The organism is Amycolatopsis sp. lyj-109, from assembly GCF_046548995.1.
In the GTDB taxonomy this organism is placed as follows: Bacteria; Actinomycetota; Actinomycetes; order Mycobacteriales; family Pseudonocardiaceae; genus Amycolatopsis.
The window spans coordinates 109,879-223,783 of record NZ_JAJPWR010000014.1 but is presented as its reverse complement, the minus strand read 5'-3'; the positions used below and the strand labels follow the sequence as shown (position 1 = coordinate 223,783).

Here is a 113,905-nt window from a genome sequence, read left to right as displayed (position 1 = left end):
AGGGCTCCAGGAAGGCGACGTCCTGCAGTTCGACGACGTGGCCGTCGCCGGGGCGCGGCAAAGCGGCCTCGACCGCGGCCCGCACGGTTTCCAGGTGGCCGGTGCCCGGGACGACCGGCACACCGGCGATCCGGTGCTCGGCCAGCAGCCAGTGCCCGGCCGCCGAGACGAGCCCGTGGCAGCTCTCGCCGGTGCGGGTGGTGAGCACCGGGTGGGCGACCGGGCCGTCCGCCTTCGTGCGGGTGGAGCGGATGGTCGTCGGTGCGGCCACCTCGGCGGCCATGCCGACCTCGTCCCAGCCGCCCCAGTTGTGCGAGACGACGCGGGCCTGCCAGCCGTGGTCGCCCCGGGCGTAGGCGTCGAGGAAGTTGTTGGCCGCGCAGTAGTCGACCTGCCCGAAGTCGCCGGAGACCGCGGTGACCGACGAGCACAGCGCGACGAAGTCCATCGGCAGATCGGCGAAGGCCTCGGCCAGGGCCAGGGTGCCGCCGATCTTCGGCGTCAGCACCGCTTCCGCGGCCGTCCGCTCCTTGACTTCGGCGACGCCGCCGCCGGGGAGCCCGGCCGCGTGCACGATGCCGTCGAGCCCGCCGAATTCGCGCTCGGCCAGCTCGCGGACTTCCCGTAACCGGGCCGGGTCGGTGACGTCGGCGGCGAGCACGTGCACCACCGCGCCGGCGGCTTCCATCCGCCGGATCGCGCGGATCGCGCGGCCCACCCGGTCGTCGCCGGTGTGCGCGGCCCAGTCCTCGCGGGGCGGCAGGCCGCCTCGGGTCAGCAGGATCAGCTTCGCGCGGACGCGCAGGGCGAAGTCTTCGGCGAGGGTGATGCCGATGCCGCCGGTCCCGCCGGTGATCAGGTACCGGCCGCCTTCGCGCAGCACCGGCGGCGTCACCTCGGGCACGGTGAGCTGCGTGTGCTCCTGGACCCAGCGACGGCCGCGGCGCAGCGCGACCTCGGCCGCGCCGGCCGGTCCGAACAGCTCGGCCACGACCTCGCCGGACAGGCGCTCGATGTCGATCCGCCGCACGACCGTGCCCGGGACTTCGAGGGGGACGACCCGGGCGATGCCCGCCAGGGTCGCGTGCTCGGGCCGGGTCAGGTCGGTGCCGGTGACGTCGGCGGTGCCGGTGCTCAGCACGTCGATCCGGACCGGCTCGCCCCAGGCCTGGACCAGGTTGAGGACGCTGAAGAACCCGCGGTCCTGGGCGGCCATGCCGGTCTCGGTCCCGCCGAGCGCCCACGCGTGGACGACCCGCTCCGGGCGGGCGCCGAGCGCGGCGACGAGTGCGTCGTAGTCCTCGCGGACCCCGGGCCGCAGGGTGAAGCCATCCTCGACGGCGGCGAACCGCTCGCCCGGGCGGACTTCGGTGACCGCGACCCCGGCATCCCGCAGCAGTCCGGGCAGGACGTCGTCGTCGACGAACGCGAGGCAGGTGGCGAAGGGCTCACGCCGAAGCTGCGGCCCGTCCTGGCGCCAGGACGGCACGGCGAACCACTCGTCGAGGGGCTGCGGCCCGCTCGGCCGCACCGGCTCGGTGGCCGTCCCCGCCGGGTCGGGGTCGACCCAGTAGCGCTTGCGCGCGTACGGGTAGCCGGGCAGCGGCACCCGGTACCCGGCAGCCGGTGCCTCGATGGATACCCCGTGTGTCCACAGCAGACCGGCCGCGGCGTAGAGCGTTTCGACGTCGCCTTCGCGGTCGGTGCGGCCGGGCAGGCTCGGCTGCGGCGCGGGCAGGCCCTTGGGTACCTGGCCGCGGGCGAGCCCGGCCAGCTGGTGTCCCGGGCCGCATTCGACGAGCGCCCAGCGGTCGCCTCCGGCGAACAGCGTCCGGACGCAGTCGCCGAACCGGACGGCCTGGCGCAGGTGCGCGGCCCAGTACGCCGGATCGATGGCCTGCGTATCGGTGATCCAGCCGCCGGTCAGGTTCGACAGGAACGGCAGCGACGGCGCCGAGCGCGGTACCGCGGCGACGGCCTCGGTGAACTCCGCCAGGATCGGGTCCATCATCGGCGAGTGGAAGGCGTGCGAGGTCACCAGCTCACGGCACTGCACGTCACTCGACCTGAGCAGCGCGGCGAAGCCGGCGACCGCGTCGGACGGCCCGGCGACGACGCAGGTGCCCGGGCCGTTGACGCCCGCGATCGCCAGGCCTTCCGGCAGCCGCTGCGTCACGGCCTCTTCGTCGAGCTGGACGGCGAGCATCGCGCCGGCCGGCATCGCCTGCATCAGCTCGCCGCGCCGGACGACCAGCGCCACCGCGTCGGCCAGGGTGAACACCCCGGCGACGGTCGCGGCGACGTACTCGCCGACCGAGTGGCCGATCATCGCCCCGGGCCGCACGCCCCAGCTGCGCCACAGCACGGCCAGCGCGTACTCGACGACGAACAGCGCGGGCTGGGTGTAGCGGGTCTCCCGCAGCCGCGCGTCCCCGCCGCGGTCGAAGATCAGCTCCTTCAGGCCCGGCAGGCCGGCCAGCTCGCAGCACTCGTCGACGGCCGCGGCGAACACGGGCTCGCTCCGGTACAGCTCGGCGGCCATCCCGGCGTACTGCGAACCCTGGCCGGAGAACAGGAACGCCACCTTGAGCTCGGCCGCCTGCGCGGTCAGCAGGCGCCGCGGGTCGCGCAGGCCGTCGACCGCGTCTTCGGAGTCGCGGGCGACGACGACCGCGCGGTGCGGGTACTCGGTGCGCCCGGCCGCGAGGGTGTGCGCGACGTCGGCGAGGTCGAGGTCGACGTCCCCGGCCAGCCGGTCGGCAAGGCGCTCGACCGCGGTGGCCAGGGTCTCCGGCGTCTTCGCCGAGACCCGGAGCAGGTGCGCCGGGTGCGGGCGGCGGTGCCGCCGCGGCGCCGGGGCCTCCTCCAGCACCAGGTGGGCGTTGGTACCGCCGACGCCGAAGGAGCTGACACCCGCCCGGCGCGGGGTGTCGGCCGCCTCCCACTTGGTCACCGTCCGCGCCGGGAAGAACGGGCTGCGCGGGAAGTCGATGCCCGGGTTGGGTTCTTCGTAGTTGATGGTCGGCGGGATCAGCCCGTGCTCCATCGCCAGGACGGTCTTGATCAGCGCCACCACGCCGGCCGCCTGGGACAGGTGGCCGATGTTCGACTTCACCGACCCGATGGCGCACCAGCCGCTGTCCGCGACCCCATGTCCGTACACAGTGGACAGGGAGGTGACCTCGATCGGGTCGCCCAGCGCGGTTCCGGTGCCGTGCGCCTCGACGTATCCGATGGTGCGCGGGCTGACCCCGGCCATGCCGACCGCCTGCGCGATGGCCTCGGTCTGGCCCGTGACGCTCGGCGCCGAGAAGCCGACCTTCGTGGCACCGTCGTTGTTGATCGCGTTGCCGAGCACGACCGCCCGGATGTGGTCGCCGTCCTCCAGGGCCTGCGCGAGCCGCTTGACCAGGACGACGCCGACGCCGCTGCTCCACACCGTGCCGTTGGCACCGGCGTCGAACGCGCGGACGTGCCCGTCCGGCGAGGTGAAGCCTTCGACGCCCATGTACCCGATGCCGTGCGGCATCTCCAGGTTCACGCCGCCGGCCAGCGCCATCTCGCACTCGCCGTTGCGCAGGGCCTCGCAGGCCAGGTGCACCGCGACCAGCGACGTCGAGCACGCCGTGTGGATCGCGAGGCTCGGGCCGCGCAGGTTCAGCTTGTAGGACACCGACGTCGTCAGGTAGCTCGGCTGGTTGCCGGTCGACATCCCGATGCCGCCGTGCTGCGACGCCATCACGCGCTCGTTGCGCAGCAGGTTCTCGATCAGGTAGCCGGTCCGCCCGGTGCCGCCGTAGACCCCGATCGCCCCGCGGTAGCGGGCCGGGTCGTAGCCGCCGTCGGTCAGCGCCGAGTGGCAGGCTTCGAGGAACACACGGTGCTGCGGGTCGGTGATCTCGGCTTCGCGGCTGGTCATGCCGAACAGGCCGGCGTCGAACTCGTCGAAGCCCTCGACCATGGTCGTGGCGTTGACCCAGCTGGGGTCGTCCAGCGTGGCCGGGTCCGCGCCGCGGGCGAGCAGTTCCTCGCGGGTGGCGGGCTTGATGGACTCGACGCCGTCGACGAGGTTGCGCCAGAACTGCCGGAGATCACCGGCGCCGGGGACGCGGGCGGCCATCCCGACGATGGCGATCGGTTCGGCGCTCGCATCGGGTTCGAGGTCGTGGGTCACTGCGGTCGCTCCTGTTCCTGGCCGGTCGTGCCGGCACTGCGGCGGGGTCTTCTGGACGGGGTGCGCCCCCGGCGGGCGGCGACCCGCTCGGCGGCGCGGGCGAGCTCGGGGCTGGGTGCGGCCCCCGCGTGCAGGTGGGTGGCGAGGGCACGGACGGTGGGGTGGGTGAACAGGTCCACCATCGGGATGCGGCGGCCGAGCCGGGCGGTGACCTCGGCGTGGACGCGGGCCAGTGCGAGCGAATGCCCGCCGATGTCGAAGAAGTTGTCGGTCACGCCCACGCCGTCGCGGCCGAGCACCTCCCGCCAGACCGCCGCGATGACCGCCTCGGTGGCCGCCAGCGCAACGGGGTCGGCGACGGGCTCCGGATCCGCCCGCGCCGGGGCACGACCGGCGGCACCCGGCGCGGTGGCCCGGACGGCGGGCCGCGGGAGCTCCGGCGCGCACGCGGCGGCCGGCCGGTCCGGCTCGGCGACGAGCGCGGCGAGCAGCGCCGTGAAGTCCTCGGCCAGCGCGGCCATCCGGGCCGGGTCGAACAGGTCCGGGTTGTAGAGCAGCTCGATCCCGTGTTCGAGGACGTAGACCGTCAGGTCGAACGGGGAGCCGGGCTTCCCGACCGGCAGCCACGCCGCGCGCACCCCGGGCAGGTCGAGCCGGGGTTCGGTGAAGTTCAGGACGTTGACCATCACCTGCACGAGCGGCGCCCGCGACGGGTCGCGAGGGACACCGAGCGCGTCCACGAGCCGGTCGATCGGCGCCGCCGGGTGGGCGGTGGCGGCCAGGAGCTCGTCGCCGCTGGTCCGCACGAGCGTGGTGAAGTCCGCGTCCCCGGCCCGCAGCCGCACCGGGACGATGTCCACGAAGAACCCGGCGACGTCCTGGGTTTCGGCCAGCTGCCGGTCCGCGACGACGGTGGCGACCAGGTGGTCGTCCCCGCCGGTGAGGCGCCGCAGGAGCTGCCCGAACGCGGCCAGCACCACGCCGACGCGGGTGGTCCCGGTGCGCCGGGCCAGGTCCCGGGCGGCCTCGGCGACGCCGGCGGGGAACGCCTGGTGGTGGCTCGCCCCGCGGTAGGTCTGCACGGCCGGGCGCGGCCGGTCCCGTGGCAGGTCCACAGTGGACGGCGCACCGGCCAGGTGCTCGGTCCACCAGGCCAGGTCGGCGGCTTCCCGGCGGCGGTCGCGGTCCGCGCGCCAGACCGCGTAGTCCGCATAGGACACCGTGAGTGGCGCCAGTGTCCCGCCGCGGTAGGCCGCGCCGAGGTCGGCGCAGAGGAGTTCCTGCGACCAGCCGTCGAACACCGCGTGGTGCAGCGTGCACCCGAGGACGTGCTCGTCGGGACCCAGCTCGTAGAGCCGCACACGCCACGGCGGCTCGCGGTCGAGCCGCACCGGCGTCGCCGCGTCGGCGGCCAGCCGGTCGGCCACGGCTTCGGCGGCCACCGGGACGACCGGCAGGGCCACCTCGCCCGGGGGCAGGCACTCGGCCCGCGGGACCCCGTCGACCGGCCGGATCCGCCAGCGCAGCACGTCGTGCCGTTCGGCCACCGCCCGCAGCGCGGCCCGCAGCGCCTCGACGTCGAGGGGGCCGGTCAGCCGGAACGCCATCGCGATGTTGTACGGCGCCGCGTCCGGGGCGAGCTGGTCGAGGAACCACAGCCGCCGCTGCGGCGGGGACAGCGCGGGCGCGTGCCCGGTCGTCGGCCCGGCCCCGGTGAGCGGGGCGGCCGCGGCCACCCGCCGGGTGAGCTCGGCCAGGGTCCGCCCGGCGAGGACGTCTTCGACGGACACGTCGGCGGCGAACTCGGCCCGCAGCGCCGCGACCAGCCGCATCGCGGAGATCGAATCGCCGCCGGAGCGCAGGAAGTCGGTCCCGGCGCCCGGCCCGAGCACCTTCCGCCACACCGCCTCCACCGGGGATCCGGGCGCCTCGGCCGCCACCGGCTCGCTCTCGGCGAGGGCCCGCAGGGCAGGCCGGTCGACCTTGCCGGTGACGGTGTTGACGGGCAGCGCGGCCAAGCGCCGGATCGTGGCCGGGCGCATCGCCTCGGTCAGCCGGTCTCCGGCGTAGGCGTGGATGTCCTCGTCGGAGGGCGCCGACGCCGGGGAGAGGAACGCGACCAGCCGGGTGCCGCCGGGACCCGGCACGGCTTCCACGGCGACGGCGTCGACGCCGGGGTGCGCACCGAGGATGGCCTCGACCTCGCCGAGCTCGATCCGCTGGCCGCGGACCTTCACCTGGCGGTCGGCGCGGCCGGCGAACTCCAGCCTGCCGTCGGGGCGGAGCCGGGCCAGGTCGCCGGTGCGGTAGAGCCGCTCCCCCGGGGTGAACGGGTCTTCGACGAACTTCCGCGCGGTCAGCTCCGGGCTGCCCAGGTACCCCGCGGCCACGCCCGGACCGCCGATGACCAGCTCGCCCACCTCGCCCGGCGGGACGGGCCGCAGCTGGGCGTCGACGACGTGCGCGCGGTGGTCCGGCGTCGGCGTGCCCAGCGGCAGCGGGTCGGCCGGGATGCCGGTCACCTCGTCGGTGACCACGACGACGGTCGTTTCGGTCGGGCCGTAGACGTTGAAGAACCGGCGGCCGGGCAGCCAGCGGGCGGCCAGCTCGGCGGGCACCGGCTCGCCACCGCAGGCGATGGTCCGCCAGCCGGGCACGTCTTCGGGGTCCAGCAGCGACAGCAGCGTCGGGGTGATGAACCCCCAGTTCACGTCGTGCTCGACGACGAACCGGCGGAGCCGTTCCGGGTCCGCCCGGTCGGCCGAGCTCGCGAGCTGGACCGAGCCGCCGGCGATCAGCGGCACGAAGACGTCCATCGTGAAGGCGTCGAACCCCGGCGAGGCGATGCCGAGGGTGCGGGTGTCCGGGCCGACGCCCAGCCGCCCGGCGAACCCGCCGGCGAACGCGACGATGTTGCGGTGGGTGGTGAGCACGCCCTTCGGCCGCCCGGTCGAACCGGAGGTGTAGAGCACGTGCGCGGTGCTGTCCGGCGTGGCCGGGCAGACCCCGGGCGCGGCGGGCGGCGGGACGTCGATCCCCAGCGCGGGACCGAACTCCGCGACGGCGGCGTCGCCGATCACCAGCGAGACCCCGGCGTCGGCGACGATCCCGGACAGCCGGGCCCGCGGTCCGCCCGGTTCGAGCGGGACGTAACAGCCGCCGGAGAACAGGACGCCGAGGACGGTGGTCACCAGCGCGGGCGTCCGGTGCCCGCACACCCCGACCCGGGTCTGGCGGCCCACACCGCGCTCGCGCAGGGCCGCCGCCACGCCCCACGCCGCGGCGACGAGTTCAGCGTAGGTGAGCCGGGTGGCGCCCTGCCGCACGGCGAGTACGTCCGGCGTCCGTTCCGCCTGCGCCAGGATCAGCGCGGCGACGGTTGTGTCCGAATAGGACGGTGCGGTCGAAAACCGTGCCGGGCCGTCGATGCCCGTGCCGGGCAACGTGTCGGTCAACGTGAACTCCCCAGTTCGGCACGGCCGCGGTGGCGGCCGTGTGGTGGTGCGTGCGGCTCACGGGTGGTGTCCCCGAGCCGGCGGGTCGATCCAGAACCTGCTGTGCTGGAACGGATAGCCGGGCAGTGGCACCCGGCCCGGGCGGGCGCCGTCGTGCCGGGCGGCCCAGTCGACGCCGGCGCCGCCCACCCAGCGGGCGGCCAGTTCCCGGGCCGCCCCGGGCGGCCCGGCCAGGTCGGTCCCGGCCGCCAGCAACGCCTCGAGACCTTCGACGGCCTCGGCCGCGGTCGTCGCGACCACGGCCGCGCGGACGTCGAGCTCCCGGCGGCCGACGGCGAGGGTGTAGGCGACGTCGGCCAGCTCCGGCGGGTCGGCCGCGAGCCGGTCCCGCAACCCCGACAGCGCCTCGCGCAGGGCGCCGCGGTCCCGCGCCGACACCGGCAGGACGTGCGGGCCGTCCGCCGTCACCCGCGGCCCGGGCGCCGGCGCCTCTTCGACGAGCACGTGGACGTTGGTCCCGCCCATCCCGAACGCGCTCACCCCGGCCACCCGCCGCGGCACGTCCGGCCAGTCGGCGGCCTTGACCGGCACATAACACGGCCCGCCGGCCAGGTCGACCTCCGGGTGCGGCGCGGTGAAGTGCAGGTTCGGCGGGATCACGCCGTGGCGCACCGCAAGCACGGCCTTGATCAGCCCGGCCACGCCGGCGGCCGCGTCGAGGTGGCCGATGTTCGTCTTGACCGAGCCGAGCGCGCAGGTGCCGGGCGGGAGGTCCCGGTACACCCGGTTGAGCGCGGCCACCTCGATGGCGTCGCCCAGCGGGGTGCCGCTGCCGTGCGCCTCGATCAGCCGGACCTCGGCCGGGTCGACCTCGGCCACGGCCAGCGCCTCGGCGACCGCGGCGGCCTGGCCCGCCGGGCTCGGCACGGCGTACCCGGCGCGGTCGCCGCCGTCGTTGGTCATCGCCCAGCCGGGCAGCACGGCGTGGATGTGGTCGGAGTCGGCGAGCGCGTCCGACAGCCGCCGCAGCACCACGACCCCGGCGCCCGAGCCGAACCCGGCGCCGTCGGCCGCCGCGTCGAACGACCGGCAGCGGCCGTCCGGCGAAGCCATGCCGCCAGCGCGGTAGCGCGGCCACGTGATGCTGACCCCGCCGGCGATCGCCAGGTCGCAGCGGTACTCCGCGAGACTCTGGGCGGCCAGCCCGACCGCGGCCAGCGAGCTGGAGCAGGCGCTCTGGACGGCCACCGCGGGCCCGGTCAGGCCCAGCCGGTAGGCCACCTGGCCGGGCAGGTGGTCGGTGAGCTGGCGGCCGAGCAGCCGGCCTTCCCAGTCGTCGGGGTCGGCGTCGCCGGTCACGGCCGGGTTCCCGAACAGGTGGAACAGGAAGTACCGGTTCACCCCGGCCGAGGTGAACACGCCGACCGGGCCGTGTTCCCGTGCCGGGTCGCGGCCCGCGTCCTCCAGCGCCCGCCACGCCGTCTCCAGGAAGAGCCGGTGCTGCGGGTCGGTCAGCGCGGCTTCTTCGGCGGTGAACCCGAAGAACCCGGCGTCGAAGTCCTCGATGCCGTCGAGCCGTCCCCCGGCGCGCACGTGCGCGGGGTCGGCCCGCAGGCCCGGGCCGATGCCGAGCGCGGCCAGCTCGTCGTCGGTGTAGTCGTGGATGGCGTCGGCGCCCGCGCAGAGGTTCCACCAGAACGCCCCGGCATCCGGCGCGCCGGGGAACCGGCAGGCCAGCCCGACGACGGCGATCAGGTCGCTGCCGGGTTCGGCCGCCCCTTGCTCGTGCCCGGCGGCCGTCGCAATGTCCGAAGTGGATTGTTCCAGGTACGCGGCCTGCGCCGCGACCGTCGGGTGCTCCAGCAGGCTCAGCAGCGGGACGCCGGCCCCGAACTCGGCGGCCAGCCGCTGCTGGACCCGGCCCAGCAGCAGCGAGTGGCCACCGACGTCGAAGAAGGCGTCCGTGGTGCCGATCCGGTCGTGCCCGAGCACCGCGCACCAGATCGCGTGCACCCGGCGCTCCGCCGGCGTCATCGGCCCGGCGGCGAAGGGCCCGGGCGGCCGCGGGTCCGGAAGCGCTTCCTCGTCGAGCTTGCCGCTGACGGTGAGCGGGAACGCCGCGACCACGATCACGGCCCCGGGCACCGCGTGCCCGGGCAGCACCTCGGCCAGCGCCGACCGCAGCGCCGTCCCGTCCGGGCGGGCCCCCGGCTCCGGGACGACGTAGGCGAGCAGTTCCCCGGCGCGGACGATCGCCCGGGCTTCGGCGACTTCGGGCCGTTCGCCGAGCCGCGTCTCGATCTCGGTCAGCTCGATCCGGAACCCGCGCACCTTGACCTGCCGGTCCAGCCGGCCGAGGCAGACCAGGTTCCCGTCGGGCAGGACCCGGCCGAGGTCGCCGGTGCGGTAGCTGCGGACACCGCCGCCGGTGGTGCCGAACGCCGGGCCCGGCTGACCGAAGTAGCCGTCGACCAGGTACTCGCCGCTGACTTCCAGCTCACCGCCGTCGAGCACGGTGAGCGTGTAGCCCGGCAGCGCGGTCCCGATGGGCAGCGGGCCGGTGGCGTGGTCGTCGACGTCCGCGGCGGTCAGCCGGTACTGGGCGGCGAAGGTGACCTCGGTCGCGCCGTAGCCGTTGACGAACACGCACCCGGGCGCGAACCGGCCGCGGCGGACGTCGGCGTAGGCGGCCTGTTCGCCGCCGAGCAGGACGATCCGCACCGAGGGCAGGTCCCCTTCGAGGGCGTCGAGCAGGTAGCGGTAGACCGTGGGCGTCGAGTGGTAGACGGTCACCGCGTGCCGCGCGAGCTCGCGGGCCGCGTGGGCCACGCCGTGGGCGCGGACGTCGACCGGCACCACGGCGGCGCCGGTCAGCAGCGCCGGGTAGAGGTCGGGGATGGCCGCGTCGAAGCCGAAGGAGGCCAGCAGGCTGACCCGGTCGGCGGCGGTGATGCCGAGCGTCGCGATCTGGTTGTCCACCACGTGCCGCAGGTTGCGGTGGGTCTGCGCGACCGCCTTCGGCGTCCCGGTGGAGCCGGAGGTGAACAGCACGTAGGCCGGCACGTCCGGGTCCGGGTCGGGCACCGGCAGCGGCGCGGTGTCCCCGCCATCGCCGTTCCCACCGTCCTTCCCGGACCGCACCACGCGAGCGGAGCCGGTGCGGCACAACGCTTCCGCCAGCTCGAGGTGCTCGGGATCGGCCAGCACGGCCGACACCCGGGCGGCCGCGACCTGGTGGGCGAGCCGATCCCGCGGGAACGTCGGGTCCAGCGGGACGTAGGCGCAGCCCGCGGCCAGCGTGCCGAGGATCGCGGCGATGGTGGCGCTCCCGTGCCCGGTGACCAGGCCGACGAACTCCCCCGGCCGCACCCCGGCGTCGAGCAGGCGCGCGGCGTGCCCGCCGGCCAGCGCGGCCAGCCTGCCGTAGCGCACGGTCCCGGAGTCCTCGAGCACCGCGATCAGATCAGGCGAGCGCCGGGCGATTTCCGCGAAACTTCTGAGAATTCCGGCTTGTGTCATCGCCGGCCGTCGGCCCCCGACGGCGAATAGGCGCGCGGAAACCAAGGTGGTGCCGTGGACTTCATCTCACTCCCCAGTGCGATTGACGAAGAATCACGCAAGGTTAAGGGGCACGACACCGTCCAGGGGTACGTAATCCGCAGAATTCAGCCGAATGACCTATCGAACCTGGACCAGACGCAGCAGTTTCGCACGTGTTCCACAGCGAAATCGTGATCGATGGCCACTGTGGACATTCGATCGACTACCGACCGTGATAGCGACCGAATAGGTCACGATTCCGGTCGGATATTCACCGACCGGCCATTCGGTCACTCGGTTTCGGCCCGCATGCAGGGGACATTTTCACGAAATCGATTCAGTCGCGCGGAGGGCGGTGTCCACACCGGACGTGACCGGGACCTGCCGCGAGCTCAGCCCGCGTTCGCCAGCAGGCCCGGACCCGACGGCGCGCTGCGCACCAGGCACCCGTGGCACGGCATGCCCCGCAGCCCGTCCAGTACTTCGGCTTCCCCCGGGAAGATCGACTCCCCGCACAACGCCGTCAGGTGCTCCGGCACCGGACCGGCCGGCACCGGGATCAGGTGACAGACGCGTCTGCTCTCGCCGACGACGCCCCGGCGTAGCCGCACCAGTGCGAGCATCCCACCGTTCTCACCCATGCGAGCACGGTAAGCGAAGATCAGCGCACCGGCTTCGTGCCGCCGGCCCAACGATCTTCGGCCCCGGTGGTCCGGGACACCAAAATCACGCCGGGGAGAGCACCGCCGAGCCCAGGCGGCAGCACAGGGCCAGGGCCAGCTCGACGTCCAGCCGCCCGTCGCCGAGGCCGCGCGGGAGGAGCTCCTGGGCCTTGCGGACGCGGTACTGCACCGAGTTCTTGTGCATCGTCAGCTCGGCGGCCGCCGCCGTGTAGCTGCCGCCGGTGGTCAGGAACACCTGCAGCGTCTCGCGCAGGCGGCCGCAGTTCTCGTCGTCGGCGGCCAGCGGGCCGAGCGTGCTCGCGACCCACAGGCGGGCCGCGTTCAGGTCGCTCGTCATCAGCGCGACCGTGCCGACCTCGCGGAAGGTCAGCACGCGGTCGCAGTGCTCCCCCGCCGCCAGGGCCAGCGCGTGCACCCGGCGGGCCTGCTGGTGGGTGTCGCGGAAGCCGGCGACCCCGGTGCCCGGGTCGCCGACGGTCACCCGCACGCCGGCTTCGGCGAGCGCCGCGTCGAGGTGCTCGCGGCCGACCGTCGCGCCCGGGGCGAGCGGCAGCCACACCCAGGCGCTGGCCTCGTCGCGGGGCACGAACAGCGGACGCCCCTGCCCGCCGACGCGCTCGAACACCGCGCCCGCGACGGACTCCAGCAGCGAGAGCGCGTCGTCGGCGAAGGCCTCCGACGCGTGCCAGACGATCATCCCCACGTGTGTGCCGCGCAGGCGGTAGCCGATCAGCGCCTCGGCCGCGTCGACGTCGGGCGGGCCGCCGTTGCCGTCGAGCAGGTCGGCCACCTTCGCCGCCCGCGCGGCGCTGCGGTTGAGCAGCCAGCGGTCGCGTTCGTCCTGGTAGACGCCGACGAGGTGGCGGACGACCCGGGTGATGAATTCGTAGGCGACCCGCAGCAGCCGGCGCATGATGGCCCCGAGCAGGGCCGCGTCGTCGACCAGCCGGGTGCACTCCTCGAACCCGAAGTCGAGCATCGCGGCCTGCCCGAGGTCGTAGGCCCGGATCAGGTCGAACACCGGGGTGCCGCGCTGCGCCAGCCGGCGCGCGTATTCGATCGCCGCGGCCGGCGGTTCGACACCGGCCGGGTCGATGCCGTGCCGGAAGATCTGCAGCGCCGTCTCGATGTTCTGGTACACGCTCGACGACAGCAGGCTCACCATGCGCTCGTCGTCGTTGACCAGCTGCGGCAGATCGGTGGCGTACAGCTGGACCAGCTCGCCGGTGAGCTCGCCCGCGCGGCCCTCGAGGGTGGCGGCGATCTGCCGGATGCGCTCCGAGACGACTTCTTCGTCCACCATGGAGCCACCTTAGGGGGTGGCACCTCAAGCCAGCCGAGGAACTCGTCGATCATGTCGAACGTCCGGTCCGGAGCCTGCAGCGCCGGCTGGTGCCCGGCGCCGGAACCACTTCGAACCGGGCGTCGGCGAACCCGGCCGCGTACGCCTTGCCGAACGCCGGCGTCGTCGTCTTCGCCCCAGATCAGCAGGGCCGGGATCCGGACCCGCGCGAGACGGCGCAGCAGGTTCGGATCGGCCAGGTTCGGGCCGGCGTAGGTCCGCATCGCGGCCGGGTCGGCCGGATCCGGTCCCGGCGCACCGGGCGGCGGCTGCGGCATCCGCACCGGGTGGCCCGCGATCTCCGGGCCGATCGCGTCGAGCAGGACGAGCCGGCCCAGCCGCCGCGACGATCGGGGTGACGCTGCGCGGTCCGGCGCCGCCGCGCAGGACGAGCACGGCGCGGTCGCCGGTGTCGGTGTCGGTGTCGGTGTCGGTATCGGTGTCGGTGTCGGTGTCGAGGAGGTCGAAATCCATGGGCTTTCCTTCTGTCAGCGCTGCGCGGCGAACCGCCTCATCTGCTCGACCATCGCGTCGAGTGCGCCGGCGGCGAAGCAGGTTTCGAGGTTGTCCGCCGAGGCCCGGGCGGCTTCTTCGGCGCGGGGGGACAGTGCGGCCTCGTAGGCCGAGAGAGCGCTTTCGACGTCGACGTGGTCCGCCGGCGCAAGGGGCCGGCCCGGTGGCGTCGAGCATGGCGAGGTTCGCACCCTCGCCGGCGAACGGCGACATCACGTGCGCGGCGTCGCCGAGCAGGGTCACCCCCGGCACCGCGCCCAGCGGTGGCCGACCGGCAGGGCGTGGATCGGCCGCGGGCTCAGGGCGCCCTCGCTGTCCGCGACAGGGCCGGCGTGACGCCGCCCAGCCCGCCACCGGCGATCGTGACGTGCGGAGTCATCAGGCCTCCTCGGGGCCGGGGCGCGCGGGGTGGCGACCGCGCCGTTCAGCAGCGCGTCGTACGCCCACCTCACGCGGGCGGGGCCGGGGCCGGAGACCAGGTCGCCACGATCCCCTCGCGCGTCAACGCGGGTTTCGCCGGGCGGCTCCCGGCGGTTGTACGTGCTTCCCGGAGTCACGCCGCCACTGTGGCGAACATGTTCGTGTGATCCACACCACCGGAATCAACACATCATTCGGGTGTGTGGAATACGACATTCGGATCCACCATTTGTTAAGTCGTCCGTTAAGTGCCCGCATCGAAAGACTCGAAAATAATCGCGAAAGTGCGAGCCGGATTATCCGGCGGTCTGGACCACTCGGGAAAGATCACCCGTACGGCGGCTTCTCGTTGCGCCACAAGGCGGCTGGACCCACGCGGACGCTCGCTCGTTATTTTCGAAACTGTTTACACGACATTTGGCGCTTGTGACGACTGTCCACGACCGGTATATCTGGGTGACTGAATTCGCACGGGGCCGGCCGCACAGCCGGCCGGTTCGCTGCCGCCCGCTCCCCGCTCACCGGAGGCACCATGCACCGCCTGGACCCGGCCCGCGACCACGTCGTCGGGCTCTACCGCATCGTCATCGGCCTGCTCTTCGCCTGCCACGGCCTCAAGACGCTCTTCGGCCTGTTCGGCGCGAAGTCCACCGCTGCCGTCGGAGCCTGGCCCGGCTGGTGGGCCGCCGTCATCCAGCTCGTGTGCGGCGTGCTCGTCTGCGTCGGCCTCGGCACCCGGGTCGCCGCCGTGCTCGGTTCCGGCTCGATGGCTTACGCGTACTTCGTCGTCCACCTGCCGACCGGCCTGTTCCCGATCCAGAACGGCGGCGAGGCGGCCGCGCTGTTCTGCTGGTCGCTGCTGCTCATCGCGTTCGTCGGCCCGGGCCGCTTCGCGCTGGACAACCTGTCCGTCCGGCAGCGCTCTTCGGAGCCGACGCGGGCGGGTGCCGCGGTCTAGTACTACAGGGCCAGATCGTTGCCTCGGTGCGGCCGAAGACGGCCTGCCCGGGACAGCCCCGATGCCGGTCTGCCATGTCTGGTCGTGAGTGTTTTTTAGGGTTAGAACCCTAATTACCACTCACGACCACCCAGCCACCGCAGACGGTGCCTCTATTCACCCAGGTCACGCACACAAGTGTCCCTGTAGCACTAGGAGGGGCGGGAGATCCCGACGCCGCTGCGCGCGTCGGGACCGTACTTCGCCAGCTCGCCCGCGAGGTCGAGCCGCCCGGGCGACGCGCTCTTCGTGCGGTCCGCGTCGGTCAGCAGGTCGCGGGGGATGATCCAGACGACCTCGAACTCCAGCCCGCTGGGATCCTTGGCGTACAAGGACTTCGTGGTTCCGTGGTCGGACGAGCCGACCAGCGCGCCCGCTTCGGTGAGCCGGGCGGCGAGTCGCTCGAGGTCCCCGAGGGTGTCGACCTCCCACGCGAGGTGGTACAGGCCCACCGAGGTCCGCCCGGCCCCGGAATCGGCGGCGTCCGCGCCGATCTCGAAGAGGCCGAGGTCGTGGTCGTTGGCCGATCCGGGCGCCCGCAGGAACGCCGCGCCCCGGTGCGCGTCACCGCCGTCGATGTACCCGAAGCCGAGCACGTCCCGGTAGAACGCCACGCTTTCGGCCAGGTTCCGGACGTAGAGCACGGCGTGGTTCAGGCGGAAGATCGACATCGAGGCTCCGTGCTGCGCGCAGATCGGTTGAAGTTTCAACTTGATGGTAGGCACGCAGTCCGGGCCGGTCAAGCCAGCAGGGCCGACCCCCACAACCGGCCGAGCCAGGCCGCGTACCGCTCGTCGGGCCACTCGCGCCGCTCGACGAGCTGGTGCCACAGCGTCCCGTCCGTCGTGGACCACAGCACGTCGCGGCATTCGTCCTCGGAGACCGCCAGCTGCCCGGTGCTCGCGGCGGCCCGGGCGTGCCCGGCCATCGCGTCCAGCCGCTGGCGGTCGATCTCGTCGAGCATCGCCGCCGCCGCGGGTTCGCTCGCCGCGGCGCCGCGCACGGCCAGGTGCAGCCGCGCGGTCCGCCGCATGGCCGCGGTGTTGAAGACGGCCAGCGCGGCGAACCGGGTCCGCAGGTCGGGCTGGGCGAGCAGGGCGCGCAGTTCGGGGCGCTCCAGCAGGGGTACGTCCTCGTCGTCGCCGCCCACGGCCACGTCCCACGCCCGGTGCAGCAGCGCGGGCTTGTTCTTGAACGCCGCGTAGACCGTCTCGGGGGCGACCCCGGCTTCGGCGGCGACGTCCGCGATGGTCGTCCGGCCGTAACCGCGCGTGACGAACAGGTCGTGCGCCGCGCCCAGGATCCGCCGCCGGTTCTCCCGCGCCTGCTCCCGGCGCCGGCTCGAGTCGTACTGCCGCTTGACCGGCCCGCTCATCCGATACATCCTCACTGTATTGAAAACAGCACGACTGTATTGGAGTCATCATGCCATCACCCACCGACGACTTCCTGGCCGAGGTGCTGCCGCGGCAGACCGCCGCCGAACGGGCCATGCACAACGGGGACGCCGGCCCCCGCGGCGAGCTCTGGTCCCACGCCGACCCGGTGAGCCTTTTCGGCGCCTGGCTGCCGATCCGGACCGGCTGGGCCGACGTCGGCGCGGCGTTCGAGCGCGTCGCGGCCCAGTTCTCCGACTCGCTCGGCTACCGCTTCGAGGTCGTCGCGGCGGGCGCGAGCGGCGACCTCGCCTACACCATCGGCTTCGAGCACAACACGGTGTCGGTCAACGGCACGCCCACGACGTACACCCTGCGCGCCACGCACGTGTACCGGCGCGAAGATGGCGGGTGGAAGATCGTCCACCGCCACGGCGACCGGCCGCCGGACGAACCCGGGCCCGAGGAGACATCGGCGGAGGCCCACTCTCGGTACGCCCGATGACCGACCGGGCGACAAACCTTCGACACCGCATCGAGGCCCTGGTCAGAACCGTCGGCGGTTCGTAGGGTGGATCCACCGCAGGACACCGTGTCAGCTGTCCCGCGGGCGGTGATGCCCCCGGAGCCGACCTTTCCCCGAAGCCACGTCCCGGGGCATCACCGCATCACCCGGCCGAGCGCACCACCGGCCCGAGCGCCGCACGGAAAGCCGGCCCGGCGCCGGAACGCGGCCACAGGATCCACAGTGGACACCGCAGGGCCGCCATCCGGTAACCCTGAGCGCGCCCCCGGCTCCGCACCCACTGTCGGCCGCCACCTCCCCCGCTTCCAGCCAGCCGCCGCGAGACCCCTTCCTCGTCCCGTTAACTTAGCCCTAAGCTATGCTTCTTAGCGTTAAGCAACCACTGAGGGAGACTCATGCGCATCACCGTGTTCGGAGCCGCCGGCGCCATCGGCCGCCGGGTCGTCGCCGAAGCCCTGGCCCGGGGTCACGAAGTCACCGCGGTCGTGCGGGATCCGCGCCGCGCCGCCGACCTGCCGGCCGAAGCCGCCGTGCGCCCCGGCGACGCCGCGAACCCCGAAGACGTCGCCGCCTTCGCCCGGGGCCAGGACCTCGTCATCACCGCGACCCGCCCCGCGCCGGGCCGCGAATCCGAACTCGTCGACACCACCCGCAGCCTGCTGGCCGGCCTGGCCGCCACCGGCGTGCGGCTTCTGGCCGTCGGCGGCGCGGCGACCCTCCGCACCTCCGGCGGGACGCTGGTGCTCGACACCCCGGGCTTCCCCGCCGAGCTGGGCCCGATCGCGGCCGCCTGCCGAGCCCAGCACGAGGTGTACCGCGCCGACACCACCGTCGACTGGACGTACGCCAGCCCGCCCCTGCTCATCGAGCCCGGCGAGCGCACCGGCCGCTACCGGCTCGGGCACGACGACGTGCTCGCCGACACCACCGGCCGCTCGGCGATCTCGATGGAGGACTTCGCCGTGGCCCTGCTTGACGAAGCGGAACGGCCACGGCACCACCGAGCCCGGTTCACCGTGGCCTCCTGAGCCCATTTACATACATACACCACGTATGTAACCTGGCCGCATGACGAAGCGCAGCGCATCACTGGGCCAGGAGCACCGCGTCCGGCTGCCCGCCGGCGAAGTGCGGTACTTCGAGCGGGGCACCGGAGCACCGGTCGTGTTCGTACACGGGGTGCTGACGAACGCCGAGCTGTGGCGGAAGGTCGTCCCCGACGTCGCCGCGGCCGGGTTCCGGTGCCTGGCACCGGATCTGCCGCTCGGCGCGCACGACATCCCGATGCGCGCCGACGCCGACCTCTCCCCCGTCGGCAACGCCGACGTCATCGCCGACTTCCTCGACGCGCTGGACCTGCGGGACGTCACGCTCGTCGCGAACGACACCGGAGGCGCCCTGACGCAGATCCTGCTCAGCCGCCGTCCCGGGCGGGTCGGCCGGGTCGTGCTCACGCCGTCCGACTGCTTCGAGTACTTCTTCCCCCCGATCTTCAAGGTGCTGCCGCCGCTGGCCCGGATCCCCGGGTCGATGGCGGTGCTCGGCCAGCTGCTGCGGATCCGCGCCCTGTACCCGCTGCCGATCCTCTTCGGCTGGGTGGTCAAGCGGCCGCTGCCGGACGCCGTCGCGCAGGCCTACCTCTCGCCGCTGCGGAAGTCCGCCGGCGTACGCCGGGACCTGCGGAAACTGCTGCGTGCCGTGCATCCGCGGCACACGCTCGCCGCCGCCGAGGCGCTGCGCACGTTCGACCGGCCGGTGCTGCTCGCGTGGGCGCCGGAGGACAAGCTGTTCCCGATCCGGCTGGCCCACCGGCTGGCCGGCCTGCTGCCGGACGCGAAGCTGGTGGAGGTGCCGGACTCCTACACCTTCCTGTCCGAGGACCAGCCCGCGGTGCTGGCCCGCCACGTCGTCGGGTTCGCGGGCGCCATGGCAGATTAGGCGAGTGCGACGTACCCAGCAGGACCGTTCCGCCGGCACGAAGGCCGCCCTGGTCGCCGCCGCGCGCGAGCTGTTCGCCGCCCGCGGCTACCAAGCGGTGCCGGCCGACGAGATCACCCGCGCCGCCGGGCTGACCCGCGGCGCGCTGTACCACCACTACGCCGACAAGCAGGGCTTGTTCCGTGCCGTCGTCGAGGAACTGGAACGCGAGCTGACCGAGGAGGTCCGGACCGCGTTCGCCGCCGGCCCGGACCCCCTGTCGGGCATGCTGCAGGGCCTCGGCGTCTTCCTCGACGCCTGCCTGCGCGAGGAGGTCCGCCGCATTTCGCTGACCGACGCCCCGGCCGTGCTCGGCTGGGACGTCTGGCGCGAAATCGAGGCGGAGTACGGCCTCGGCCTGCTCGTCGCCGTGCTGGAGCAGGCGAGCGCGGACGGGCTGATCGTCGAACTGCCCGTCCACGCCTTGGCTCAGCTGGTGCTCAGCGCGGTGATGGAAGCCGCGCGGATGATCGCCGCGGCCGATGACCCGGCCCGGACCCGCGCCGAGGTCCAGCAGGTCCTCGGCGGCTGGCTCGGGAGTCTCCTGCGGACCTAGCGCGTCCGGTAGGTGCCGAGGATCGCGGGCCCGACCCGGGTGGTGGCGACCAGCTCGAGGTCCACCGCGACGTCGAAGAGCCGGCGGCCCGTCCCCGCGACGCTCGGGAAGACGAGCAGGCGGTACTCGTCGACGAGGCCGTGGCGGGCCAGCTGCTGCGCGATCCCGACCGAGCCGATGACGACGACGTCCCGTTCTTCCCGCTCGACCGATTCGGCGAGATCTCCCTGCAGCAGCACGGAGTTCTGCCATGCGGACACGTCGTGGACGGTCCGTGACGCGACCAGCTTCGCCGCCGCGTTGAGGCGGTCGGCGAACTCGCCCGAGCGGCCGGGCCAGAGCTTCGTGAACAGTTCCCAGGTGGTCCGGCCGAACAGCAGGACACCGGTGTCGAGCAGGGCGCCGAGCCGGAACTTGTCCCCGGCCACCGCCTCCGGCCCGTGTCGGAAGGCCCAGCCGCCGGTGGCCGTGCCGCCGGAACCGTCCGGGTCCTCGACGACGCCGTCCAAGGTGGTGAACTCGACGACGATCACGCTCATGACTGCTCCCGGTGCCTGATCGCCGCGCCCCGGTGGCGCGGCCGCACCGGTACCTACCGGCGGCGGCCGCCGGATTCGTCGGCCGCCGCCGGCATTCCTCACCGGCTACGCCGTGACGAGGGACAACCCGTAGGTCTGGAGGATCTCGTTGACCGGCTGGAACCACGTCTCGCCGCCGGAGCCGCAGTTGCCCCAGCCGCCGGAGGTGACGCCCTGGCCCTGGTCACCGGTGATGAACGAGCCACCGGAGTCGCCGGGCTCGGCGCAGACGTTGGTGCGGGTCATCTGGTAGACCGCGCCCTGGGCGTAGTTGACGGTCTCGTTCTGGCCCAGCACCGTGCCGCAGTGCCAGTGCGTTGTCGAGCCCGAGCGGCACACCGACGTCCCGACCGGCGCGACCCAGGACCCGCGGACGAGCGCGTCGCTCACCGTGCCCCAGCCGAGCACGACCGGCGCGGTCCACCAGCCGCCGCCGATCCGGATGAACGAATAGTCGTTGCCCGGGAAGGAGGAGCCGGCGAAGGTGCCCATCCACGAGCCGTCCCAGCCGACGACCGAACTGCCCGTGCCGCCGCAGTGCCGGGCGCTGACGAAGCCGCCCTGCACGGAGAAGCCGATCGAGCAGCGGGTGTTGCCGTTGATGTAGTACGGGTCGCCGCCGACGGTGCCCGCCGAGAAGGGTTCGGCGGCCGGTGCGGTCGCCACCGTGACCGGGCCGGCCTTGGCCGCCCGCGCCAGGAAGGCGTCGACGTCGGCGCCACGCGCGCCCGGCCGCAGGGTGACCACGACGCTGCCGGCGCGTGGGTCGGCGCGCCAGCCGCTGACGGCGGCCGGGGCGGGCTCCGCCTTGGCCGATGCGTCGATGGCGGCCTTCGCGGCGTCGAGTTTCGCGGCGCTGGTCCGCGCCGCGACCGGCTCGGCCCCGGCCTGCCGGACGGCGGCGGCCGCGGCCGGGTCGGTCACGCCGACCACCAGCTTGCCCCGTGCGGGGTCGAACCACGCACCGCCGAACGCGGCGCCGGCGGCCTGTTGTGCGCCGGGCAGTACCCGGGCGGCGGACATTTCCTGGGTGAGCCGGGCCGACGCCTGCGCGGCGGTGAGCCCGAGATCCCGCTGCATGGCGGCGATCAGCCCGGGCGACGCCTGGGCGACGGCGGGAGTGAGGGCGGTCAGGGACGCGGTGAGGACGGCGGCGGCGCTGCCGAGAGCCAGGGCGATTCTTCGACGCATGGGAACTCCTCCAAGGCCGGGGGAAAGAAACACACCGTCCGCAGAGTGTGCGGTCCGGGCCGGCACCGGGTCCAGATTTGTCCGGTCTTCTGTCCGGAATTCCCTGTTGTTCATCCACTGTGGATACTCGAAAACACTGTCACAGTAAGAGTTTTCTTGCGCATGCCCGAGAGGCGGACTGGCCGTCGGCCCGCCCGCACCGTGCTGTCACCCCTTCTTCGCGGCGTTGCAAAAAGGTCTGAACCAAGTAGAACACGGCTTCGCGAGCGACGGCCCGGACGGGAGTCTGGCGGGCACCGGACGTGCCCGGCCGTCCCCTTGCCGGGCACGTCCCGGCACCGAATTCGCCGCCGGAATCCGGGCACGACACCGCCCGGCCACCGCGAAAAACGGCGGCCGGGCGGTTCCGTGCCCGAATCAGATTTCGTCGACCTGGTACGCGATCACCTGGGCGGGCACGAACAGTGCACCGGAGCACTCCGCGACCGCCGGACCGAACCCATAGGGCACCGGAAGACCGACCGCCAGCCAGAACGCACCGCCGTTCGCGCAGTGCGCGATCACGCGGTATCCGTAGCCCTCACCGGGAAAGCAGCTCACCGAAACGCCCTGTCCGAACAGGATCCCGTAACGCTCGCCGAAGCAGCCGGGTGGCGCGAAATCACCGGTCGCCGCGGCCGCCGGCACGGCCGACAGACCGAACAGGGAAAACACCGCGATCGCAAAAACCGCGCATTTCCTTCGCATCGCCACTCCTCAACTGCCGAGAACCCGACCTCATCAGCGTAGAAGTGCGCAAGAATTACCGGCAATTCATCGGGCCAGTGAATCGGCGCGCAGCGGAAAGTCACGGCGCTGCTCCATCCGGGCTAGCCCGTGCCCCTGGACGGATGGCGGATTCCCCACCGTCGCCCGCAAACGCGGATCCGCCGCCACTGGAGGTGGCCGCGGGTGCGCCGGACCAGACCACTCGCCGCGAACCAGGGTGCGTCGCGTCCGCACGCCGCGAATGACTCATTCGGGGCGCCGGAGGGTGCTGTTGGCGAAGTCGGGCCAGGGTCCGGCTTACAGTCCTGCCGCGGCTGGTCGTGAGTGGTAATTCGGGTTAGAACCCGAATTACCACTCACGACCACCAGCCACGGCAAACGGTGACCTTGTTTCCCCAGGTCACCCACACAAGTGTCCCTGCAGTACTAGCGGTGGCCGTCGGTCACCTTCGCTCGATAAGTCGACTTCTTCGCTTGGTTCCCGCACACCCCCATCGAGCACCACCGCCGCGTCCCCGGCCGGGACGTGTCCAGGAACAGCGCCCCGCAGCGGGCCCCCTCGCACCGCCGAACCCGCGCGAACTCCGGCGACGTCACCAGCTCCAGCGCGTCCCGGGCCAGCAACGCCAGCATCGCCGACGCGGGATCCGCGGCCTGCCACCGCAATTCACCCGACGACGTCAGCGAAGGCGCCGGCACCGGCAGCGCCGCGACGCGGTTCAGCCGCTGCCGCGTCGACGGGCGCGCCGAAGCCGTCAGCAGCTCGTGGATCGCCTCGCGCAAGACACGAGCGTCGGTCGCCGACTCCGGGTGGACCGGGGTGGCGAACGGGCCGAACCGGTCGATCCACGCCCCCCACGCCGGCGCGTCCGGCAGCTCCTCCGTCTCCGACGGCGTTCCCCGGTACCGGAGCGTCCGGATGAAGTCGAGGCACGGGCGGCCCGCTCCCGCGCGGAATCTGTCCGTCATACGGGTCACCGTACGCCGGAACCGGTTTGACTGGTACCGTCGGGAACCGATCAAACCGGTTCCAATCCTGGGGGCGCAGATGACCGAGACGGAGCAGAAGGCCCCGCCCGGCTGGCTCGTGCTGCTGCTGGCCGTCTCCTGTGGACTGACCGTCGCCAACCTCTACTACGCCCAGCCGTTGCTCGTCGAGCTCCGGCAGGCTTTCGGCGTCGGGGAGGCCGCCGCCGGCGGGGTGGTCACCGCCACCCAGATCGGGTACGCCGCCGGGATGCTGCTGCTCGTCCCGCTCGGCGACCGGCTCGAGAACCGCGGCCTCGTCGCGACCCTGCTCGCGGTCGCCTGCGCCGGCCTGGTCGCCACCGGGATCGCGCCCGGGTTCGCCGTGCTGCTCATCGCTTCCCTGGCCGTCGGGGCGGCGTCGGTCGTCGTGCAGATCCTCATCCCGTTCGCCGCCGACCTCGCCCCCGACGCCATCCGCGGCCGGATCGTCGGGCGCGTGGTCAGCGGGCTGCTCTTCGGGATCCTGCTCTCGCGCGTGGTCGCCAGCCTGCTCGCCGAGGTGACCAGCTGGCGCGTCGTGTTCCTGATCTCGGCGGGGGCGATGGCGGCGCTCGCCGTCGTGCTGCGGTTCATCCTGCCGCGCCGCGCCCCCAAGACCGACGTCCGCTACGGCGAGCTGCTCCGCTCCACCTTCGCCATGGCACGGAAGCACCCCGCGCTGCGCCACCGTGCCCTCTACCAGTCGGCGATGTTCGGCGCTTTCAGCGCCTTCTGGACGACCATCGCGTTCGTCCTCACCGCGCCGCCCTTCAACTACTCCCAGCTCGGCGTGGGCCTTTTCGCGCTGGCGGGCGCGGCCGGCGCCGCGGTGGCGCCGCTGGCCGGCCGGTGGTCGGACCACGGCCACGGCCGGCGGCTCACCGCGGCCGCCTTCGTGCTCTGCGCCGCGGCTTTCGCGCTCGCCGGCCTCGGCGCGCACAGCGTCATCCTGCTGGCGATCGCCGCGATCGCCGTCGACACGGCCGTGCAGACCACGCTGGTGGTCGGCCAGCACACGATCTACCAGCTCGACCCGTCCGCCCGCGCCCGGATCAACAGCGTCTACCTCGGCACGTTCTTCATCGGCGGCGCCATCGGCTCCCAGGCCGGGTCGATCGCCTACCACCTCGGCGGCTGGACGGCGGTCGTCGTGTTCGCCGGCGTGCTCCCGCTGCTCGGCCTGGCGGGAATGACCCGCACCCGCACCTGACGCCACCCGGCTCGCCGTCCACGCTCTGCCGCGGCCGGTCGTGGGCGCGTGGGCGGGCGGTGCGGGCGCCGGCTCCGGCAGGTGGGTTGGGCCCCAAGGCGGCCTTGGGTGCGTCAGACGCACCGAAGGCCGCCTTGGGTCGCTTGCCGGACCCTCGCGCACTCAGCGTCCACAACGGCATTCTCCACGAATCGTGAACGGTATGCCCCCTAGCCGAACACCGCCCGGTTCGCTCCCACCCACTCCGCGTACGTCGTTCCCGGCCGGCCCAGCAGCTGCTCGACGACGCCGGTCGGCACCTGCGGGTGCCGCAGGGTTTCCGCGAAGCCTTCGAGCAGCCAGCCGACGGCCGATTCCGGGACGCCGTACCCGATCCACTGCGCGCGCTGCTCCGCCGGGGTCAGCTCGCGGAACCGGATGTCCTTGCCCAGCACCGAGGCCAGCGTCTCGGCCTGTCCGCGCAGGCTGATCGCCTCCGGTCCACTGAGGACATACGTCCGGCCGGTGTGCCCGGCCGAGACCAGCACCCGGGCGGCCACCGCCGCTATGTCGGCGAGGTCGATGGGTGTCTGCGTCGCGTCGCCGTAGGCCATCGCGAGCTCGCCCGCCCGGACCATCGGCGCCCAGTCGAGCGTGTTGTTCATGAACACGCCGGGCCGCAGGAAGGTCCAGGCGAACCCGGCCTCCCGGACGGCGGTCTCGACGGCGGCGTACTCGTGGCCGCTGGACCCCTCGTGCTCGTCCCCGACGCTGCTGCCCGACAACGCGACGACCCGCTCGACGCCGGCCTCCGAAGCCAGCTCGCAGAACCGCCGGACGGTCCGCGCCATCGGCGCCAGGTACACCGCCGAGACGCCCTTGAGCGCGACCGGCAGCGTCGACGGCCTCGCCAGCGACCCGACGACCACCTCCGCCTCGGCCGGCAGCTGCGCGCGTTCCGGGTCGACGGTCAGCGCCCGCACGGGCTCGCCCGCCGCGAGCAGCTCGTCGACCACCAGCCGGCCGACGCTGCCGGTTGCGCCCGTCACCAGGATCGTCATGAGCGTCCTCCTATTCTCGTATGTCGTACGAGATCGTACGGCATACGAGAACACTGGTGCACACGATCGGGATTTCAGGAGGTGATGGTCGGCAGTTCCGGCGCCGCGACGTCGTAGACCTTGCCGTCCTGGGTGAGCAGCGCGGCCAGGACCTTGGCCTTGCGGTCCGTCTGCTCCGCGGTCCCCCAGCGGACGATCTTCCCGTTGGCCAGCGTGAACTCCACGCTCGCCGGTGTCTTCGCCGTCGCCGTCGTGACCTGCTTGAGCAGCTGCTCCGGGATCACCCCGAGCACCGCCGTCACCGCGCGCGTCACCGGGTCGTCCGCCGACACCTTCGGCAGCTTGAGTTCCGGCAGGCCCGGCGGCCGCGCCGGGACCGTCTTGAACACCACTCCGCCGCCGTCGACGAGGTGCACGCCGTCGCCGCCCGGGCCGCTGTCGAAGAACGCGATCGCCGCCCGCTCGGTCACCGTGATCTCGACCGTGTTCGGCCACGAGCGCGACACCTCGACCGTCGCGATGCCCGGCATCGCCGCCACCCGGTCGCGGATTTCGTCGGTGCTCAGCCGCAGCAGCGGCTTGTCCGGCTGGATCGCCGCGACCGTGCGGATCTGGTCGGCCGGCACCGTGCGGGCGCCGCTGACCGAGACGTCCTGCACGCCGAGCATCGAGCTGAAGAACAGCAGGTAGACCAGCGCGACCCCGGTGAGCACGGACAGCAGCGCGACCCACCGGCGGCGGATCTCCACCGGACGGCTGGGCCGGGTGCGGGCGCTCGGCTTGGGCCGCGCGGCGCGGGTCCGGCGGCGCTCCTCCTCGGAGCGCCGCCCCCGGCGTTGCCGGGCCAGGGTGGCACGATCCGGCACGTCCACTGGTTCCTCTCCGGAGGACGGACGGCGGCGTTCCCTGGTCGGACTCATGGCCTCAGCGCTTGTCCAGCTCGGCGAGGATCTCCGGACCCAGCTGCGTCACGTCCCCGGCGCCCATGGTCACCACGAGGTCGCCGGGCTTGGCCAGCCCGGCCGCCAGCGGCGCGGCGACGTCGAACGCCGGCTCGTAGTGCACCGCCGCGGTCACCCGGTCCGCGATCAGCGCGCCGGTGACGCCGGGCTCGGGCTCCTCGCGCGCGCCGTAGACGTCCAGCACGACGACCTCGTCGGCCAGCGACAGCGCCTCGGCGAACTCCACGGAGAACGTCTTGGTCCGCGAGTACAGGTGCGGCTGGAACACCACGATCACCCGCCCGGACCCGGCCGCCGTCCGCACCGCCCGCAGCTGCGCGGCCACCTCGGTCGGGTGGTGGGCGTAGTCGTCGTAGACGCGGACGTCGCCGGCCCGGCCCTTGAACTCGAACCGCCGGCGCACCCCGCCGAACGCGGCGAGGCCGTCCACCAGGCCCGGCACCGGCGCGCCCAGCTCGATCCCGGCCAGCAGGGCCGCGATCGCGTTCAGCGCCATGTGCTCGCCCGGCACGGCGACCCGCACGGACAGCTCCGAGCCGTCGAGCAGGAGCCGCACGACCCCGCCGTCCGGCGCCGGGACGTAGTCCAGGACCCGCGCGTCGCCCGGATCGGTCACCGTGCGGCCGTAGCGGCGCACCCGGACGCCCAGCTCGGCGGCCTGCTTGCCCAGCTCGTCGGCCGCGAGATCGTCACCGCAGACGATGAGCAGCCCGCCCGGCACGATCCGGCCCACGAACTCGGTGAACACCTTGGTGTAGGCCTCGGCCGTGCCGTGGTGGTCCAGGTGGTCCGGCTCGACGTTCGTCACGACGGCGACCGACGGCGAGTAGGTCAGGAACGAGCCGTCGCTCTCGTCGGCTTCGGCGACGAACACGCCGCCCTCGCCGTGGTGGGCGTTGGCGCCGGACTCGTTGAGGTCGCCGCCGATGGCGAACGACGGGTCGAGCCGGCAGTGCTGCAGCGCCACGGTGAGCATCGAGGTCGTCGACGTCTTGCCGTGCGTGCCCGCGATGCAGGCGACGCGGTGGCCTTCCATCAGCCCGGCCAGCGCCTGCGCCCGGTGCAGCACCGGGATGCCCGCCGCGCGCGCCGCGGCCAGCTCGGGGTTGGTCTCCTTGATCGCCGTCGAGACGACCACGGCGGACGGCGGTTCGGCCAGGGCCGCAATGTTCGAAGCCGCCTGGCCGACGAACAGCTCGGCACCCTGGGCCCGCAGCGACAGCAGCGCGCGCGACTCCTTGGCGTCCGAGCCCGACACGAAAGCGCCCCGGGCCAGCAGGATCCGCGCGATGCCGGACATCCCGGCCCCGCCGATCCCGATCAGGTGCGCCCGGCGCAATTCCTCAGGCAGTTCGAGCTGTGCCGACTCAACCACGGGCGGTCTCCAAAACGATCCGGGCGAGGGTCTCGTCGGCCTCGCGGTGGCCCATGCCGACCGCCGCCGCGCTCATCTTCGCGACGCGGTCGGCGTCGGTGACCAGCGGAACGACCAGTTCGGCGACCTTGGCCGGACTCAGGTCGGCGTCGTCGATCATCAGCGCGGCACCCGCGTCGACGGCGGGACGGCCGTTCGACGCCTGCTCGCCGTTGCCGATCGGCAGCGGGACGAACACCGCGGGCAGCCCGACCGAGGTCACCTCGGCGACGGTCATCGCGCCCGAGCGGCAGATCGCGACGTCGGCCGCGGCGTAGGCCAGGTCCATCCGCTCCAGGTACGGCACCGGCAGGTACGCCGGCTTGCCCGGGAACTCCTGCACGACCAGCGTGTTCTTCGGCCCGTGCGCGTGCAGGACGCCGATTCCGGCGTCCGCGAGGTCCTTCGCCGCGCCGGACACCGCGGCGTTGATCGACTGCGCGCCCTGCGAACCGCCGAACACCAGCAGCGTCGGCGCGTCCGGGTCCAGGCCGAAGAACTCGCGCGCCTCGGCCCGCAGCGCGGCCCGGTCCAGGGTCGTGATCGACCGCCGCAGCGGGATCCCGACGACCTCGGCGTTCGGCAGCGTCGTCCCCGGAACGGCGACGGCGACGCGCTTGGCGAACCGCGCGCCGACCTTGTTGGCCAGGCCGGCCGACTTGTTGGCCTCGTGCACGACGATCGGGACGCGCCCGCGGGCGGCCAAGTACGCGGGCAGGGCGACATAGCCGCCGAAGCCGACGACGACGTCCGCGCCGACGCGCTGCAGCACCTCGCGGGTCTTGCGGACCGAGTCGCGGACCTTCAGCGGCAGCTTGATCAGCTCCGGCGTCGGCTTGCGCGGCAGCGGCACGGGCGGGATCAGCTCCAGCCGGTAGCCGCGGGCCGGGACGAGCTTGTTCTCCAGGCCCCGCTCGGTGCCCAGCGCCACGACCGTCGCGTCCGGGCGCAGCCGCATGACGGCGTCTGCCAGGGCGAGGGCGGGCTCGATGTGTCCTGCGGTGCCACCTCCGGCGACCACGACCACGGGCCCCTTGCCCGCGGCGGCTCGCTCGGTTCCCTTGACGGGCTTACTCACCTATGACCTCTCCGGTTCGCGGTACTCCGGGTACCACGGCTCGCTGTTGTCCGCGCGGCCCCGCCGCGAGACGTGGCCGTGCTCGTCCGTGCCGCGCTGCGGCGCACCGGCTCGCGGACCGACCTGCGTCGTTCCTGAGCCGGGGCGGGCCGGGCCGCACGGGGCGCCGGCCTGGCCGCCTTCGCCCCACTCCGCCCCGCCGCCTTGCGCGTGGCGGGCGGGCGGTACGGGTCGGGCGCGGGCAGCCGCAGCAGACGCCCGAATTTACCCGGCCCCTGTGTGCGCAGCGCGGCCACCGCCTCCGGTTCGTGCCGAGCGGCGTTCGCGAGCACGCCCATGATGAGCATGGTGATCACCAGCGAGGTGCCGCCGTAGGAGATGAGCGGCAGCGTGACACCGGTGACCGGCAGCAGGCCGACGACGTAGCCGATGTTGATGCCGGCCTGGGCCACCAGGAACACCGTCAGCGTGCCGGAGACGATCCGGATCCACGGGTCGATGTTGCGGGTGGCGATCCGCAGGCCCACGATCGCGACCCCGCCGAACAGGGCGAGCACGACGACGCAGCCGATCAGCCCGAGCTCTTCGCCGATCAGGGCGAAGATGAAGTCGTTCTGCACGTTCGGCAGGTAGTTCCAGCTGGCCGCGCCCTGGCCGAGGCCCTTGCCGAGGACCCCACCGTCGGCGAGCGCCAGCTTGGCCTGGTTGGCCTGGAAGCCCCCGGCGCTGGTGTCGGCGTCCGGCGAGAGGAACGACATGACCCGGTCCAGCCGGTAGGGCGCGATGACGGCGAGCACGAGCACGCCGGCCAGGCCGCCGGCCAGGATGACGCCGAAGAGCCGTTTCGGGGCGCCGGCGAACCACAGCAGCGCCAGCAGCACCACGGCGAGGGTGACCGTGCCGCCGAGGTCGGGCTGCAGCATGACCAGGGCGAACATCAGCAGCGCGATCGGCACCACCGGCACCAGCAGGTGCCGCCACTGGTGGATCACGTTGTACTTGATCACCAGGATGTGCGCGCCCCAGAAGGCCAGCGCGACCTTCGCGGCTTCGACCGGCTGGAAGGTGAACTCGCCGATCTTGAACCAGCCCTGCGAGCCGTTGACCGTGGAGCCGAGCGGGGTGAGCACGAGCATCAGCAGGGCGAGGCAGATCACCGTCGCGGTGGCCGACATCCGCCGGATCCGCTCCAGCTTGACCCGCAGGCCCAGCCAGAACACGACCGAGCCGAGCGCGACGAACACCAGGTGCTTGACGAACAGCGAGTACACGCCGCTGCCGGTCTTCGGGTTGTAGGAGGTGACCGACGACGCCGAGAGCACCATGACGACGCCGATGACGGTGAGCACGCCGGTGAGGGCGAGCACGAGGTGGAACGAGGCCAGCGGCCGCGAGAGCCACGCGGTCAGCGCGGTCCGGACGGCGACGAAGCCGCTCTCCTTGCGCTCGCGGCGCGGCCGCTTCGGCGGCGGTGGAGGTTTCGGTTCAGCTGTCGTCACTCGGCTCCCCCGCTGCGTCGTCGCGGAGGACACGCACGGCCGCGGCGAACGCGTCGCCGCGCTCGCCGTAGCTCGAGAACATGTCCAACGACGCCGCGGCGGGTGCCAGCAGCACCACGTCACCGGGCCGGGCCATCGCGCTGGCCGCACTCACCGCCGCAGTCATGGGTTCATCGTCACCCGGACGGAGGCTGTTCACCGGGACATCCGGCGCGTGTCGCGCGACCGCGGCGGCGATCACGGGTGAATCGACGCCGAGTAGCACAACTCCCCGGAGACGGCTTGCGATACTGCTCACCAGCTCGTCGACCGAGGCGCCCTTGAGCTGGCCCCCGGCGATCCACACGATGCTCGCGTGGGCGCGCAGGGACCCGGCGGCCGCGTGCGGGTTGGTCGCCTTCGAGTCGTTGACGTAGCGGACCCCGGCCACCTCGGCGACCTCGGCGGCCCGGTGCGGGGCCGGCTGGTACTCGCGCAGGCCCTTCAGCACGGCGTCCGGCGAGACGCCGTGGGCGCGGGCCAGCGCGGCCGCGGCGAGGGCGTTCGCGACGTTGTGCGGGCCCGCCGGGCGCACGTCGGAGAGCGTCGCGAGTTCCTCGGCGCTGTTCGCCGGGTCGGCGACGAAGGCGCGGTCGACCAGCAGGTCTTCGACCACGCCCAGCTCGCCGGCGTGCGGGGTGTCGAGCTGGAAGCCGACGCGGCGGGCGCTCTCGGGCGCGTGCTCGGCGGCGATCCGGGTGGACCAGTCGTCGTCGGCGTTGTGCACCGCGACCTTGGCGCGGGCGTAGACCCGGCCCTTCGCGGCCGCGTACTCGGCCATCGAGCCGTGCCAGTCGATGTGGTCTTCGGCCAGGTTCAGCACCACGGCCGCGTCCGGGGCCAGCGTCGAGGACCAGTGCAGCTGGAAGCTCGACAGCTCCACCGCCAGCACGTCGTACCCCGCACGGACCGCGTCGAGCGCCGCGTAGCCGATGTTCCCGCAGGCCACGGCGTTGCTGCCGGCGGCTTTGAGGATCGATTCGAGCATGCCGGCGGTGGTCGTCTTGCCGTTGGTGCCGGTGATCACCAGCCACGACGGCGGGTGCTCGCGCAGCTGCCCGACCCGCCAGGCCAGTTCGACGTCGCCGATGACCTCGACGCCCGCCTCGGCCGCGGCCACGAGCAGCGGCGACGTCGGCCGCCAGCCGGGGCTGGTCACGACGAGTGCTGTTCCCTCAGGCGGCTCGGTCAGCCCCGGCACCAGCTCGGCGCCGAGGCCCGCCAGCTCGGCCAGGCGCTCGGCGTTGCCGTCGGTGACGGTGACGCGCGCACCCAGCTCGACCAGCACCGGAACCACGGACTTGCCCGTGACGCCGGCGCCGGCGACCAGAACGTGACGACCCGAGATCTCCACTTCCAACCTTCCTCCCCGCCACCCTCACCATCCGCCGTGGCTGGCTTGTCGTGAGTGGTAATTAGGGTTCTAACCCTAATTACCACTCACGACCAGCTGCGGCAGACCGGCCCGCCAGTATCAGCCGCCGAGGCCCAGCTGCTCGCTGTAGAACAGGCCGAGCCCGAACATGCAGCAGATCGCCGAGAGCAGCCAGAACCGGATGATCACCGTGGTTTCGGCCCAGCCGGCGAGCTCGAAGTGGTGGTGGAACGGCGCCATCCGGAACAGCCGGCGGCGGGTCGTCCGGAACACCGCGATCTGCGCGACCACCGAGATCATCTCGACCATGAACAGGCCGCCGATGACGATGGCGAGCAGCTCGGTGCGGGTGGTCATGGACAGGCCGGCGACCAGGCCGCCGAGGGCCAGCGAGCCGGTGTCGCCCATGAAGATCTTCGCCGGGGCCGCGTTCCACCAGAGGAACCCGACGCAGGCGCCGGCCGCCGCGGCGGCGACCACGGCCAGGTCCAGCGGGTCGCGGACGTCGTAGCAGGCGGCCGCCGGCGCGTTGGCGCAGGACAGCCGCTCCTGCCAGAACGAGATCACCACGTAGGTGGCCAGCACCATCGCCGCCGCACCGCCGGCGAGGCCGTCGAGACCGTCGGTGAAGTTCACCGCGTTCGACCAGCCGGAGATCACGATGTAGCAGAAGATCACGAAGATCACCGAGGGGAAGGTGATCAGCGCGAGGTCACGGACGTAGGAGAGGCTCTCCGACGCCGGCGTGATGCCGTGCTCGTTCGGGAAGTTCAGGGCGAGGACCGCGAACGCGATGGTCACCACGAGCTGCCCGACCAGCTTCGCGGTCTTGTTCAGCCCCAGGTTCCGCTGCTTGCGGATCTTGATGAAGTCGTCGAGGAACCCGACGATCCCCAGGCCCACCGCGAGCATCAGGACGAGCAGCCCGGAGGCCGTCGGCGCGCCGCTGCGGGAGTTGAACATCCAGTTGATCAGGTGCGCGGCGAAGTACCCGACGACCATCGCGATGATGATCGCGACACCGCCCATGGTCGGGGTACCGCGCTTCGACTTGTGTCCCTGGGGGCCTTCCTCGCGGATCTCCTGGCCGAAGCCCTGCCGGGAGAAGACCCGGATCAGGTAGGGCGTGAGCAGGATGGAGATCAGCAGGCCCGCAGCGGCCGCGATCAGGATGCTGATCACGCGTCACCACCGTTCGAGCGATTCTCGGAGTTGTCGGTTTCCCGGGGTTCGAGCAGGGCCTCGGCGACCCGCCAGAGGCCGGCGGCCTTGGAGGCCTTGACCAGCACCACGTCCCCGGGGCGGAGCTGATCATGCAGCAGGGCGGCGGCGGCCTCGACGTCGGGTACCAAAGTGGACTCCTCGCCCCAGGAGCCTTCCTGGTGCGCGCCCTGGTGCATGGCCGCCGCCTCCGGCCCGATGACGACGAGCTTGGCGATGTTGAGCCGGACGACGAGCCTGCCGATCTCGTCGTGGGCGGTGACCGAGTCCGCGCCGAGCTCGCCCATCACGCCGAGCACGGCCCACGAGCGGCGGCCGGTCTCCCGCGTCATCGCCGCGAGGGCCTTCAGGCCGGCCCGCATCGACTCGGGGTTGGCGTTGAACGAGTCGTTGAGGATCGTGACGCCGTCGGGCCGGGTGACGACCTCCATGCGGCGCGCGGACCGCCGTTCGAGAGCCGAGAGCCGCGTGGCGATCTCGGCCGGCGTCGCGCCCAGCTCCAGCGCGACCGCCGCGGCGGACAGCGCGTTGCCGACGTGGTGCTCGCCGTGCAGCGGCAGCTTGACGTCGGCCTCGCCGGCCGGGGTGATCAGCCGGAAGGACGCGCGGGCCTCGTCGTCGAGGGTGATGTCCGCGGCCCGGACCTGGGCGGACGCACTCTCGCCGACGAACACGACCCGGGCCTTCGTGCGGCTCGCCATGGCCGCGACCAGCGGATCGTCGAGGTTCAGCACCGCGACGCCGTCTTCGGGCAGGGCCTCGACCAGCTCGCCCTTGGTCTTCGCGATGCCTTCGCGCGAGCCGAACTCGCCGACGTGCGCGCTGCCGACGTTGAGCACGACGCCGATCTTCGGCGGCGCGATCTCGGCGAGGTGGGCGATGTGCCCCGGGCCCCGCGCGGACAGCTCCAGCACCAGGTGCCTGGTCTGCGCGTCGGCCCGCAGCGCCGTCCACGGGTGGCCGAGCTCGTTGTTGAACGACCCGGGCGGCGCGATCGTCGGGCCGAGCGGCTCGAGCAGTTGCGCGATGACGTCCTTGGTCGAGGTCTTGCCCGAGGAACCGGTGACGCCGACGACGGTCAGCTCGCCCTCGGCGAGGCGCTGCACGACGTACCGGGCGAGCTTGGCCAGCGCGGCCAGCACCGCGGCGCCGGAGCCGTCCTTGTCGCCGGTCAGCGCGACCGACCGCTCGTGGGCCTCGCCCGCGGCGAGCGGCGGGACGACGATGGCGGGCGCGTCGACCTCGCGGGCGGCCAGCACGGCCACCGCCCCGGCCTCGGCGGCCTGCGCGGCGAAGTCGTGGCCGTCGACCTTCTCCCCCGGGAGGGCGACGAACAGGCCGCCGGGGATGAGCTTCCGGGTGTCGAACTCCACGGTGCCGGTCACCTGCGCGCCCGGCTCGGCGCGGTGCAGCCGGCCGCCGACGACGTCGGCGATCTCGGCCAGGCTGAGCACGATCACACACTCACCTCGAGTTTGTTGCGGATGGCCGCGGCCAGCTCGTCGCGGTCGGAGAACGGGTGCACGACGCCGCCGGCCTCCTGGCCGGACTCGTGCCCCTTGCCGGCGAGGAAGACGATGTCGCCCGGCACGGCGAGCGAGACGGCGTGCGCGATGGCCTCGCGGCGGTCGCCGATCTCGACGACCTCGCCGCCCTCGGCGGGCCCGACCGCGCGGGCGCCGGCGAGCATGGCGGCGCGGATCGCCGCCGGGTCCTCGGAGCGCGGGTTGTCGTCGGTGACGATCAGGACGTCGCTGCGGCGGGCCGCGGCCTCGCCCATCATCGGGCGCTTGGCGGTGTCCCGGTCGCCGCCGCAGCCGAGCACGGTGATGATCCGGCCCTCGGTGCGGGCGCGCAGCGCGTCGAGGCCCTGGGCGACCGCGGCCGGCTTGTGGGCGTAGTCGACGACGGCGGTGAACTCCTGGCCGACGTAGACGCGCTCCATCCGGCCCGGCACCTGCACCTGGGCGAGCCCGGTGACGATGTGCTCGAGGCTTACTCCGGCGGTGCTCAGGATCGCCGCCGCCAGCACGGCGTTGGCGACGTTGAACTCGCCGGGCAGCGGGATCCGGGCGGCGGCGCGGACGCCGTCCGGGCCGTGCAGGGTGAACGTCTGCTCACCCTGCGGGGTGGCCTCCAGATCGGTGGCCTTCCACGCGGCGTCGGTGCCGGGATCCGTCGAGACGGTGATCGTCTGCGGCGTGAGCAGGGCCTGGCCCCACGCGCTGTCGACCACGACGACCTCGGTGGTGGAGCGGCCGTCGAACAGCAGGGACTTCGCGGCGAAGTACTCCTGCATGTCCTTGTGGAAGTCCAGGTGGTCCTGGGAGAGGTTGGTGAAGGCGCCGACCGCGAACCGGGTGCCGTTGACCCGGCCCAGCGCGAGCGCGTGGCTGGAGACCTCCATCGGCACGTGCGTGACGCCGCGCTCGAGCATCACCGCGAGCAGCGCCTGCAGGTCCGGCGCCTCCGGCGTGGTGAACCCGCTGACCAGGCGTTCGCCGGCGATCCGGGTCTCCACCGTGCCGATCAGGCCGGTGGTCAGCCCGGCGGCCTGCAGGCCGGCGTCGACCAGGTAGGACGTCGTGGTCTTGCCGGAGGTGCCGGTGACGCCGAGGACGGCCAGCCGCAGCGAGGGCTCGCCGTAGATCCAGGCGGCAATCTCGCCCAGGGCCGCGCGCGGGTCCGGGTGCACGAGGATCGGCACGCCGGCGTCGCGCAGGGCGGGCCGCTCGGCGCCTTCGGCGTCGGTGAGGACGGCGACGGCCCCGCCCGCGACGGCCTGGTCGCTGAAGTCGGCGCCGTGGGCCCGGGCACCCGGCAGGGCGGCGAAGAGGTCGCCGGGCAGCACGTGCTGCGCGCGCAGCGTGGTGCCGGTCACGGTGAGCTCGGCGGCGTCGGGGCTCTCCGCGATCAGGCGGGCGTCCGCCCTGGCGAGCAGCGTCGCCAGCGGGACCGGGTCGATGCGCGCCGGGCGGGGCGGCGCGGGGACCGCTTTCACCGGGCTTTCCGGCACCTGGGAACTGGACGAGGACACGGACACGGCCAAGAGGCTACCGGCGGGCGTTCCGGGCCCCCGCACGCGGTACGGCGATTGCGTACGAGCCTGACACATGTGCTAAACGGCGCCGTGGACCCCGTTGCCCCACAACGGTTTCCCCATCCCCGGCCCATGTGGACGCTCTGCCGCGGCTCGTCGTGAGTGGTAATTCGGGTTAGAACCCGAATTACCACTCACGACGAGCCGCGGCAGAGCACCTGGGTTACGGGGCGATGATGAGCGGGACCTCCGGCGACGGGCCGTCGGACAGCGGAATCTGGTACCGCTGCGTCACGTACGAGGCGATGGTGTGGAACAGCGGCGCGGCGGAGTGCCCGACCGGCAGCGTCGTGTCCGGCGCGTCCAGCCGGATCCCGACGACGAACCGCGGGTGGTCGGCGGGCAGGATGCCGGCGAAGGTGATGTTGTACAGGTGGTCGCTGTAGGCCTTCGTCCGCGGGTCGACCTGCTGGCCGGTGCCCGTTTTCCCGGAGATCTGGTAACCCTCGACCGCCGCCGAGGGGGCGGTGCCCTTCTGCAGGCCCTTGCCGTTCTGGGCGACCGCGCGCATCATGTCGCGCACCGTCTTGGCGGTCTGCGGGCTGACCACCTGGACCGACTTCGGGGCCGGCTCGGGCACGGTCGTGCCGTCCGGGTTCACCTTGGCCTTGACGATCCGCGGTTCGACGCGCAGGCCGTCGTTGGCGATCGCCTGGTACATCCCGGCCATCTGCAGGATGGTCATCGACAGGCCCTGCCCGATCGGCAGGTTGCCGAAGGTGGTCGCCGACCACTGGCTGCGCGCGGGCACCACGCCCGCGCTCTCGCCGGGCAGGCCGACGCCGGTGCGCTGGCCGAGGCCGAACGACTTGAGCAGGTTGGCGTAGCGCTCCTCGCCGATCTTCTGCGCCAGCAGCAGGGTGCCGATGTTGGACGACTTGGCGAAGATCCCGGTGGTGGTGAACGTCTGGGTGCCGTGGGTCCAGGCGTCGTGCACCGTCTTGTCGGCCACCTGCAGCGCGCCCGGCACTTCGACCGTCGACTCCGGCGTCGCGACGCCGTATTCGATCGCCCCGGTGGCGGTGACGAGCTTGTTGACCGACCCGGGTTCGAACGGCGTGGTGACCGCGGGGTTGGCCAGGTCGTCGGTGTTCCAGGTGCTCTGGTCGTTGGGGTCGAACGTGTTGTCGTTGGCCAGTGCGTAGACCTCGCCGGTCTTGGCGTCCATCACGACGGCCTGCCCACCCTTGGCGTGCGACTGCTGGACGTAGTCCGTCAGCTGGCGCTGCACCTCGTACTGCAGGTCGGAGTCGATGGTCAGCTCGAGGTCCGAGCCCGGGACCGCGGCCTGCAGGTCGTGCTCGGTGCCCGGGATGACGACGTTGTCGCTGCCGTTCTTGGTGTTGACCATCATCCGGCCCGGCGTGCCCGCCAGGTCGTTGTCGCGCAGCAGCTCGAGCCCGACGAGGCCGTGGAGGTTGTGCTTGGACACGTCCTTGTCCTCGGAGCGCCAATTGGCGGCACCGACGATGTTCGCCGCCAGGCTGCCGCCCGGGTACTCCCGCAGCGCACGCTTCTCGATGCTGATCCAGGTGAACTTCTTCTGGATGTCCGCGGCGACCGACGGCTCGACGTTGTTCAGCAGGTAGGTGAAGGACGCCTGCTTGCGGAGCAGGTCCAGCAGTTGCTGCTCGCTCAGCTGGTTCGGCACCTTGGCCGCGATGTACTTCGCGGCCGCGGCGGTCTCGCTGTCGAACGTCTTCTGGGTGCCCGGGTTCCGCGCGACCCAGTCCTCCATGTTCTTGTGCAGCGTCTTGAGGTTCACCGACAGCGTCCGCACCTCGACGCTGAACGCCAGCTTCGCGCCATTGCGGTCCACAATGGACCCGCGCTGGGCGGGGATGTCGATGGTCTGGGTGCGCTGCCGTTCGGCCGCGGCGGACAGCGCCGCGGCGTCGAACCACTGCACCTGCACCAGTTTCACCCCGGCGACCAGCAGCACGGCGACCAGCAGCAGGCGCACGGCGGAGAACCGGCTGCGGTGCCCGCCGTTGGCCCGGCGGGCGGCCGCGCTGCGGGTCCCGGCGGCGTACGTCCGCCGGGCGCTGCCCGCGGCGCGGGCGCGGACCTGGCTGCGGCCCGAAGCCATCACTGGCCGCCTCCCGGCTGGGCCGGCGGCTGCGCGTCGGCGGGCACGGCGGGCTGGTCGCCCTCGATCGGCGCGCCCTGCGGCGACTGCGTGCCCGCGGCGGGCGCGGCGGGCGGCGCGGCCGGCACCACCGGCGTGTCCGCCTTGGCCTTCTTGGGCTCGCCGACGAGCGAGGTCTTCCCGTCGGGACCGACGACGATCCGCGCCGGGTCACCGCCGGGCACCATGCCCAGCTGCTGGGCCTTGGGCGACAGCGAAGCCGGCGACTCGGCCTTCGCGACGTCGCGCTGCAGCTGTTCCTTCTGCTCGGCCAGTTTCCCGTTCGTGGTGCGCAGCTGCTCGAGCCGGTAGGAGTCGGCGATCGCCTGCGTCGTCAGCCACAGCGTGGTCGCCACGCCGGCGGCCAGCAGCGCCATCATCATCAGCACGAACGACGCGCGCGACTTCGGCAGCAGCAGCTTCAGCCGGAACTTCGGCTTCTCCGGCAGCGCGGCCGGCCGGGCCTTCGGCTCCGGGCGTGCCTCGCGCTCCTTCAGCAGGTCGGCGCGCTGGGCACGGCGGGCGTAGGCCCGCTCGGCCGCGGACGTGCGGCCACGCGACCCGCGCCGGGGCGCGGCCTGGCCCGGCTGCTGGTCCGGCTCGACGGTCGTCGAGGTGCCGGCGGCCTCGGTGCGGCCCCGCGTCGCCGGCGCGGCCCGGCGGCGGGACTTCGCGGGAGCGGTCATCGCGGCTCTCCGATCCTCTCTGCGGCCCGCAGCCGTACCGAAGCGGCGCGCGGGTTCCGTTCGATCTCCTCGTCGCCGGCCTTCTCGGCACCGCGCGTGAGGAGCTTCAGCTCCGGTCCGTGCCCCGGCAGCTCCACCGGGAGCCCTTCCGGGGTGCGGGACTTCGCGAGCTCGGCCAGGGCTTGCTTGACCAGGCGGTCCTCCAGGGACTGGTACGACTCGACGACGATGCGTCCTCCGACGGGGAGCGCACCCAGCGCGGCGGGCATCGCCCGCCGCAGCACCTCCAGCTCGCCGTTGACCTCGATCCGCAACGCCTGGAAGGTGCGCTTGGCCGGGTGCCCGCCGGTGCGGCGGGTGGCGGCCGGGACGGCGTCGTAGAGCAGCTCGACCAGCCGCCCGCTGTTCGTGAACGGCTCTTTTTCCCGCGCGGCGACGACGGCTTTGACGATCCGCTGCGCGAAGCGTTCCTCGCCGTAGTCCCGCAGGATCCGGATCAGCTCGCCGGGCGCGTAGGTGTTGAGGACGTCGGCGGCGGTGAACCCGGTCGTGGGGTCCATCCGCATGTCGAGCGGGGAGTCCTTGGAGTAGGCGAACCCGCGCTCGGCGCGGTCCAGCTGCATCGACGAGACACCGAGGTCGAACAGGATGCCGTCGGCCTTGTCCAGGCCCACGCTTTCGAGGGCCTCCGGGAGCCCGTCGTAGACGGTGTGGACGAAGTCGACGCGGTCGCCGTGGCGGGCCAGGCGTTCCCCGGACTTCTCCAGCGCGGCGGGGTCGCGGTCCAGCGCGACGAGGCGCAGCCGCGGGAAGGCCTCGAGGAGGGCGTCGGAATGCCCGCCGAGGCCGACCGTCGCGTCCACGAGAACGCCGTCGCGGTCGGTGAACACGGGAGCGAACAGCTCGACTATCCGGCTCAGCAGTACCGGGACGTGCTCGGGTGCCGTCATGGTGTTCCCTCCCCCTTTCTCGCCTGGGCGGCCCGGGGGGAAATATGGCGGATGCCGTCAGGTCCCTGTCCGCCCGCTGCCGACCTGGTACCGGGGAAGGTGCACCAGGGCTGTTGAGCGGACAGAGGCCTCACGGCATCCGGGTGGGCTTCCCCTCTTCGCGCGGAGCGGCGAACCTCTCGTCCCCCGACGACGCAGGTGCACCGCGACCGCACGTCTAGAAGACGCCCGGCAGTACTTCCTCTCGAGCCTTCGCGTAGCTGTCTTCGTGCTCTTCCAGGTAGCCCTGCCACGCTTGGGCGTCCCAGATCTCCAGCCTGGTGATCGCCCCGATCACCACGCACTCCTTGCTGAGCCCCGCGTAGCGGCGGAGCTCGGGCGCGATGGTGATGCGCCCCTGGCCGTCCGGACGTTGCTCGTCCGTGCCGGCGAACAGGTAGCGCTGGTAGGCCCGAACCGCCTCGTTCGTGAACGGGGCCTCGGCGACCTTGCGCGCCATCTGCTCGAACTCGGCGCGGGGGAAGACGAAGAGGCAGTGGTCCTGCCCCTTGGTAAGCATCAGCCCACCCGCCAAGGCGTCACGGAACTTCGCAGGCAGCGCGAGCCGCCCTTTGTCGTCCAGTTTCGGGGTGTGGGTGCCGAGGAACACGGCCTCCACCTCCCTACCGTCCACGGTGGAGAACCACCCCGAACGGCCACGGGGCTTCCCTTCCGCCCCACTGGCCACCACCGTACCCCACTTTTCACCACAGTCAACGCGACAAACGGGCAGACCACTCCGTCGAGTGTTCCGTTTGCGCAGGTCAGCAGGGTGGGGGCCGGTGGGGGGCGTGGTGGGGGACGGTGGCCAAGATCCCCCACACCGGGGGCCGGAGCAACCTCAGCTGTTCCCCATGCGTCCGCATAACGGCCGCGAAAGAACCCTCCCCGCCCTCCGCCACCCCTCAGGTGGGGCCTCGTGGGGGACGCACGGGGGCCGAAGTGGGGAAGTCACGTCGCCAGAAGGGTCTTGAATGACTCATTCAGGACCTCCGAGGTCCTGAATGACTCATTCAAGACCTCGGGTGAGCGCCGAGCTATCCACAGGGCGGCCACGATGACCGTGAGTAGTCCACAGATTGCGGAAACGTCGCCCCGGGGGCGGTGGTCGAGGCGACCATGGACCGGTGGGCAGACACACATGGGCGCGCGATGCGGAAGAGCTCTTCGCGGCCAGCAGACGCGGGGTGATCACCGTCGCACACCTGGAGCATCTGGGCGTGCCACAACGAACGAGCTACCGGCGCTGCCGCCCCGGCCGGCCTTGGCAACGGCTCCTGCCCGGCGTCGTCCTGCTGCGCACCGGCGAGCCGACGCGCCGGCAGTTGATCGAAGGAGCGCTCCTTTACTGCGGTGATCAAGCAGTGATCACCGGGCTCGAGTCCTGCCGGCTACAGGGCCTGCGGCGCTCTGCCGTGCCCGGCGAACTCCTCCACCTCCTGCTGCCGGCCCACCTGAAGACCACGAGCAGCGGCTACGTGGTCGTCGAACGGACGACACGAATGCCCGATCCCGTCCGGATCGACGGACTGCCCTTGGCCCCGGCCACCCGGTCGGTGCTGGACGAATGCCGCCGGCTGACCGAGCTTGCCTCGGTCCGTGCGCTGCTGGCCGAAGCGGTGCAACAGCTGAAGATCGCGCCGGCGGACCTGTCGACCGAATTGGAGAACGGGAGCACCAGGGGCAGCGCCCTGCCTCGCGCAGCGCTGCAGGAGGTCGCTCGCGGCGCCCGGTCGGTCGCCGAAGCCGAGGCCATGGCTTTGCTCCGCCGCACCGGCCTGCCCGATCCGGTCTGGAACTTCACCCTCCGGGACGACCTGGGTCATTACGTCGCCACCCCGGACGCCTGGTGGGACGAGGTGGCCCTGGCGTGGGAGATCGACTCCTACGAGTTTCACTTCGGGCAGCCGGGCTATGCGGCAACGCTGGCCCGCAACAACCGGTACGCCGCGGCCGGCGTCGCCGTGGTCCAGACGGTCCCCAGCCAGCTGCGTATAGAACCGCACACGGTCGTCGCGCAACTCGTCTCGGCCTACCGCATGGCGGCGGCCCGCCCGCGTCCGCCGGTCCGGCTGGCGTCTTGAATGACTCATTCAAGACCTCCGAGGTCCTGAATGAGTCATTCAAGACCTCGGGCCGGAGCCGCGTCAGGCTTCCGGGGTGAGGAGGGCCGTGACGCGGGCGGCGAGGCGGGTGCTGTCGATCGGGCTGACCGTCACCCACTCCTGACCGCCCCGGCCCGGAGTCTTCGTCGCGCAGTAGGCGCCGACGTCGGTGTCGAACCACGTCAGGCCACCGACCCGCTCCACCCGGCCCGACGCCGACCGCCGGCGCACGCTGAACTGTCCCGCCGCGTACACCGGCCGTGCCTGGATCGCCCGGACCTCCTCGAGCTGCGCGGACGCCGGCCCCGAAACGGCGTCCGGGGCGCCCGAGAGCGTCGACGCCGGGAGGCTGATGCCGTAGCCCGGGCCGGCCGCCAGCTCCGGCAGGACGTCGACGATCGCCGTGCCGAGCTCGCCGTCGCGGATCGAGTCCAGGCCGATCGTCTGCTCCGGCTGGGTCGCCAGGACGCCGCGGCGGCCGCGGGCCGCCGTCACCGCGCGGAACGGCGTCGCCGCCGTCATGTCCGCCAGCGCCTCGCACGCGACGAACACGTCCGCGTCGGCGAGCAGGTTCAGCCGCGCGGCCAGCGCCGGCTCCAGCCGGTACCCCTCACACAGGCCGCGCTCGGCGAGGTTGGCGTAGACGGCCTTGCGCACCTCGGCGCGTTCGGCGTCGGTCACGCCGACGCTGCGGACACTCAGCGGTTCCGGCGGGCGGTCGTGGCCGAGGTCGGTCCAGAGGATGTCGAACGCCGACGCCGAAACCCGGATCAAGCCCGCCCCAGCGCCGGCGGGGCCGGGAACGTCTCGGCGGGCACATGCCCGTGCAGCGCGGCGTCCCGCGTCCGGAGGACGTCGACGGCCTTCTGCCGCGCAGCCTCGGCCTCGGCGCGGCGGGCGGCCATCTCCCCGGCCAGCCCGGCCAGGACGAACACGCTCCCGCTGGACGCGGCGTCGCGGATCATCGAAGCCGGGTCGTAGGTCACCGGCGGCGGCATGTCGGCCCGGGCCCGCGCGGCCACCTCGGCCTGCGCGCCGACCGCCTGGCCGACCGACGCCGAGACGGCGGCGGAGTGCGAAAGCCACTGCGCGGCCCGGCCCAGCGCCGCCCGCGCCGCGTCCCCCGCCCGGCCACGCCAGTGTTCGTCCGAGGAGGCGACCAGGGCGGCGACGTCGGCGGTGGACTCCTGCAGCCGTTTGGCCAGCCCGTCCCAGCGCGCGCCGGCTTCGCCCGCGGCGACCGGGTCGTTGCCGCGCTCGACTTCCGCAGCCATCGCCTCGTGGCTGTAGGCCTCGTACCGCACGGTCGGCACGGGTGGTTCGGGCACGGCGCACCTCCTGGTCAGGGCAGCTTGGGTTCGACGAGCCCGGCCACCGTGCCCGCGCGGCGGCACGCGAGCGGGGTGTCCGAGAAGGCGGTGTTGCTGACGTCGATCTGCACGCTGGCGCCGTCGCCGACCCCGAGGAGCACGGCGCAGGTGCCGTCGGCGGCCTTCTTGTCGGCGACCTTCAGCCCCGGGTGCCGGCCGACCGTCGTCTTCGTGGCGTTCTTCTTGGCGACCTCCAGGTCGGCGAGCCCGTCGGTTTCGCTGAGGGTCACGGTGACGCCGAAGGTGCCGGGCACGCTCCAGTCGCACGCGCGGGCGCCGCCGATGTCCTTGGGCTTGCCGAGGACGCTGATCCCGGCGGTCGACCGGTCCTGCGGGGAGAGCAGCGTGCAGGGGTCGAGCGCGGCGAGGCCGGTCCAGGCGACCGGCGGGGCCGGGGGCGCGGTCGTGGCGGAAGCGGAGGTGTGCCCCACGGCGGCGGGCGGGGTGCTCTGCTGCCCGCACGCGGCAAGGAAGAAGAGGAGAAGCCCACCCGCCATCGCGCGGCCCGGCGTGTCCATCCGTTCACCCACCCGTGCAGTCCACGCCTTCGGCCGCCTGCTCGTCCGCGTGCTGGTACGTCGCCAGTGCCTCGCCGATCCGCTGCTTGAGCGTCTCGAGCTCCTTGCCGAACGCCGTCAGCTGCTGCACCGCCGAGCCCTGCCCGCCGATCCCGTACTCCGCCATGAACTCGCCGATCTCCCCGGCGTACCCGCCACCCAGCGGCACGCTCCGGCCGAGCACCTTGGCTTCGCGCACCATCTCGCCGACGACGTCCTGCAGCCGGCCGAGCTTCGCGTAGGCGTCCGTGGCCAGCTCGGGCGCGACCGCGAAGCCGCGCACGTCGAAAAGCGGCTGGGTTCGCAGCTCGCTCATAAGCGGATACGCCTCTCCGTAGCCGGGCGACCTCGAACCGCAGCATACGACAGAGCGGGGCGTCAGCGGGAGCACCCAGAATCGGGTGAATACCCACCCGATCGGGGTATCGTCGCTGCTTGCGCAGTGTCATCGCGGGGTTCCAGCCCCCGGTTCGCCCGGGTTTGACACACTGGGTGGAAGGCTGGTCGCTGCGCGCGGACAGCAGCGAGGGGGCCGTTCGGCCCGGCGGTGCGCACAACGCGCGCGGCCATGCGCCACCAGGAGGTCGAGTGACGTCGAGAATCCAGTCTGCCGCGCCCGGATCGGGCGAGCAGGCATCCGGGCGGCCGCCTTACCCGGCGGAGCCCACGGGCAACGGCCGAGCGGCCGGCCAGCCCGGCAGAGTGCCGCTGGACGAACTGCACGACACCGCGCGCCGGATCGCCGCCAACGTGGAACGCGTGCTGGTCGGCAAACCCGAGGTCATCCGGATCGCGCTGGTCACCCTGCTCGCCGAAGGCCACCTCCTGGTCGAAGACGTGCCCGGCGTCGGGAAGACGTCGCTGGCCAAGGCGCTGGCCCGGTCGATCGACTGCACGGTCAGCCGCATCCAGTTCACCCCCGACCTGCTGCCGAGCGACGTCACCGGCGTCTCCATCTACAACCGGCAGAGCGGCGATTTCGAGTTCCGGCCCGGCCCGGTGTTCGCGAACATCGTGGTGGGCGACGAGATCAACCGTGCCTCGCCGAAGACACAGTCGGCGCTGCTGGAGTGCATGGAAGAACACCAGGTCACCGTCGACACCTCGACCTACCACCTCGACGAGCCGTTCATGGTGATCGCCACCCAGAACCCGATCGAGATGGAAGGCACCTACGCGCTGCCCGAAGCCCAGCGCGACCGGTTCACCGCGCGCGTCTCCATCGGCTACCCCGACCAGCAGGCCGAGCTGGCCATGGTCGACGAGCACGCCGGCCACAACCCGATGGACGACCTGCAGCCGGTTTCCGACGGCGAAACCGTGCACCGGCTGATCGAAACGGTCCGCAGCGTGCACATGGCGCCGGAGGTCCGCCGGTACGCCGTCGACGTCGTCGCGGCCACCCGGCAGGTCCCGGAGATCCGGCTCGGCGCCTCCCCGCGCGCCACGCTGCACCTCGTGCGCGCGGCGCGGGCGCAGGCTGCCCTGTCGGGTCGCGACTACGTCGTGCCGGACGACCTGCACACGGTGGCGGTCCCGGTGCTGGCGCACCGCCTGGTGCTGACCACCGAGGCCCACGCGGCCCGCCGGTCGGCGACCGACGTCGTGCGCGCGGTGCTGCACCGGGTGCCGGTGCCGCAGGGCACCCGGCCCTAGCTGGTGACACCTGGGGCTCCGCCACCCGAACCCCCGAAAATTGTTCTGGCGCCGAAGGGGAAGAGAACGGCATGCTGCGTGCCCTGTCCGGCCTGACCACCCGCGGCCGCTGCCTCCTGGCCGCGGGGATCGCCGCCGCGGTGTGTTCGTTCGTGCTCAACGAACGCGACCTGCTGCGGGTCGCGGTGTTCGTGGTGGCGCTGCCGCTGCTGGTCGCCGCGTTCATCTCGGCGACGCGGCTGCGCATCGGCGCCACCCGCGCGCTGCGCCCGCAACGGGTCGCGGTCGGCGGCAACGGCGAGGTGCAGCTGGAGCTGTGGCGCAGCGGGCGGCTGCCCGCCGGCGAGATCCTCCTCGAAGACGGCGTGCCGTACGCGCTGGGTTCGCGGCCGCGGTTCGTCGTCGAGCGGCTCCCGCACGACCGGCGCGTCGCCCTGCGCTACCCGCTGCAGCCGGTGCTGCGCGGGATCCAGCAGGTCGGCCCGCTGCGCGCGACGATCACCGACCCGTTCGGGCTGTGCGAGTTCGAGCGCGAGCTGATCGGGCACTCGCGGCTGGTCGTGGTGCCGCGGGTGGTGGCCCTGTGGGGCCTGCCGAGCGGCGCGGGCATCGGCGTCGGCGACGACGGCACGGTCCGGCTGCACGCCGGGCAGGGCGAGGCCGACGTGATCGTCCGCCAGTACCGCCAGGGCGACGACCTGCGCAAGGTGCACTGGCGCTCGACGGCCCGCCGCGACGAGATCATGGTCCGCGTCGAGGAACGCCCGTGGCGCGGCGGCACGACGGTGCTGCTGGACCACCGGGCAGCTGCCCACCACGGCAGCGGCCCGGCGGCGAGCCTGGAGTGGGCGGTGTCGTTCGCGGCGTCGGCGGCGCTGCACCTGCGCCGCTCCGGCCACCGCGTCCGCCTGGTCAGCGAGCACGGCGTCACGCTGGCGGACACCCCGGGCGACGGCGGTGACCACTACGACCACGTCGTGCTGGACGCGCTCGCGGCACTGCAGCCGGCGCACCAGCGCGACATCACGCTGGCCGGCGACCCGGCCGGCGGCCAGGAACTGATCGCGGTGCTCGGCACGGTGAGCACGGAGGCGGTGCACGAGCTGACCCAGTACCGCCCGCGCGGCATCCGGAGCCTGGCGGTCCTGTTGGACACGCCGACGTGGTCGGCCGGGGTGAGCGCCCCGGAGCAGCGGGCAGCGGCGACGGAGGACTCGGCCTCGCTGCTGCGTGCGGCCGGCTGGGGTGTGATCGTCGCGGGGCCCGGTTCGCCGATGCCTCAGGTGTGGGCCGAGCTGTGCCGCAGCGGTGCACGCCGCGGGACGCTGATCGGGGGGCCACGGTGAACCAGGCCACGCACGCCCGCAACCCGCGCCGGGCCCTGCCCCGGCGGCACGCCGATCGGGAGCACACCGCCCGGGAATTCCTGATGCGCGCAGCCCGCCGCCCCGCACCACAGCGCGGCCCCACCCGGCCCGCGCCCCGCCGCCGCGCCTTGATCGGGAGTCAGCGATGAGCACCGCCGCGCCGCCGCGGAAGTTCGATCGGCCCGCGCCCCGTCCGGAACGTCCGCTTTCCGCCTGGCGCAGCAGCATTCTCGCACCCGTCGCCGCCGGGGTCGCGACCCTCTGCGCGGCGACGTCGGTCACCAGCGTCGTCTCCGGGCTGGCCTGGTTCGGCTACCTGTTCGTCGCCGTCCTGCTCATCGGGGCCTCCGGGCTGGCGCTCCGCTCGCTGCAGGTGCCGACCGTCCTCGTCGGCTGCGGGCAGCTGCTCGTCCTGCTCTTCCTCATCACCGGCGCGTTCACCACGCACGGCATCCTGCAGGTCATCCCCGGCCCGGAGGCGTTTTCCGAGATCGGGACCACGCTGACGGCCGCCGCCGAGCAGATCCGGACCGGGTTGCCGCCGGTCGAGGGCAGCCAGCCGATCCTGTGCCTCGTCACCATCCTGATCGGGCTGGTCGCCGTCCTCGTCGACACGCTGACGGTCGCCGCCGCGGCGCCCGCCGCCACCGGGCTCGTGCTGCTCTGCGTCTACGCCGTGCCGGCCGCGCTGAGCGAGGAAATGCTGCCGTGGTGGACGTTCCTCCTCGGCGGAGCGGCGTTCGCCGGCCTGCTGGCCGTCGACGGCAACCACCGGCACCGGCGCTGGCGCACCCGGGAAGCCCCGGGCCGCAGCGGCAAGCCGGGCGTGCTGTCCGCGCCGGTCGCGGTCGTCTGCGCGGCGATCGTGCTCGGCCTGCTGGGCGGCGCGATCACCTGGGTCGGCACGATCGGCCGGATGCCGTTCGGCGAGGGCGGCAACGGCCCGGGCTCGGGCTCCGGCGGCTTCGGCATCCAGCCGTTCACCGAGCTGCGCGGCATGCTCGACCAGGGCGCCAACCGCGAGCTGTTCAAGGTCCGCGGCCTCGGCACCGACCGGCGGCTGCTGCGCGCGATGACGCTGGACACCTACTACCCCAACAAGGGCTGGGGCCTGCACGACGAAGGCCGGTCCCAGCAGGGTGTCCCGGTCGGGCCGCAGCTGCCGCCCGCACCGGGCGACGACGGCACCGGCACCGCTCGCCGGATCGACGTCGAGCCGACCAGCTGGCGGGACAACTGGCTGCCGGTGTACGGCTCGCCCCGGGTGATCGACGGCGCGACCAACGGCTACCTCTACGACCAGATCAGCGGCACGGTGTTCACCACCCGCAGCGAAGCGCCGCCGGCGTACACCGAATACGCGTCGCTGAAGGAACCGACGGCCGCGGAGCTGCGCGTGACGCCACGCGTCGACGACCTGCCGCCCCGCTACACCCAGATCGACCAGGTCGACGACCGCGTCCGCGCGAAGACCCAGCAGCTGATCGGCGAAGCGTCCAACGACTTCGACCGGGCCTCGGCGATCTGGCGCTACTTCACGGCGCAGAACGGCTTCGTCTACGACACGAAGACCGCGCCGCCGATCGACAACACCGACGCGCTCACCGACTTCATCCTCAACGGCAAGCGCGGCTTCTGCGAGCAGTTCGCGTCGGCGATGGCCGTGATGCTGCGGGTGGCGGGCATCCCGTCACGGGTGGCGATCGGTTTCACGCCGGGCATCCAAGTCAACGACTACCTGTCGATCACCACCCAGGACGCGCACGCCTGGGTCGAGGCGTACTTCGGCGACCGGGGCTGGGTGACGTTCGACCCGACGCCGCTGTCCGACGGCCGCGGCATCACCCCCTCGTACCTGCAGGCCGGCCCGCAGAACGGCAACCAGCCGGACGACACCCAGGTGGCGCCGAGCACGGTCCAGTCGAGCGCGGCCCCGACCGGCGTCCCCCGCGACAACGAGCCGAACCTCCCGGCGCAGTCGGCCAAGGAAGGGTCCGGCGGCGACGACTTGCTGGTCACCATCGCCCTGGTGCTCGCGGTGCTGGGCGCGGGCGCCCTGCTCGCCGCGGCGCTGCTGCGGCGGCTGCTGGACCGCGGACGCGCGCGGAAGACGGCTCCATCCGGGCCGGGGCCCGAGTCACCGCCCGGTCCGGGGGAAGGCGATCGGAGCGAGGGCGCGTTGCTCGTGCGCGCGCCGGCGCCGGTGGCGGCACCGTCCCGTCCCCGGGCCCTCGCCGGCTGGCTCCCGCTGCTGGCCGTGACCTTCTGGATCATCGCGCTCGGTCTCCTGGCGGCGACGGTGGCGTGGTGGCTCGGCGTGCTGGTGGTGATCCTGCTGCTCCTGGTCGCGGGCCCCGCGATGATCCGCGAGGCGGTCCGCCGGCGGCGGCTGCAGCGCATCGTCCAGCAAGAGGCGGGCGCGGCCGACGCGGCGTGGGCGGAGCTGCGCGCGGAGTGCGCCGACCGCGGCCTGCCGATCCCGAGCAGCGACACGGTCCGCGTGGCGGGCCAGAAGCTGGCGGCCAAGCACCACCTCGACGACGACGGCCGCGACGGTCTCCGAACGGTGATCGGCGTGCTGGAGAAGTCCTGGTACGGCGGTGACGACACGCCTCAGCCGGAACTCCCGCCGGCTTTCGAGGGGCTCCGGCGGAGCCTTCGCCGGAACGCCCCGCTCTCGTGGAAGGGCAAACTGTTCCCCCGCTCGATCTTCCGCAACCGCGACTGACCCAACCCACCTCGCGAGATGACCCTGCAATCACGCGAGATGACCCTGCAATCACGCGAGACGACCCGCCAATCACGTGCGATGCCCCGCCAAGCACGCGAGTTCGGCGTCGGTCACGTGAGTCGGGGTTCAAGCACGCGGCGGCGGGGCGGGGTGATCACGCCGAGCCCAGAGGCTCTCGCTGCTCAACAAGGTCGCGCGAGCGGGGGCCGGGACAAACCGAGGTGAGCCGGGGCACGCCAGGTCACCCGGGTGGGGGTCACCCACCGTCACCACGGGTGGCCAAGCGTCGGCCCCGTGAGTGAGCACACAAGAAGATCCGCGTCCCTCCGTTCGGGGGACGCGGATCTCGTCGTCTTGCGGCGCTACTGCTCCTCGAAGCGCTGGCGGAAGCGCTCCTCCATCCTCTGGGTGAAGGAACTCCGGCCACCCGACGGCTTGCTGCCGCGGGCGCCCGATCCACCGCCCTTGCCGTCTCCTTCGGCGCTGTGCCGAATCGATGTGACGGCCATCATGACCCCGAAGAACATCACGAGGAACCCGAGCACGCTGATCAGCGGGATGTCGGCCACCCGGAACTGCGGCACCACCACGCCCAGCACCAGCAGGGCCACGCCCACTACGAACAGGGCGATGCCCTGAATACGCCGTCGGCGAGCGGGGCGACGCAACCGGGTGCCACGCACCGTGGATGCGAACTTGGGGTCCTCGGCATAGAGCTCGCGCTCGATTTGATCGAGCAGCCGCTGCTCATGCTCGGAGAGTGGCATCTTTCCTCCTCCGGCACAGCTGTCGCGGGCGCCGGGCCGCGCAACGTCCTGGACCCAACAGCCAACCCCAGGCGGGGTGGCACTGTCCAGGATACGAGGCCCACGCCCGCACGACTACCCGATCCCGCATCCAAGAGGGATCGAATTGGGCTAAATCCCGCTCGAGGGGCGTTGCGGACGGTCACCGTAGCCGATCGTGACCGATTTGCCGCCCGACCGCCGTTGTGGGGGAAGATCACCGAGTCGAAGATCACCCTCCGTGCCGTCACCCCTCCCGGGGCCCCAGCAGCGACGCCGGCCGCACCGCCGCCGAGCCGAACTTCGACCGCGCGACGTCGGCCGCCACCTCCGCGTCCCGCCAGCGCGGTGCCGGTGAGTCGAACACCAGCTGCTCCCCCGCCTCCCCCGCGTCGAGCCCTTCGACGCGGACGCCGATCAGCCGGACCGCCCCGGTCGGCGCGTGCTCGGTGAGCAGGGCCACGGCCACCGCGTGGATCTCGCGCGCCACGTCCGTCGCCGAGACCAGCGTGCGGGCCCGGGTGATCGTCCGGAAGTCCGCGAACCGGACCTTGATCGAGACCGTCCGGCCGCGCACGCCCCGCTCCCGCAACGTCGCGCCGACCCGCTCCGACAGGCGCAGCAGCTCCAGCCCGAGCGAAGCCCGGTCGTGCCGGTCGACGTCGAAGGTGTGCTCGGCGCCGATCGACTTCTCCGGCGAGTCGACCACCACCGACCGCTCGTCCACCCCGTGCGCGAGCCGGTACAGGTGCTCGCCGACCGCCGTCCCCAGCGACTTCTTCAGCCGCTCCGGCGGGAACGCGGCGACGTCGGCGATCGTGGCCAGGCCCAGGCGCTGCAGGTGCTCCTCGGTCCGCGCGCCGACGCCCCACAGCGCCGACACCGGCAGCGGGTGCAGGAACTGCAAGGTCTCCGCCGCCGGCACGACGACCACGCCGTCCGGCTTCGCCATCCCCGACGCCAGCTTCGCGACGAACTTGACCTTCGCCACCCCCACCGAGCAGGTGATCCCGTGTTCGGCCGCGACCCGCGAGCGGATCTCCGCGGCCAGCGACGCCGGCGTGGTGCCCAGCCGCCGCAACGCCCCGCTGACGTCCAGGAACGCCTCGTCCAGGCTGAGCGGTTCGACCAGCGGCGTCAGCTCGCGGAAGATGCCCATGACGCCACGGGACACCTCCCCGTACAGCCCCGACGTCGGCGGGATGTTGATCAGGTGCGGGCACAGCCGCTTCGCCGTCGAGAACGGCATGGCCGAGCGCACGCCGAACTTCCGCGCCGGGTAGTTCGCCGCGGCCACGACGGCCCGCGGGCCGCCCCCGGACACCACGACCGGCTTGTCCGCCAGCTCGGGCCGGGTCCGCAGCTCGACCGACACGAAGAACGCGTCCATGTCGACGTGCAGCAGCCCGCACCCGGTGTCGTCCGGCGCCGGCTCACCCGGCCGGACGCGGAACCGGCCCATCCCGCCCGGCAACTCGGCATTTCGTCCCACGTCGAGGACGCTACCGGCCACCACCGACAATTCCGATCACGGGCGGACGCGACGCGGACCGGGGTCAGGCCGGGCGCGCCACCGCGTGCAGCCGGCCGGCGATGTCCCGCAGCACCGGCGTCCCCGCCGCGACCCGCTCGAACTCCGCCAGCTCGTCGTCCCGGACGTCGCCGGGGACCAGGTCGGCGATCACCCGGTCACCCTGCAGCAGCGTCACTTCGAGGCCGGCGGCCTCCAGGTCGGCACGCAGACCGGCGGTGGAGAAGCGGCGCAGCACCGTGTCGCCGGGGGCGATCCCGTCGGCGCTTTCGAGCAGCTGCCGGGCCTCGCCGACCCGGCCCGCCAGCGCGCGGTGGAACGCCGCCGCGTGCCGGTTCGCGACCAGCACCGACACCGCGCCACCCGGCGCGACCGCCGTGGCCAGCGCCGAAAGCACCGCGGCCGGGTCGTCGACGATCTCCAGGAGCCCGTGCGCCAGCACCAGGTCGGCCGAACCGGCCTCGACGTGCCGGCCGAGCGCGTCGGAGTCGTCCGCGATCACCGTGATCAGCTCGGAGACGCCCTCTTCCTCGGCCCGCCGCTGCAGCGTGGCCAGGGCGTTCGGGCTCGGCTCGACGACCGTCACCCGGCAGCCCGCCGCCGCGAACGGCACCGCCCAGCCCCCGCTGCCACCGCCCACGTCCACGACGCGGGGGTGCTCGGCGCCCCGGGCGCGAGCGGCCTCGATCTCGGCCTCGAGCACCCGGCGGACGGCACCCGAACCCCGGGCGGCCACGGTCTCCGTCTTCATGTCGCACAGGGTAGTGCCCGCCCCCGCCCGTCTCCCGGCCTCCTCCCTTCGAGTGAACGGCCCTAGCCCGGCGGCGTCATCCGCCCGCACCCGTAGGCTGGTGAACGTGCACACGGTCGCCGTACTCAGCCTCAAGGGAGGCGTCGGCAAGACGACGGTCGCCCTCGGTATCGCGTCCGCCGCCTTGCGTAGGGGCACGCGGACGCTGGTGGTCGACCTCGACCCGCAGGGCAACGCCACCACCTCGCTCGACCCGCCCTACACCGACGCCACCCTCGCCGACGTGCTCGAGACCCCCACCCGCGAGATGCTCGAGCGCGCGATCGCCCCGAGCGTCTGGAGCGAGGACGTCGACGTCCTCGTCGGCACCGAAGAGCTGGAGCTGCTCAACGACCCGGACGCCGACAGCGAGCGCCTGGCGAACTTCTCGCGCGCGCTGGACGAGCTGCACCGCACGCCGCTGCGCGAAACGCCGTACGAGCTGGTGATCCTGGACTGCCCGCCGTCGCTGGGCCGGCTGACCAAGTCCGCGCTGGTCGCCGCGGACAGCGCGCTGATCGTCACCGAGCCCACGATGTACGCCGTCGCCGGGGCGTCCCGGGCGCTGGAGGCGATCGAGAAGATCCGCAAGGAGCTCAACCCGGACCTGCGCCCGATCGGCGTCCTGGTGAACAAGCTGCGCGTGCGCTCCTACGAGCACCAGTTCCGGATCGCCGAGCTGCGCGAGAACTTCGGCTCGCTGGTGATGCCGACGGCGATCACCGACCGGCTCGCGGTGCAGCAGGCCCAGGGCGCGTGCAGCCCGATCCACGAGTGGCACTCGCCCGGCGCCCAGGAGATCGCGCTGACGTTCAACATGGTGCTGGCGAAGATCCTGCGCTCCAACCGGGCGGGCCGGCACCGCATCGCCGGCGAAGAAGCCGAAGGCCCGGACTGGCCCGAAGGCCCGGCCCCGGAGACCCCCGAGGCTCCCGAGGCCCCTGATGACCCCGATGCCCCGGCCGAGGTGTCCGAATCCGCGGGGTGAGCCGTGCCCGAAGGTGACACCGTCTTCCTGGTCGCCAAGCGGTTCGCCAACGCGATGGCCGGGAAGACGTTGCTGCGCGGCGAATTCCGGGTGCCGCAGCTGGCCACTGTGGACTTGTCCGGGCGCGAGGTGCTCGGCGTCGGCACGGTGGGCAAGCACCTGTTCACCCGTTTCTCCGGCGACCTGACCCTGCACTCCCACCTGATGATGGACGGGATGTGGGACGTCTACCCGGCCGGCGCGAAGTGGCGGCGGCCCGGCCACCACGCCCGCGTGATCTTCACCTCGGCGGACGCCCAGGTGATCGGGTTCCGCGTCCACGACCTGAAACTGCTGGCCACCGGCAAGGAACACGACCTCGTCGCCCACCTCGGCCCGGACCTGCTGGATCCGAAGTGGACGGACGAGCACGCGGCCCGCGCAAGTGCTGCCCTGGCGGCCGATCCGGCGCGCGAGCTCGGGCTCGCCCTGCTCGACCAGCGCGTGCTGGCGGGCGTCGGAAACCTCTACAAGTGCGAAATCGCCTTCCTGCTCGGGGTGACGCCGTGGACGCCGGTGTCCGAAGTGGACGCCGGGCGCACGGTCGCGCTGGCCCGCAAGCTGTTGCTGGCCAATGCCCTCGCCGGGCGCTTCGACCAGAGCACCACCGGCCACCTCGACCGCAACCGCAAGAACTGGGTGTACGAGCGCACCCGCCAGGGCTGCTTCCGCTGCGGCGGCAAGGTCCAGGTCCGCACGCAGGGCCACGACGTCCAGCGGCGGCCGACGTGGTTCTGCCCGAAGGACCAGACAGGCCCCTACCCCGCGCTGTAAGCTGGCTCACGTGACGACGTTCAAGCTCCCGCTCTACGGAGCCGACACCGAACGCGGCGACCTCGCTCCCTGAGCCGCCCGCGCTCCTTCCGTCACCTCTCTTCCACACCCCCAGGGAGCTCGGTCATGCCCGGAATCCGCACCGGGCAGGCGCTGCGCGCGTTCGCGCACGCCCTGCCCAAGGTCGAACTGCACGTCCACCTGGTCGGCTCGGCGAGCCTGCCGACCGTGCTGGAACTGGCCCGGCGCCGCCCCGCGGCCGGCGTCCCCACCGGCGAACGCGAACTCGCGGAGTTCTTCACCTTCCGCGACTTCGCCCACTTCCTCACCGTGTACCTCGCGGTCACCTCGCTCGTGCGCGACCGCCACGACATCCACACCCTCGTCACGGGGCTGGCGGCGGATCTCGCCGCGCAGAACTGCCGCTACGCCGAAGTCACCGTGACGCCGTACAACCACCTGCTCGACGGCATGTCCGGCGACGACCTGCTGAGCGGGCTCGAAACCGGCCGGGCCCGCGCCGCCGAACTGGGCGTGGAACTGGCCTGGTGCTTCGACATTCCGGGCGAAAAGGGCAGGCGGGCCGGGCAGGAGACGCTCGTGTTCGCGCTGCGCGAACGTCCCGGCGGCCTGGTGTCATTCGGGCTCGGCGGCCCGGAACTCGGCGTCGGGCGGGCACAGTTCGAGCCGTACTTCACCCGGGCGAGGGAAGCCGGGCTGCACAGCGTCCCGCACGCCGGGGAGACCACCGGGCCGGCCACGATCTGGTCCGCGCTGCACGACCTCGGCGCCGAGCGGATCGGCCACGGCACCAGCTGCGCGGCCGACCCCGTTTTGCTGGAGTACCTTGCCGCGCACCGGATCCCGCTCGAAGTGTGCCCGACGTCGAACGTGCGGACCGGGCAGGTCCCGGACATCGCCGCGCACCCGGTCCGGCGGATGCTGGACCACGGCGTCGTCGTGACGCTCAACACCGACGACCCGCCGATGTTCGGTGCCACGCTCACCGGCGAGTACGTCGCCGTCGCCGAGACGCTCGGGCTCACCGCGGCCGAACTGGCCCGGCTCGCGGAGAACGCCGTGGAGGCCTCCTTCCTCGACGAGCGAAGAAAAGCCGTCCTGCGGAGTGAGATCACGGCTGTGTCCTCCCAAAAATGACGTTGCACAGCACCGCGAACTTCACCTAGCGTGGAAGTACACGAGAGAGGAGGTGGTCCTAAGTTGTATTCCAACAGGACTCGTGAGGTGACTGTCCGCTAGCGGATGGTACGTGGAGGACTTTGAGCAGCGATACAACCGAGCCACCTTCGGCTCATCGCCTGCTTCACGTGGTGCCTGATAGCGAATACCAGGCAGTCACCGTGCCCCCGGGGTTCCCGAGCACCAGTCCGGCTCGGGCTCAGGCGTTTGACGGCGCTTGAGAGCACCCCCGGGGGTCCCTTCATTTCGCTCATTTGCGCGGGTCCTGCCACCCGGCGTCGCAGGACGACCGTCCGGCGATCAGCGTTTCGGTGTTCTGTCCCCCGAACGGCTGACGCTCGCTAGCCTGGACGCATGCTCAGGCCCGACTACCCGATCACCACGGCACGCCTGCTCCTGCGCCCGTTCACGCCCGAAGACCTCGATGCGTTGAACTCCTTCCAGTCCCGCGCCGACGTTGCCCGCTACCTGTACTGGGGCCCGCGCAGCCGCGCCGAGTCGGCCGCGGCGCTCGCCAAACGGGTGCACAGCTCGACGTTGACGAAGGAAGGGCAGTTCCTGGCGGTGGCGGTCGAACTGGCCACGACGGGGCAGCTGATCGGCGACCTGAACCTCGAGTGGCTGAGCAGCGAACACCGCCAGGGCGAGATCGGGTTCGTCTTCCACCCGGACCACCACGGCAAGGGCCTGGCCGCCGAGGCGACCACGGAACTGCTGCGGATGGGCTTCGAAGACCTGGGGCTGCACCGCATCATCGGCCGCTGCGACGGCCGGAACACCGCGTCCGCCGCGCTGATGGAACGCCTCGGCATGCGCCGGGAGGCGCACCTCAAGGAGAACGAGATCGTCAAGGGCGAGTGGACCGACGAGCTGATCTACGCGATGCTCGAAGACGAGTGGAAAGACCGCGATTAGTGGGCACTTTCACGTGAAAGTGCCCGCTCGGGTCGCGGCTCCCGGGCGATTTGGCAGCATAGGGGCGTGTTCTTCGACAAGATCGTCCGCCCGGCGCTGTACCGGCTGTCCCACCACGATCCCGAGCTGGTGCACGAGCGCACGATCGGCGTCCTCGCGCGGCTCGGGAAGGTCGCGCCCCGCGGCGCGTTGCGCGTCGACGACCCGGTGAGCGTGCTGGGCCTGCGGTTCCCCAACCGCGTCGGCCTGGCCGCCGGGATGGACAAGAACGGCCGGGCGCTGCCGGCGTGGGCCGCGCTGGGGTTCGGGTTCGTCGAGGTCGGCACCGTGACGCGGCTGGCGCAGCCGGGCAACCCGAAGCCGCGGCTGTTCACCCTCCCCGCCAGCGACGCGATCATCAACCGCATGGGCTTCAACAACGACGGCGCCGAAGCCCTCGCGGCCAAGCTCGCCCTCGACGGCAAACCGGGCGTCCCGCTGGGGATCAGCATCGGCAAGTCGAAGGTGACGCCGCTCGAGGACGCCGTCGAGGACTACCGGTTCTCGCTGCGCACGCTGTACCCATATGCCGACTACTTCGCGATCAACGTCAGCTCGCCGAACACGCCGGGGCTGCGGCAGCTGCAGGACCGCACCGCGCTCGCCGAACTGCTCGGCGAGCTGCGTTCGACGTCCCTCGAGCTCGCCGGCGGCGGGTCGCCGGCGCCGGTGCTGGTGAAGGTCGCCCCCGACCTGACCGACGGCGCGCTGGCCGAGCTGCTGGAAGTCGCGCTCGAGCACGGCGTCGCCGGGATCATCGCCACGAACACGACGTTGGCGCGCGAGGGCATCGCACCCGCGGAAAGCGGCCTGGCCGGACAGGCGGGAGGACTGTCCGGCCGGCCGCTGACCACCCGCGCGGCCGAGGTCGTGCGGTTCGTGCACGACCACACCGGCGGGAGCCTGCCGATCATCGGCGTCGGCGGGATCACGGGCCCGGACGACGCGGTCCGGCTCGTCGACGCCGGCGCGTCGCTCGTGCAGCTCTACACGGGCTTCGCGCTGCACGGGCCGGGCTTGGTGCGCCGCGTCAGCCGGGGTCTCGCAGCCCGGCGGTAGACGCGAAGCGCACGTAGCCGCGCCAGGACTCGTAGCGGTCCAGGCCGCGGCCCTCCGCCGTCAGGCACCGGACGGCCAGGGGTGCGGTGCCGTCGTCCAGCTCGACGCGCTCCAGGACGAACGGCGCCTTCAACGTCGCCGCGAAGCGGTCGAACGCGGCCGGGGACAGCCGCCAGCGCTCGCCGTCGAGGCCCGCGCCGCCTTCGAGGACGCCCGGCTGCGGTGGCTCGGTGTCCAGGAGCACCATCCGGTAGGCCTCGGTGGTCCGGACCGGCCCGGTGAACCGCGCGCCGAGCCCGGTGAGGTCGGCGTTGAGCGGCTGGCCGCGCAGGTGGGCGCCGAACACCACGACGTCCTCGCCCGGCTCCGGGTAGGGCGTCATCGGCTCGTCCGTGCAGACGGTCGCCAGGTCGAGGGCGATCTGGTCTTCGAACGCCCGCGTCAGGAAGGTGACGCCGAACGGACGACGGTCGCCCGGCAGCACCGGGACGGTCACCGCGGCCACGTCGAGGAGGTTCGCGAAGGCTGTGCAGGCGGCCAGGCGGTGGCTCACGCCGGCCGGGTCGGCGAGCGCTTCGGCGATCCCCGGGTGGTCCGGCACGGTCGGGACGAGCAGGGCGTCGAAACCGTCGAAACCGGCCTCGGGAACGGAGATCGGGCTGAGCACGGCGCCCGCCGCGGTCAGCCGGGCGACGACGGCCGTGAAAGCGAGGGTCGCCGCCTCGCCGAGGGGAAGATCGCCGGGGTAGGCGATCCGCGGGTGCTCGCCGGCGCCGAGGCGGACGTCGGCGGGCCAGGAGCGGTCGCCGCCCGTCATCACGGTGAGGGCGCGGTGGGCCGCGACCAGGCCGTTCGCGTACACGGAGACGGCGTCGGCGGCGGGCAGCAGGCCGCGCGTCGGCTTCACCGCGGCGACGGCGTTCAGCGCCGCGGGGACGGCACCGCCGGTGCTCAGCGCCAGGTCGACGACGCCGAGCGCGACGGCGACCGCGGCGCCGTTGCCGCCGGTCTTGGTGCGGTCCCAGGCGCAGGAGATCATGGCGGCGCCGGTCTTGCCGAGCACGACGGCACCGGCGGCGGTGAGCCGGGCGACGACCGCGGCGCTGGTCTCCGGGACGCCGTGGCCGGACGGCTGGCCGGCGACGTCGATCAGGTCCTGGACGGCGATGACCGTGCCGGCCAGCGGCAGGACTTCGCCGGCCGTGACGCGTTCGTCGACGGCCTTGGCGTCGACGAGGACGTCTTCGACGGCGCGGAGGGTGGTCCAGAGTTCGGGGCGGCCGGCCTCGGTGAGACGTTCGAAGGCCGCGATGACGCGCTGGGAGGCGGTGGGCGGGATGATCGGCACGGGGTCCGGGTCCGGCGGGAGCGTGTTCACGGGGCGTCCTTTCCTCGGCGGTCGAGAAAGTCCACTGTGTACGGTCGGTGCCGGCGATCCTCAGTGCACGGCGGGCCTCCCGGCGAGTGACACCTCTACATGCATGACAGAAACGTTAGGGCGTGGACGTTTCCGTCGCGATCAGTTTCCGATTACGCGCGGGTTTCGGCCCCGGAAGGTGAACAGGGGGCGACGCCGGGGTGAAACGCACGATCACGCACGCCGGGTGACGACCAGCCGGCTCCCCCGGTCGGCGGCACCCGAACGGCCGAGTTTGAGATCCCAATGGCCCAGCGGACCCCGAATTCGCGTGATCGACCCCGAAACTCGCGTGACGAGAAGGTCGACACGCGTGATCAGGGAGTCGACACGCGTGATTAGGAGGTCGACACGCCGCGCCGGGAGTCGGTTCGCCGTGTCGACCCTTCAATCACGCGAGTCGACCCTTCAATCACGCGTGTCGACCTGCGGATCACGGTCAGGAGAGTTCGCGGAGGGCCATGGCGAGGCCGGCCAGGTGGTCGGTGGCGTCGGTGAGGGCCTGCTTGGACGTCACCAGGCCGTCGCCGGCCGCGGCGACCGTGTGGCCGGCCGCGGCGACCAGGCCGCGGTAGCCTTCGAGGCCGTCGTCGAGCTGCTCGCGGAGCCTGGCCACCGCCGCGTCCAGGGCCGTCTTCTCGCGGGCGGGCGCCGAGTCGCGGCCGCGCTCGATCGCCTGGATGCGGCCGGCCAGGCCGCGCAACGCGGCCGCCGCTTCGGTCGCCGTCTGGCGGGCGTCGGCGACCGACACCTCCGAGACCGGGGGCGTCCCCAGCGAGGACGGCACCGAGAGCTGGCGCAGCAGCTCCGTCAGCGAGGCTTCGCACTCGGCGAGACGTTCCATCGGCTCGCGGGCCGCCGAGCGGGCGGGCGGCAGCGGCGGCGGTCCGGCCGGTGCCGCCGGGATCGGCGTGCGCTTGAGTTCACGCAGCTTGAGGCCGGATCGGACGCTGAAGGTGCCGAAGATGACAGTTCCCGCGAACGCCGTGATCGCCTGCGGCATCATCGCGGCGCTGGTCGGACTGAGCCAGCCCACCGCGGCGGCCACCGTCACGACCGCGCACAGGATCGTCAGGATGATCCACAGCGTCAGTGCCTTCGACGTCCGGCGCTTGCGGCGTTCGAGCTTCGCGGCCGGGTGGTTCCAGCGGTCCCACTTGGCCCGGGCCTCGGCAAACGCCGGGACCTGGCTCGCCATGGACGACAGCGAGGCCGTCATGTCGGGCCGCCGGACCGGCGGCCGCTGCAGCGGGTTCGGGCGCTGCGGTGCGGGCTTCCCGCCGGCCTGATCGGCCGGCGGGAAGTACTTCTGCACCTTTTGGAGCTTTTCCTGGGCGCGCACGGCGTAGTCGGGCAGCTTCTCGATGTGCTTCTCCAGCTTCGCGCTCAGCTCACTGAAGTCGCGCCGTCTGCCCTGCTGCCCCATGGTGCTCGCCCCCTTCGGCGTCAGGCCGGGTTCTTGCCCTGCTCGGCCTGCACACGTGCCTGGATCTCACGCTGGATGTCGGCCTGGCTGCTCGCCGCCGGAGCCGCCTTGCCACCGTCAGTCACCTGGGCGACCGAGTCACCGTGCATCGACGCGCGGATCTGCTGCAGCCGCGACTGGCCGGCCATCTGCGTGGTGGAGGCCTGGACCTCCATCATCCGCCCCTGGACCGAGTTCTGCGCGAGCTCCGCCGAGCCCAGCGCCGTGGTGTAGCGCTTCTCGATCTTGTCGCGGACCTCTTCCAGCGACGGCGTGTTGCCCGGCGCGGCCAGCTGGCTCATCTGGTTGAGCGAAGCGGAGACCTGCTCCTGCATCTTCGCCTGCTCCAGCTGCGAGAGCAGCTTGGTGCGCTCGGCCAGCTTCTGCTGCAGCATCTGCGAGTTGCGCTCCACGGCCTTCTTGGCCTGGGCCGCGGCCTGCAGCGACTGGTCGTGCAGCGTCTTCAGGTCCTCGATGCTCTGCTCGGCCGTGACGAGCTGCGTCGCGAAGCTCTCCGCGGCGTTCTCGAACTCGGTGGCCTTCTGCTCGTCACCCTTGTTGCGGGCTTCGTCCGCGAGGACGAGCGCCTGCCGGGTGGAGGCCTGGAGCTTTTCGACCTCGCCGAGCTGCCGGTTGAGCTTCATCTCCAGCTGCCGCTGGTTGCCGATCACGGAGGCGGCCTGCTGCGTCAGCGCCTGGTGGTTGCGCTGCGCCTCCTCGATGGCCTGCTGGATCTGTACCTTCGGGTCGGCGTGCTCGTCGATCTTCGACGAGAACGCCGCCATCATGTACTTCCAGAACTTCACGAACGGGTTGGCCATCTCCTCCGCCTGCCTTCTTGCGTCCCACGGGCCTAGGTACTCGGGGTGTGGGGCGTCGCTCCCCTGCAAGTGCAACGCACCGACCCCGGCGTCGGGTTCCATCGTGTCAGGTCGGCCACTTCCGTTCCAGGCGACCCGGCCGAATTCAGGGATCCCCCTGATCACTACCCGTAGGCAACGCGAACGACCCCGGGCGGGTTGCCCGGGGTCGTCGGCGTGTCCAATCCGTGATTATGCCGCGATCGTGGACGCCAGCTTGGGCTGCCCGATCGTCGTCCGCAACGTCGTGTTCATCCGCGGCGCCGGGGAAACCCGCAGGTCGGCGAGGTCGTTGCCGATCAGCTCGGACATCAGGCGGCCGCCTTCGATGCCCGCTGCCGAGGCCTCGGCGCCCCGCTTCTCCCGGGCCGCGCCCTCCACGATCCGCTCGTCGACCGGTGGGACCTCGACGTTGTCGAGAGCCGATACGTCTGCCGCCACGTTGTGCAGCAGCTCGCCGAGCGGAAGGTCCAGGGCCTGGCAGATGGACGCAAGCAGCTCGCTCGACGCCTCTTTCTGGCCCCGCTCCACCTCCGAGAGGTAGCCGAGGCTGACCCTGGCGGCGCGGGAGATGTCGCGCAGCGTACGACGCTGGTTGGTGCGGGCATGACGGAGCCGATCACCGATCGCCTCACGCAACAGCACGGTCATCACGCGCCTCCCTTCCGAACAAGTACCCCCTACGTTACCCAGAGCGGCGCCCCGGGCGCAGGAGTTGGTGTGCGCGTACGCCAAGGGCGAACGTGTTTCTCACCCCAGATGTTCCCCGAGCAGGGCAAACGCCGCCAAGACCGACTCGGTCCTGATCAAGTCGCGATCGCCGCTCAAGGCCAGCGTACGGACTGTGACAACCGAGGCTTCGCCTCGGGGCGGGGGCTCCGCCACCCGGGCCCCCGAACGACGCAGTGTGCGTGTTCCCGGCCCGGCGAGCCCGATGTGCACCGTGCCGGGTTCGACGCCGTCCTGCGCCGACGGTCCCGCCACGCCGGTGAGCCCGAGGCCCCAGGTGGCGCCGCACCGGTCGCGGGCGCCCTCGGCCAGCTGGGCGGCGACCTCGGGGTGGACGGCGCCGTGCTCGGCCAGCAACTCCTCAGAGACACCGGCCAGGGCGGTCTTGAGCTCGGTGGCGTAGACGACCAGTCCCCCGCGCAGCACCGCGCTTGCCCCCGGCACCCGCGCGAGGGTGGCGCAGACCAGCCCGGCGGTCAGCGACTCGGCCGCCGCGACGGTCTCGCCCCGTGCGGTCAGCACGCCGACGAGCGCGGCGGCCTGCTCGTCTGCCGCGGCTGTTCGTGAGTGAGGAACAGGGTTAGAACCCTGTTTCTCATTCACGACCCGGTGACCCGGCGCCCGGCCGCGCGCAGCCGCACCGCCCGCACCAGGTAGTCCACCCCGGTCACCACGGTCAGCACCAGGGCCAGCCCCATCAACGCCCACCGCACCGGGTCCGCCCCCGCCGGCAGCGGCAGCAGGTACGCCACGATCGCCGCGATCTGGGCCATCGTCTTGGCCTTCCCGCCGCGGCTGGCCGGGATCACCCCGTGCCGGATCACCCAGAACCGCAGCAGCGTCACGCCGATCTCGCGCACGGCGATGACGATCGTGACCCACCATCCCAGCTCGCCCAGCACGCTCAGCCCGACCAGCGCCGCGCCGGTCAGCGCCTTGTCCGCGATCGGGTCGGCGATCTTGCCGAAGTCGGTGATCAGGCCGTACTTGCGGGCCACCCAGCCGTCGAGCTGGTCGGTGGCCGACGCGATCGCGAACAGCCCGGTCGCCAGCGCCCGCCAGGTCGTGTCGTGGCCGTCGCCGACGAACAGCGCGGCCACGAACAGCGGCACCAGGACCAGGCGCGAGAGCGTCAGGAGGTTGGCGACGTTGAGCGTCGGGACCGGGGTCGGCTCCGGGACCTGGGCGGAGGCTTCGTGGGTCAGGCCTTCGTCGGCGGCGTCACTGGGGAGCGCACTCACCGGTCGGCGTCCGCTACCGCGCGGACGATCAGGTCCACGCCCGCCGAGTCGACGACCTCGCACCGCAGGAAGTCCCCGACCTGCACCTTTTCCGGCGCATCGAGGATGACGCACTCGCCGTCGACCTCCGGCGCCTGGTGCGCGGCGCGGCCGGTGAGCTCGCCGTCGTCGTCCAGCTCCACCAGGACGTCGACGACGGTGCCGATCCGGTCCTCGGCGCGCTGCGCGGTCAGCTCCTCGACCAGCGCCGAGATCCGGGTGACGCGGCGGCCGACCTCTTCGGGGTCGAGCTTGCCGTCGAAGGTCTCGGCCTCGGTGCCGTCCTCGTCCGAGTAGCCGAAGACGCCCACGGCGTCGAGGCGCGCGCCCGTCAGGAACCGCTCGAGCTCGGCCAGGTCGTGCTCGGTCTCGCCGGGGAACCCGACGATCACGTTGGTCCGGATGCCCGCCTCGGGCGCGTACTCGCGGATCTGCTCGGTCAGCGCCAGGAACGAGTCGGTCGAGCCGAACCGGCGCATCCGGCGCAGCACCTGCTCGCTGGAGTGCTGGAAGGAGAGGTCGAAGTACTCGGCCACGCCCGGCGTGGTCGCGATGGCCTTGACCAGCTGCGGACGCGTCTCGGCCGGCTGCAGGTAGGAGACGCGGACGCGCTCGATGCCGTCGATCTCCGCCAGCCGCGGCAGCAGCCGCTCCAGCGCGGTGGCGCCGTCGCGGCCGAAGTCCTTGCCGTAGGACGTCGAGTTCTCGCTGACCAGGAACAGCTCCTTGACGCCGTGTTCGGCCAGCCACAGCGCCTCGGCGACGATCTCGTCCGGCTGGCGCGAGACGAAGGAACCGCGGAACGACGGGATCGCGCAGAACGAGCAACGCCGGTCGCAGCCGGAAGCGATCTTCAGCGCGGCCACCGGCGAATCGTCGAGACGCGTGCGCAGCACCCGCGGCCCCCAGCCGTGGCCCGGGACCTCGACCGACTCCGCGGCGGCGGGGCGCTCGACCGGGCTGATCGGCAGCAGCTTGCGGCGGTCGCCCGGCGTGTGCGAGGCGATCTTGCGGCCGGCGACGACGTCGTCGAGGCGGTCGGAGAGCGCGGCGTAGTGGTCGAAGCCCAGCACGGCGTCGGCCTCCGGGAGGCTGTCGGCGAGCTCGTGCCCGTAGCGCTCGGCCATGCACCCGACGGCGACGACCTTCTTGCCGGTATCCGAGGCCGCCAGCAGCGTGTCGACGGAGTCCTTCTTGGCCGACTCGACGAAGCCGCAGGTGTTGACCACCACGACGTCGGAGTCGTCCGGATCGGCCGCCAGCTCCCAGCCGCCGGCCGCGAGCCGGCCCGCCAGCTCCTCCGAGTCGACCTCGTTGCGGGCGCAGCCCAGGGTCAGCAGGGAGACGCGTCGGGTGGCGGCTGGGTCCGTGGCAGGGGAAGGCACGACGTTCAGGGTAGCCGCCGGTCCCGGGCGGCCCGACGACGGCGTAGCCCGGTCGTGACAACTGGGGCTCCGCCCCGAGCCGGGGGCATCGCCACCCGAACCCCCGAAAAGGGAGTTGTGTCGCCGCGCGCGCCGGCCGATGTGGCAGGGTTGACGATCGTGCCGTCCGACTTGCCCCGCCCGACCGTCCGCCGCGCCCGGATCGCCGACATCCGCAAGATCAAGGCCCTGGTCGACTCGGACGCCGGCCGCGTCCTGCTGGAGAAGGACCTGGTCACGCTGTACGAGGCGGTCCAGGAGTTCTGGGTCGCCGAGGTGGGTGACGAGGTGGTCGGCGCGGCCGCGCTGCACGTGCTCTGGGAGGACATCGCCGAGCTGCGCACGGTCGTGGTCGACAAGGCGGTCCGCGGCCAGGGGGTCGGGCGGGTGCTCGTCGCCCGGCTGGTCGACGAGGCACGTGAGCTGGGTCTCCGCCGGCTGTTCGTGCTGACCTTCGAGACCAGCTTCTTCGCCGGGCACGGGTTCGTGGAGATCGACGGCACCCCGGTGTCGCACGAGGTCTACGAGGAGATGCGGCGGTCGCACGACACCGGTGTCGCCGAGTTCCTCGACCTTCCTTACGTCAAGCCGAACACCCTGGGCAATTCCCGCATGCTGCTCGAACTCTGAGTGAAAACCTCCTTTCGGGCGGTGACGTTCGCCACGTCGAGACCCGAAGCTGATCGGGGCACTTGTCCACCGATCGGCAAGGGGACGACACCGATGCGCACGACATTGCGGAACCTGGGGGCCACCGTGACGGTGGCCGTTTCTGTCGGCGCGGGCGCCCTGCTGGGCACCGGCACCGCGGCAGCCGCCGACATCCCGGCGGTCACCGATCAGTACCTCTTCCACACGACGCTGTCCGGCTTCGAGACGATCCGGAACCAGGCGCCCTACCCCGGCCGGCTCGACTGGTCGTCCGACGGCTGTTCCTGGTCGCCGGACACGCCGTTCGGCTGGCAGTTCCTGCCGGGCTGCCACCGGCACGACTTCGGCTACCGCAACTACAAGAAGCAGGGCCGGTTCACCGCGGCGAACCGGCTGGCGATCGACGACAACCTCTACACCGACCTGAAGAGCGTCTGCGGGTCCAACATCGCCTGCAAGGGCGCCGCCTGGACGTACTACCAGGCGGTCCGCAAGTTCGGCGGCTGAGCCTGACGGGCCCGGGCCGCGTACTCGGCCCGGGCCCGTCAGGATGGAGCGCATGGACATCGACCAGCTGCTCACCACCACCCGCGCGGTCCGGCGGAAGCTCGACCTCGACCGGCCGGTGGAACCCGAGGTGCTCGAGGAGTGCCTGAACCTGGCGCTGCAGGCGCCGACGCCCGGCAACGTCCAGGCCTGGCGCTGGCTCGTGGTGCGCGACCAGGAGGTGAAGAACCGGCTCGGCGCGATCTTCCGCGAGGTCGGCGAGGCCTACCTCGCGGGACTGGCGGAGCACGCCGACCCGCGGGCGCTGGCGTCCGGGCGGCACCTGATCGACGTGATCGAGCGCGTCCCGGTGTTCGTGATCCCGGTCGTGGCCGGGCGCCCGGCCGGGGACAACGCGACCGACGCGGCCTTCTACGGCGGCATCTTCCCGGCCGTGTGGAGCTTCCAGCTGGCGCTGCGCTCGCGCGGGCTGGGGTCGACGCTCACGACGTACCACCTGGCGCGGGAGGCGGAAGCCGCCGAGATCCTCGGCATCCCGGAGGGCCACACGCAGGTCGGGCTGCTGCCGGTGGCGTACACGACGGTGCCGGACTTCAAGCCCGCCGCGCGCGTCCCGCTGTCGGAAGTGGCCTACCTCGACCACTGGGGCACGCCGCTCAGCTGATCCGGACGGTGGCCTCCCCGCCGTCCTCGCTGACCGAGACCAGCTCGATCCGGCTGGCGGCGAACGACGTCTCCTGCGGGCCGGTGCGGAGGCCGCTGTGCAGCTCGGCCGTGGTGCTCTCGCCGCGGCCGGGCTCCTTCAGCAGGAACGCGAGCGTCGCCTCCCCCTGCCAGATGCACTGCATGCCGGGCCGGCACCGCGAGTCGGCGACGACCCGGGTGTAGCGCACGGTGAGGTCCTTGCCCTGAACAGCGGCCTCTTGGCCGAGCCGCAGGGTGACGTCGTGCCCGGCGGCGGTGCCGACGGTGCCCGGGGACGGCGCGGCCGGCCCGGGGACGGCGGGTTGCCCGGCGGCGACCGAGCTCCCGGCGCCCACCGTGACGACGGCGAAGGCGAACAGTCCGGCCACGAATCGCTGTAGGTCCACGCCTTCATGACGGAGCCGGGGCGCGGCGGGTTGCACGAAAGCCATGAGGGGCACCTTCATGGCTTTCAAGTCCATGAGGGTGCCCTTCATGGACATCACTCGTCGTCGTCCCCGGTGTCGGCGTCCACCGGGCCGCCGCCGCGGATCATGAACAGGACCGACTCCAGTTCCTCCGGCTTGATCAGCACGTCGCGGGCCTTCGAGCCCTCCGAGGGGCCCACCACGCCACGGCTTTCCAGCAGGTCCATCAGCCGACCGGCCTTGGCGAAGCCGACGCGCAGCTTGCGCTGCAGCATCGACGTCGAGCCGAACTGGGACGTCACGATCAGCTCCGCCGCCTGCAGCAGGACGTCGAGGTCGTCGCCGATGTCCGGGTCGATCTCCTTCTTCTCGCCCGCCTTCTGCGCCGTGACGCCGTCCTGGTAGTCCGGCTGCGCCTGCTCCTTCGCGTAGTTGACGACCGCGGAAATCTCCTCGTCGCCGACGAACGCGCCCTGGATGCGGACCGGCTTGCCGGCGCCCATCGGCAGGTAGAGCGCGTCGCCCATGCCGATCAGCTTCTCGGCGCCCGGCTGGTCGAGGATGACCCGCGAGTCCGTCAGCGACGACGTCGCGAAGGCCAGCCGGGACGGCACGTTGGTCTTGATCAGGCCGGTGACGACGTCGACCGACGGCCGCTGCGTGGCCAGGACCAGGTGGATGCCGGCCGCCCGGGCCTTCTGGGTGATCCGGACGATCGCGTCCTCGACGTCGCGCGGGGCGGTCATCATCAGGTCGGCGAGCTCGTCGACGATCGCCATGATGTACGGGTACGGCCGGTATTCGCGCTCCGAGCCCGGCGGCGCGGTGATCTCGCCGGACTTGACCTTCTTGTTGTAGTCGTCGATGTGCCGGACCTTGTTGACCTGCATGTCCTGGTAGCGCTGCTCCATCTCCTCCACCAGCCAGGCCAGCGCGGCGGCGGCCTTCTTCGGCTGGGTGATGATGGGCGTGATCAGGTGCGGGATGCCCTCGTACGGCGTCAGCTCGACCATCTTCGGGTCGATCAGGATCATCCGGCACTCGTCCGGGGTCGCCCGCGCGAGCAGCGACACCAGCATCGAGTTGACGAAGCTCGACTTACCGGAACCGGTGGAGCCCGCGACCAGCAGGTGGGGCATCTTCGTCAGGTTCGCGGTGACGAAGTGGCCCTCGATGTCCTTGCCGAGGCCGATCACCATCGGGTGGTTGTCCTTGACCGTGGTCGGCGCGCGCAGCACGTCACCCAGGCGGACCATCTCGCGGTCGGAGTTCGGCACCTCGATGCCGACCGCGGACTTGCCGGGGATCGGCGCCAGCAGCCGGACGTTGTCGGTGGCCACCGCGTAGGCGATGTTCTTGGTCAGCGCGGTGATCTTCTCGACCTTCACGCCCGGGCCGAGCTCGACCTCGTAGCGGGTGACCGTCGGGCCGCGGGTGAAGCCGGTGACCTGCGCGTCGACGTTGAACTGCTCCAGCACGCCGGTGATCGCCTCGATCATGGCGTCGTTGGCCTTGCTGCGGGACTTCGGCGCGTCGCCGAGCTTCAGCAGGTCGGGCGGCGGGAGCCGGTAGTCGCCCTCGACCGTGCGGGTGACCGCGAGCGGCGGTTCCGGAGCCTTCTTCGGCTTCTTCTCGGGCACCTCGGCGGGCTTGGCCACGGGCTTCGGCGGCTTGATCGGCGTCGGCACCTCGGCGAGGGCGGCGTCGAGGTCCAGCTGCTCGCCGGCGTCACCGCCCTGGCGCCGCCGCGACGGCTTGCGCAGCCGCGCGGACTTCGGGTCGGCGTCGGTGACCGTGCCCTCGTCGGTGGCGAAGCCCGGGCGCTGCGCCTCGGCTTCGGCGAGCTCCTCCTCGTCGAGGCCCCAGTTGCGCAGCCGGTGCGGGATCTCGCGGACGGGCGTGCCGGTGAACACGAGCACGCCGAAGAACAGGGCCAGGATCAGCAGCGGCACGGCGACCCAGGTGGTGACGCCCATGGTGAGCAGGCCGCCGGAGAAGGCGCCGACGATGCCGCCGGCGTACATCCGGCCGTCGTTGGTCTCGGGCAGCGCGGTGAAGATGTGCAGCATCCCGAGCACGGACAGGACGACCATGATCGTGCCGACGACCATCCGCGGCCGCGTCTCCGGATGCGGCTCGGACCGCATCAGCGCGACGGCGACGACGACCAGCGCCAGCGGCAGCGTGACGGCCCCGGCGCCGAGGACGGTCCGGGTGGCGATCTCCACCCCGGCACCGATCGGCCCGGCCGCCCGCCACCAGACCCCGACGGCCGCGACGATGGCCAGGGCCATCAGGCCGAGCGCGAGGCCGTCCCGGCGGTGTTCCGGCTCGAGCTCGCGGGTGCGGCCGACCGTGCGGGCCAGCGTGCCCAGGCCCTTGGCCAGCAGGTTCCAGGTCCCGCGGACGCCCTTCCCGAAGATCCCGGGTGTCTTGCGGCGCGAGCGTGGCGGTGGCTTGCGCGCGGAGGACGTACGAGGCTTCGCGGGTGTACGCGGCTTACGCGCCGCTGCCCCCTTCGCGCCGCTTCCCGTGCTTCTCTTCCTCGTCGCCGACCCAGCCATGCCTTTTACGGTAACCGGCCGCCGCCGTTCGTCCCACGCGCCACTCTCGGCCAAAGCGCCCCAATGTGGCCTTGGTTGCGTCTGACGCACCCAAGGCGGCCTTCGGTGCGTCAGACGCACCGAAGGCCACATTGGGGCGCTTTACCCAGCCCGGGTGAACCGATCCGGCCTGTGCGCAAACGGGTGAAATCGGCGTCTGCCATGCTCTGCCCCATGCTCGCGCTGCGCACCGACGAACCGCCCCGCCGTGCTCCCGCCATCTGGCGGACCATGCTGAACATCGACCGGGGGCTGGTGAACCTGGTCGGGCGGCTGACCGTGAGCGGCCGGGTGCCCGCGCAGCTGCGGGGCAGGCCGTTGCTGATGACTGCGAACCACATCGGCGTGTTCGACGCTTTCGTCCTGATGGCCGCGTGCAAGCGGATCGGCATCAACCCGCGGTTCATGCTGGCCGGCGGCATCCTCGACGCGCCCGTCATCGGGCCGGCGCTGCGGGTCAGCGGGCACCTGCGGGTGGACCGCAAGCACGCCGGGACCGCCGTCGGGCAGTTCGCCGAGGCCGTCGAGGCGATGAAGACCACGCGCGAGCCGATCATCGTCTACCCGGAGGGCCGGATCAGCCACGACCCGGGCCTGTGGCCGGAGCGCGGCAAGACCGGCGCGGCGCGGCTGGCGCTGGCAGCGGGCGTGCCGGTGATCCCGATCAGCCAGTGGGGCGCGCACGAGGCCGTCTACTGGGGTACCGAGACCGTCAACGGCCCGGCCGACCTGATCCCGCTGGCCCGCTCGGGACTCAGCGCCCCGCTGCGCCGGCCGCGGTTCCGCGTGCACTTCGGCGACCCCGTCGACCTCTCGGACATCGACACGCAGCGGCCGGGCGCCGGGGTGCGCGCGCACGCGAAGATCATGCAGGCGATCACCGACGGCCTCGTCCCGCTGCGCCGCGACGAGCTCGACCGGCCCCACTTCCACGACCCGACGCGGCCCACCGACACGGTCAGCCCCTGGAAGCCGAAGTGACAACCGGAGCTTCGCTCCGGGCCGGGTGCTCCGCCACCCGGACCCCCGAAAGCGTCGTCCGGATCCTGAGACGCGGGGCCACGTGCCCCTAGAGTCGGCGGACGTGAGCACACGGATACTCGTCGTCTACTACAGCTCGACCGGGAACACCGCCGCCCTGGCCGAATCACTCGCTGCCGGCGCGCGCGAGACCGGGGCCGACGTGCGGGTGCGGACCGTGCCGGAGACCGTGCCCGCTGACGCCATCGCGCGGAACCCGCGCTGGCAGGCCTGGGTCGACGCCGGGCCGCACCACGAGCTCGCCACGCTCGGCGACCTCGAGTGGGCCGACGGACTCGCGGTCGGCAGCCCGACCCGGTTCGGCGGCCCGGCCGCTCAGCTCAAGTCCTATTTGGACAGTACGGGTGGCCTGTGGGCGCAGGGAAAGCTGGCGGACAAGGTCGCGACGTCGTTCACGACGGCGTCCACCGCGCACGGCGGCCTCGAGTCGACGCTGCTGGCGATCAACAACGTCTTCTACCACTGGGGCGCGATCGTGGTGCCGCTCGGCTACACCGATCCGCACCTGAAGGAGTCCGGCAATCCGTACGGCGGCTCGTTCGTCTCCCGCAAGTCGGCGGCGCCCGACGAAATCGCGCTCGACGCCCTGCGCCTGCAGGGCCGGCGGCTGGCCACCATCACCACGCACGTCGCGACCGGGCTGAAGCGCGCGGAGTAGCGGCCGGGTGCCACCGCAGCGGCACCCGGACATCGGTTCAGCGCAGGACGGCCGATTCGTCGTCGGCCGGGCCACCGCCGGTCTGCGGTGCGCCGTGCGGCTTCACCGCGACCTGCGGCGCGGGCTTCGGCTTCGGTTTGGTGGGCTTCGGCGCCGGCTTGGTGGGTGTCGGCGTCGGGGTTTCCGGCCACCCCGGCAACGGGGGTACCCCGACTATGAAGCGCCGAGTGGCGTGGCCGTTGCTGCCATCGAGGCAGACCATGGTGGCCTGCCAGTAATCCGGCGCCACATTGGTGAACGTGCGGGAATATATCTTCCCCTTTTTCGTCATCAAACCCAGCTGCTTCGGCATCTGGCCGCGGTAGATGTCGTAACTCGCTTCGGCTTCAACGCCTTCGGTGGGGCACGTACCCGTCACGGTCACCGTGGTTCCCGACACCTTGACGTTCATCGACGTCGGATTGCCCGGCTCGCCGGCCGAAGCGACGGCCGACGTCAGCAGCACGCAACTGGCAGCAACACCCGCGGTGGCAATGGATCTTCGCATGTTTCCTCCGAATCGATCGCGGATTTCCGGGGCACCGCGAACACGCCTGCCGCCGTTGCCGTGGTTGCCGCCCAGCCGTAACGAAACGGACTCACCACCGGTGATCCGGATAACCGGGAAAATCACTTCGGCGGTCACGTCGGGACACCTACAGTCGCGGTGGTGACCACCGAACTGCCCGTCGTCGCGCCACCCCGGGTCGCCCACCGGGGCCGCGGGACCACCTACGTCCTGCTCGCCGCTCTGTTCTTCAGCACGTCAGGCACCCTCGGCAAGTCCGCCATGTCCGCCGGGATCACCCCGGAACAGGTGGCCGCGGCGCGGATCACGCTGGCCGGTGTCGTGCTGCTCGCCGGCGTCGCGCTGGTGGCGCCGCGCAAGCTGCGGGTGCGGCGGGCCGACCTGCCCGTCCTGGCCGGGTACGGCCTGCTCGGCGTGGCCGGCGTGCAGCTGCTCTACTTCGTCGCCGCGGGGCGGATCCCGGTCGGGATCGCCATCCTGCTGGAGTTCGTCTCGCCGGTGCTCATCGCCTTGTGGGTGCGGTTCGTGCGGCGGCACCGGCTGCCGCGGGCGGTCTGGGGCGGCATCGCGCTGGCCATGACCGGGCTCGCGCTGGTCGCCCAGGTCTGGGAAGGCGTCACCCTCGACGGGCTCGGCCTGCTGGCCGGCTTCGGCGCGGCGCTCTGCTCCGCCGGGTACTTCCTGCTCGGCGAGCGCGCGGTGGCCGGCATCGACCCGCTGGGCCTGGTCACCTGGGGCATGGTGATCGGCGCGGTCGCGATCAGCTTCGCCGCGCCGCCGTGGACGTGGCCGGTCGGGCTGTTCGACGCGGGAGTCGAGTTCGGCGCCTGGCACCCGCCGGTGTGGCTGCTGCTGACCCTGCTGGTGCTGGTCGCGACGGTCCTCGCCTACGTCTGCGGGATTTCGGCGCTGCGGCACCTGCCCGCGTCGGTGGCGAGCGTGCTCGGCCTGGTCGAACCGGTGATCACGACGATCGCGGCGTGGGCGCTGCTCGGCGAGCAGCTCGCCTGGCCGCAACTGCTCGGCTCGGCGATCCTGCTGGGCGGCGCGTACGTCGTGCAGCGGAACTCGGAGGTCCTCACCCGCTGAGCCGCCGCCACGGGTTGCGCAAATTCTGCACCAGGCGGCCCCTTGGTGCGAAAATTCCGCGATCCACGTTCCCCCGGGGAGGAAGCACCTTGACGACCGAGTCCGGGCTGCGGCCCGACCTGCGGCAGCGGCACGTCCGGATGATCGCCCTCGGCGGCATCATCGGCGCGAGCCTGTTCATCGGCAGCGGCGCGGTGATCCACACCGTGGGCCCGGCCGCCGTGCTGTCCTACGCCGTCGGCGGGCTGCTCGTCGTGCTGGTGATGCGGATGCTCGGCGAGATGGCGACCGCGTCGCCGGCACTGGGCTCGTTCATGGAGTACGCGCGCGACTCGCTCGGCGGCTGGGCGGGCTTCACCATCGGCTGGCTGTACTGGTACTTCTGGGTCGGCGTGGTCGCGTTCGAGGCCGTCGCGGGCGCGAAGATCCTGCAGGGCTGGATCCCCGGCGTGCCGCAATGGGTGTTCTCGCTGGCGCTGATGCTGCTGCTCACGGCGACGAACCTGGCGTCGGCCCGCTCCTTCGGCGAGACGGAGTTCTGGCTGGCGTCGATCAAGGTCGCCACCATCGTCGTGTTCCTGCTGCTCGGGACCCTGTTCGTGCTCGGGCTCTGGCCGGACGCGCATTTCTCGGTCGGCAACATCGGCCTCGACGGCTTCGTCTCGAACGGCCCGTTTTCGGTGGTGCACGGCGTGGTCATCGTGATCTTCTCGTACTTCGGCGCGGAGATCGTCACGATCGCGGCAGCGGAGTCCGACCAGCCGGAGACGGCGGTCCGCAAGGCGACCTCGACGATCGTCTGGCGCGTGATCGTGTTCTACGTGGGTTCGGTGGCGCTGCTGGTGATGATCACGCCGTGGCGCGAGATCCCGAGCGAGACGAGCCCGTTCGCGGCGGCGTTCGGCCGGTTCGGCGTCCCGGCGGCGTCGACCATCGTGTCGGCGGTGGTTCTGACGGCGGCGTTGTCGGTGCTGAATTCGGGGCTGTACACGGCATCCCGGATGCTGTTCGCGCTGCGCCGCCACGGCTGGGCGCCGGGCTGGGTCGCGGACACGAACGCGCGCGGCGTGCCGTGGAAGGCGATCCTGGCCTCGACGTCGGTCGGGTACGTGGCGGTGGTGATGAGCTACGTGTCCCCGGACAAGATCTTCTACTTCATCATCAATTCGGCGGGCGCGGTGGCGCTGTTCGTGTACGCGATCATCTGCGGCTCACAGATCCGCATGCGGCGGCGGCTGGAGGCCTCGGACCCGGAGAAGCTGAAGCTGCGGATGTGGGGATATCCGTGGCTGAGCTGGGTCACCCTGGTGCTGACGCTCGTGGTGGTGGCGTCGATGCTGTTCGTGGACGAGGACACGCGGGCGCAGTTGTACCTGAGCCTACTCAGCCTGGCGGTGATCCTGGGCGTCTACGCCCTCATCCGCCGGCGAGCCGGCTCAGTGCCGCGAAAAACACGTCCGTGATCTTCGCCGGGTCCGGGGCCACGAACGCCTGGCCCCCGGTCGCCGCCGTCAGCTGGTCCAGTTCCGCTTTGTCCGCGTCCGGGCCGATGCCCACGCCGATCAGCGGGATCGGGCGGCGGGCGTCCTGCAGTTTCGCCAGCTCCGCCAGCAACTCCGCGCGGGACACGCTGTGCGCGTCCTCGTTGCGGCCGTCCGTCATCACGATCACCAGGTTCAACCGGCCGGGCTCCCATTCCCGGCGCGCCGTGCGGTAGGTGTCCAGGACGCTGTCGTACAGCCCCGTTCCGCCGTCCGGGGTGGCCGTCACCCGGTCCAGCTTCTCCAGCGCTCCGCCGGCCAGGTGCTGGGCGACCGACGCCATCGGGAGCAGCTCCCGATAGTCCTTGTCGCCGTCCAGGCGGGTCGAGAAGGTCAGCATCCGCACCTGTGTGGCCGGCTTGAACAGGTGCATCGCCTTGGCCGCCGCCTGCATCGTCACCTGCATGCGGTTCAGGCCCGTTCCCGGGACCTGCGCGTTCATCGAGCCCGACACGTCGATCAGCACCTGGACCCGCGCGCTCAGGTTGACGCCCGCCCACTGGTTGAGCAGCTCGTCGACGACCGGCGCGGGCGGGAGGTTCGCCACGCGGATGCCCTGCGGCACCACCCTCGGGTCGTCGGGGTGGTCGCGCAGCGCCTGGCCGCCCGCCGCGCGCAGGCCCGTGCGGGCGATCGCGTCCCCTCCCGCGTCGCCGAGCACCGCGTCGCGCAGGGCCTCGACGATCGGGCGCTGCGGTGGCGTGATCCCGCCCAGCTCCGCGAACGGGTAGTCCAAGGTGGGCACCGCCGTCGAATAGACGGCGACGAGCGGGGACTTCGAGTCCTCGACGTTGTGGCGCAGCAAGGAGTTCTCCGACGCGGGGAACGTCGTCACCGCGGCCGCGCCGCCGCCGTCGCTCGAGCCCGGCAGGCGGGCGATCAGCTCCGTCTCCGCGCCGAGCGTGTTGGCCGAGAACTGCCGCAGCGTCGCCACGTACGCGGCCGCCGGCTCGGGTGCCGCCTTGACGCTGTCCTGCAGCCCGAGCAGCGCCATCGCGCCGACCGCGTCCCGGGCCGGGTCGGACATCCCCGGCACCACGCCCGGCGCGGCCAGCACCTCCGCCCAGGTGGGCACGCGATCGGGCCAGCCGAGCCCCTTGGCGACGTCCGCGGCGACCGCGAGCACCACCGGCGAGCTCGCCACCGACGCCCCGGTCTCGGGGACGTCGGCCGCGCCGAGCTGGCGGGCCCGGCGCAGCGCGAGCGTGGAGTCCGGCACCCAGACCTGCGGCCGGGGGCTGCCGTCCGACAGGGCGAGCCGCTCGGCCGCCTGCGTCGCCTCCCGCGTCTGGACCTCGATGCTGCCGCACTGCAGGTCCAGGCCGCGCGCGACGAGCGACAGCGCCGGCGCGATGTCCGGCGACGCGGTGACGAGGACCTTCGCGGGCTGCTCGCACGACGGCCGGGCACGCACGGTCGTCACCGTCACCCACGTGGCGGCGCCGAGGACGAGCACGAGACCGGTCGCGACGACGGGCACGAGCAGCCGGCGTCTACCGTCCGAATGACGTCCCATCGGCGCGGCCTCTCTGCGCGAGGCGGGGTGGGATCAAGGTTATCCCGCAACGAACCACCCGCACGTGCGCCGGACGGCCTAACAGGGGCGCGAACTCGAGCGCCCCAATGTGGCCTTGGTTGCGTCAGACGCACCCAAGGCGGCCTTCGGTGCGTCTGACGCACCGAAGGCCGCCTTGGGGCGCTTGGGTGGGGCTAGACCGGGATGACGGTCGGGACGATCATCGGGCGGCGGCGGTAGGTGTCGGCCACCCAGCGGCCCACGACCCGCCGGACCGCCTGCGCGATCCGGTGCGTGTCGGTGATGCCTTCGGCCTCCGTGCGCGCCAGCTCCATCTCCACCAGCGGCACGACGGCGGCGAGCGCCTTCGGGTCGTCGGAGAAGCCGCGGCCGGACACCGTGGGGCTGCTGACCGCGCGGCCGGTGGCGGAGTCGATCGCGACGCTGATCGAGATGAACCCGCCCTCGCCGAGGACCAGCCGATCCGACAGCGTCGACTCACCGACGTCACCGACCGACAGGCCGTCGACGTACACGTGCCCGACCTCGACGCGGCCGGTGCGGGACGCCTTGCCGTCGACCAGGTCGACGACCACGCCGTCCTCGGCGATGACCACGTTCTCCGCCGCGACGCCGGTGCGGATCGCCAGCTCGGCGTTGGCTTTCAGGTGCTTCCACTCGCCGTGCACCGGCATGACGTTGCTCGGCCGCACCGCGTTGTACAGGTAGAGCAGTTCCCCCGCCGACGCGTGGCCGGACACGTGCACCTTGGCGTTGCCCTGGTGGACGACGTTGGCACCGAGCCGGGTCAGGCCGTTGACCACGCCGAACACCGCCGTCTCGTTGCCTGGGATCATCGAGCTGGCCAGCACGACGGTGTCGCCCGCGCGGATCGAGATCTGCCGGTGCTCGCCGCGCGCCATCCGCGACAGCGCCGAGAGCGGCTCGCCCTGCGAACCGGTCGAGACGAACAGGACCTTGCTCTCCGGGAGGTTGCTCGCCTGATCGAGGTCGACGAGCAGGCCGTCTGGCACGTTCAGCAGGCCGAGGTCGGCCGCGATCCCCATGTTGCGGACCATCGAACGCCCGACGAACGCGATCCGGCGGCCGTGCCGCTGGGCGGCGTCGAGGACCTGCTGGACGCGGTGCACGTGGCTGGCGAAGCAGGCCACGATGACGCGCTGGTCGACGCGGCGGATGACGTCGTCGAGGACCGGGCCGATGTCGCGCTCGGGCATGACGAACCCGGGCACCTCGGCGTTGGTCGAGTCGACGCAGAACAGGTCGACGCCCTCGTCGCCGAGCCGGGAGAACCCGGCCAGGTCGGTGAGGCGCCCGTCCAGCGGGAGCTGGTCGAGCTTGATGTCGCCGGTGTGCAGGACCACGCCCGCCGGGGTGCGGATGGCCACGGCCAGCGCGTCCGGGATGGAGTGGTTGACCGCGAAGAACTCGAGGTTGAACACGCCGACGTCGCGGCGCTCGCCCTCGCGGACCTCGATCAGCTTCGGCCGCTGCCGGTGCTCCTTGGCCTTCGCCGCGAGCAGCGCGTTGGTGAACTTCGAGCCGTAGATCGGCAGGTCCGGCCGCAGGCGCAGGAGGAACGGGACGGCACCGATGTGGTCCTCGTGCCCGTGGGTGAGCACCAGGCCTTCGATGTCGTCGAGGCGGTCCTCGATCGCGCGGAAGTCCGGGAGGATCAGGTCGACGCCGGGCTGGTCGTCCTCGGGGAAGAGCACCCCGCAGTCGACGATGAGCAGCCGTCCGCCGAATTCGAAGACGGTCATGTTGCGCCCGACCTCGCCGATGCCGCCGAGCGCGACGATGCGCAGGGCTCCCTCGGGGAGTGCGGGCGGGGCGTTGGTGGGGCCTGGACCGGCGGGAAGTGAGCTCACCGAGGCAGGGTCCCAACGCTGGTGTGCGAGGTCGGCGCGATGTAGGCCGCTCGCGAATCTGCTTGTGCCACCCGCTCACCATGCCAGTCCTGGGCCGCCGTGTCGCCCAGCGGCACGCCGCCCTGGGCAAGATCAGCGGCGATCAGGGCCGTCTGCTCCGTGGTCGGCGCGACGATCGGCAGCCGCGGGTCGCCGATGTCGAAACCGCGCAGCCGCAGCGCCGCCTTGCTGAACGCGACCCCGCCGACCCGCGACATCGCGCGCAGCACGGGCAGCATGCCGCGGTGGTTGGTGCGCGCGGTGGACGTGTCGCCGTTCTCGTAGGCGTCGATCATCGCGCGGATCCGGCCCGCGACGACGTGACCGATCACACTCACCACGCCGACACCGCCGACGGAGATCCACGGCAGGTTCAGGCCGTCGTCGCCGGAGTAATAGGCGAGGTGGGTGTTGGCGATGACCTCGGAGCCGGCGATGAGGTCGCCCTTGGCGTCCTTGACCGCGACGATCCGGGGGTGCTCGGCCAGCCGCAGCAGCGTGTCGACCTCGATCGGGACGACCGAGCGCGGCGGGATGTCGTAGAGCAGCACGGGCAGCCCGGTGCTGTCGGCGACGGTGGTGAAGTGCGCGAACAGCCCGGCCTGGCTGGGCCGCGAGTAGTACGGCGTGACGACCAGCAGGCCGTGCGCCCCCGCCGCTTCGGCCTGCTTGGCCTGCTCGATGCTGTGCGCGGTGTTGTTGGTGCCCGCACCGGCCACGACGGTCGCCCGGTCACCGACGGCCTCGACCACGGCGCGGATGAGGTCCTGCTTCTCCGCGTCGCTCGTGGTCGGGCTCTCGCCGGTGGTGCCGTTGACCACGAGGCCGTCGTTACCCAGCTCCACGAGGTGCTCAGCCAGCTCCTGCGCCCGCTTCAGGTCCAGCGCGCCCTCGGCGTCGAACGGGGTGGCCATCGCGGTGAGCACGCGCCCGAACGGCCGTCCGGGCGCTGCGGTAACAACCGGAGCTTCGCTCCGGGCCGGGGGCTCCGCCACCCGGGCCCCCGAATTGCCTGTGGTAGGTGGGTTGGACATGGGGAGACGGTACCTCGCCGGTCCGACGAAAACCGCGCCGACCTGGTCACCAGGAGGATTTCCCGGGACCGGCCGCTCGTCGCGGAACTTCTACTTGACCTTGGTCACGATCGGCGCGGTGATGGGGCCGCCGTCGGCTTTGGCGAGCACGCAGTAGAACTCGCGCGCGGGCTGCTCGTTCTTGGCCGGCATGGCCTCCCACTCCGCCTGGGTGGGCACGAGCGCGCGGAAGGTGAGGTCCGGCCGCCGGGCTTCGGGCACGATCGACGACCGGAACGCGGTCGCGCACGCCGCCTCGGCGCTCGCCGTCACGGCGGGCAGGCCGGGGTAAGCCGCGATCTTGGCGTCGTCGGAGGTCCAGTTCTCGACCGACAGCAGGCCGCCGATCTCGTAGACCTCGAGCGTGTGACTCTTGGTGCACTCGGTTTGGTTGTCGTCCTTGCTGATGATCGCGCCGTCTTGGACGGGCCCGTTGTAGCAGCGGTTGTAGTCGTTGATGTCCACGCGCAGCTGCCCGCCGACGCCGTAGGTCATGGTCGGCTGCTTCTGCTCGTCGGCGGCGGGCGTCTCGAAGGCCTTGCCCGCGAGGAACCCGCCGACCAGGGCGGCGACGACCAGCACGGCCGCGGCCGTGAGCCAGAGGACGCGGTGGGACTTCCGCTGCGGCGGCTGCGGCGCGGAGGCGCCGAGCATCGCCGTGCCGCGGGGCGGGGTGGGCCGCACACCCTGCGCCGTGGTCAGCAGGTTCTGCGCCTGGGCCGCGGTCAGCCGCGCGTCCGGGTTGGTGACGAGCAGGCCGAGGATGGCCGCGGCGATCGGGCCCTGGCCGCGGGTGAGGTACGGGATCTCGGTCATGATCGCGTGCAGCGTCGCGGCGGTGGTCGCGCGCTCGAACGGGATCGAGCCTTCGACGGCGAAGAACAGCGTCGCGCCGAGGGACCACAGGTCGGACGCGGGCATTGCTTCCCGGCCCTCGACGCGCTCCGGCGCCATGAAAGCGGGCGAGCCGACGATCATGCCGCTGGTGGTCAGGCGCGGGTCGTCGACGGCGTGGGCGATGCCGAAGTCGGTGAGCTTCACGCGGCCGTCCGGGGCGACGAGGATGTTCGCGGGCTTGACGTCCCGGTGCACGATCCCGGCGGCGTGGGCGGCCTGCAGCGCGGCGAGCACCCGCTCCCCCAGCTGAGCGGCCTGGGCGGCGGGCATCGGACCGCGCTGCCGCACGAGGTCGGCGAGGCTGGGCGCCTCGACGAGCTCCATGACGATGAAGGTGGTCCCGCCGTCGGTGACGACGTCGTAGACGGTGACGACGGCGGGGTCGTTGAGCCGCCCGCCGGTGCGCACCTCCCGCAGGGCGCGTTCGGAGAACACGGCGGCCGACTCGGCGTCGGGCAGCCGCAGTTCCTTGACGGCGACCTGCCGCCCGATGACCTGGTCCTGGGCCCGCCACACGACGCCCATGCCGCCGCGGCCCAGTTCGCCCAGCAGGAGGTAGCGGCCCGCGACAACCCGCTGACCAGGCGTGACGGGCGCCTGGGGCGGGTAGGGCCGGGTCTGTTCGTCGGTCACGGTGCTCCTTCGGGCGGCGGTCGCGCAGATGCTAGTCGGACCGTCGCCGGGCGCCGCGGGTTCCGCCCGATTCGGACGTCAGCGGCGGGTCTCGCCGTGGTAGGGCAGCCACCGGTAGCCCGGCGCGAAGTCGCTGAACTCGGCACGCCTGCCCGTCGCGGCCCAGATGTCCTCGGAGACGACGAGCCCCGGGAAGGTCGTCAGGTCCTTCTCCGCCAGGAGTTCGTCGTGGCTGCGGAACAGGTCGGTCTCGATGCCGGCGATCGCGTAGCGGTAGACCGGCGGCGCGATCCGGAGCAGCCAGTAGAGCCGGCGCCCGGCCGCGGTCATGGCCGCCGCCTCCTCGGCGGAGTTCACGCCGGTGCGGCTGAGGCCTTCGGGCGCGACCCCGCACCACCAGGCGCCCTCGTTCTCGAAGACCCTTGCGGGCCAGCCGTCGAAGTGCCGCGCGAGGTCGCGAGCGTGGGTCTCGCGACCCCCGCATTCGGCGTTGAGGCCGAAGATCCAGGCCATGACCGCGTTTCCCCGTTCGTTGGGTCAACCGGTGACCGTGAGGTAGATGAGCACCAGGTTGAGAGCGATGATGATCGCCGCGATCACCGAGGCCGCGACCGTCGTCAAGCGGCGGTTCGTGTCCGCCCCCATCAGATCACGGTCGGCCGTGAGGCGGATCAACGGCACCAACGCAAAGGGGATCCCGAACGACAGCACCACCTGGGACACCACCAGCGCCGCACTGGGATCGGCGCCCAGCGCGAGCACCACGATCGCCGGGATCAGGGTCACCAGACGGCGCAGGACCAGCGGAATTCGCTTGTGCAGCAGCCCCTGCATGATCATCGCGCCCGCGTACGCACCCACCGACGTCGACGCCAGGCCCGACGCCAGCAGGCCGATCGCGAACATCAGCGCGATGCCCGGGCCGAGCGCCGAAGCGACCGCGCCGTGCGCGCCCTCGATGCTGTCCACGCCCTCCTGGCCCTGGAGGTTCGTCGCGGCCAGCAGCAGCATGCCGAGGTTCACCGCGCCCGCCAGCAGCATCGCCAGGCCGACGTCGGCCCGCGTCGCGCGCAGCAGGCGGCGGCGCCGGACGCCGTCGGGACGGCCGTGACGGTCGCGGACCAGCCCCGAGTGCAGGTAGACCGCGTGGGGCATCACCGTGGCGCCGAGCATGGCGGCGGCGATGAGGATGCTGCCCGCGCCGTCGAACCTGGGGACCAGGCCACCGAGGGTCTCGGTGGCCGACGGCGGCTCGACGAACAGGCTCGCCAGGAAGCCGACCGCGATCACCAGCAACAGGCCGGTGACGACCCGCTCGAACGTGCGCTGGCCGCCGCGGTCCTGGACCGCCAGCAGCGTCAGCGAGACCGCGCCGGTGATCACGCCGCCGACGATGAGCGGCAGGTCGAACAGCAGGTTGAGGGCGATCGCGCCGCCGACCACCTCGGCCAGGTCGGTGGCGACGGCGACGATCTCCGCCTGCGCCCAGTAGGCCAGCCGCGCGCGCCGGGACAGGCGGGCGCGCAGGGCTTCCGGCAGCGACATCCCGCTGACCAGGCCGAGCTTCGCCGACAGGTACTGCACCAGCACGGCCATCAGGTTCGCCGCGACGATCACCCAGACCAGCAGATAGCCGTAGCGGGCGCCGGCGCTGATGTTGGAGGCGACGTTCCCCGGGTCGACGTAGGCGATGGCGGCGACGAACGCCGGCCCGAGCAGGGCCGAGCCGGCGCGCAGGCGGGTCACCAGTCTCGGCCGGACAGCCTCGGTCACAGCCATGACGCCACCTCTCGAAAACTGGATGTCGGGGACCCTAAACCGAAGTTTAGGCATGCCAAACTTTGTTTTTCAAGGGTGACGGGTCCCACCCTGACGCCCGGGTACCCGGAAAAGCCGTGAAGGCCACCTTCAGGAAGTTGTGCTTCCTGAAGGTGGCCTTCACGAACATCGGGTCAGGGGTGGGCGACCTCGTGGCCGGCTTCGCGCAACGCCGCGACCGCGTCGCCGAGATCGCCGGCGCGGACCAGGATGTGGTCGGTGTCGAACGTCGAGATCGAGAACAGCGCGACCCCGGCGGCGGCCAGCTCCGAGGCCAGCGCGGCGATGATGCCGGTGAGCGTGAACTCCAGCGGCCCGCGGACCGACAGCAGCCGCCAGCCGTCCTCGGCGGCCGTGGCCCCGCCCGGCTCGCGGCCGGCCGGGCAGATCACCGACAGTTCTTCGGGCGTCCGCGTCACCGAAACCAGGGCATCGCCGGGCTCGAAGAGTTCGGTGGGCACCGGGGCGTCGGCGGGCAGGCGCACAACGGCGTACTCGCCGGGCCGGACATCGATCGCGAGTCGCTTCATCAGCCTTCCAGCACCTTCGGGCTCGTGGCGATCTCGGTGCCGTCCGGCAACGTCGAGATGGTGAAGTCCGCGAACACGTTCGCCGCGGCCTTCTGCAGCTGCCGCAGGCATTCCACGGCCAGCTCGCGGATTTCGACGTCGGCGTGCTCGGTGGCACGCATGGCGACGAAGTGCCGCCAGGCCCGGTAGTTGCCGGTGACGACGATGCGGGTCTCGGTCGCGTTCGGCAGCACGGCGCGGGCGGCCTGGCGGGCCTGCTTGCGGCGCAGGGTCGCGCTCGGGACGTCGGCGAACTTCTCCTCGAGCCCGGCCAGCAGCTCGGTGTAGGCCTCGACGCTCGCCCGGGTCGCGGCGAGGAACTTCTCGTGCAGCACCGGGTCGTTCGCGATGATCTCCGGCTCGACGAACTCCGCGTCGCGCTCGGGCACGTACCGCTGCGAGAGCTGGGAGTAGGAGAAGTGCCGGTGCCGGATCAGCTCGTGGGTCAGCGACCGGGAGATGCCGGTGATGTAGAAGGTCACCGAACCGTGCTCCAGCACCGAAAGGTGGCCGACGTCGATGATGTGCTCGAGGTAGCCGGCGTTGGTGGCGGTGACCGGGTTCGGCTTCTTCCACGACTGGTAGCAGGCGCGGCCGGCGAACTCGGCGAGCGCCTCCCCGCCGTCCGCGTCGGTCGACCACGGCACGTCCCCGGGTGGGAAGAACTCCGTCTTCGCGATCAGCTGCACTCTGGGTGACACCGTTCCGGTCACGTCAGCACTCCTTCTCCCGGTTCCCGCGCAGCCTAACCGCGTGCGGGCGGTCACTCCCGGGGGACACGTGACATCACCCGCCGCCTTGACTGACACCACACTCGACGTCATAGTGGTGTCATGGACCTGACGCCGTACATCGCCAACCTTCGCGAGGACCTCGCGAACACGGCTGCCGCCGGGGACGAGCAGACCCGGCGGGCGGCCGCGCTGCTGTCCTCCGCACTCGAACCCGCCGTCCGCCTGACCCTGATGAACGCCCTCGCCGACCTCGCCGCCGAGGTCACGGCCGCGCTGCCGGGCCAAGTGGTGGACGTCCGGCTCGACGGCCGGGACGTCCGCGTGGTCGTCACCGGCACCGCCGAGGAGACGACGTCACGCGAGACACCACGTGACACCACACCGCCGCCACCGATCGACGGCGGTGACATCAGCCGGATGACCCTCCGGCTGGTCGAGCAGATCAAGGGCCAGGCCGAACGCGCGGCCGCCGCCCAGGGCGTCTCGCTGAACACCTTCGTTTCGCAGGCGGTCCAGGGCGCGCTGGGACACGGCGTGCTCGGCGGCGGCGGCGGGGGCGGGAGTCACAAGCACCACGGCAAGAGCGGCGGGAGCGGATCGCACCTGCACGGCTGGGTCGAAGGCTGAGGGGACGAAACGATGAGTGAAGAACAGACCACACCGGCCGAAGAGCCGAACGACGGACTGGTCCGGGTGGACGAGTTCGAGACCGACGGCCCGCTGGAGCTCGACGTCAGCGTCACGATCGGCCGCGTCGAAGTCGTCCTCGAAGGCGACTCCGGCGCGCGCGTGGAGCTGCGGCACGACCAGGGCGAGCAGCAGCCGTGGGTGGCCGGGGTCAACAGCCTGCTGTCCTGGGTCGGCGAACGCTTCGGCGACCAGCTCGGCGTCGACCCGGCGGCCTCCCCCGCCGAGGCGGTGCGGCAGAGCCGCATCGAGAAGCTCGGCAACCGCCTGGTCGTCCAGGCGCCCAAGGCGTGGCAGCTGCGCAACGCCGCGCTCGCGGTGAAGGTGCACGCCCCGGCGGGCTCGCACGTCGAAGTGCGGGCGGGCGCGGCGGACGTCACGGTGACCGGCTCGGCCGGCCGCGTCGACCTGCTGACCGGCTCCGGCGAGGTGAAGCTCGACCGCGCCGACGGCTCGGCGACGATCCGCACCGGCAGCGGTGCGGTGAAGCTGGGCCCGACGCTGGGCGGGCTGCAACTGCGCAGCGGCAGCGGCCACGTCGAGGCGTCGTCGATCGCCGGCTCCGCGACCCTGGCCACCGGCACCGGCGACGTCTGGCTGGGCGCGGTCTCCGGCGAAGTGATGGCCCGCACCGGCAGCGGCGATCTGTCGGTGGCCGACGCGGGGTCGGGCACGCTCGACCTGATCACCGGCTCCGGCGAGGTCCGGATCGGCATTCGCGGCGGGACGTCCGCCGAGGTCGACCTGACCTCCAGCGCCGGGCGCGTCTCCAGCGAACTGGACGTCGCCGACAGCGCCCCTGAGGGCGGCGTGAAGCTGAAGGTCCGCGCCCGGACAGGCACCGGCAACGCCGTGGTGACCCGCGCGGCGGGCTGAGTAAGGGGGAAGGACGGGCCGTTCCCCGGCGAGACCGCCGGGGAACGGCCCGTTCGCGCGGAATACCAGAGAAAGCGCTCCACAGAAATCCGGCGAACGAAGGATGAATTCGTCGAAAATTCGTTTCACCTGGTTACAACCGGAGATTCACTGATTTTTTCGGACTCGCCTTGAACAAATCGCGAGGCTGTCTCGTTCACATCGGTTGACCGCGCCGGCCTGGCGAAAGGTGACCGAGTGACCGCGCTGATCCGCCCCTCCTCGCTGCAGGGCCTGACCGCCACCGACCGCGTCCTGTTCCAGCGGTTCGGCACCGGAAAGCCCGCCGCAGTCCCGTTCCGCCGCATTCACGACGCCGTTCTGGCGCAGGCGCGAGCCCGTCCGGACGCAGTGGCCGTGATGCACTCGGGTGAATCGCTCACCTACGCCGAACTCGAGCGGAGGTCGGCGGCGCTCGCCGCCACGCTCGCCGGGCTCGGCGTGCGGCCGGGGCAGCACGTCGGCCTGTTCCTCACGCGGTCGATCCCGATGGTGGTCGGCATCCTCGCCGTGCTGCGCGCGGGCGCGGCGTACGTGCCGCAGGACATCCGGATCACGCCGGCACCGCAGCTGCGGCACATCGTGGCCACCGCGAGCATCGACGTCGTCCTGACCACGCGCGAGCACGCCGCCGCGCTGCCCGCGGGCCTCGGCCGGGTCGTCGCCATCGACGGCGGGCACCCGCACCACGAGGCTCCCGTCACCGGCGGCGGCAGCACCGCCATGGTGATCTTCACGTCCGGGACGACCGGACGCCCCAACGGCGTCCAGGTCACCCACGCGAACCTCGCCAACGTCCTGCTGACCGCCCCGGGCTCGCTCGGCATCCGGCCCGGCGACCGCGTGGCGCAGCTGCTGAACATCGCCTTCGACATGGCCGCCTGGGAAATCCTCGGCACGCTTTCCCACGGCGGCTGCCTGGTGATCCGCGGCAAGGACATCGAGGCGGCCGCCCGCGAGGCCGACGTCCTCATCGCCACCCCCGGCGTTCTGTCCACAGTGGATCCACGGGCCTGCCCGCGGGTGCGGACCGTCGCTGTGGCGGGCGAGCGGTGCCCGGCCGCGCTGGCCGACGCCTGGGCGCGCCGGGCGCACTTCCACAACGCCTGCGGCCCCACCGAGGTGACCATCGTCAACACCGTGCAGGGCTACGATCCGCGGCTCGGCCCCCTGACGATCGGCCGCCCGGTGCCGAACACCACGGTGTACGTGCTCGACGACGAGCTGAGACCGTGTCCGATCGGCCTGGTCGGCGAGATGTGGGCGGGCGGCGCGTGCGTCACGGCGGGCTACGCCGGCAACGACGTCCTCACCGCCGAGCGCTACCGGCCGGATCCCTTCCTCGGCGGCACGCACCGGATGTTCCGCACCCGGGACCTCGTCCGCTGGACCGAAGACGGCCAGCTGGAGCACCACGGCCGCACCGACGACCAGGTCAAGGTGCGCGGCTTCCGCGTCGAGCTGGACGCGGTCACCGCGACGCTGGAGCGGGCGCCGGGCTGCGAGCGGGCGGTCACTCTCCTTTACGAGGGCGGGCTCGTCGGCTTCGTGACACCCTCGACGGCCGAGCCCGAGCTGATCCGCCGTTCGGCGGAAGCCGCGCTGCCGTACTACAGCGTGCCCGCGATGATCGTCCCGGTGGACCACCTGCCGCTCACCGACCGGGGCAAGGTCGACCGACGTGCCCTGCTGTCGCGTTTGGACAGTCGCGAGCCGGCGGAGACGGTGGCATGACCGCGACCCTCCCCTCGGCACCGGAGTCCGTGCGGGCCCGGCTGAAGCGACGGCCGTGGACCCACCACAACCGGCTGGCCGCCACGGTGGTCGCGGGCAATGCCGTCGCCGCCACCGCCGGTCCGCTCGACGTCGGCGTCCTGACCTGGCTGGTGCTGGGGAACCTGACGCTGGCCGTGCTGATCCGCCAGCAGCTGGTGATCAACCTGCTGTTCCGGCTGGCCACCGCCGCGCCGGTGAGCCGTTCGCTGCGGCTGCGCTGGACGCTGGGCAAGGTCTACCACTTCGGCGGCCTGCACGTCGGCGGCACGCTCTGCGCCACCGGCTGGTTCCTCGTGCTCACCGGCGTGCTGACCGCTCGCGGTGGGCCGGCTGCCCTGCTGGTGACCACCTGGGCGATCGCGGCCGTGCTCGCCGTCGTGATCGTGCTCGCGCTGCCCCGGGTGCGGGCCCGCCGGCACGACTTGTTCGAGCGCTCCCACCGGTTCGGCGGCTGGGCGCTGCTGGTGCTGTTCACCGTCCACTCGGTGCTGTTGGCCGGGCCGGATTTCGTCGGCTCGGGACCGTTCTGGGTGCTGCTGGTCGTCGTCACGAGCGTGGCGCTGCCGTGGCTGCGGCTGCGGCGGGTGCCGGTGCGGATCTCCCGGCCGTCGCCGCACGTGGCGCTGCTGTCGTTCGACTACGGCGTGACGCCGTTCGCCGGCTCGTCGACGGCACTGAGCCGCAACCCGTTCCTGGAGTGGCATTCCTTCGCCAACGTGCCCGCGCCCGGGCAAACCGGGTTCCGGCTGACGGTGTCCCGGGCGGGCGACTGGACCGGCGCCCTGATCGACGACCTGCCGTCGCACCTGTGGGTGAAGGGCATCCCGACGGCCGGGGTGGGCAACATCGACAAGCTGTTCCGCCGGGTGGTCTGGGTGGCGACCGGCAGCGGGATCGGCCCGTGCCTGCCGCACCTGCTCTCCGGGGAGACGCCCGCGCGGCTCGTCTGGTCGACCCGCCACCCCCGGCGCACCTACGGCGACGAGCTCGTCGACGAAATCCTCGCCGTCCAGCCGGACGCCGTCGTGTGGGACACCGACGGTGCCGGCAAACCGGACCTGGTCGAACTGGCCCTGAGCGCGCACCGGGACTTCGACGCGGAAGCAGTGATCTGCATTTCGAACAAGAAGACAACGTGGCACGTCGTCGAGGCGCTGGAAGCCCGCGGGATTCCGGCCTTCGGCGCGATCTGGGACTCGTGAGGGAGACAGCATGGACCGGACCGTCGTAGTCGACCTGCAGGCGCCCGTCGCGACCGTGACCGTGGACCGGCCGCGGGCACGCAACGCGCTGTCGTCCCAGGTGCTCACCGAACTGCTCGCCGTGTGCTCGTCGCTGGGCGAAGATCCGGCGGTCGCGGGCATCGTCCTGACCGGCGCGCCGGGACCGGCGTTCGTCGCCGGGGCCGACATCCGCGAGATGGCCGCGCTGGATCCCGACGAGGGAACGCGGTTCGGCGCGCTCGGCCAGGAGGTCACCCGCGCGCTGGAACGGCTGCCGGTGCCGGTGATCGCCTGCGTGGACGGCTACGCGCTCGGCGGCGGCTGCGAACTCGCGCTGGCGTGCGACTTCGTCTACGCGACGCCGAAAGCGGTGTTCGGCCAGCCGGAGGTCCTGCTCGGGCTGATCCCGGGCTTCGGCGGCTGCGTCCGGCTGCACCGCCAGGTGGGTCCCGGCCGCGCCCGCGAACTGATCTTCACCGGCCGGCACGTGGACGCGGCGGAGGCGCAGCGGATCGGGCTCGTCACCGAGCTGTTCGACAGCCGCGAAGCGATGCTGGCCGGAGCCCGCGCGACGATCACGGCGGTGTCGCGCAACTCGCGCGACGCGGTGGCGCTGGCCAAGAGCGCCCTGAACGCGAGCCGGGGCCGCACGGTGGACGACGGCCTGGAGCTGGAGCTGTCGGCGTTCCGAACAGCGTTCACGAGTCCCGACATGCGCGAGGGCACCGGCGCGTTCCTGAGCAAACGCGAACCGGCGTTCGGCAGCCGAGCCGGCGGCCGCTGACCGGGTGGGTGCGCCATCAACGAGACGCACACGGCGCTGCTCCAGGCGCTGCACGACGAGCACGCACCCGCGCTGTGGCGGTACGCCCTGCGCCTGACCGGCGACGACCAGCTCGCGCAGGACGTCGTCCAGGAATCCCTGCTGAGGCTGTGGAACAGCCCGAAGATCCTGGAGCAGGGCGAGCCGGCTTCGCGCGCGTGGCTGTTCACGGTGGCGCGCAACGTCGTGATCGACGAGCGGCGAAGCGCGCGTTCGCGCCGGGAGGTGCGGTCGCCGTACGTACCGGACGAATCCCGCACCGACCCGATCGACTCGGCGCTGGACGCGTGGGTGATCACGGACGTGCTGACCCAGCTGACTCCGGACCACCGGACGGTGATCGTCCGCGCGTACTACATGGGGCAGTCGGTCGCCGAGCTGGCGGTGGAGCTGGAGGTACCGGAGGGAACGGTGCGCTCGAGGCTGTTCTACGGCTTGCGGGCGTTGCGGTTGGCGTTGCAGGAGAGGGGGTTGACCAGGCGGTGAACGATCCTTACCGCGACTGGGACGCGGCGTATGTCCTCGGCGCCCTGTCCCCTGCCGAGCGCCGCGAATACGAGGGGCACCTGGGGTGTTGCGTTTCCTGCGCGGCGGCGGTCGCTTCGTTCGCGGGGATGCCGGGGATCCTTTCGGTGGTGCCTCGGGAGACTTCGGTGGAGTTGCTGGGGCCGGTTTCGCCGCGGGTCTCGCTGGTGCCGGGATTGCTGCGGGCGGTCAGGGCTTCACGACGGCGCGGACGCGCCCGGGTGGCCGCGGCGGTGGCGGGGGCCGCGCTGGCGGGAGCGGTGGCCGGTTCGCGGTTGCTCGCGCACGGGTGTTCGCCGGACCCGCGGATCGAAGCACCGCCGGTGCTTGACACCGCCACAGTGGGCCGGAAATGATCGACGCACAAGTGAATCCGGAACAGTCAGCGCCATGGTGGTAGGTGGGTGCGCTGTCGTGTACTCGCGCGCGTCGCGAACACGACCAACCCACCAGGAGGTTACGTGTCCCACCACCAGCCCGATGTCGATGTCGTCGTGGTCGGCGCCGGCATGGCCGGCCTCGTTTGCGCGCATCGCCTGCGTCGTCGCGGAGTCGGCGTCCTTGTCCTCGAAGCCACCCACCGGCCCGGTGGCCGTACGGTGGGTATCGACCTCGACGGCGAGACTGCCGACCTTGGTGGCCAGTTCATCGGACCGGGCCAGGACCGGGTGTACGCGCTGGCCGCGGAACTCGGTGTGGCCACCTTCCCGACGTACACCGCGGGCGCGAACGTGTTCGAGACCGAGACCGGACGGTTGCTGCGGTTTCGCGGCATGGTGCCGAAACTCAGCCCGTTGACGCTGCTCGACGTCGCTCGGGCACAGCTTCGCCTCGACCGGCTGGCCCGCACCGTCGACACCGAAACACCGTGGCTCGGCCCGAACGCGACCGCGCTCGACGGCCAGACCCTCCAGTCCTGGATCGACCGCACGGTGCGGACCCGGGGCGGGCGCCGGTTCCTCACCCTGGCCTGCCAAGCCATCTGGGCCTGCGAGCCGGCCGAACTGTCGCTGCTGCACGCACTGTTCTACATCAAGGCCGCGGGCAGCTTGTCGGCGTTGACCGAGTTCGAAGGCGGCGCGCAACAAGACCGCCTGGAGGGCGGGGCATCGGGCCTCGCCGGCCGGCTCGCCGCCGGGCTGGCGACCGACCTGCGGCTGAGCGCACCGGTCCGGCGGATCGACCACGACGACACCGGCGTCACGGTGACCGTCGAGGACGGAACCGCCTGGCGGGCCGGACGTGTGGTGGTCACGGTTGCTCCGCCGCTCGCCGCCCGGATCGCCTACCACCCACCGCTCCCGGCCGCACGCGACAACCTGCTGCAGCGACTGCCCATGGGCAGCGTGCTCAAATGCATCGCCATGTACCCGGAACCGTTCTGGCGGGCGGCAGGTCTCAGCGGCGCTGCCCTCAGTTTGCGCGGCCCGATCGCGCTGACCGCCGACAGCAGCCCGCAGTCCGGCCGACGTGGCGTCCTGATCGGCTTCGTCAACGGCGCCACCGCTCGAGACCTCGCCGCCCACTCCGAAGCCGACCGCCGGACCATCCTGCTCGGCGCGCTGACCCGCCTGTTCGGTCTACCGGCCAGGACGCCCGTGGCCTTCGTCGAGCAGAACTGGAACGAGGAGCCGTTCACCCGGGGCGCCTACTCGGCGGTGTTCCCGCCGGGCGCCTGGACTCGGCTCGGCTCCGCACTGCGCGCGCCCGTCGGCCGGATCCATTGGGCCGGAGCCGAAACCTCGCCCCGCTGGTACGGCTACCTCGACGGTGCCGTGCGATCAGGCGAAACCACGGCGGACACGATCGCCCGCGACATCCACGCCGACCCGGCAGCCACCCGAGCGTGAATGCCGTGTTCGCGCGCCGACCGGGGCCGGTTCGGTCGTCGCCCGGCCTCAGCGGACCAGTTTGCCGAGTGGCGCCGCCAAATCGCCTCGCGCCCCCACCGTCACGCCCGACAACCCCAGCCACTCCGCCATGTGCCGCAGCTCCGCCGCCAACTCCGGCAGCACCCGGGCCACGTCCGCGCCCTCCTCCGCGAACGCCCCCTGCACCCGCAGCACCCCCGCCGCGCGGTCGGCCTTCAGGTCCACCCGCGCGACGAGCGAACCGTCCAGCAGGAACGGGAACACGTAATACCCGTACACCCGCTTCGGCTCCGGGACGTAGATCTCGATCCGGTAGTGGAACCCGAACAGCCGCTCCGTGCGGGCTCGCTCCCAGATCAGCGGGTCGAACGGGCACAGCAACGCCCGGCCCGGCACCGACCGGGGCGTCCGCGCCGCCGCATGCCGGTACGCCGGCTGCTTCCAGCCCCGGACCGCAACCGGTTCCAGCTCCCCGGACTCCACCAGCTCCGCCACCGCCTGGCGGGCCGGGGCGGGGCCGAGTCGGTAGTAGTCGCGCAGGTCCGTCTCCGTCGCCACCCCCAGCGCTTGCGCCGAACGCGAAATCAAGCCCCGCGCGCCCTCCTCCGCGGACACCGACCGGGACAGGATCTCCGGCGGGACCACCCGCTCGGTGAGGTCGTAGAGGCGTTCGAAGGAGCGCCGCGTGCCCGTCGTCAGCTGGCCGATGCCGAACAGGTACTCGCAGACGCGCTTGACCTCCGACCGCTCCCACCACGAGCCCGGCCCGCGACGCTGGGCATCGGCCGCCACCGCCCGCTCGATGCCGCCCGCGCCGATCGGGCCGAGTTCCTTCACCACCGACAGGATCTCGTCGACCAGGCCCGGGGATTTCTCGATCAACGGCCCATAGTGGCGCCACCAGCCGTCGCGCTTGGCGCCGGACCGGATGAGGGGCCAGTCCTCGATCGGGAGGAGGCTTGCCTCGTGCGCCCACGTCTCCACCAGGAGGCGCGGGCGACGGGACGAGTGGGCCCACGCCGCTTCGTCGAGCAGCGCCGGGTCGTACCCGCCCAAGCGCGAGAACACCGGCATGTAGTGCGCGCGGACCGCGACGTTCACCGAGTCCAGCTGCAGCAGCCGGACCCGGGACAACACCCGTTTCAGGTGCTGGCGCGAAGGCACGCCGGACGGACGCGGGTCGGTGAAGCCCTGTGCGGCCAGGAACGTCTTCCGGGCCGTCGAGACGCTGATCGTTTGCATGGTGACCTCATGGTGCCACCCACCACCGACAAAAACGGGAACCTATAGATTCACGACCCATGAGCGACGCCGCCGTCCGTCCCGCCGATCTGCCCGACGCCGCGGAGATCGCCCGCATCCAGCGCGAAACCTGGCACGCCGCCTACGAGGACCTGCTCGGCAAGCAGGCCCTCGCGCAGCTGGACGCCACCGACCTCGCCGGGACCTGGACCGAGACCATCGACTACCCCGGCAGCCTCGTCTACGTCGCCACCGAGGGCGAGTTCACCGTCGGCTTCTGCGTCGCCGGCCGCGCGCCCGAAGACGAGGTCGCCCAGGCTGATGGGAGCCTGCCCGAGGACGCCGAGACCACCGGCCTGATCGCCACCCTGCTCGTCGAGCCGCGCTGGGGTCGCCGGGGCCACGCCGGACGGCTACTCGCGACGGCCGCCGCGGGCCTGCGGGCCGACGGTGCCTCCCGCGGCATCGCCTGGGTCGCCCAGGGCGACCACGCCACCCTCGGCTTCTACCGCCGGGCCGGCTGGAACCCCGACGGCACCGTCCGCACCCTCGACACCGGCGAGCGCACCCTCCGCGAAGTCCGGCTCACCGGCACCCTCGACCTCACCCTGAGCTGAGTCCGGGAAGATCACCCACCGCATCACGGCGTACATGAAAACGCCTTCGCACGCGCCCGCGAGCAGCCGCGAGACGTGGTATTCGAAGCCCAGCGCCGTCAGTCCCGCGCCCACACCCAGCAGAAACGCGGCGTAATTGACAGCAATCGCAACGATGTAAAGCCCCAGTTGGATTCCGACGGCGGCGTGGGAATGGAAGTTGAACGTCCGGTTCAACGCGAAGCTCAGCCCGAACGCGCAGACGTACGCCAGCGTGATCGCCAGCCACACCGGCAGGCCCAGCAGGCCGTGGAAGACGGTCAGCAGTGCGAGGTCGACGCCGAACGTGAACCCGTTGATGAGGCAGAAGCCGAGAAACGTCGGCGCCACGAGCCGCGACAGACCCAGGGGAAGCACGCGCACGACGGCCTGACAGAGGGCGCCGAATCGGTCAGCGGGCGTACGGGGATGCTCGGCGGCCACCCCGTCAGTGTTCCGGCGGAGGGTGACGGGAAGCCGTCCGGCAGGTGATCTTCTGGTGCGGACCACCCGCTGAAAGGTGAGGCCAGCACCAGTGCGATCAGATTTCGAACTGATAACGTGGAAGAACACGAGCGGTTTTCAGGAGGTGACACGATGAGCTGGATCCTGCTGACGCTGGGCGTCGCGTTCGGTTCGGCCATCGTGCCGCTGATCAACGCCGAAGTCTTCCTGCTCGGGTTGTGCGCGACCCAGCCGGGGCTGCACTGGCTGTGGCTCGGGGCGGCGGTGGCGGTCGGCCAGATCGCCGGGAAGACGCTGTACTACCTGGCCGCCCGGGGCACGATCAAGCTGCCGAAGCCGTTGCACGACCGGTTGCACCGCGAGCGCCCGATGACGCCCCGGCGCGTGCGCTGGCAGCTGCGGACGAAACGGATCCGCGGCTGGGTCGACGGGCTGCGCGAGCGGTGCCACCGGCACCCGCACTGGATGGCCGGGACGTACGGGGTGAGTTCCCTGGTGGGCCTGCCCCCGTTCATGGCGACGAGCGTGCTGGCCGGTCTGGTCCGGATGCGGCTGCTGATGTTCCTGACGACCGGGCTGGCCGGAAGGTGGATCCGCTTCAGCCTGATCGCGGCTTCACCCGCGGTGTTCGCGGGATGGCTGCACCACTGAGCGTGCGTAGCTTTGACGTGAAAGCGACGGGCTCAGCGGTCGGCGGCTTCCAGCTCGATCGCTTTTTTCATCGTCTCGCGCGCCCGGCTGCGGTCGCCCGCGATGTCGTAGGCGTACGCGAGCTTGTACCAGACCCGCCAGTTCCCCTGGTCGGCCTCGACCTCCGCGCGGCGGTCCTCGAACCACGCGTCGGCCGCCTCACGGTCGACGCGGCCCGAGGGTCGGCGCGGGAGGTCCGAGACGTCCGGGAGCGCGCCCTCGGCGTCCAGCCGCCGGGACAGGCGCTGGACCTGCAGGCCGTTGCGCCAGGTCATGACGACGACCCAGACGCCCAGGACCGGCAGCAACAACACCCCCGCACCCAGCGCGACGCCGACGCCCGTCCCCGTCTTGACCAGGGCGAACCCCCGGTCCGCGAGTAGGAACAGGTACACGACCAGCGCCGCCGTCAGCAGCAGCGCCACAGTGCGCGCCCTCACAGGTCGAGGACGTTTTCCAGGCCGACCGTCAGGCCGGGACGGTTCAGCACTTCGCGCACGCCGAGCAGCACACCCGGCATGAACGACGTCCGGTCGAGCGAGTCGTGGCGGATGGTCAGGGTCTCCCCCTCGCCGCCGAACAGGATCTCCTCGTGCGCGACCAGGCCCGGCAGCCGGACCGAGTGCACGCGGACCTCCTCGACCAGCGCGCCGCGGGCGCCGTCGAGCTCCGACGTCGTCGCGTCCGGGCCCGGTGTCACGCCCGCTTCCGCGCGCGCGGAAGCGATCATCCGCGCGGTGTGCGCGGCGGTGCCCGAAGGCGCGTCGGCCTTGCGGTTGTGGTGCAGCTCGATGATCTCGGCCGACGCGTAGAACTTCGCCGCCTGAGCCGCGAACCGCATCGCGAGAACCGCGCCAAGGGCGAAGTTCGGCGCGATCAGCACCCCCAACGACGGCTTCGGTTCCAGGAGGGCGCGCAGCTCGGCCACCCGGGATTCGCTGAAGCCGGTGGTGCCGACGACCGCGTGGATGTCGTGCTCGACCAGGTACTCGAGGTTGCCCATGACGGCGTCGGGGTGGGTGAAGTCGACGACCACCTGGGCGTCGGCCAGCGCGGCGAAGTCGTCGCCCGCGTCCAGCGCCGCGACGAGCTTCATGTCCGAAGCGCCTTCGACGGCGTTCACCACCGTCGCGCCCATCCGGCCGCGCGCACCGAGCACACCGACGTTGATGGTCATGAAGCGATCACCTCGTGCAGGTCGTCCGGAAGGTCGTCGGCGTGAGCGTACGGCCCGACGACCGCCGCCGCCGAGACCCCGCCCGGCCGCGCGAACAAAGTGCGAGCGAGCGCACACACGTCCTCGGTGATCACCTCGTCGATGCGCGCGATCGTGTCGTCCACGCCCAGGTAGCGGCCGTAGTTCAGCTCGTTCTTGCCGATCCGCGACATCCGCGACGACGTGTCCTCCAGGCCCAGCACCAGGCCGCCGCGCAGCTGGCCCTTGGCGCGGGCCACCTCGGCGTCGGTCAGGCCGTCGACGCCGACCTTGTCGAGCACCTCGCGGATGACGCCGGCGACGTCGCCGAGCTTCTCCGGCTGGCAACCCGCGTACACGGCCAGGTGCCCGGTGTCGGCGTAGCTCGCGACCGACGAGTACACCTGGTACGCCAGCCCGCGCTGCTCCCGGATCTCCTGGAACAGCCGCGACGACATGCCGCCGCCGAGCGCCGCGTTGAGCACCGACAGCGCGAAGCGCCGGTCGTCGTGACGCGACAGCGACCGCAGGCCGAGCATGACGTGCGCCTGCTCGGTGTCGTCGGTGTGCAGGGCCAGCTTCGGCAGGGTCTTGATCCGGGCGCGGCCCTCGCGGGGCGCCATCGGTGTCGCGCTGCCGGTCAGGCGCTCGCCGAGCGCCTTGCGCACCAGCCGGAGCACCTGGTTGTGGTCGATGTTGCCAGCCACGGAGAGGACCATCCGCGGCAGCGTGTACCGGCGCTTGTAGAAGTTCCGCAGCGCGGCCGGAGCCATTTCCACGATCGACTTCTCGGTGCCGAGCACCGGGCGGCCGAGCGGGTGGTCGCCGAGTACCGCCGTCACGAACGTCTCGTGCAGCAGGTCCTCGGGGTCGTCGTCGCGCATCGAGATCTCTTCGAGGACGACGCTGCGTTCCATGTCCATGTCGCGATCGGTGCACAGCGCCTCGAACACGACGTCGGTGACCAGGTCCACGGCGAGCGGGAGGTCGGCGTCGAGCACCTGCGCGTAGTAGCAGGTGTGTTCCTTCGCCGTGAAGGCGTTGAACTCGCCGCCGACGGCGTCGACCTCTTCCGCGATCTGCTGGGCGTCACGGTTCTTCGTGCCCTTGAAGAGCAGGTGCTCGAGGTAGTGCGCGGCGCCGGCGACGGCGGCCGGCTCGTCGCGGGAACCGATGCCGACCCACAGCCCGACCGTGGCCGAGCGGGACGCCGGGACGTGCTCGGTGATCACGCGCAAACCGCCGGGCAGGACGCTGCGCTTGACGACCGCACCGTCCGGAGTGGACTCAAGGGTGCGGGTGGAGCCGACGGGCTGCTCGTGCCCGGAAACCTGCCGTGCCATGGGTTCCTTACTCACGATGCCGCGAAGGCCCCCTGCCGCCGGGGTCGTGAGTGGTAATTCGGGTTAGAACCCTAATTACCACTCACGACAACTTGCACCGAGCGGATCAGGAGGCCTTCGACGGAACTTGCGTCTTACTTGGCGTCGGCCGTCTCGGCGTCGGCGGCGGGCGCGTCAGCCTCGGCGGGAGCCGCGGCCTCGTCCTCCTTGACGACGATCAGGCTGATCTTGCCGCGGTTGTCGATGTCGGCGATCTCGACGCGGAGCTTGTCGCCCACGTTGACCACGTCTTCGACCTTGTTGATCCGCTTGCCGCTGCCCAGCTTGGAGATGTGCACCAGGCCGTCCTTGCCCGGCAGCAGCGAGACGAACGCGCCGAACGCGGCCGTCTTCACCACGGTGCCGAGGAAGCGCTCGCCGACCTTGGGCAGCTGCGGGTTGGCGATGGCGTTGATCAGGTCGATCGCCGCCTCCGCCGACGGGCCGTCGGCCGCGCCCACGTAGATCGTGCCGTCGTCCTCGATGGAGATGTCGGCACCGGTCTGCTCGGTGATCGAGTTGATCATCTTGCCCTTCGGGCCGATGACCTCGCCGATCTTGTCCACCGGGATCTTCACGCTGGTGACGCGCGGGGAGTACGGGCTCATCTCGTCCGGGCTGTCGATCGCCTCGGCGATGACCTCCAGGATGGTGTGACGAGCGTCCTTCGCCTGCTTCAGCGCGGCGGCGAGCACCTCGGAGGGGATGCCGTCGAGCTTCGTGTCCAGCTGCAGGGCGGTGATGATGTCCTTGGTGCCGGCGACCTTGAAGTCCATGTCGCCCATGGCGTCTTCGGCACCGAGGATGTCGGTCAGCGCGACATAACGGGTCTCGCCGTCGACCTCGTCGGAGATGAGGCCCATCGCGATGCCCGCGACCGGCGCCTTCAGCGGCACACCGGCGTTGTACAGCGCCATGGTGGACGCGCAGACCGAGCCCATCGAGGTCGAGCCGTTGGAGCCCAGCGCCTCGGAGACCTGGCGGATCGCGTACGGGAACTCGTCCCGCTTCGGCAGCACCGGCACCAGGGCGCGCTCGGCGAGCATGCCGTGGCCGATTTCGCGGCGCTTCGGCGAACCGACGCGACCGGTCTCGCCGGTGGAGAACGGCGGGAAGTTGTAGTGGTGCATGTAGCGCTTGTGCGTCTCCGGGGACAGCGAGTCGATCTGCTGCTCCAGGCGAAGCATGTTCAGCGTGGTGACGCCCAGGATCTGGGTTTCGCCGCGCTCGAACAGCGCCGAGCCGTGCGCCCGCGGGATCACGGCGACCTCGGCGGAAAGGGACCGGATGTCGGTGAGGCCACGGCCGTCCATGCGGATCTTGTCCGTGAGGACGCGCTTGCGCATGATCTTCTTGGACAGCGCCTTGAACGCGGCGCCGATCTCCTTCTCGCGGCCCTGGAAGGCTTCGCCCTCGCCGATGCCGACCTTCTCCAGGACGGCGGCCTTGACCTGGTCGGTCGCGGCGTCGCGGTCCTGCTTGCCGGCGATCTGGAGCGCGTTCGCCAGGTCGTCGGTCGCGATCGCGGCGACGGCCTCGAAGGCGTCCTGCTCGTAGGCCAGGAAGACCGGGAAGTCGCCGGTCGGCTTGGCGGACACGTCGGCCAGCTTCTGCTGGGCCTCGCACAGCACCTTGATGAACGGCTTGGACGCCTCGAGGCCCTGGGCGACCGAGACCTCGTCCGGCGCCTTGCCGCCGGCGGCGATCAGGTCGAGCGTGTTCTCGGTGCCCTCGGCCTCGACCATCATGATCGCGACGTCGTCACCGACGATGCGGCCGGCGACGACCATGTTGAAGGTCGCCTTCGCCAGCTGCGACCAGGTCGGGAACGCGACCCACTGGTCCTCGACCAGCGCGACGCGCACGCCGCCGACCGGGCCGGAGAACGGCAGGCCGGCGATCTGGGTCGACGCCGACGCGGCGTTGATCGCCAGCACGTCGTACGGGTCGTCCGGGTTGAGGCTCTGGACGGTGATGACGACCTGGATCTCGTTGCGGAGACCGTCGGTGAACGACGGGCGCAGCGGCCGGTCGATCAGGCGGCAGGTCAGGATCGCGTCGGTCGAGGGACGGCCCTCGCGGCGGAAGAACGCGCCGGGGATGCGGCCGGCTGCGTACATGCGCTCCTCGACGTCCACCGTCAGGGGGAAGAAGTCGAAGTGGTCCTTCGGGTGCTTCGACGCGGTCGTCGCCGAGAGCAGCATGGTCTCTTCGTCGAGGTACGCGACCACGGCGCCGGCGGCCTGCTTGGCCAGGCGGCCCGTCTCGAAGCGGACGGTGCGGGTGCCGAACCGGCCGTTGTCGATCACGGCTTCGGTCTCGTGCACGGTGACTCCGGTGGAGTCGGTCATAGGGTGTTTCTCCTCTTTAGTTCCTTCTATACGACGCGAGTCTCCCACCCTGGGACCCATTTCGCCTGAGGACGCTCGAGGAATGAGGCCGGTCTTCGATCGAAGCTTCCGGGACGCTTCCCGGGAGCCACTACCGAGGACCGGCGGACGGACCCTCGTGCGCGCTCGCGCCGTTTTCGGTTTTACTGCGTTTCTTGCACCGAGGGGGAGCGGCCGCAGCCACTCCCCCTCGGGTTCAAGCTATCGGCGCAGGCCGAGGCGCTGGATCAGCGCACGGTAACGCTCGATGTCCACCTTCATCACGTAGTTCAGCAGCCGGCGGCGACGGCCGACCAGCAGCAGGAGCCCGCGACGCGAGTGGTGGTCGTGCTTGTGAGCCTTGAGGTGCTCGGTGAGGCCGACGATCCGCTTGGTCAGCAGCGCGACCTGGGCCTCGGGGGATCCCGTGTCCGAGTCGTGCACGCCGTACTCGGCCAGGATCGACTTCTTCTCTTCGGTGGACAGCGCCACTTGTGTTGCTCCTCGAAATAATCAGTGCCGTGCGGCCCCGGACGCCGGATGCACGCCGGGAAGACGGTCACGGCCGCCACGGACTGCAGCCGGACCCGAACGTTGAGGTTACCAGCCCGCTGAACAGCGGCTTCAGGTGCGTGCGTTCAGCCGCGGTCCAGCTCGAAGGCGCGAGCCACCCGGTAGCGGGGGCCACCCGGCTCGCGCTCACTCGTCATCAGCGCCACTTCCGCCGCGGGCCAACACCGGCTCGTGAAGTTCGCGAGGCTTTCGGTCCAACGCGCGGCGAGCCCGGGTTCTTCCCGGGGGAACCGCGCGAGCGTCAGGTGGGCCCGGTAGGGCCTCGGTTCGGCGTCGGCGCCCGCGGCGTGCGCGAGCGGCTTCAGCTCCGTTCCGGCGGCAGTCAACCACAGCACCCCGGGAAACGTCGCGGCCTTTTCCAGCCGGACGTCGACCGCCGCGCGCCCGGCCAGCCGCTCGCCCAGCCAGGCGGCGCGGGTCCCGACGTCGTCCGGCCCGTAGTAGGCGAGGGTGATGTGCCAGCGCTCGGGCGGCTCCCAGCGCAGGCCGCCGTCCGTCTCCCCGCGGCGGGCCACGATCTCCGCTGTGATTGCTTCCGCGACGTCGTCCGGTGGGAGCAGCGCGCTGAACAGGACCGGCATCAGGCGCTGTTGCCCGCCCGGCGCAGCAGGTCGGCGATGGCCGGGAAGTCGTCGTCGAGGCGCTTGGCGGCCTCGCCGAGGTCCTCGTCCTCGGCCAGGTCACGCAGGTAGGCGAGGACCTTCGCGTCCTCGTTGACCACCGGGATGTTGTCGCGGCCGACGGTGGGACGGGAGTCGCGGACGTCCTCCATCGCGGCCAGCATCGCGTCGCGGTTGCCGGCGGCGACCTCGGGCACCAGGATCTTGCGCTCGAGCATGATCATCCTGGCCAGCACGACCGGGTTGCCGATCTTCGCCCGCCGCCCGCTCATCACCTGGCTGAGCATGGGGGCGCTGATCCCGAGGACCTCGGCCAGGAACGCCTGCGAAACGTCGAACGCGACGACGAGCCGGCGCACGCGGTCGCCGAGCGGCTCCCCGTACCACTCGCGCTGCAACGCGATGTTCCGCTGGACGATCTTGTGGTCCTCCACCAGTCTCAAGCTCCCCTGTTCGCACACACCGTCCGTGAGCATCTTGCCATCGCTGTCCGGTGCGTGGACGCGGAATCCCCTATTCGTCCCCGGTCAGGGCGTCCGGGGGCAGTTCGAGTGCCTTCCTGGTCTCCACCACGTCGTCGTCGATCTGCGCGACCAGCCCGGCCGAGTCGGCGAACCGGACCTGGTCGCGCAGCCGCGCCACGAAGTCGATGGCCACGTGCTGGCCGTAGAAGTCCTCGTCGACGTCGAGGACGAAGGCCTCGACGGTCCGCTCGCGCCCGGAGAACGTCGGGTTGGTGCCCACCGAGACCGCGGCACGCAACCGGCGCGTCGGGTCAGCCGAACGGGTGAACCACGCGCTGTACACGCCGTCGGCCGGGACGGCGGCGAAGCGCGGGGTCGACAGGTTCGCCGTCGGGTACCCGAGCTCGTGGCCCCGGCCGTCGCCGCGGACGACGATGCCTTCCAGGCGGTGCGGCCGGCCGAGGGCTTCGGCGGCGGCGACCACGTCACCGGCGTCGATGCACGACCGGACGTAGGTGCTCGAGAAGGTGATCGCCGACTGGTCCTCTTCGGACAGTTCCTTGCCCTGCAGCTCGGCACCGTAGGCGGCGAAGCCGAACCGGCGGCCGAGGGCGCGCAGCAGCTCGACGTCGCCGGCCGCCTTGGCGCCGAAGGTGAAGTTGTCGCCGACGATCACCGCGGCCGCGTGCAGCCGGTCGACCAGCACCTCGTGCACGAACTCCTCCGGCTGCAGCCGGGACAGCTCGAGGGTGAACGGCAGCACGCAGAAGACGTCGACGCCGAGGCCCTCGACGATCTCGGCCTTGCGCCGCAACGTCGTCAGCTGCGCCGGGTGGCTGCCCGGGCGCAGCACCTCCGACGGGTGCGGGTCGAACGTCAGCATGACGCTCGGCAGGCCGCGCTCGGCGGCCGCCGCCACCGTCCGGCTGATCAGCTCCTGGTGTCCGCGGTGGACACCGTCGAACACGCCGATGGTGACCACGCACCGGCCCCAGCTGCCGGGAAGGTCCCCCAGCCCACGCCACCGAAGCACGTCACACTCCCGTCTCTCGAGCCCACCCTAGGCGGGCAGCAACACGACAACCGCGCGGGACACGCCTTGTTCGTCGGCGGCCAGGGCGAGCACCCGGCCGTCGGGACCGAAGAGCCCGTAGGTGCCCTCGACGCCGGCCGCCGGGATGCGCTGGCCGTGGCGGACCGCTTTCGCCGTGGCGGCGTCGACGTCCCGGCGCGGGAACGCGGCGGCGACGGCGGCGTCGAGGTCGAGGCTCAGTTCGGGCTGTTCTTCGAGCTGGTCGAGGGTCCTCGCCTTGGCGAGCGTGAAGGGGCCGACCGTGGTGCGCCGGAGGGCCTTCAGGTGGCCGCCGACGCCGAGGTCCGCGCCGAGATCCCGGGCCAGCGCGCGGACGTAGGTGCCGGACGAGCACTCGACGACGGCGTCGACCTCGACGTGGTCCTCTTCGTGCCGGACGGCGAGGACGTCGAAGCGGTAGACGGTGACCGGGCGGGCCGGGATGACGACGTCCTCGCCGGCGCGGACGCGGGCGTAGGCGCGCTTGCCGTCGATCTTGACCGCGCTGACGGCGCTGGGGACCTGCTGGATGTCGCCGGTCAGCTTTTCGACGCCGGTGGCGATGTCATCGTCGTCGACGTTCACGGTCCCGGCCTGCGTGAGGACCTCGCCCTCGGCGTCGTCGGTCGTGGTGCTGCTGCCGAGGCTCAGGGTGGCCAGGTAGGTCTTGCGGTCCAGGGCCAGGTGGCCGAGCAGCTTGGTGGCGCGTTCGATGCCGAGCACCAGCACGCCGGTCGCCATCGGGTCGAGCGTGCCGGCGTGCCCGACCTTGCGGGTGCCCATGATCCGGCGGGCGCGCGCGACGACGTCGTGCGACGTCATGCCAGCGGGCTTGTCGACGATGAGGAGGCCGGGAGGCGGGGCAGGACGGCGGGGCGGATTCGAGCTCGACACGCGGCAAACCCTAGCGGCCACTGGTCGTGGCTCGATCAGGCCGCTCGGCCGGGCCAGGATGGAGACGTGACGGAGATCGAAGTCCGGGCCGCCCGGCCCGCCGAGCTGGAAACGGTCGCGGAGCTCCGGTGGCGCTGGGTCGCCGGACGGGACGGCCTGCCCGATGCGGGCCGGGAGGTGTTCGTGCGCGAGTTCGCGGTCTGGGCGCGGGAGAACGCGGCCACCCACCGCTGCCTGGTCCTGGTGCGTGCCGGCCAGGTGCTCGGGATGGCGTTCCTGGCGATCACCCCGCGGGTACCGACGCCGGCGGCGCCGTCGCGGGCCGCCGGGGACGTGCAGAGCGTGTACGTGGTGCCGGAAGCCCGGGACGGCGGCCTCGGCGGGCAGCTGATCGACGGCGTCCTGCGGCTCGCCGCGGAGCTGGGGCTGGAGCGGGTCACCGTGCACTCGTCGCCGCGGGCCGTGCCCGCCTACGAGCGGCGCGGGTTCGCGGTGGCGCCGGAGCTCCTGCAGGCGCCGGTCCGGCGGTGACCGCGGCAGGGCGGTCGTCACCTTCGACGCGGCCGATCTCGCCGCCGGGAGCCGCTTCCGGGCGGGTGATCAGGCGGCGACGATCGGCGTCTCGGGGAGGGCCGCGTCCCAGCGACGGCGGGTGATCCGGACCGGCAGCTCCTCGCCGCGGGCCTCGGCGAGGAACAGGTGGGTGCGCGTGCGACGCCACCACACGAGCATCCGGACCGTGCCGATGGCCAGCACCGCGACCAGGGCCAGCAGCGCCAGCCGGAAGTTCCCGCCGGTCAGCTGCAGGAGCACGCCGACGGCGAGGGCGGCGATCGTCGTCGCCACGAAGCCCCCGACGTTGACCACGCCGGTCGCCGTCCCCACGCGGCTGAGCGGGTTGTAGTCGCGGGCCAGCGCGAAGCCGATCATCGATGCCGGGCCGCCGAGGGCGAGGAAGGCGAACGCCGGCACCAGGACCGGCAGCGGCACCTGGCCCGGCCAGCCCAGCACCACCGCCCAGACCAGCGCGGCCCCGCCGATGTAGCCGCCGACCAGCGGCATCCGCAGCGACGGGCGGCGGCCGATCAGGCCACCGAGCAACGGGCCGCCCGCCATCGAACCGAAGACGAACACGGTGAGCAGCGCGCTCGCCGTCGCCTTCGACTGGCCTTGGCCCTGGACCAGCCAGGGAACGCCCCAGAGCAGCGTCAGGGCGTTCGGGGCGAACATCGTGCTGAAGTGGACCCAGAAGCCCAGGCGCGTCCCCGGCGTCCGCCAGGCCTCGGCGACCCGGTGGGCGAGCTCGCGGGCGCGGACCTGCTCGCGGACGGGCGGCTGTTCGCCCGCCGGGACGTCGCGGACCCGCAGGGCCACCACGACCGTGTAGAGGACCGTGACGGCACCGGCGGCCAGGAAGGTGGGGGTCCAGCCGGCGCCGTCGAGCACCAGGGCGAGCGGGACGGTGGCGGCGAGGTTGCCGATATAGCCGACGGCCGCGGTGAACGACGTCAGCAGGGCGTACTGGCGGCCCGGGAAGTGGGCCGCGACCAGCCGCAGGACGCTGACGAAGGTGAGCGCGTCACCGAGGCCGAGGACGCCGCGGGCGAGCAGGCCGAGGCCGTAGGAGTGGGCGACGCCGAGCAGGAGCTGGCCGGCGCCGAGGACCAGCACGGCGACGGTGAGGACGCGGCGGGGACCGTAGCGGTCGACCAGGACACCGGTCGGGATCTGCATCGCGGCGTAGACACCGACCTGCAGGACGGTGAAGGTGCCGAGCGCGGCCGCGCCGACGCCGAAGCGCTCGGCGGCCTGCAGCCCGGCGACACCGAAGGACGTCCGGTGGAAGACGGCGAGCAGGTAGACGGTGACGGCGGCGAGCCAGATCAGCCAGGACCGGGCGGTGGCACGGCCGGTGGCGGGCACAGGTTCCTCCAGGGTCGGTCGATTCGGGGCGCAGGACGCCCACGCTGCCGTCCCTACTACTTGTATCGCCTAAGCAACCACGAACCATAGCCGCAACCCGCGTAATTTTCCCCACAGGTAAGACCCATCACCCGTGCTCAGAGGGTCGACACCCGTGATTGGGGAGCCATCACGCGTGATTGGAGGGTCGACACGGGCGACGTGCAAGCCCCGCCGTGTCGACCCTCCAATCACGCGAGTCGACTCTTCAATCACGCGAGTCGACCCTCTGATCACGCGAGTTACGGATTCAGGTGGGGCGGGTGGCGCCGGTTATCGCCCAGTTTCCGGAACGCCAGCGGGCCAGGACCGCAGCAAGGCGGAGGACCATGAAGAGGGAGAGGCCGGTCCAGATGCCCGTGAGGCCCCAGCCGAAGCCGAGGGACGCCCAGATCAGCGGGAGGAAGCCGAGGGCCGCGCTGCCGAGCGTCGCGTTGCGGAGGAAGGCCGCGTCGCCCGCGCCGAGGAGGACGCCGTCCAGGGCGAAGACCACGCCCGCGATCGGCTGGAGGGCCACGAAGAACCACCACGCGTGCGGGATCTCCGCCAGCACGCCCGGGTCGGACGTGAACGCGTGCGGCAGCACCCACGACAGCGCCGCGAACAGCACGCCCAGGAAGCAACCCATCAGCAGCCCGTACCCGGTGATCTGCGACGCGACCCCGCGCGCCTGCCGCGCCGAGTTCGCCCCGAGCGCGGCCCCGACCAGCGACTGCGCGGCGATCGCCACCGAGTCCAGCACCAGCGCCAGGAACGTCCACAGCTGCAGCACCACCTGATGCGCCCCGACCGCCTCGGTCGACGTCCGGGCCGCGACGGCCGCCGCCGAGACGAAGCACGCCTGGAACGCCAGGCTGCGCAGCACCAGGTCGCGGCCGAGGCCGAGCTGGGCGCGCATCACCTTGAAGTCCGGCCGCAGCCCGACCTTTTCGCGAGCCAGCGCCGCGAAGAACAGCGCCGCCGAGATCACCTGCGCGACGACGTTCGCGATGGCCGAACCCTCCAGCCCCAGCCCGGCCCAGTAGACGAGGACCGGGCACAGCACGGCCGAGATCCCGTTGCCCGCCAGCACGTACCGCAACGGCTTCGCGGAGTCCTGCACCCCGCGCATCCAGCCGTTGCCGGCCATGGTGACCAGGATCAGCGGCGCCCCGAACAGCGCGATCCGCAGCCACGACACGGCGGCGGACGCGATCTCGTCACTCCCCGAAAGCACCCGCGCGACCGGCCAGGCCAGCAGCTGCCCCGCGGCCAGCACGACGAGCCCGACGAACACCGCCAGCCACGTCGCCTGGACGCCTTCGCGCACCGCGTCGGCCCGGCGGCCGGCGCCGTGCAGCCGGGCGGTGCGGGACGTCGTGCCGTACGACAGGAACGTCAGCTGGCTCGACACCTGGGCCAGCACGACGCCGCCGAGCGCGAGCCCGGCCAGCGACAGCGCGTCGAGGTGGCCGACCACGGCGGTGTCGACCAGCACGTACAACGGCTCGGCGGCCAGCACCCCCAGCGCGGGCACGGCCAGGCCCAGCACGCGCTTCGCCGGAACCCGTTCGATCTCCTCCACGTTCGCCACGAACCGGACTCTAACCGCCGCCCCACCGGCGTCTTGAATGACTCATTCAGGACGCCGGAGGTCCTGAATGAGTCATTCAAGACCTCGCGGCGGGGGCTACAGCGGGGCTACAGCAGCGGCGCCCGCTCCAAGGCCTCGCGCAGGCCCGCGATGACGTCCGAGGCCGAACCCGCGATGGTGCAGCCCGCGGCCTGCCGGTGCCCGCCGCCACCGAACTCCGCCGCCACCGCCGAGACGTCGATCCCGATGGAACGCAACGAAATCTGCCACTGCCCCAGGTGCGCCGGGTCCTGTTTGAGCACCGCCGCGACGGCCGCTTCCCGCACCGAGCGGACGACGTCGATGACCGACTCGACCTCCTCGCCGCGGACCGTGCTCGCCGCCTCGGCGCCGACCACCGCGTGCACGAAACCCCGGCCCTGCGCGGCTTCCGGCTCCAACCGGGCCTCGCGCAGCACCGACGAGAGCATCGGCAGCCAGGCGAACGGGCGCTCGTCGACGATCCGGCGCACGATGGCTTCCGGGTCGGCCCCCGCTTCCAGCAGCCGGGCCGCCATCCGGTGCGTCTCCGGGCTCGCCCGGCGGAACCCGCTGGTGTCGGTGACGATCCCCGCGTAGAGCCCGCGCGCGATCGGCTCGTCCAGCTCGGCGCCCAGTTCATCCAGGACGCGGAACACGAGGACCGCGCTGGCCTCGGCGCTCTCGTCGACGACGTGGCAGGTGCCGTAGAACGTGTTCGTCGCGTGGTGGTCGATCACCAGCACCGCGCCGGCGAGCTCGACGCGCCCGGCGAGCCGGCCCAGCCGCTTCGGCGTCGGCGTGTCGACGCAGACGAGCAGCCCGTCGGAGTCCGGGAGGGCGTCGGGGTGCGTGAGGAGGCCGTCCTCGTCGAGCCACCGCAGCGTCTCCGGGGCCTCGTCGGGCTCGCCGAAGGAGACGCGCACCCGCGCACCACGCCGGAGCAGCGCCCGGCCGAGGGCGAGTGCGCTGCCCAGCGCGTCCGCGTCCGGCCGCACGTGGCCGAGGATCGTCACGTCGGTTGCCGCCGCGAGCAGTGCCGCCGCGTCCCGGATGTCCTGCGCCGAAGTAGGGGTCACGGTGCGTCACGCTACGCTCTGCGGGATGCCTGAGTACGCGATGCTGGTCTACCCCTCGGCCAACCGGGTCTACGCCGCCTCCTCCCCCGCGCTGCTGCGCGCCGAGCTGGCGGTGTTCGGCGCGAGCCTGGCGGCCGAGCTGTCCGCGATCGAGGAGGTCGAGCTCGGCGGCGTCGGCTACGTGCGCTTCACCAGCTCGGCGCCCCTCGGCGAGAGCGACCTCGCGCTGCTGTCGAACGTCTCGTCGCTGTACGCGCTGTTCGAGCTGGGTGACGGCGTCCTCCGACCGGTGCGCGTGACACCGCTGGCGAAGGCCGACTCGGACCTGCTGACCATCCAGAAGTACGCGGGCAAGACGAACGAGCTGTTCACCAAGCTGCTGGTGAACGTGACCTTGCTGGCGACGGCGGACCCGTTCTCGGACCGGCCGAAGTACCTGCTCGACCCGCTGTGCGGCCGCGGCACCACGCTGAACCAGGCGATGATGTACGGCCTGCACGCGACCGGCCTGGACGTCGACGCCAAGGACTTCGAGGCCTACGAGGCGTTCATCAAGACGTGGCTGCGGAACAAGCGCGTGAAGCACACCGCGGAGTCGGGCCAGCTGCGGCGCAACAAGGTCCGGCTCGGCCGGCGGCTCGACGTCGAGTACGCGCTGGACAAGGAAGCGTACAAAGCGGGCGACACCCGCAAGCTCACCTACTTCAGCGCCGACACCCTGACCACCGACGAGGTGCTGCGGGCGAACTCCTGCGACGTGATCGTCACGGACGCGCCGTACGGCGTCCAGCACGGCAGCCACCGCGAGGCAGGTCTGCAACGCAGCCCGCGCGACCTGCTCGCGGCGGCCGTGCCGGTGTGGACGCGGGTGCTGAAGCCCGGCGGCGCGCTCGGGATTTCGTGGAACACCACCGTGCTGCCGCGCGAAGAGCTGGTCGCGGTGCTCCGGAAGGCCGGGCTGGACGTCCGCGAGGGCGGGCCGTGGGAGGAGTTCGCCCACCGGGTGGACCAGGCCATCCTGCGTGACCTGGTCGTCGCGGCGAAGCCGGCTTCCTGAGTCGACAAAACGCTACCGGGTGAGCTCGCCCTTCACCGGCGCCTGCCCGTTCTCCTCCGGCGCCACGGCGGGAGCCGACGGCGGCGTGCTCAGGCCGCGCTTCACCGAGTCCAAGATGGACAGTCCCTGGCCGACCAGGCCGGCCGCCATCTCCCCGAGGCCGTCGGCGCCGTTGAGGATGTTGACGTTCGCCCCCGACAGCCCTCGCCCGGCCTCCTTGACGATCTGCGGCAGCTGGTCGATGAGCATCCGGTCGAGCGCGACCCGGTTGTTCGACGCGGCCGCCTCCGCCTGCACACGCATCTTCTCCGCCTCGGCGATCGCCAGGATGCGGATCCGCTCGGCCTCGGCGTCGGCGGGCTTGATGACCTCGGCCACCAGCTGCTGCTGCCGCAGCTCGGCTTCGCGCTGGGCCAGCTCGGTGCGCGCGTCGATGACCTCCTGCTGCGCCTTCGCCTGCGCCAGCGGACCGGCCTGGGCCGCCTGCGCCTGGGCCGCCTCGACTTCGGCGCGGTACCGCGCCTGCACGATCGAGGTCTGCCGGGCGTACTCGGCCTGCGTCCGCTGCGACTCCTGTTCGGCCTCCGCCGCGGTCTTGTTCGCCACGGCCTGGGCGATCTGCGCGTCGCGCTGGATGGCGGCGTTGTGCGGCGCGGCCATCGCGGCGATGTAGCCGAGCTTCATGTCGTCGATCGACTGGATCTGCAGGGCATCGACGGTGAGGCCGATCTTCGCCATCTCCAGCGCCGAGCCGTCCAGCACCTCGGTCGCGAGCTTCTGCCGCTCGGTGATGATCTCCTCGACGGTCATCGACCCGATGATGGACCGCAGGTGGCCGGCGAAGATCCGGCCGGTCAGCACGGACATCTGGTCCTGGTCGGAGAGGAACCGCTGGCCGGCGTTGACGATGCTCTCCGTGTCGTTGCCGACCTTGAACGCGATCACCGCCCGGACCGTGAGGGCGATGGCCTGCTTCGTCACGCACACTTCGGTCACTTCCGCCTCGCACATGGCGAGCGTGAGGAACCGGACTTTCCGGAAGACCGGCATGACGAACGCACCGTGGCCGGTGACGACCCGGAACGGCGACGCGCTGCTGCTGTTCTTGCCCCCGGAGATCAGCATCGCCTCGTTGGGAGCCGGCACGCGATAACCGAACATCGACAGTCCTTCTGAAATCACTGGGAAGCGGGATCCGAGGCGTCCCACGCCACGACGTCGACCGTGCGCCGGCCCCGGGTTTCCACGACCAGGACGGTCGCGCCCTTCGGCAGCTCCGTGTCGGACCAGGCAAGGAAGGTTTCCAGGCCACCCCTGATCCTGATCAGCACCTCCCCGGGGCCCCGCTGCCCGCGGGTGCCGACCAGGAGGACTCCGGTGCGGCCGGACGGAGAGAGATCGGAGTGCATGGGTGCCGACCTCCCTCGGTGGCCGTCTCGGTGCGGGATCAGCCCCCGCTGTACCCCATTGTGCTCCCGGCGGACGCGCGAGGCAGGCACTGTGAGGTTCCGATCAGGAGGCAACCAGGCGGGCCGCTCGAGCGTGCGCGGCTATACTCGCGGACCGTGACCGTCGAGCAACGTCCCCTGCGCGCGGACGCCCGGCGCAACCGGGAGGCGCTCGTCGCGGCCGCGCGGGAAGTGTTCGGCGCCAAGGGCGTCGACGCCCCGCTCGACGAGATCGCGCGGCGCGCCGAGGTCGCCATCGGCACCCTCTACAACCGGTTCCCGACCCGGGCCGACCTCGTCGAGGCCGCGTTCCTGCCCACGCTCGAGGAGGCGCAGGCGGTGACCGAAGAAGCCCTCGCCTGCGAAGACCCGTGGGAGGGATTCGTCCTGTTCCTCGAGGGGTCGATCCGGATGCAGGTGGCCGACCGCGGGTTCACCCAGGTGTGCGCGCGGGCGTTCGATCCGGCGTCGGGGCTGGAGAAGGCCAAGCACGCCAACGCTTCCCGGATGCAACGGATCATCGAGCGGGCGCAGGAGGCCGGGGTCCTGCGCGCGGACTTCCAGCTCGCCGACCTGGCGGTGGTGTTCGCCGGGGCATCCGCGGCACCGGACTGGCGGCGCGGGCTCACCCTGGTGCTCGACGGGCTGCGCCCGCGATGACCTGGCTCGCGGACACCGCCACCTCGTACGACACGGTGGCCGAAAGCTACGCGGAGTTCGTGTCGGACGCGCTCGAGAAGGAGCCGTACCTCAAGGCCGCGCTGACGCTGTTCGCCACACAGGTCGACGGGCCGGCGGTGGACGTCGGCTGCGGCCCGGGGCACTTCACGGCGTACCTGGCTTCGCTCGGCGTCGACGCGTCCGGCATCGACCTTTCCCCGGGGATGATCGACCTGGCTCGCCGGGCGCACCCTCGGCTGCGGTTCGAAGTGGGGTCGATGACGGACCTCGCGCTGCCCGGCGCGTCGGTCGCGGGCGTGCTGGCGTCCTGGTCGCTGATCCACGTCCCCGACGAGGCGGTGCCGGTGGCACTGGGCCACTTCCACCGCGTGCTGCGGCCGGGCGGGCTGCTGGTGATCGGTTACCACGTCGGCGCGGGCACCCGGCTCAAGAGCCAGGGCTACGGCGGGCACCCGATGCGGGTCAACGTCCACCTCCGGCAGCCGTGGTGGCTCGCCCGGCGGGTGCGGGAAGCCGGGTTCACCGTGGACGCGGAATGGCTGCTGAGGCCCGGAGCCGAGGTGGCGCAGGCCATTCTGTTCGCTTCGAAGTAGCCCGGTGGGCAAGCAGAACGGGGTGGTCAGCGTCGCCGGGTTCACCGACGCCGCCGGCAGCAACTACCTGCGGCTCGGCTACCTCGTGTTCGACCCGTCGAGCAACGCCGTCCAGCACAACTTCTGGACCTGGAGCCAGCGCGACTACCCCGTTCCGGTGAACAGCGGCGACGTCTACTACTGCGGCGAGTGACCCGAACGGCCACTTCACCGGCAAATTCGTTGATGCTCACCAACCCGAGCGCCCCAAGGCGGCCTTCGGTGCGTCTGACGCACCGAAGGCCGCCTTGGGTGCGTCAGACGCAACCAAGGCCACATTGGGGCGCTTGAACCGGGCCGCGCGCAACACTAGGCGAAGGCCTGCTCGGCGAAGCCGAGTCCCCCGCGTTCGGCCATGGTGAGCACCTGCCGGGAGACGTGCCGGGGTGGGGTGCGGATGTACTGCCGGAAGCCGCGCGCCCGGAGCTTCAGGTCGAACTCGTGCCCCTCGATGTGCCACAACGGGTACGGCTTGTCGTCCGGTGCGTCGAGGCAGTGGAGGTCCGCGATCTCCAAGCCGCCGTGCAGGGGGCCGAGGTTGCCGGTGATGTCCCAGGCCTCGTCGAACACCAGGGTCGCCGGGGCGATCCAGAACGTGAAGTGCTTCTCGCGCCGGGCCGGCTCGACCCAGCGGACGATGTAGTCCAGGTCCAGCAGGAGCCGGCCCGGCGGCGGGTCGTCGTCCTCGACGATGCCGAGCGCGTGGACGTAGCTGTCGTGCCAGCCCATCTGCGGGAAGTCGGCGTCGGTCCAGACGGCCTTGGACAGGCCGCACGGATCGGTCATGACAGGCGCTCCCCCACGAACTTCACGATCTCCGGCAGTACTCCCCGCCAGTATTCGTCATTGTGCGCGCCCGGGGAAAACCGGGACACTGCGGGCGAAACCGCCTTCACCAGCTTGCGGTCGGCGCCGAGGAACGGGTCCGACTCGCCGCACCACACGCCGAGGCCCGCGGGACGCAGCTCGGCCGTGTGCAGCAGGGGTTCCTCCGCCCGCCAGTTCGCCTCGTCCGCGAACACCTTGCGGCTGCGGGCGTCCGGCCAGCTCACGAACAGCGCCGCACTCGCCGTCGCCACCGCTTTCAGGTCCGGGTGCGCACGGGCGAACCGCAAGGCGCCGAAGCCGCCCATCGAAATGCCGAACACCGCCGAGGGCGGACGCAGGTCGCGGGCAGCCAGCCAGCCCGGGACTTCGTCGGTGAGCATGCGCTGCGGGTCGTCGTCGCTCCCGACGTTCACCCAATAGTGGTCGCCGTCGATGGCCGCGATGGCGAACGGCGGGGTTCCGGCGCGGACCGCCGCCGTCAGCACGGCAGGGACGCCGAGTGAGAGGAACGTCCGCGCCTGGGCGCCGCGGCCGTGCAGGGCCAGGCACACCGGCAGTCCCGAGGCCGGGACGCCTTCGGGGGTGATCAGCACCAGGTCGACATCGGTGCCGCGGGCCGCCGAGTGCATGCGCTGGACCGTCACCGGGTCACGCAGCGGCGACGGGCCGGTCGGCTCTGGCACCGCCGGCGGGCCGGGCGGTGGCCCGGACGGCGGGGACGAGCAGCCCACCAGCAGCGCCAGTGCGCTGCCGGCGAGCAGGCTGCGGCGGGAGAGCACGGGTCAGCTCCGGCTCTCCTCCTCCGCGAACTCGTCGTCTTCGGCCTCTTCGCGAGGCGCCTTGTACGGGTCGGCGTCGCCCGCGTGCTGGGCTCCCGCCGAGCGGCGCGCGACCTCCGCGTCGGCCTCACGGGCCTTCGCGAGCAGGTCCTCGATCCGCTTCGACTCCTCGGGGATGGTGTCCGCGACGAACGTCAGCGTGGGCGTGTAGCGGACCCCGGTGCCTTGCCCGACCTTCGTGCGGAGCATCCCGCGCGCCGATTCGAGGGCGGCGGCGGCACCGGCGAAGTCCGGGGGGACGTCCAGCTTCTCGCCGAGCACGGTGTAGTACACCGTGGCGTCGTGCAGGTCGCCGGTGACCTTCGTGTCCGTGATGGTCACGTAGTCCAGCCGGGTGTCCTTGACCTCGTGTTCGATCGCCGACGCGACGATCTGCGAGATCCGCTTGGCGAGCTTGCGAGCCCGAGCAGGATCGGCCATGTCGTTCTCCTAGAGAAAGTTAATCGTCTGGGCCGAGCAGCCGGCGGTGGGCGGAGATCAGTTCGAACTCCGGCCGGCTC

At 72.1% G+C, this 113,905-nt stretch carries 106 protein-coding genes and 2 pseudogenes (2 of these 108 running past the window's edge); 38 read left to right on the top strand and 70 right to left on the bottom strand.

The genetic code is table 11. From position 1 onward, the window contains the following. From ACLJQF_RS29800 to ACLJQF_RS29780, 5 genes are all read right to left on the bottom strand, one after another. Positions 1-4,174: the 5' portion of an SDR family NAD(P)-dependent oxidoreductase gene (locus tag ACLJQF_RS29800; protein WP_410613648.1), read on the bottom strand. Its footprint begins 1,127 nt before the window's first position; the window shows 4,174 of its 5,301 coding nt (coding positions 1-4,174); it begins with the start codon at positions 4,172-4,174; the stop codon falls past the left edge of the window. Then, positions 4,171-7,629, bottom strand: coding sequence for an amino acid adenylation domain-containing protein (locus ACLJQF_RS29795; RefSeq protein ID WP_410613647.1), 3,459 nt, complete (start codon positions 7,627-7,629; stop codon positions 4,171-4,173). The genes ACLJQF_RS29800 and ACLJQF_RS29795 overlap by 4 nt, the downstream gene beginning before the upstream one ends. 57 nt (positions 7,630-7,686) lie before the next feature. Continuing rightward, positions 7,687-11,148 (bottom strand): beta-ketoacyl synthase N-terminal-like domain-containing protein, encoded by a 3,462-nt coding sequence (locus ACLJQF_RS29790; protein WP_410613646.1) that lies wholly within the window; start codon positions 11,146-11,148, stop codon positions 7,687-7,689. Positions 11,149-11,561: 413 nt separating this feature from the next. Then, the gene (locus tag ACLJQF_RS29785; protein ID WP_410613684.1) at positions 11,562-11,792 is read right to left on the bottom strand and encodes a hypothetical protein; all 231 of its coding nucleotides are present in this window, start codon (positions 11,790-11,792) and stop codon (positions 11,562-11,564) included. 103 nt (positions 11,793-11,895) lie between these two features. Beyond that, a complete protein-coding gene (locus ACLJQF_RS29780; RefSeq protein ID WP_410613645.1) occupies positions 11,896-13,155 on the bottom strand; it encodes a PucR family transcriptional regulator in 1,260 nt (419 codons plus the stop codon). An 89-nt stretch (positions 13,156-13,244) separates the two neighbouring features. On the opposite strand from ACLJQF_RS29780, the gene ACLJQF_RS29775 reads away from it, so the two are divergent. Then, positions 13,245-13,553, top strand: a complete 309-nt coding sequence (locus ACLJQF_RS29775) for a hypothetical protein (protein ID WP_410613644.1) — start codon at positions 13,245-13,247, stop codon at positions 13,551-13,553. Between the two features lie 129 nt (positions 13,554-13,682). Here the strand turns inward: ACLJQF_RS29775 and ACLJQF_RS29770 are convergent. Next, positions 13,683-14,030, bottom strand: a pseudogene (locus ACLJQF_RS29770) (FAD-dependent oxidoreductase); the annotation flags it as partial. Positions 14,031-14,659: 629 nt separating this feature from the next. On the opposite strand from ACLJQF_RS29770, the gene ACLJQF_RS29765 reads away from it, so the two are divergent. Further along, positions 14,660-15,085, top strand: coding sequence for a DoxX family protein (locus ACLJQF_RS29765; RefSeq protein WP_410613643.1), 426 nt, complete (start codon positions 14,660-14,662; stop codon positions 15,083-15,085). A 191-nt stretch (positions 15,086-15,276) separates the two neighbouring features. Here the strand turns inward: ACLJQF_RS29765 and ACLJQF_RS29760 are convergent, their stop codons facing one another. Together ACLJQF_RS29760 and ACLJQF_RS29755 are read right to left on the bottom strand one after the other, a co-directional pair. Further along, complete coding sequence (locus ACLJQF_RS29760) at positions 15,277-15,795, bottom strand: VOC family protein (RefSeq protein ID WP_410613642.1); 519 nt, start codon at positions 15,793-15,795, stop codon at positions 15,277-15,279. A 68-nt stretch (positions 15,796-15,863) separates the two neighbouring features. After that, on the bottom strand, positions 15,864-16,499 hold the full coding sequence (locus tag ACLJQF_RS29755) for a TetR/AcrR family transcriptional regulator (RefSeq protein ID WP_410613641.1): 636 nt from the start codon (positions 16,497-16,499) through the stop codon (positions 15,864-15,866). 50 nt (positions 16,500-16,549) lie between these two features. On the opposite strand from ACLJQF_RS29755, the gene ACLJQF_RS29750 reads away from it, so the two are divergent. From ACLJQF_RS29750 to ACLJQF_RS29735, 4 genes are all read left to right on the top strand, one after another. Beyond that, on the top strand, positions 16,550-17,005 hold the full coding sequence (locus ACLJQF_RS29750) for a YybH family protein (RefSeq protein WP_410613640.1): 456 nt from the start codon (positions 16,550-16,552) through the stop codon (positions 17,003-17,005). Positions 17,006-17,421: 416 nt separating this feature from the next. Next, positions 17,422-18,054 (top strand): NAD(P)-dependent oxidoreductase, encoded by a 633-nt coding sequence (locus ACLJQF_RS29745; RefSeq protein ID WP_410613639.1) that lies wholly within the window; start codon positions 17,422-17,424, stop codon positions 18,052-18,054. A 40-nt stretch (positions 18,055-18,094) separates the two neighbouring features. Further along, on the top strand, positions 18,095-18,964 hold the full coding sequence (locus tag ACLJQF_RS29740; protein ID WP_410613638.1) for an alpha/beta fold hydrolase: 870 nt from the start codon (positions 18,095-18,097) through the stop codon (positions 18,962-18,964). A gap of 4 nt (positions 18,965-18,968) precedes the next feature. Beyond that, positions 18,969-19,559: a TetR/AcrR family transcriptional regulator gene (locus ACLJQF_RS29735; RefSeq protein WP_410613637.1), complete on the top strand. Its 591-nt coding sequence runs from the start codon at positions 18,969-18,971 to the stop codon at positions 19,557-19,559. On the opposite strand, the gene ACLJQF_RS29730 is transcribed toward ACLJQF_RS29735, so the two are convergent. The 4 genes from ACLJQF_RS29730 to ACLJQF_RS29715 form a co-directional block, all read right to left on the bottom strand. Further along, on the bottom strand, positions 19,556-20,098 hold the full coding sequence (locus ACLJQF_RS29730) for a dihydrofolate reductase family protein (RefSeq protein ID WP_410613636.1): 543 nt from the start codon (positions 20,096-20,098) through the stop codon (positions 19,556-19,558). The two genes, ACLJQF_RS29735 and ACLJQF_RS29730, sit on opposite strands and share 4 nt — an antisense overlap. Before the next feature lie 105 nt (positions 20,099-20,203). After that, the gene (locus ACLJQF_RS29725) at positions 20,204-21,328 is read right to left on the bottom strand and encodes a S1 family peptidase (protein ID WP_410613635.1); all 1,125 of its coding nucleotides are present in this window, start codon (positions 21,326-21,328) and stop codon (positions 20,204-20,206) included. Between the two features lie 417 nt (positions 21,329-21,745). Then, the gene (locus ACLJQF_RS29720; protein ID WP_410613634.1) at positions 21,746-22,075 is read right to left on the bottom strand and encodes a hypothetical protein; all 330 of its coding nucleotides are present in this window, start codon (positions 22,073-22,075) and stop codon (positions 21,746-21,748) included. A gap of 447 nt (positions 22,076-22,522) precedes the next feature. Continuing rightward, positions 22,523-23,065, bottom strand: a complete 543-nt coding sequence (locus ACLJQF_RS29715) for a CGNR zinc finger domain-containing protein (RefSeq protein ID WP_410613633.1) — start codon at positions 23,063-23,065, stop codon at positions 22,523-22,525. A gap of 79 nt (positions 23,066-23,144) precedes the next feature. Here ACLJQF_RS29715 and ACLJQF_RS29710 point away from each other — a divergent pair, with 79 nt between their 5' ends. Further along, positions 23,145-24,314 (top strand): MFS transporter, encoded by a 1,170-nt coding sequence (locus tag ACLJQF_RS29710; protein ID WP_410613632.1) that lies wholly within the window; start codon positions 23,145-23,147, stop codon positions 24,312-24,314. A 209-nt stretch (positions 24,315-24,523) separates the two neighbouring features. Here ACLJQF_RS29710 and ACLJQF_RS29705 read toward each other — a convergent pair whose 3' ends face one another. The 13 genes from ACLJQF_RS29705 to mraZ all read right to left on the bottom strand — a co-directional run bounded on the left by ACLJQF_RS29705 (position 24,524) and on the right by mraZ (position 40,455). Next, complete coding sequence (locus tag ACLJQF_RS29705) at positions 24,524-25,354, bottom strand: NAD(P)H-binding protein (protein ID WP_410613631.1); 831 nt, start codon at positions 25,352-25,354, stop codon at positions 24,524-24,526. Between the two features lie 74 nt (positions 25,355-25,428). Next, positions 25,429-26,274 carry a cell division protein FtsQ/DivIB gene (locus tag ACLJQF_RS29700; RefSeq protein WP_410613630.1) on the bottom strand — a complete coding sequence of 282 codons (846 nt, stop codon included), beginning with the start codon at positions 26,272-26,274 and terminating at the stop codon, positions 25,429-25,431. Between the two features lie 4 nt (positions 26,275-26,278). Next, positions 26,279-27,691 (bottom strand): UDP-N-acetylmuramate--L-alanine ligase, encoded by a 1,413-nt coding sequence (gene murC, locus ACLJQF_RS29695; protein ID WP_410613629.1) that lies wholly within the window; start codon positions 27,689-27,691, stop codon positions 26,279-26,281. Then, on the bottom strand, positions 27,684-28,808 hold the full coding sequence (gene murG, locus ACLJQF_RS29690) for an undecaprenyldiphospho-muramoylpentapeptide beta-N-acetylglucosaminyltransferase (protein ID WP_410613628.1): 1,125 nt from the start codon (positions 28,806-28,808) through the stop codon (positions 27,684-27,686). The genes murC and murG overlap by 8 nt, the downstream gene beginning before the upstream one ends. Continuing rightward, on the bottom strand, positions 28,805-30,307 hold the full coding sequence (ftsW, locus tag ACLJQF_RS29685) for a putative lipid II flippase FtsW (RefSeq protein WP_410613627.1): 1,503 nt from the start codon (positions 30,305-30,307) through the stop codon (positions 28,805-28,807). The genes murG and ftsW overlap by 4 nt, the downstream gene beginning before the upstream one ends. Continuing rightward, a complete protein-coding gene (gene murD, locus ACLJQF_RS29680) occupies positions 30,294-31,700 on the bottom strand; it encodes a UDP-N-acetylmuramoyl-L-alanine--D-glutamate ligase (RefSeq protein WP_410613626.1) in 1,407 nt (468 codons plus the stop codon). Before murD ends, ftsW begins: the two co-directional genes overlap by 14 nt. A 120-nt stretch (positions 31,701-31,820) precedes the next feature. Further along, positions 31,821-32,903, bottom strand: a complete 1,083-nt coding sequence (gene mraY, locus ACLJQF_RS29675) for a phospho-N-acetylmuramoyl-pentapeptide-transferase (RefSeq protein ID WP_410613625.1) — start codon at positions 32,901-32,903, stop codon at positions 31,821-31,823. Then, positions 32,900-34,402, bottom strand: a complete 1,503-nt coding sequence (locus tag ACLJQF_RS29670; RefSeq protein ID WP_410613624.1) for a UDP-N-acetylmuramoyl-tripeptide--D-alanyl-D-alanine ligase — start codon at positions 34,400-34,402, stop codon at positions 32,900-32,902. Before ACLJQF_RS29670 ends, mraY begins: the two co-directional genes overlap by 4 nt. After that, a complete protein-coding gene (locus tag ACLJQF_RS29665; RefSeq protein WP_410613683.1) occupies positions 34,399-35,943 on the bottom strand; it encodes a UDP-N-acetylmuramoyl-L-alanyl-D-glutamate--2,6-diaminopimelate ligase in 1,545 nt (514 codons plus the stop codon). The genes ACLJQF_RS29670 and ACLJQF_RS29665 overlap by 4 nt, the downstream gene beginning before the upstream one ends. Positions 35,944-36,205: 262 nt before the next feature. Next, entirely contained in the window at positions 36,206-38,131 is a 1,926-nt protein-coding gene (locus ACLJQF_RS29660; protein ID WP_410613623.1) for a peptidoglycan D,D-transpeptidase FtsI family protein, read from the bottom strand. Beyond that, entirely contained in the window at positions 38,131-38,856 is a 726-nt protein-coding gene (locus ACLJQF_RS29655) for a hypothetical protein (RefSeq protein ID WP_410613622.1), read from the bottom strand. The genes ACLJQF_RS29660 and ACLJQF_RS29655 overlap by 1 nt, the downstream gene beginning before the upstream one ends. Further along, positions 38,853-39,806, bottom strand: a complete 954-nt coding sequence (gene rsmH / locus ACLJQF_RS29650) for a 16S rRNA (cytosine(1402)-N(4))-methyltransferase RsmH (RefSeq protein ID WP_410613621.1) — start codon at positions 39,804-39,806, stop codon at positions 38,853-38,855. Before rsmH ends, ACLJQF_RS29655 begins: the two co-directional genes overlap by 4 nt. A gap of 217 nt (positions 39,807-40,023) precedes the next feature. Further along, entirely contained in the window at positions 40,024-40,455 is a 432-nt protein-coding gene (gene mraZ, locus ACLJQF_RS29645) for a division/cell wall cluster transcriptional repressor MraZ (protein WP_014467434.1), read from the bottom strand. A 517-nt stretch (positions 40,456-40,972) separates the two neighbouring features. Here mraZ and ACLJQF_RS29640 point away from each other — a divergent pair. After that, positions 40,973-41,929 carry a hypothetical protein gene (locus ACLJQF_RS29640; RefSeq protein WP_410613620.1) on the top strand — a complete coding sequence of 319 codons (957 nt, stop codon included), beginning with the start codon at positions 40,973-40,975 and terminating at the stop codon, positions 41,927-41,929. 63 nt (positions 41,930-41,992) lie between these two features. On the opposite strand, the gene ACLJQF_RS29635 is transcribed toward ACLJQF_RS29640, so the two are convergent. The 4 genes from ACLJQF_RS29635 to ACLJQF_RS29620 are packed head-to-tail and all read right to left on the bottom strand — an operon-like array spanning position 41,993 to position 44,193. Beyond that, on the bottom strand, positions 41,993-42,724 hold the full coding sequence (locus ACLJQF_RS29635) for an ESX secretion-associated protein EspG (RefSeq protein WP_410613619.1): 732 nt from the start codon (positions 42,722-42,724) through the stop codon (positions 41,993-41,995). Further along, complete coding sequence (locus ACLJQF_RS29630; RefSeq protein ID WP_410613618.1) at positions 42,721-43,278, bottom strand: PPE domain-containing protein; 558 nt, start codon at positions 43,276-43,278, stop codon at positions 42,721-42,723. Before ACLJQF_RS29630 ends, ACLJQF_RS29635 begins: the two co-directional genes overlap by 4 nt. A gap of 14 nt (positions 43,279-43,292) precedes the next feature. Then, positions 43,293-43,850, bottom strand: a complete 558-nt coding sequence (locus ACLJQF_RS29625; RefSeq protein WP_410613617.1) for a DUF3558 domain-containing protein — start codon at positions 43,848-43,850, stop codon at positions 43,293-43,295. Beyond that, the gene (locus ACLJQF_RS29620) at positions 43,843-44,193 is read right to left on the bottom strand and encodes a hypothetical protein (protein WP_410613616.1); all 351 of its coding nucleotides are present in this window, start codon (positions 44,191-44,193) and stop codon (positions 43,843-43,845) included. The genes ACLJQF_RS29625 and ACLJQF_RS29620 overlap by 8 nt, the downstream gene beginning before the upstream one ends. Positions 44,194-44,465: 272 nt before the next feature. Here ACLJQF_RS29620 and ACLJQF_RS29615 point away from each other — a divergent pair, with 272 nt between their 5' ends. The 3 genes from ACLJQF_RS29615 to ACLJQF_RS29605 all read left to right on the top strand — a co-directional run bounded on the left by ACLJQF_RS29615 (position 44,466) and on the right by ACLJQF_RS29605 (position 49,628). After that, entirely contained in the window at positions 44,466-45,533 is a 1,068-nt protein-coding gene (locus ACLJQF_RS29615; protein WP_410613615.1) for an AAA family ATPase, read from the top strand. 71 nt (positions 45,534-45,604) lie between these two features. Then, a complete protein-coding gene (locus tag ACLJQF_RS29610; RefSeq protein ID WP_410613614.1) occupies positions 45,605-46,879 on the top strand; it encodes a DUF58 domain-containing protein in 1,275 nt (424 codons plus the stop codon). A gap of 166 nt (positions 46,880-47,045) precedes the next feature. After that, a complete protein-coding gene (locus ACLJQF_RS29605; protein WP_410613613.1) occupies positions 47,046-49,628 on the top strand; it encodes a transglutaminaseTgpA domain-containing protein in 2,583 nt (860 codons plus the stop codon). Between the two features lie 365 nt (positions 49,629-49,993). Here the strand turns inward: ACLJQF_RS29605 and ACLJQF_RS29600 are convergent, their stop codons facing one another. The 3 genes from ACLJQF_RS29600 to ACLJQF_RS29590 form a co-directional block, all read right to left on the bottom strand. Then, positions 49,994-50,398 carry a DUF3040 domain-containing protein gene (locus tag ACLJQF_RS29600; RefSeq protein WP_410613612.1) on the bottom strand — a complete coding sequence of 135 codons (405 nt, stop codon included), beginning with the start codon at positions 50,396-50,398 and terminating at the stop codon, positions 49,994-49,996. A 265-nt stretch (positions 50,399-50,663) separates the two neighbouring features. Then, positions 50,664-51,878, bottom strand: coding sequence for a DNA polymerase IV (dinB, locus tag ACLJQF_RS29595; protein ID WP_410613682.1), 1,215 nt, complete (start codon positions 51,876-51,878; stop codon positions 50,664-50,666). Positions 51,879-51,972: 94 nt separating this feature from the next. Beyond that, a complete protein-coding gene (locus ACLJQF_RS29590) occupies positions 51,973-52,698 on the bottom strand; it encodes a methyltransferase domain-containing protein (RefSeq protein ID WP_410613611.1) in 726 nt (241 codons plus the stop codon). A gap of 106 nt (positions 52,699-52,804) precedes the next feature. Between ACLJQF_RS29590 and ACLJQF_RS29585 the strand changes: the two genes are divergently transcribed. The 5 genes from ACLJQF_RS29585 (at position 52,805) to ACLJQF_RS29565 (ending at position 57,751) form a co-directional block, all read left to right on the top strand. Further along, the gene (locus ACLJQF_RS29585) at positions 52,805-53,725 is read left to right on the top strand and encodes a ParA family protein (RefSeq protein WP_410613610.1); all 921 of its coding nucleotides are present in this window, start codon (positions 52,805-52,807) and stop codon (positions 53,723-53,725) included. A 3-nt stretch (positions 53,726-53,728) separates the two neighbouring features. Further along, positions 53,729-54,538 (top strand): DNA-formamidopyrimidine glycosylase family protein, encoded by an 810-nt coding sequence (locus ACLJQF_RS29580; protein WP_410613609.1) that lies wholly within the window; start codon positions 53,729-53,731, stop codon positions 54,536-54,538. 126 nt (positions 54,539-54,664) lie between these two features. Next, positions 54,665-55,696 carry an adenosine deaminase gene (add, locus tag ACLJQF_RS29575; RefSeq protein ID WP_410613608.1) on the top strand — a complete coding sequence of 344 codons (1,032 nt, stop codon included), beginning with the start codon at positions 54,665-54,667 and terminating at the stop codon, positions 55,694-55,696. 396 nt (positions 55,697-56,092) lie between these two features. After that, the gene (locus ACLJQF_RS29570) at positions 56,093-56,653 is read left to right on the top strand and encodes a GNAT family N-acetyltransferase (protein ID WP_410613607.1); all 561 of its coding nucleotides are present in this window, start codon (positions 56,093-56,095) and stop codon (positions 56,651-56,653) included. Between the two features lie 66 nt (positions 56,654-56,719). After that, complete coding sequence (locus ACLJQF_RS29565) at positions 56,720-57,751, top strand: quinone-dependent dihydroorotate dehydrogenase (RefSeq protein WP_410613606.1); 1,032 nt, start codon at positions 56,720-56,722, stop codon at positions 57,749-57,751. Here the strand turns inward: ACLJQF_RS29565 and ACLJQF_RS29560 are convergent. The 7 genes from ACLJQF_RS29560 to rimO all read right to left on the bottom strand — a co-directional run bounded on the left by ACLJQF_RS29560 (position 57,723) and on the right by rimO (position 64,887). Beyond that, positions 57,723-59,129: an amidase family protein gene (locus ACLJQF_RS29560; RefSeq protein WP_410613605.1), complete on the bottom strand. Its 1,407-nt coding sequence runs from the start codon at positions 59,127-59,129 to the stop codon at positions 57,723-57,725. The two genes, ACLJQF_RS29565 and ACLJQF_RS29560, sit on opposite strands and share 29 nt — an antisense overlap. Positions 59,130-59,607: 478 nt before the next feature. Beyond that, entirely contained in the window at positions 59,608-60,594 is a 987-nt protein-coding gene (gene pspM / locus ACLJQF_RS29555) for a phage shock envelope stress response protein PspM (RefSeq protein WP_410613604.1), read from the bottom strand. A gap of 20 nt (positions 60,595-60,614) precedes the next feature. Beyond that, complete coding sequence (locus ACLJQF_RS29550; protein ID WP_410613603.1) at positions 60,615-61,454, bottom strand: PspA/IM30 family protein; 840 nt, start codon at positions 61,452-61,454, stop codon at positions 60,615-60,617. A gap of 231 nt (positions 61,455-61,685) precedes the next feature. Continuing rightward, positions 61,686-62,144, bottom strand: a complete 459-nt coding sequence (locus tag ACLJQF_RS29545) for a helix-turn-helix domain-containing protein (protein ID WP_410613602.1) — start codon at positions 62,142-62,144, stop codon at positions 61,686-61,688. Between the two features lie 99 nt (positions 62,145-62,243). Then, positions 62,244-62,825 carry a CinA family protein gene (locus tag ACLJQF_RS29540; RefSeq protein ID WP_410613600.1) on the bottom strand — a complete coding sequence of 194 codons (582 nt, stop codon included), beginning with the start codon at positions 62,823-62,825 and terminating at the stop codon, positions 62,244-62,246. Continuing rightward, positions 62,822-63,463 carry a CDP-diacylglycerol--glycerol-3-phosphate 3-phosphatidyltransferase gene (gene pgsA / locus ACLJQF_RS29535; protein WP_410613598.1) on the bottom strand — a complete coding sequence of 214 codons (642 nt, stop codon included), beginning with the start codon at positions 63,461-63,463 and terminating at the stop codon, positions 62,822-62,824. Before pgsA ends, ACLJQF_RS29540 begins: the two co-directional genes overlap by 4 nt. After that, a complete protein-coding gene (gene rimO, locus ACLJQF_RS29530; RefSeq protein WP_410613596.1) occupies positions 63,460-64,887 on the bottom strand; it encodes a 30S ribosomal protein S12 methylthiotransferase RimO in 1,428 nt (475 codons plus the stop codon). The genes pgsA and rimO overlap by 4 nt, the downstream gene beginning before the upstream one ends. Positions 64,888-65,037: 150 nt before the next feature. Here rimO and ACLJQF_RS29525 point away from each other — a divergent pair, with 150 nt between their 5' ends. From ACLJQF_RS29525 to ACLJQF_RS29515, 3 genes are all read left to right on the top strand, one after another. Further along, positions 65,038-65,556, top strand: coding sequence for an amino-acid N-acetyltransferase (locus tag ACLJQF_RS29525; RefSeq protein WP_410613594.1), 519 nt, complete (start codon positions 65,038-65,040; stop codon positions 65,554-65,556). A 93-nt stretch (positions 65,557-65,649) separates the two neighbouring features. After that, positions 65,650-66,084 (top strand): phospholipase, encoded by a 435-nt coding sequence (locus tag ACLJQF_RS29520; RefSeq protein ID WP_410613592.1) that lies wholly within the window; start codon positions 65,650-65,652, stop codon positions 66,082-66,084. Positions 66,085-66,136: 52 nt separating this feature from the next. Next, positions 66,137-66,748 carry a nitroreductase family protein gene (locus ACLJQF_RS29515; protein ID WP_410613590.1) on the top strand — a complete coding sequence of 204 codons (612 nt, stop codon included), beginning with the start codon at positions 66,137-66,139 and terminating at the stop codon, positions 66,746-66,748. Here the strand turns inward: ACLJQF_RS29515 and ACLJQF_RS29510 are convergent. Then, a complete protein-coding gene (locus ACLJQF_RS29510; protein WP_410613589.1) occupies positions 66,741-67,220 on the bottom strand; it encodes a hypothetical protein in 480 nt (159 codons plus the stop codon). The two genes, ACLJQF_RS29515 and ACLJQF_RS29510, sit on opposite strands and share 8 nt — an antisense overlap. Before the next feature lie 50 nt (positions 67,221-67,270). Next, on the bottom strand, positions 67,271-69,760 hold the full coding sequence (locus ACLJQF_RS29505; protein WP_410613587.1) for a DNA translocase FtsK 4TM domain-containing protein: 2,490 nt from the start codon (positions 69,758-69,760) through the stop codon (positions 67,271-67,273). A 213-nt stretch (positions 69,761-69,973) separates the two neighbouring features. On the opposite strand from ACLJQF_RS29505, the gene ACLJQF_RS29500 reads away from it, so the two are divergent. Then, positions 69,974-70,780 (top strand): lysophospholipid acyltransferase family protein, encoded by an 807-nt coding sequence (locus tag ACLJQF_RS29500; RefSeq protein WP_410613585.1) that lies wholly within the window; start codon positions 69,974-69,976, stop codon positions 70,778-70,780. A gap of 103 nt (positions 70,781-70,883) precedes the next feature. Then, positions 70,884-71,498: an NAD(P)H:quinone oxidoreductase gene (gene wrbA / locus ACLJQF_RS29495; RefSeq protein WP_410613583.1), complete on the top strand. Its 615-nt coding sequence runs from the start codon at positions 70,884-70,886 to the stop codon at positions 71,496-71,498. 37 nt (positions 71,499-71,535) lie between these two features. Here the strand turns inward: wrbA and ACLJQF_RS29490 are convergent, their stop codons facing one another. Then, complete coding sequence (locus ACLJQF_RS29490; RefSeq protein WP_410613581.1) at positions 71,536-72,183, bottom strand: hypothetical protein; 648 nt, start codon at positions 72,181-72,183, stop codon at positions 71,536-71,538. 24 nt (positions 72,184-72,207) lie between these two features. Here ACLJQF_RS29490 and ACLJQF_RS29485 point away from each other — a divergent pair, with 24 nt between their 5' ends. Together ACLJQF_RS29485 and ACLJQF_RS29480 are read left to right on the top strand one after the other, a co-directional pair. Then, positions 72,208-73,155: an EamA family transporter gene (locus ACLJQF_RS29485; RefSeq protein WP_410613579.1), complete on the top strand. Its 948-nt coding sequence runs from the start codon at positions 72,208-72,210 to the stop codon at positions 73,153-73,155. Positions 73,156-73,244: 89 nt separating this feature from the next. After that, positions 73,245-74,618, top strand: a complete 1,374-nt coding sequence (locus ACLJQF_RS29480) for an amino acid permease (RefSeq protein WP_410613577.1) — start codon at positions 73,245-73,247, stop codon at positions 74,616-74,618. Here ACLJQF_RS29480 and ACLJQF_RS29475 read toward each other — a convergent pair. From ACLJQF_RS29475 to thyX, 8 genes are all read right to left on the bottom strand, one after another. Continuing rightward, positions 74,572-76,212: a VWA domain-containing protein gene (locus tag ACLJQF_RS29475; RefSeq protein WP_410613575.1), complete on the bottom strand. Its 1,641-nt coding sequence runs from the start codon at positions 76,210-76,212 to the stop codon at positions 74,572-74,574. The two genes, ACLJQF_RS29480 and ACLJQF_RS29475, sit on opposite strands and share 47 nt — an antisense overlap. Positions 76,213-76,406: 194 nt before the next feature. Continuing rightward, positions 76,407-78,104 (bottom strand): ribonuclease J, encoded by a 1,698-nt coding sequence (locus tag ACLJQF_RS29470; RefSeq protein ID WP_410613573.1) that lies wholly within the window; start codon positions 78,102-78,104, stop codon positions 76,407-76,409. Next, the gene (gene dapA / locus ACLJQF_RS29465) at positions 78,101-79,138 is read right to left on the bottom strand and encodes a 4-hydroxy-tetrahydrodipicolinate synthase (RefSeq protein WP_410613681.1); all 1,038 of its coding nucleotides are present in this window, start codon (positions 79,136-79,138) and stop codon (positions 78,101-78,103) included. The genes ACLJQF_RS29470 and dapA overlap by 4 nt, the downstream gene beginning before the upstream one ends. A 129-nt stretch (positions 79,139-79,267) precedes the next feature. Further along, positions 79,268-80,746 (bottom strand): serine/threonine-protein kinase, encoded by a 1,479-nt coding sequence (locus ACLJQF_RS29460; RefSeq protein ID WP_410613571.1) that lies wholly within the window; start codon positions 80,744-80,746, stop codon positions 79,268-79,270. Positions 80,747-80,824: 78 nt separating this feature from the next. Then, positions 80,825-81,259: a hypothetical protein gene (locus tag ACLJQF_RS29455; protein ID WP_410613569.1), complete on the bottom strand. Its 435-nt coding sequence runs from the start codon at positions 81,257-81,259 to the stop codon at positions 80,825-80,827. Positions 81,260-81,283: 24 nt separating this feature from the next. After that, the gene (locus ACLJQF_RS29450; RefSeq protein WP_410613567.1) at positions 81,284-82,525 is read right to left on the bottom strand and encodes an Nramp family divalent metal transporter; all 1,242 of its coding nucleotides are present in this window, start codon (positions 82,523-82,525) and stop codon (positions 81,284-81,286) included. A gap of 173 nt (positions 82,526-82,698) precedes the next feature. After that, complete coding sequence (locus ACLJQF_RS29445) at positions 82,699-83,094, bottom strand: ACT domain-containing protein (protein ID WP_410613565.1); 396 nt, start codon at positions 83,092-83,094, stop codon at positions 82,699-82,701. Further along, the gene (gene thyX / locus ACLJQF_RS29440; RefSeq protein WP_410613563.1) at positions 83,094-83,846 is read right to left on the bottom strand and encodes an FAD-dependent thymidylate synthase; all 753 of its coding nucleotides are present in this window, start codon (positions 83,844-83,846) and stop codon (positions 83,094-83,096) included. Before thyX ends, ACLJQF_RS29445 begins: the two co-directional genes overlap by 1 nt. A gap of 120 nt (positions 83,847-83,966) precedes the next feature. On the opposite strand from thyX, the gene ACLJQF_RS29435 reads away from it, so the two are divergent. The 8 genes from ACLJQF_RS29435 to ACLJQF_RS29400 all read left to right on the top strand — a co-directional run bounded on the left by ACLJQF_RS29435 (position 83,967) and on the right by ACLJQF_RS29400 (position 91,666). Further along, the gene (locus tag ACLJQF_RS29435; RefSeq protein WP_410613561.1) at positions 83,967-84,494 is read left to right on the top strand and encodes a toxin-antitoxin system HicB family antitoxin; all 528 of its coding nucleotides are present in this window, start codon (positions 83,967-83,969) and stop codon (positions 84,492-84,494) included. A 12-nt stretch (positions 84,495-84,506) separates the two neighbouring features. Beyond that, positions 84,507-85,430 (top strand): DUF4097 family beta strand repeat-containing protein, encoded by a 924-nt coding sequence (locus tag ACLJQF_RS29430; protein ID WP_410613559.1) that lies wholly within the window; start codon positions 84,507-84,509, stop codon positions 85,428-85,430. Between the two features lie 237 nt (positions 85,431-85,667). Further along, complete coding sequence (locus ACLJQF_RS29425; RefSeq protein ID WP_410613557.1) at positions 85,668-87,203, top strand: amino acid adenylation domain-containing protein; 1,536 nt, start codon at positions 85,668-85,670, stop codon at positions 87,201-87,203. After that, positions 87,200-88,447, top strand: coding sequence for a hypothetical protein (locus tag ACLJQF_RS29420; RefSeq protein ID WP_410613555.1), 1,248 nt, complete (start codon positions 87,200-87,202; stop codon positions 88,445-88,447). The genes ACLJQF_RS29425 and ACLJQF_RS29420 overlap by 4 nt, the downstream gene beginning before the upstream one ends. Before the next feature lie 10 nt (positions 88,448-88,457). After that, on the top strand, positions 88,458-89,252 hold the full coding sequence (locus ACLJQF_RS29415; RefSeq protein WP_410613553.1) for an enoyl-CoA hydratase/isomerase family protein: 795 nt from the start codon (positions 88,458-88,460) through the stop codon (positions 89,250-89,252). A gap of 15 nt (positions 89,253-89,267) precedes the next feature. After that, positions 89,268-89,777, top strand: a complete 510-nt coding sequence (locus tag ACLJQF_RS29410) for a sigma-70 family RNA polymerase sigma factor (protein ID WP_410613680.1) — start codon at positions 89,268-89,270, stop codon at positions 89,775-89,777. Next, a complete protein-coding gene (locus tag ACLJQF_RS29405; protein WP_410613551.1) occupies positions 89,774-90,172 on the top strand; it encodes a hypothetical protein in 399 nt (132 codons plus the stop codon). The genes ACLJQF_RS29410 and ACLJQF_RS29405 overlap by 4 nt, the downstream gene beginning before the upstream one ends. A 105-nt stretch (positions 90,173-90,277) precedes the next feature. After that, positions 90,278-91,666 (top strand): flavin monoamine oxidase family protein, encoded by a 1,389-nt coding sequence (locus ACLJQF_RS29400; RefSeq protein WP_410613549.1) that lies wholly within the window; start codon positions 90,278-90,280, stop codon positions 91,664-91,666. Between the two features lie 48 nt (positions 91,667-91,714). Here the strand turns inward: ACLJQF_RS29400 and ACLJQF_RS29395 are convergent, their stop codons facing one another. Then, complete coding sequence (locus ACLJQF_RS29395) at positions 91,715-92,929, bottom strand: winged helix-turn-helix domain-containing protein (protein ID WP_410613547.1); 1,215 nt, start codon at positions 92,927-92,929, stop codon at positions 91,715-91,717. Positions 92,930-92,988: 59 nt separating this feature from the next. Between ACLJQF_RS29395 and ACLJQF_RS29390 the strand changes: the two genes are divergently transcribed. Continuing rightward, positions 92,989-93,546 carry a GNAT family N-acetyltransferase gene (locus ACLJQF_RS29390; RefSeq protein WP_410613545.1) on the top strand — a complete coding sequence of 186 codons (558 nt, stop codon included), beginning with the start codon at positions 92,989-92,991 and terminating at the stop codon, positions 93,544-93,546. 66 nt (positions 93,547-93,612) lie between these two features. Here the strand turns inward: ACLJQF_RS29390 and ACLJQF_RS29385 are convergent. Further along, positions 93,613-93,915, bottom strand: a pseudogene (locus tag ACLJQF_RS29385) (GtrA family protein); the annotation flags it as partial. Positions 93,916-94,161: 246 nt separating this feature from the next. On the opposite strand from ACLJQF_RS29385, the gene ACLJQF_RS29380 reads away from it, so the two are divergent. Further along, positions 94,162-94,680 (top strand): hypothetical protein, encoded by a 519-nt coding sequence (locus tag ACLJQF_RS29380; protein WP_410613543.1) that lies wholly within the window; start codon positions 94,162-94,164, stop codon positions 94,678-94,680. Positions 94,681-94,712: 32 nt separating this feature from the next. Here the strand turns inward: ACLJQF_RS29380 and ACLJQF_RS29375 are convergent, their stop codons facing one another. From ACLJQF_RS29375 to truB, 9 genes are all read right to left on the bottom strand, one after another. Next, complete coding sequence (locus ACLJQF_RS29375) at positions 94,713-95,159, bottom strand: tetratricopeptide repeat protein (RefSeq protein WP_410613541.1); 447 nt, start codon at positions 95,157-95,159, stop codon at positions 94,713-94,715. Continuing rightward, positions 95,156-95,896 (bottom strand): 4-hydroxy-tetrahydrodipicolinate reductase, encoded by a 741-nt coding sequence (gene dapB / locus ACLJQF_RS29370; protein ID WP_410613539.1) that lies wholly within the window; start codon positions 95,894-95,896, stop codon positions 95,156-95,158. The genes ACLJQF_RS29375 and dapB overlap by 4 nt, the downstream gene beginning before the upstream one ends. Then, the gene (locus ACLJQF_RS29365) at positions 95,893-97,257 is read right to left on the bottom strand and encodes a M16 family metallopeptidase (protein WP_410613537.1); all 1,365 of its coding nucleotides are present in this window, start codon (positions 97,255-97,257) and stop codon (positions 95,893-95,895) included. Before ACLJQF_RS29365 ends, dapB begins: the two co-directional genes overlap by 4 nt. Positions 97,258-97,391: 134 nt before the next feature. Then, entirely contained in the window at positions 97,392-99,647 is a 2,256-nt protein-coding gene (locus ACLJQF_RS29360; protein WP_410613536.1) for a polyribonucleotide nucleotidyltransferase, read from the bottom strand. A gap of 240 nt (positions 99,648-99,887) precedes the next feature. Further along, a complete protein-coding gene (gene rpsO, locus ACLJQF_RS29355; RefSeq protein ID WP_003084034.1) occupies positions 99,888-100,157 on the bottom strand; it encodes a 30S ribosomal protein S15 in 270 nt (89 codons plus the stop codon). Between the two features lie 146 nt (positions 100,158-100,303). After that, positions 100,304-100,819: an RNA 2',3'-cyclic phosphodiesterase gene (gene thpR / locus ACLJQF_RS29350; protein ID WP_410613534.1), complete on the bottom strand. Its 516-nt coding sequence runs from the start codon at positions 100,817-100,819 to the stop codon at positions 100,304-100,306. Further along, entirely contained in the window at positions 100,819-101,292 is a 474-nt protein-coding gene (locus ACLJQF_RS29345; protein WP_410613532.1) for an XRE family transcriptional regulator, read from the bottom strand. The genes thpR and ACLJQF_RS29345 overlap by 1 nt, the downstream gene beginning before the upstream one ends. A gap of 79 nt (positions 101,293-101,371) precedes the next feature. Then, positions 101,372-102,355 carry a bifunctional riboflavin kinase/FAD synthetase gene (locus ACLJQF_RS29340; RefSeq protein WP_410613530.1) on the bottom strand — a complete coding sequence of 328 codons (984 nt, stop codon included), beginning with the start codon at positions 102,353-102,355 and terminating at the stop codon, positions 101,372-101,374. Positions 102,356-102,382: 27 nt separating this feature from the next. Then, a complete protein-coding gene (gene truB, locus ACLJQF_RS29335; protein ID WP_410613528.1) occupies positions 102,383-103,288 on the bottom strand; it encodes a tRNA pseudouridine(55) synthase TruB in 906 nt (301 codons plus the stop codon). Between the two features lie 66 nt (positions 103,289-103,354). Here truB and ACLJQF_RS29330 point away from each other — a divergent pair, with 66 nt between their 5' ends. Beyond that, entirely contained in the window at positions 103,355-103,819 is a 465-nt protein-coding gene (locus tag ACLJQF_RS29330) for a GNAT family N-acetyltransferase (protein WP_410613526.1), read from the top strand. 69 nt (positions 103,820-103,888) lie between these two features. Here the strand turns inward: ACLJQF_RS29330 and ACLJQF_RS29325 are convergent, their stop codons facing one another. From ACLJQF_RS29325 to ACLJQF_RS29315, 3 genes are all read right to left on the bottom strand, one after another. Further along, complete coding sequence (locus ACLJQF_RS29325; RefSeq protein ID WP_410613524.1) at positions 103,889-105,211, bottom strand: MFS transporter; 1,323 nt, start codon at positions 105,209-105,211, stop codon at positions 103,889-103,891. Between the two features lie 289 nt (positions 105,212-105,500). Beyond that, entirely contained in the window at positions 105,501-106,823 is a 1,323-nt protein-coding gene (locus tag ACLJQF_RS29320) for an MATE family efflux transporter (RefSeq protein ID WP_410613522.1), read from the bottom strand. Between the two features lie 107 nt (positions 106,824-106,930). Further along, positions 106,931-107,920: a DHH family phosphoesterase gene (locus tag ACLJQF_RS29315; RefSeq protein ID WP_410613520.1), complete on the bottom strand. Its 990-nt coding sequence runs from the start codon at positions 107,918-107,920 to the stop codon at positions 106,931-106,933. A gap of 25 nt (positions 107,921-107,945) precedes the next feature. Between ACLJQF_RS29315 and ACLJQF_RS29310 the strand changes: the two genes are divergently transcribed. Then, the gene (locus ACLJQF_RS29310) at positions 107,946-108,977 is read left to right on the top strand and encodes a TRM11 family SAM-dependent methyltransferase (protein ID WP_410613518.1); all 1,032 of its coding nucleotides are present in this window, start codon (positions 107,946-107,948) and stop codon (positions 108,975-108,977) included. 12 nt (positions 108,978-108,989) lie between these two features. Here ACLJQF_RS29310 and ACLJQF_RS29305 read toward each other — a convergent pair whose 3' ends face one another. Together ACLJQF_RS29305 and ACLJQF_RS29300 are read right to left on the bottom strand one after the other, a co-directional pair. Beyond that, positions 108,990-110,138 (bottom strand): SPFH domain-containing protein, encoded by a 1,149-nt coding sequence (locus ACLJQF_RS29305; protein ID WP_410613516.1) that lies wholly within the window; start codon positions 110,136-110,138, stop codon positions 108,990-108,992. A gap of 17 nt (positions 110,139-110,155) precedes the next feature. Continuing rightward, complete coding sequence (locus ACLJQF_RS29300) at positions 110,156-110,386, bottom strand: hypothetical protein (RefSeq protein ID WP_410613514.1); 231 nt, start codon at positions 110,384-110,386, stop codon at positions 110,156-110,158. A 156-nt stretch (positions 110,387-110,542) separates the two neighbouring features. Here ACLJQF_RS29300 and ACLJQF_RS29295 point away from each other — a divergent pair, with 156 nt between their 5' ends. From ACLJQF_RS29295 to ACLJQF_RS29285, 3 genes are read left to right on the top strand one after another with little or no spacing between them, the layout of a single operon-like run. Further along, positions 110,543-111,085: a TetR/AcrR family transcriptional regulator gene (locus ACLJQF_RS29295; protein ID WP_410613512.1), complete on the top strand. Its 543-nt coding sequence runs from the start codon at positions 110,543-110,545 to the stop codon at positions 111,083-111,085. Beyond that, positions 111,082-111,699, top strand: coding sequence for a class I SAM-dependent methyltransferase (locus ACLJQF_RS29290; protein WP_410613510.1), 618 nt, complete (start codon positions 111,082-111,084; stop codon positions 111,697-111,699). The genes ACLJQF_RS29295 and ACLJQF_RS29290 overlap by 4 nt, the downstream gene beginning before the upstream one ends. A gap of 4 nt (positions 111,700-111,703) precedes the next feature. Then, positions 111,704-111,892 carry a hypothetical protein gene (locus ACLJQF_RS29285; protein ID WP_410613508.1) on the top strand — a complete coding sequence of 63 codons (189 nt, stop codon included), beginning with the start codon at positions 111,704-111,706 and terminating at the stop codon, positions 111,890-111,892. A gap of 155 nt (positions 111,893-112,047) precedes the next feature. Here the strand turns inward: ACLJQF_RS29285 and ACLJQF_RS29280 are convergent, their stop codons facing one another. The 4 genes in view from ACLJQF_RS29280 to ACLJQF_RS29265 are tightly spaced (at most 19 nt apart) and all read right to left on the bottom strand, a layout consistent with a single transcriptional unit that may run on beyond the window. Next, on the bottom strand, positions 112,048-112,524 hold the full coding sequence (locus tag ACLJQF_RS29280) for a hypothetical protein (protein ID WP_410613506.1): 477 nt from the start codon (positions 112,522-112,524) through the stop codon (positions 112,048-112,050). After that, complete coding sequence (locus ACLJQF_RS29275) at positions 112,521-113,345, bottom strand: alpha/beta hydrolase (protein ID WP_410613504.1); 825 nt, start codon at positions 113,343-113,345, stop codon at positions 112,521-112,523. Before ACLJQF_RS29275 ends, ACLJQF_RS29280 begins: the two co-directional genes overlap by 4 nt. 3 nt (positions 113,346-113,348) lie before the next feature. Next, a complete protein-coding gene (rbfA, locus tag ACLJQF_RS29270; protein WP_410613502.1) occupies positions 113,349-113,825 on the bottom strand; it encodes a 30S ribosome-binding factor RbfA in 477 nt (158 codons plus the stop codon). 19 nt (positions 113,826-113,844) lie between these two features. Then, positions 113,845-113,905, bottom strand: the 3' end of a protein-coding gene (locus tag ACLJQF_RS29265; protein ID WP_410613500.1) for a DUF503 domain-containing protein. It continues 233 nt past the right edge of the window; 61 of the gene's 294 nt are visible here — the last part of the coding sequence; its start codon lies beyond the right edge, outside the window; its stop codon occupies positions 113,845-113,847.

Excerpts from the sequence above, each read along its gene's own strand:
- ACLJQF_RS29790 (WP_410613646.1), bottom strand. The coding sequence starts at position 11,148 with ATGACACAAGCCGGAATTCTCAGAAGTTTCGCGGAAATCGCCCGGCGC.
- ACLJQF_RS29785 (WP_410613684.1), bottom strand. The coding sequence starts at position 11,792 with ATGCTCGCACTGGTGCGGCTACGCCGGGGCGTCGTCGGCGAGAGCAGA.
- ACLJQF_RS29780 (WP_410613645.1), bottom strand. The coding sequence starts at position 13,155 with ATGGTGGACGAAGAAGTCGTCTCGGAGCGCATCCGGCAGATCGCCGCC.
- ACLJQF_RS29765 (WP_410613643.1), top strand. The coding sequence starts at position 14,660 with ATGCACCGCCTGGACCCGGCCCGCGACCACGTCGTCGGGCTCTACCGC.
- ACLJQF_RS29760 (WP_410613642.1), bottom strand. The coding sequence starts at position 15,795 with ATGTCGATCTTCCGCCTGAACCACGCCGTGCTCTACGTCCGGAACCTG.
- ACLJQF_RS29755 (WP_410613641.1), bottom strand. The coding sequence starts at position 16,499 with ATGAGCGGGCCGGTCAAGCGGCAGTACGACTCGAGCCGGCGCCGGGAG.
- ACLJQF_RS29750 (WP_410613640.1), top strand. The coding sequence starts at position 16,550 with ATGCCATCACCCACCGACGACTTCCTGGCCGAGGTGCTGCCGCGGCAG.
- ACLJQF_RS29745 (WP_410613639.1), top strand. The coding sequence starts at position 17,422 with ATGCGCATCACCGTGTTCGGAGCCGCCGGCGCCATCGGCCGCCGGGTC.
- ACLJQF_RS29740 (WP_410613638.1), top strand. The coding sequence starts at position 18,095 with ATGACGAAGCGCAGCGCATCACTGGGCCAGGAGCACCGCGTCCGGCTG.
- ACLJQF_RS29730 (WP_410613636.1), bottom strand. The coding sequence starts at position 20,098 with ATGAGCGTGATCGTCGTCGAGTTCACCACCTTGGACGGCGTCGTCGAG.
- ACLJQF_RS29725 (WP_410613635.1), bottom strand. The coding sequence starts at position 21,328 with ATGCGTCGAAGAATCGCCCTGGCTCTCGGCAGCGCCGCCGCCGTCCTC.
- ACLJQF_RS29720 (WP_410613634.1), bottom strand. The coding sequence starts at position 22,075 with ATGCGAAGGAAATGCGCGGTTTTTGCGATCGCGGTGTTTTCCCTGTTC.
- ACLJQF_RS29715 (WP_410613633.1), bottom strand. The coding sequence starts at position 23,065 with ATGACGGACAGATTCCGCGCGGGAGCGGGCCGCCCGTGCCTCGACTTC.
- ACLJQF_RS29710 (WP_410613632.1), top strand. The coding sequence starts at position 23,145 with ATGACCGAGACGGAGCAGAAGGCCCCGCCCGGCTGGCTCGTGCTGCTG.
- ACLJQF_RS29705 (WP_410613631.1), bottom strand. The coding sequence starts at position 25,354 with ATGACGATCCTGGTGACGGGCGCAACCGGCAGCGTCGGCCGGCTGGTG.
- ACLJQF_RS29700 (WP_410613630.1), bottom strand. The coding sequence starts at position 26,274 with ATGAGTCCGACCAGGGAACGCCGCCGTCCGTCCTCCGGAGAGGAACCA.
- ACLJQF_RS29660 (WP_410613623.1), bottom strand. The coding sequence starts at position 38,131 with ATGGCTTCGGGCCGCAGCCAGGTCCGCGCCCGCGCCGCGGGCAGCGCC.
- ACLJQF_RS29655 (WP_410613622.1), bottom strand. The coding sequence starts at position 38,856 with ATGACCGCTCCCGCGAAGTCCCGCCGCCGGGCCGCGCCGGCGACGCGG.
- rsmH (WP_410613621.1), bottom strand. The coding sequence starts at position 39,806 with ATGACGGCACCCGAGCACGTCCCGGTACTGCTGAGCCGGATAGTCGAG.
- ACLJQF_RS29620 (WP_410613616.1), bottom strand. The coding sequence starts at position 44,193 with ATGAGCGAGCTGCGAACCCAGCCGCTTTTCGACGTGCGCGGCTTCGCG.
- ACLJQF_RS29610 (WP_410613614.1), top strand. The coding sequence starts at position 45,605 with ATGCTGCGTGCCCTGTCCGGCCTGACCACCCGCGGCCGCTGCCTCCTG.
- ACLJQF_RS29605 (WP_410613613.1), top strand. The coding sequence starts at position 47,046 with ATGAGCACCGCCGCGCCGCCGCGGAAGTTCGATCGGCCCGCGCCCCGT.
- ACLJQF_RS29600 (WP_410613612.1), bottom strand. The coding sequence starts at position 50,398 with ATGCCACTCTCCGAGCATGAGCAGCGGCTGCTCGATCAAATCGAGCGC.
- dinB (WP_410613682.1), bottom strand. The coding sequence starts at position 51,878 with ATGGGCCGGTTCCGCGTCCGGCCGGGTGAGCCGGCGCCGGACGACACC.
- ACLJQF_RS29590 (WP_410613611.1), bottom strand. The coding sequence starts at position 52,698 with ATGAAGACGGAGACCGTGGCCGCCCGGGGTTCGGGTGCCGTCCGCCGG.
- add (WP_410613608.1), top strand. The coding sequence starts at position 54,665 with ATGCCCGGAATCCGCACCGGGCAGGCGCTGCGCGCGTTCGCGCACGCC.
- ACLJQF_RS29570 (WP_410613607.1), top strand. The coding sequence starts at position 56,093 with ATGCTCAGGCCCGACTACCCGATCACCACGGCACGCCTGCTCCTGCGC.
- pspM (WP_410613604.1), bottom strand. The coding sequence starts at position 60,594 with ATGGGGCAGCAGGGCAGACGGCGCGACTTCAGTGAGCTGAGCGCGAAG.
- ACLJQF_RS29550 (WP_410613603.1), bottom strand. The coding sequence starts at position 61,454 with ATGGCCAACCCGTTCGTGAAGTTCTGGAAGTACATGATGGCGGCGTTC.
- ACLJQF_RS29545 (WP_410613602.1), bottom strand. The coding sequence starts at position 62,144 with ATGACCGTGCTGTTGCGTGAGGCGATCGGTGATCGGCTCCGTCATGCC.
- ACLJQF_RS29520 (WP_410613592.1), top strand. The coding sequence starts at position 65,650 with ATGCGCACGACATTGCGGAACCTGGGGGCCACCGTGACGGTGGCCGTT.
- ACLJQF_RS29515 (WP_410613590.1), top strand. The coding sequence starts at position 66,137 with ATGGACATCGACCAGCTGCTCACCACCACCCGCGCGGTCCGGCGGAAG.
- ACLJQF_RS29510 (WP_410613589.1), bottom strand. The coding sequence starts at position 67,220 with ATGGCTTTCGTGCAACCCGCCGCGCCCCGGCTCCGTCATGAAGGCGTG.
- ACLJQF_RS29505 (WP_410613587.1), bottom strand. The coding sequence starts at position 69,760 with ATGGCTGGGTCGGCGACGAGGAAGAGAAGCACGGGAAGCGGCGCGAAG.
- ACLJQF_RS29500 (WP_410613585.1), top strand. The coding sequence starts at position 69,974 with ATGCTCGCGCTGCGCACCGACGAACCGCCCCGCCGTGCTCCCGCCATC.
- ACLJQF_RS29475 (WP_410613575.1), bottom strand. The coding sequence starts at position 76,212 with ATGGGACGTCATTCGGACGGTAGACGCCGGCTGCTCGTGCCCGTCGTC.
- ACLJQF_RS29455 (WP_410613569.1), bottom strand. The coding sequence starts at position 81,259 with ATGGCCTGGATCTTCGGCCTCAACGCCGAATGCGGGGGTCGCGAGACC.
- ACLJQF_RS29450 (WP_410613567.1), bottom strand. The coding sequence starts at position 82,525 with ATGGCTGTGACCGAGGCTGTCCGGCCGAGACTGGTGACCCGCCTGCGC.
- ACLJQF_RS29445 (WP_410613565.1), bottom strand. The coding sequence starts at position 83,094 with ATGAAGCGACTCGCGATCGATGTCCGGCCCGGCGAGTACGCCGTTGTG.
- ACLJQF_RS29435 (WP_410613561.1), top strand. The coding sequence starts at position 83,967 with ATGGACCTGACGCCGTACATCGCCAACCTTCGCGAGGACCTCGCGAAC.
- ACLJQF_RS29430 (WP_410613559.1), top strand. The coding sequence starts at position 84,507 with ATGAGTGAAGAACAGACCACACCGGCCGAAGAGCCGAACGACGGACTG.
- ACLJQF_RS29420 (WP_410613555.1), top strand. The coding sequence starts at position 87,200 with ATGACCGCGACCCTCCCCTCGGCACCGGAGTCCGTGCGGGCCCGGCTG.
- ACLJQF_RS29415 (WP_410613553.1), top strand. The coding sequence starts at position 88,458 with ATGGACCGGACCGTCGTAGTCGACCTGCAGGCGCCCGTCGCGACCGTG.
- ACLJQF_RS29395 (WP_410613547.1), bottom strand. The coding sequence starts at position 92,929 with ATGCAAACGATCAGCGTCTCGACGGCCCGGAAGACGTTCCTGGCCGCA.
- ACLJQF_RS29390 (WP_410613545.1), top strand. The coding sequence starts at position 92,989 with ATGAGCGACGCCGCCGTCCGTCCCGCCGATCTGCCCGACGCCGCGGAG.
- ACLJQF_RS29380 (WP_410613543.1), top strand. The coding sequence starts at position 94,162 with ATGAGCTGGATCCTGCTGACGCTGGGCGTCGCGTTCGGTTCGGCCATC.
- dapB (WP_410613539.1), bottom strand. The coding sequence starts at position 95,896 with ATGACCATCAACGTCGGTGTGCTCGGTGCGCGCGGCCGGATGGGCGCG.
- ACLJQF_RS29365 (WP_410613537.1), bottom strand. The coding sequence starts at position 97,257 with ATGGCACGGCAGGTTTCCGGGCACGAGCAGCCCGTCGGCTCCACCCGC.
- ACLJQF_RS29360 (WP_410613536.1), bottom strand. The coding sequence starts at position 99,647 with ATGACCGACTCCACCGGAGTCACCGTGCACGAGACCGAAGCCGTGATC.
- thpR (WP_410613534.1), bottom strand. The coding sequence starts at position 100,819 with ATGCCGGTCCTGTTCAGCGCGCTGCTCCCACCGGACGACGTCGCGGAA.
- ACLJQF_RS29310 (WP_410613518.1), top strand. The coding sequence starts at position 107,946 with ATGCCTGAGTACGCGATGCTGGTCTACCCCTCGGCCAACCGGGTCTAC.
- ACLJQF_RS29305 (WP_410613516.1), bottom strand. The coding sequence starts at position 110,138 with ATGTTCGGTTATCGCGTGCCGGCTCCCAACGAGGCGATGCTGATCTCC.
- ACLJQF_RS29300 (WP_410613514.1), bottom strand. The coding sequence starts at position 110,386 with ATGCACTCCGATCTCTCTCCGTCCGGCCGCACCGGAGTCCTCCTGGTC.
- ACLJQF_RS29290 (WP_410613510.1), top strand. The coding sequence starts at position 111,082 with ATGACCTGGCTCGCGGACACCGCCACCTCGTACGACACGGTGGCCGAA.
- ACLJQF_RS29280 (WP_410613506.1), bottom strand. The coding sequence starts at position 112,524 with ATGACCGATCCGTGCGGCCTGTCCAAGGCCGTCTGGACCGACGCCGAC.
- rbfA (WP_410613502.1), bottom strand. The coding sequence starts at position 113,825 with ATGGCCGATCCTGCTCGGGCTCGCAAGCTCGCCAAGCGGATCTCGCAG.